We start from the raw sequence: 115,070 nt of genomic DNA on the forward strand, positions 1-115,070 counted from the left end.
AGTGCTTTCCAGGTTCCCGCTTCTTTCTCGCGGTTTCCTTTCCGGCGGTTCCGACTCTATCAGATCCTTTCGGCGTCTGACTCCCAGTCAGGGGGGTTTGTCTTCCCGGCCGTTGGGCCGTTCCGACGTCTCAAACCTTAGCGGATCCGCTCGGTGATTCCCAATCGGGCCACCGGGCTTCCATTCGAATTGAATTCGGGCATGCCGAAATCGACCCGTACGGGAGATCGTGCTGATGGTGTGAGAGGCTGCCGCTCGAAGCGGCTGAGGTGTTGCCGAAGAACCGTTACGGCCCCGTGGCAACTCGGAGAACTTTACGGAACGGGCAGGGGCGTGTCAACCCTCCCCTGTCAAGATCTTTTTGACGACCTCAGTCGAGGTCGCTGAGCCGGCCGCCGGCATCCGGCTGGGCGTGCTCGACCCTGCGCAGGAGCCTGGTCAGCACCTCGCCGAGCACCCCGCGCTCCGCCGGGGTCAGGTCCTGGAGCAGGTCCTCCTCGAAGACCGTCGCCAGGCGCATCGCCTCCAGCCACTTCTCGCGGCCCTCGGGGGTCAGCTCGACGATGACCCGGACGCGGTTGGACTCGTCGCGCTCCCGGGTGACGAGCCCCTCGGTGACCATGCGGTCGATCCGGTGCGTCATCGCGGCCGGCGTGAGGCCGAGGCGCTTGGCGAGGTCGCTGGGGCCCATGCGATACGGGGCGCCGGAGAGGACGAGGGCCTTGAGGACCTCCCACTCGGCGTTGCTGATGCCGAGAGCCGAGGTCTGGCGGCCGTAGGCGACGTTCATGCGGCGGTTGAGCCGGGACAGTGCCGAGACGATCTTCTCGACCTGGGGGTCCAGGTCCTGGAACTCGCGCTGGTAGGCGGCGATCTGCTCTTCGAGGGTCGGCTCTGTGACGTCGGGGGCGGTGTCGGCCATGGCCGCAGTATGGCACGCGGCTGCTTTGCCTTGAAGTCCTTCACTGTGTACTCTTTAGCTTCGAACTTTAGCTTCGAAGTCTTCAGGTCTAACTAGTGAGAGAGGTGAACGTGACCAGGGCGATGGGCGCAGCGATGCGCCGGATCCACGTGGGCAACGCACTCAGCGCGTTCGGGCTCGGCTTCACCGTCCCCTACCTGTACGTCTATGTGGCGCAGGTGCGGGGCCTGGGAGCCATGACGGCGGGACTCGTGCTCGCCGTCTTCGCCGTGGCCGCGCTGATCGTGCTGCCGTTCGCCGGCAGGGCGATCGTGCGGCGCGGCCCGCTGCCGGTCCTGCTCGCCGCCCTGGTCACGGCCGCGCTCGGCGCGCTGAGCCTCGGTCTCGCGAGCAATGCCGTCGCCGTACTGCTGTCGGCCTCGGCGCTCGGTGCCGGGCAGGCCGTGATGCAGCCGGCGCTGGCGACGATGATCGTGGACTGTTCGACGGCCGACACTCGGTCGCGGGCGTTCGCCATGCAGTTCTTCCTGCAGAACCTGGGCCTCGGTGTGGGTGGCCTCATCGGCGGTCACCTCGTCGACACCACGCACGTGTCGTCGTTCACGCTGCTGTTCGCGATCGAGGCGGCGATGTTCCTGCTGCTGGTCGTGGTGATGGCGACCGTGCGGATGCCGCGCGCGCCGCGGCTGGAGGAGGCTCCGGCGGGGTCGGCCAAGGGCGGCTGGAAGCAGCTGCTCGGGAACCGGGCAATGGTGCAGCTGTGTGTCCTCGGCTTCGTGCTGTTCTTCGCCTGCTACGGCCAGTTCGAGTCCGGGCTGAGCGCGTACGGTGTCGAGGCCGCCGGGATCTCCACCTCCGCGCTGGGGACGGCACTGGCCGCGAACACGCTGATGATCGTGGTGGCCCAGTTCGCCGTGCTGAGGTTCGTGGAGCGCCGTCGGCGGTCCCGGGTGATCGCCGGGGTCGGGCTGATCTGGGCCGTCGCCTGGCTGGCCGCGGGGTACGCGGGGCTGGGCCACGGCAGCCAGGAGATGGCGACCGCCGCGTTCGTGTCGACGTACGCGCTGTTCGGTCTGGGTGAGGCGATGCTGTCGCCGACGGTCGCTCCGCTGGTCGCCGATCTGGCGCCCGAGGGCATGGCCGGGCAGTACAACTCGGCGTTCGCGCTGGTCAAGCAGTTGGCGCTGGCCGTCGGGCCGGCGGTGGGCGGGCCGCTGGGCGCGTCACTGCACGCGCCGTACATCGTGACGTTCCTGCTGTTCTCACTGGGAATCACGGTGCTGGCGCTGCGCCTGGGGCGTCGCCTCACCTTTGCCCAGGACCACCCGTGGGCCGCCGCGAAGAGCAGCCGGGTGGTCGCCCGGAGCGAAGCGGCTGCGGAGTCCGTGACCGCGTAGCCGTACGGCACCGGTGGTGCTGCCGGGGCCACTAGGTCCTCGGCAGTACGAACTCGCACCACACCGCTTTCCCGCCGCCCGGGGTCCTTCTGGATCCCCAGCCGGAGGCGATCGTCGCCACGATGGCGATGCCGCGTCCCGACTCGTCGCCGGGCTCCGCGCGGCGGCGGCGCGGAAGGTGGTCGTCGCCGTCCGTGACCTCGATGATCAGGCGGCGGTCGGTGCGGCGGAGCCGGAGGCGCATGGGCGGCGTGCCGTGCTGCAGGGAGTTGGCGACCAGTTCGCTCGCGGCGAGGACGCCGAGATCGTGCAGCTCGACCGGGAAGCGCCAGCTGGTCAGGACGCCGGAGGCGAACGCACGGGCACGCGGGGCCGCCTCCACGCCGCCGAGGAGTTCCAGGGCCGCGTTGCGGAAGAGGTCGCCGTCGGGGCCCGTACGAGCCGGGTGCTGCAGGACGAGGACGGCCACGTCGTCGTCGTGGTCGGCGGTGACACCGGCCGAGCGGACCAGACGGTCGCAGACGACCTGGGGGGTGCCGGTCGCGCCGGCCAGGGCGCGCTCCAGGGAGGCGATTCCCTCGTCCAGGTCCTCGTCGCGGCGCTCGACCAGGCCGTCCGTGTAGAGGACCGCCGTGGAACCGGGGCCCAGCGCGATCGAGCCGGAGGCGTGGATCCAGCCGCCGGTGCCAAGGGGTGGGCCGGTGGGTTCGTCGGCGCGACAGACCGTACCGCTCTCGTCGCGGACCAGGATCGGGAGGTGGCCGGCGGAGGCGTACACCAGCCGGCCCTCGTTGGGGTCGTGGACGGCGTAGACGCAGGTGGCGATCTGGTTGGCGTCGATCTCGGTGGCGAGGCCGTCGAGGAGCTGGAGCACCTCGTGCGGGGGCAGGTCGAGGCGGGCGTAGGCGCGGACGGCCGTGCGGAGCTGGCCCATCACCGCGGCGGCCCGGACTCCTCTGCCCATCACGTCGCCGATCACCAGGGCCGTGCGGCCGCCGCCGAGGGTGATCACGTCGTACCAGTCGCCGCCGACCGCGGCCTCGGTGCCGCCGGGCTGGTAGGTGGCGGCGATGCGCAGGTCGTCGGGCTGCTCCAGTTCCTGGGGGAGCAGGGAGCGCTGGAGGGTCACCGCGGTCTCGCGCTGGCGGCGCTCGCTGGCGCGCAGCCGTTCGGCGGCCTCGGCGTGGTCGGTGACGTCGGTGGCGAAGACGAGTACACCGCCGTCGCGGTCGCCGTCCTCGGCGACCGGGGTGCAGGTGAAGGTGTAGGAGCGGCCGTCGACGGCCTTGCGGGACTTCAGGGTGCGGGGCTTGCCGCTGCGCAGCACCTGGTCGAGGAGCGGGAGCAGGCCCAGTTCGGAGAGTTCGGGCAGTGCCTCGCGGGCGGGGGCGCCGGTGGGGCGCTGCCCGAAGGCCGTCGTGTAGGCGTCGTTGACGTAGGCGATGCGGTGGTCCGGGCCGTGGACGAGCGCGACGAGGGCGGGGACGCGGTCGAGGACGTCGCGCGCGGGCAGTTCGTCGACGGCGGGCACCGGGGGTGTGCCGTCGGCCGACTGCTCGGCGCGGGCCGCGGGCACGGAGCCTTCCCCTCGCCGGTCCGGGGAGACCGGGGTCTCGGTCCGCGCGGCGGCGCGGCGGTGCGTTCCGGGGAGCCGGGCGCTCCAGCGCGTGAAGTTCACTTGGGAAGAAGCCTCGTGGGTGCTGAGGGCGGGTGGGTGGCCCGTCCGCGGACGTGGGGCAGTCTGGCAGGGAGCGCGCCGCGGCGACATCCGTCAGACGCCTGGGCGGGCCGGGGAGTTCCTGGGTCCGGTCAGGACGACCCCTTCGGGTCGTCCGAGGGGCTGTGAGGAGGCTTTCCACCGGCCGCGAGTTCGAACTCCGCTCGCGGATGTTCGAGTGAACCGAGCGAGACGATCTCCCTTTTGAAGAGCCCGGCGAGGGTCCATTCCGCCAGGACCCGGGCTTTGCGGTTGACGGTGGGCACCCTGCTGAGGTGGTAGACGCGGTGCATGAACCAGGCAGGGTAGCCCTTCAGCTTGCGCCCGTAGACCTGGGCGACGCCCTTGTGCAGGCCGAGGGAGGCGACCGAGCCGACGTACGTGTGGGCGTACGTCTGCAGGGGCTCGCCGCGCAGCGCGTGGACGATGTTGTCGCCGAGGGTGCGGGCCTGGCGGACGGCGTGCTGGGCGTTGGGCGCGGTCTCGGCGCCGGGTTCGGTGGCGGTGACGTCGGGTACGGCCGCCGCGTCTCCGGCTCCCCAGGCGTGTTCCGCGCCGTCGACGGTCAGCTGGGCGGTGCACTTGAGCCGGCCGCGTGCGGTGAGCGGCAGATCGGTGGCGGCGAGCAGCGGGGACGGTTTGACGCCGGCGGTCCACACGACCGTGCGGGTGGGGAAGCGCTGGCCGTCGCTCAGGACGGCGACGCGGCCGGCGCAGGAGTCCAGGCGGGTGCCGAGGAGGACCTGGATGTTGCGGCGGCGCAGCTGGGTGACGGTGTAGCGGCCCATGTCCTCGCCGACCTCGGGGAGGATGCGGTCGGAGGCCTCCACGAGGATCCACTTCATGTCCTCGGGGCGGACGTTGTGGTAGTAGCGCGCGGTGTAGCGGGCCATGTCCTCCAGTTCGGCGAGCGCCTCCACGCCCGCGTAGCCGCCGCCGACGAAGACGAAGGTGAGGGCGGCGTCGCGGATCGCCGGGTCGCGGGTGGAGGAGGCGATGTCCATCTGCTCGATGACGTGGTTGCGCAGTCCGATGGCCTCTTCGACGGTCTTGAAGCCGATGCCGTACTCGGCGAGGCCCGGGACGGGCAGCGTGCGGGAGATCGAGCCGGGGGCGAGCACCAGTTCGTCGTAGCCGAGGAGTTCGGCCGATCTGCCCTCCTCGGCGGTGGCGAGCGTGGAGATCGCGGCGGTGCGCACCTCGTGGTCGATGGAGGTGACCTCACCGATGACGACATGGCACCGGTCCAGGAGGCGACGCAGGGGTACGACGACATGACGAGGGGAAATCGAACCCGCGGCCGCTTCGGGAAGGAACGGCTGGTACGTCATATAGGGGTCGGGGGTGACGACCGTGATCTCGACCTCACCCCGCCTGAGCTCGCCCTTCAGCTTTCGCTGCAGACGCAGGGCCGTGTACATCCCGACGTAGCCGCCGCCGACAACCAGAATGCGCGCACGTTCCTTCACCATCCCATGACGCACCCGGCGCAGTTGTTTGTCCACAGCCCCGGCAATTTGTGTGACTGGCGGGCGGGTGTGCCCGGGGGCGGCGCGGGTATCGGGGCAGGACGAAAGGGGGCAGGTCAGTGGGGGCAGGCGATGGGGCGCGAAGGTGAGGAAACCGGACGTACGAGACCCGTACTCCGATCGGGGGGCGCACTGTGCGGAACCTGCCCCTTCTGAATTGACTTCCTCTCAACTATGTTCGTGTGTCGACGGGGTGTAGGGAATGTGGTCGAGCGGGTGCCGCGACGGGCGGACCCGGTCGAGACCGATGCCAGATCCACGCACTCCCGATTCAGTGGCGGGGAGTCTCCGGGGGGAGACGTCATTACCGGGGGAAACACATGCATGTTCAGGACGCACATTGGTCATCCGCAGCCGCCATCGCGCCCGGTGGCGGGTCGGTGAGCCCGGCGGTGGGCAACGCACGCGCGGACGCCGCGCGGACGACGCCGCTACGGGTGGACGCTCAGCGCAATCTGGAACACGTGCTGCGTGCGGCGCGTGAGGTATTCGGCGAGCTGGGGTACGGCGCGCCGATGGAGGACGTGGCGCGGCGCGCCAGGGTCGGGGTCGGCACGGTGTACCGGCGCTTTCCCAGCAAGGACGTGCTGGTCCGGCGGATAGCCGAGGAGGAGACGGCGCGGCTGACCGAGCAGGCGCGGACCGCGCTCGGCCAGGAGGACGAGCCCTGGTCGGCGCTGTCGCGGTTCCTGCGGACGTCCGTGGCGTCGGGGGCCGGGCGGTTGCTGCCGCCGCAGGTGCTCGCCGGCTCCGCGCGGGGTTCGGCCGGCTCGGCCGGGTCCGTCGACGAGGCCCGGGTGCCTCAGCAGCGGGTGCAGCCGGGGGCCGGTGAACTGCGGCTGGTGCCCGGAGACGCCTCCGGGGGCGCCGACGACAGCGGGGTCGGGGCATTGCTCGAGGTGGTCGGGCAGTTGGTCGAGCGGGCTCGGGCGGCCGGGGAGCTGCGGACGGACGTGTCCGTGGGGGATGTGCTGCTGGTGATCGCCACGGCGGCGCCGTCCCTGCCGGACGCGGCGCAGCAGGCGGCGGCGTCGGCGCGGTTGCTGGACATCCTGCTGGAGGGGCTGCGGTCCCGGCCGGTGTAGGAACCCGCCGGTCGGTTCGGGGTGAGCGGTCACCGATCGTCGGACCGCGGGAGTGTGGGGGGCTGTTCGCGCAGTTCCCCGCGCCCCCGGGGGACTGCCGTGCCGCCTGCCCCGTCGGTGCCCGTGGTCGAAGGCGACGCGATTCGCTCGTTCGGCTGGCGTTCGAAAGCCTGTGATGACAGAGGCCCTCGGATGAGTGGATGCCTTGGACGGGGGGCGTTGAACAAAAGACAATGTGGCACCCTGAGCCGGGTGACGGGTTGGGCTGGGCCGGCGTCGGGGGCATTCCGCGATGGGCGTTGACGGGTGGGACGAGTCACGCGGTGACGACGCGGACGCGGAGGCTTCCTCCGGGCCGAACCCGCCCCAGGTTCCGAAACAGGGCGGTCGTCCGGCTTCGTCCGGTGGGCGCAGCGACGGGAGCGTACCGGCCCAGCGCGAGGGCAGCGTGCTGCCGCCGCCCCGGGAGCGGCCGTCCGACGACGGCGCGCTGATCGAGCGGATGCGCGGCGGTGACGACTCCGCGTACGAGGAGCTGTACCGGCGGCATGCGGACGCCGTACGACGCTACGCCCGCACCTGCTGCCGGGACGGGCACACCGCCGACGACCTCACTGCCGAGGTCTTCGCCCGGATGCTGCAGGCGGTGCGCGGCGGATCCGGGCCCCAGCACGCCGTTCGCGCCTATCTGCTGACCTCCGTGCGGCGTGTCGCCGCGCACTGGACCAGGTCCGCCCGGCGTGAGCAGCTCGTCGACGACTTCGCGACCTTCGCCCAGCAGGCCGCCCGGGGCGCCGAGGTCTCCGACGACGACACCGTGGACCTCGGCGCCGATGTGCGCGCGCTGCACGAGGCCGAGCAGTCCATGGCCATGCGGGCCTTCCGGTCACTGCCCGAGCGCTGGCAGGCCGTGCTGTGGCACACCGAGGTGGAGGACGAGTCCCCGAGCGACGTGGCCGTGCTGTTCGGGCTGGACGCCAACGGCACCCGGGTCCTCGCCAGCCGTGCGCGCGAGGGCCTGAAGCAGGCCTATCTCCAGGCTCATGTCAGCGCCTCCCTCGTCGGGGACGAGGAGTGCGCCCGCTACGCCGACCAGCTCGGCACCTACGCCCGCCGAAAGCTGCGCATCCGCGCCGAGCGGGGTCTGCGCAAGCATCTGGAGGAATGCGCCAAGTGCCGGCTGGCGGCCGCGCAGATCGAAGAGGTCGCCGGTGGGATCCCCGGTGTCGTCCCGGTCGCGGTCATCGGCTGGTTCGGGGCCGCCGGGTACGCCAAGGCGCTCGGGATCGTCGCCGGCGGCGCCGGGGTCGGCGCGGCGGGTGCCGCCGCCGCGGCCACCGGCTCGTCCGGCGGGGCCGGTGGCGCGGGCGGGGCCGCGGCCTCGGAGGGGCTCGGGGCGCCGGTGAAGGCGGGGATCGCGGCCGGTGTGGTCGCGGTGGCCGCCGCCGCGGTGGCCCTGGCCCTGGTGAACGACAGCCGTCCGCCGGCGAAGGAGGTGGCGAGGCCGTCGCCGTCCGCGCCGGTCGTGCACTCCCCGGCACCGAAGCCGACCCCGTCGAAGAGGAAGCCATCGCCGAAGCCGGTGGTGCTCGCCCCTGAGCCGGCCCCCACTCCGACACCCACCCCGAGACCCACACCGAAGCCGACGCCCAAGCCCACGCCGACACCCAGGCCGACCCCGACGCCCACCCCGAAACCCACGCCCACGCCGACCCCGACGCCCACTCCGCCGCCGGCATCCACCGTCTACCAGGTGAGCGAGCTGAGCTACGACGTCGTCGGCGACGGCACCAAGCCCGAGATCCAGCTCGGCGAGAGCAGCTGGGTGTGGCAGCGCTACGGCATGTCGATCGACGGCGAGCAGTACGCGCGCGGGGTGACCGTGCACGGCGAGTCCTCGGTGACCATCGCCCTCAACCGGCAGTGCACCGCCTACGACGCTCTGGCCGGCGTGGACGACATGACGCTGGGTCTCGGCAAGGTGTCCTTCGCCGTCTACGCCGACGGGGTCTCGCTGTGGCAGTCCGGCACGGTCAAGGGAAACGATCATGCCGTGCCCGTCCATGTGGACCTGACCGGGCACAGGACCGTACGGCTCGTCGTGCGGCCGCACCGCGACGTCCTCGACCGGGCGGCGCTCGCGGACTGGGCGGAATCCCGGTTCACCTGCCGCTGAGCCGTCGCCCCCGGCGTCACTCGGCGGTCGTGGCCAGGGCGTCCAGTTCGTCGAGCACCTCGGCCACACCGAGGGACGCGCCCCGCGCCCGCTCGGCCGCGTAACGGCCGGACGGCAGTGCCGTACGGGCCTCGGCGTGCACCCGGGCGGCCTGGCCGTGCTCCGGCTCCGGGCGCCGATGGCCGTCGCGCCAGTGGTCCGCCGCGGCGAACAGCCGGATCGCGCCCGCCAGATCGCCGCGCCGGGCCAGCAGCACGGCCGCGGTGTCCACCAGCCCGGCCGTGATCGTCTCGGCGCACTGCTGCGCCGCCGCCTCGCGCAACGCCTCGGCGACGATCGGCAGTCCGTGCTCCGGGCCCGACTCGGCGGCGACGACGAGCGCCTCGACCATGCGCAGCCCCGCCCCGAACTGCGGTGGCGGGGTGCCCCCGCGCGCCGCCGCACGGGTCGCCTCGTACAGCTCGCGGGCGCGGCCGGTCTGCCCGTCCTGCACGGCGATGTGCGCGCGCATCAGCAACACGAAGGCGGCCGACTCCGGCACCGCGTACCTGTCGGCGGCCGCCCCCGCCTCGTCGAGGGCGGCCAGCGCGGTCTTCGGGTCGCCGGAGCGGTAGGCGATCTCGGCGAGCCGCGCCATCAGGAAGGGCGACTCGGCGTAGGCGCCCACCTCGTAGGCGAGGCGCAGCGCCTCCTCGTACTCACCGCGTGCCTCGTCGAACCGGCCGCGTGCCATGGCCGCCTCGCCGGCCGCGCTGCACACCTGGGCCCGCATCCAGCGGTCCCCGACGCGCCGGCTGAGCGTACGCAGCTCGGCCAGTTCCTCGTCCACGCCGCGCAGGTTGCCCGGGGAGTCGACGATCACATGGGCGCGGTACATCAGGGAGACGCCGGTCTCCCAGTCGCCGCCGTACCTGCGGCAGTTGGCGACGGCTGCGGCCATGTCCGGGCCGACCGATCCCGAGCCGCCCAGGTAGTAGGCGGTCAGCGGCCAGACGATGCCGGGGAGCCGGGCCGCCCGGGGGCCGCCGTGCTGGTAGGCGGCCCGTACGCGCGCGATGTACTGCGGGGCGCGCGAGTCGGTCGCGAGGTGCTCGGGGCTCGACTCCGAGGTCAGGAACAGGTCGAGCATCCGCAGGTCCATCCGCAGCTCCCCCAGCGGATGCCCGCGCTCCCCGTCGGGTTCGGCGAGCAGGGCCCCGACCGGGTCGGCCACCTCCACCAGCGCGGCCAGACCGCCTCCGGCGCGCAGCGCGTCCGGTGCGCCGGAGGCCGGCAGGGTGTCCAGGGCCACGCCGAGACGCAGGACCAGACGGACCCAGGCGACCGCCTCCTGGCGGTGGTTGCGCAGCCACCAGAACCAGCCCATGGCGAGGGCGATGGCGCCCGCCTCCGGCTCGTCCCCGGCGCGCACGGCGCGGTCCAGGGCCGCCCGGATGTTGTCCAGTTCGGTCTCCAGGCGGGAGATCCACGGCAGTTGGGCCGCCGAGCGCAGGCGCGGCTCGGCCTCCTCGACCAGCGCCCGCACCCACGCGCGATGCCGCTGCTCGGCCGCCGCGCGCACTCCGGGGACCTCGGCCCCGCGCTCGGTGGCGTACTCGTGGATGGTCTCCAGCATGCGGTAGCGCATGCCGGTACCGGGGGCGTCCGGCGCGGCGACGACGAGGGACTTGTCGACCAGGGCGCCGATCAGGTCGGCCGCCGGGCCGCTGCACACGGCCTCGGCCGCCGCGAGGTCCCAGCCGCCGGCGAACACCGACGCCTCGCGCAGCACCGTGCGCTCGCGCTCGTCCAGCAGGTCCCAGGACCAGTCGACGACGGCGCGCAGGGTCTGCTGGCGGGGCAGGACCGTGCGGCTTCCGGAGGTGAGCAGGCGGAACCGGTCGTCGAGCCGGTCGGCGATCTGGCGCGGGGTCAGCAGCCGGAGCCGGGCGGCGGCCAGCTCGATGGCCAGCGGCAGCCCGTCCAGCCTGCGGCAGATCTCCGCCACGGCCCCGGTGTCGGCGAGCACGGCTGCGGCGTCGGGGCGGACGCCCTTCGCGCGCTCGGCGAACAGACGGTGCGCCTGCTCCGGGACGAGGGGCTCGACCGGGCGCACCGACTCACCGGGTACGCCGAGGGGTTCGCGGCTGGTCGCGAGGATCGTGAGCCCCGGGCAGTGGGTGAGGAGGGTCTCGGCGAGGGCGGCGGCCGCGCCGATGACATGCTCGCAGTTGTCAAGGATCAGGAGTTGGCCGCGCGGGGCGCAGTACTCGATCAACAGGGCGACGGGGTCGGCCTGTTGGGGCGCCAGCTCGTTCGTCAGCAGCACGGTCTCGCGCAGACCGAGCGCGCTGACCACCGCGCCGGGCACCGCCTCCGGATGGTCGAGCGGGGCCAGCTCGACCAGCCATGCCTGGGGAAGCCCTGCGGCGGCCTCCTCGGCGAGGCGGGTCTTTCCGGAGCCGCCCGGTCCGGTGAGCGTGACCAGGCGGGCCCTGTGCACATCGGAACGAATGGCCTCCAGTTCGGGTTCCCGTCCGACGAACGACGTCAGTCGGGGGCGGAGGTTGCCGGTGCGCTCGGGGGGTCGAGCGGGGGCCGGGGACCGCCACGGCTGCGGCTGCGCTTCCGGCTGGGCGAGCAACGACGTGTGCAGGGCGGTGAGTTCCGGGCCCGGGTCGGTGCCGAGGGTGTCGGCGAGGGCGCGGCGGGCGGACTCGTACGCGCACAGGGCGTCGGCGAAGCGGCCGGTGTCGCGCAGGGCACGGATGAGCAGAGCGTGCAGGGGCTCGTCCAGCGGGTGGGCCGCCGTCAGCTCCTTCAGCTCCGGTACGACGTCCGGGGCGCGCCCGAGGTCGAGGGCGGCGGCGGCCCGGGCGCGGGTCGCCTCCAGTCGCAGGGCCTCCGGGCGGGTGGCGGCGGTGCGGTCGGGGAGGTCGGCGAGGGCGGGGCCGTGCCAGAGGGCGAGGGCCTCGGTGAGGGTGCGGTGGGCGACGGCCGCCTCGCCCGCGGTGAGGGCCTTGGTGCCGGAGTGGACGAGCCGCTCGAAGACGAACAGGTCCACGTCGTCCTCGGCCGCCTCCAGACGGTAGCCGCCGGGGGTGGAGGCGACGGTGTGGCGGCCGAGGGCGCGGCGGAGGCGGCCGACGAGGGCCTGGAGGGCGGCTGGGGCGTCATGGGGTGGGTCGTCCGCCCAGATCTCGTCGATCAGGGCTTCGGGGGTGGTGGTGCGGGAGGGGTGGAGGGCGAGCGCGGCCAGGAGCGTGCGCAGGCGGGGTCCGCCGATGGGTATGGGGGTGCCCTGGTCGTCCGCTGCCTGGGTCACGCCCAGGATTCTGTACCGCACCTCGTCATTGTCGCGGGGGCCCGGGATGGGGCGACGGGGTTTCGTCAGCGGTGCGGAGATCGGCGGGCTGTGCCGCGGCCGGGCGGGGATGGGGATCCACACCGCGCCGGCACTGCAGTTCCCCAGGGGCGCGGGGAACTGCGCGAGCCACCACGACGGACCCGCGGCCGGCTTGCCGGCGGAGCCACCACGGCGGGGGCCTGGGGGCGGCAGCCCCCAGAAGGGCAGGGGCAGCTCCCTCGGCCTTCACGCACCGGAGGCCAAAGCTCCCCTCCGCGGCTGAATGCCCGAGGGCACCGCGCGGGCGCGGGCCGGGGTTCCGGTCCAGCACGTGCCTCGGCGGGAGAGGAGGCGGTGCAGCCAGAGTTCGAGCGAGACGAGGTCGGCGAGGCCGTCCAGCGGGACGGGCTCGCCGGCGGCGGCCGCGCCCAGCGCCTCGCGGACGACACGGGCCTCGACCAGCCCGGCGTCGGCGAGGAGAGGGGTGGCGAAGAGGTCGAGCAGCGGGTCGGCCGCCACGCGCAGGCCCGCGCGCGCGGCGGCGGCCGACGACGCGTGGGAGGGGGCGCCCCAGCCGGGCGGAAGGTCGGTGACGCCGGCGCCCTCCAGGACCGTACGGAGGATGGCGGCGCGGGCGCCGGGCCGCACGCGCAGGGCTTCCGGGAGGGCGCGGCAGGCGCGGACGACCTGGTTGTCGAGGAACGGCGTGTGCAGGCGCTGGGAGCGGATCTCGGCGGCCTGCTCCAGGACGCGCAGATCGGCGGCGTACCGGGCGAGGGCGGCACGCGCGCGGTACTCGCCGGGACGCTGCCCGGCGCCCGCGGCGGAGCGGTCCGCCTCCGCCTGCAGCAGAACCGATACTTCGGCCAGGGCCTCCCCGGTCAGCCAACGGGCGGCGGGCCCGGGTCTGGCCCAGGTCAGTGCGGCGAGGGACGCGCCGACCGCTCCCTTGGGCTCGTCGAAGCGGCGCCGCATCAGCCGCTCGGCCAGCACCTCCAGACCGGCCCGGTAGGGCGTGCGGGCGAGCCGGCGGGCGGCGCCGTACACGCGCGCGGGGACCAGCACCGAGCCGTCGGCCTTGGCGAGCGCGGCGACCGGGCGGACCAGATGGCGCCGTCTGCGGTCCATGAGGAGGTCGGCGAGGCGGGCGGGGTGGGCGTCCAGGACCTGGCGGGCGCCGTGTCCGGTGAAGTGGTCGGCGCTGCCTGCGGCGAGCCGGGCGCGGTGCCGGGCGGCCGTGACCAGGGAGGGGCCGGGTTCGTCGGTGAGGGGGCCGTCGAGGTCGGCGTAGGGCAGGGTGTCCTCGGCGCCGGTGACGACCACGTGGTGCAGGCGCGGGCTCGCGGCCAGGGCTCCGGCGCGTTCGAGTTCGGCCTCGCGGCCGGCGACGGCCAGGTCGTTGAAGGTGACGGCGAGGAGCCGCTCGCCCGCGCCCGTGCCGTGGCCGAGGAGCGTGCCGGGTCTGCCGGGCAGCCCGGCGGCCAGCAGCGCGAGGGTGCCGGACGCGGGGCCGCCGGAGAGGTCGGCGCCGATGCCGGGCACGGGCATCCCGCGCCGGGCCCGCCGCTCGGCCGGGCCCATGCCGGGTACCGGGCCGGGGTCGAGGTCGGGCACATGGCGCGGCGCGGACAGCCGGGTGCGGACCGCCTCCACCAGGGCGTCGCGTACGGCGTCCACGGCCCGGTCGGGCTCGGTCGGGGCCGCGGCCACGGCCAGGGACGCGACCGGTTCGTACCCGGCGATCTCACGCGCCCCGGCGCGCAGCACAAGCGCGTGCCCCGGCGGAACGCGCCGCACGCCGTCGTACGGGGTGGTGTCGCGCAGCGCGGCCGGTACGTCCGGGGCGGCGAGCAGGGCGGCCAGGTGGCCGAAGTCGAGGTTGGCCTCGATGAGGTCGGCGAGGGGCAGCGCGGCGGTGGCGTAGGCCGTGCCGCCGGCCCAGGGGGTGTGGAACACCGGGCGGGCGCCCGCGAGATCGCCGCAGACGGTGATGCGGCGGCCGACCTGGACGACGGCGGTGTAACTGCCCGGCCACGTCGTCAGATGGCGCAGTGCGCCCCCGCGCGCGGTGAACAGGCCGCGCCGCAGCTCCTCGTCGGAGGCGCCGCAGATGCCGAGGACGGCGATGCGGTTGCCCGCGTCGGCCTGCACCACGCGCACCTCGTCCGGGCGCCAGTCGCCGACGGCCCACAGCGGATCCGGGTCGCCCCACAGGAGGTGGGAGCCCACCGGGTGCAGGGTCTCGCCGTCGTAACCGGTGGCGCCCGCGGAACCGGTCCCGGAGACGCCCGCGGCGGTGCTGCTCCACCCCACCAACCACCGCATCGACGCCTCCACAGGCTGTGGACAACAGTGCACCGTACGAACCGGATCCTCATGCTGCCATGAAAGGCGCGCCGTGGAGGGGTGGCGGCACCGGCTCGGAACGAGGGAAGCCCGCGGCGAACGCCGGGGCGGGACAAGGGGAGCCGTCGGGTGCGACGCATGCCGGCCGTCGGCCGTTCACGATGAGTACGACGCGAATGCGCCCCCTATGCGCTCCCCCAAACCGCCCTTCACGCCCTCAAGTTGCATGGTCGGAGCGGAATTTGACCTTGGCGCGCTGGGTCTATTTTCGGCCAAACATGCCGGGAGGCTCAGGATTTGAGCACGCTCCGTACAGGGCTGCACAGAGCGCGGCGACGCGAAAACGCGCACAGTCCGGGAGGCGGGCAGCGCCTCCCGGACCGGTCCGCCACCCGCGGGGATGAAGGTGGCGGTGTCCCCCAGCCCGCTGGATCCAGTACAGCGGGCCGACCCACGCAAGAGCCATGGAACCGCTCCCGCGATGGCCGGAGAAGAGCGCACGGACAGGCGCACGGCCACACATGCAGGGGCACGCGGCGACAGGCCGTGCACGGTGCGTACAGGACCGTACTTCCGTACGGACCACAATCCCGCCATCCGGAACAATGCCCCTTAACGCTTGGGATGCGGCGAACTACGCTGGGTTTACGAATGCCGCGTGGTTATGCCAGCGCGGCAGCCGTCTGTGTCGAGGGGTGGCGCATGTCCAGGGAGCAACGCGGGCCGAACGAAAAGCTCGGCGCCGTTCTCGCCCTCGCGGGAATCAGCAACGCAGGACTCGCACGACGCGTCAACGACCTTGGCGCGCAACGCGGGTTGACTCTTCGCTACGACAAGACCTCCGTGGCGCGCTGGGTGTCGAAGGGGATGGTGCCGCAGGGCGCGGCGCCGCACCTCATCGCAGCCGCCATCGGGCAGAAGCTCGGCCGCCCCGTGCCGCTCCACGAGATCGGCCTGGCGGACGCGGATCCCGCGCCCGAAGTGGGCCTCGCCTTCCCCAGAGACGTGGGGCAGGCCGTGAAGTCGGCCACGGAGCTGTACCGACTCGACCTCGCCGGACGCCGGGCCGGCTCCGGCGGCATCTGGCAGTCGCTCGCCGGATCGTTCGCAGTGAGCGCATACGCAACGCCTGCCTCACGGTGGCTGATAACCCCCGCCGACAGCTCGGTCGCACGGGAGGCGGGCTCCGTCGAGGGCTCCGGTGCACCGATCAAAGTCGGCCACAGCGATGTGCAGAAGCTGCGGGAGGCCGCCGAGGACGCCAGGCGGTGGGACTCCAAGTACGGGGGCGGGGACTGGCGTTCGTCGATGGTCCCGGAGTGCCTGCGGGTGGAGGCGGCGCCGCTGCTGCTCGGCTCCTACTCCGACGAGGTGGGCCGGGCGCTCTTCGGAGCCTCTGCCGAACTCACCCGGCTCGCCGGCTGGATGGCCTTCGACACCGGCCAGCAGGAGGCCGCGCAGCGGTACTACATCCAGGCGCTGCGGCTCGCGCGCGCGGCGGCGGACGTACCGCTCGGCGGCTATGTGCTCGCCTCCATGTCGCTGCAGGCGACGTATCGCGGCTTCGGCGACGAAGGGGTCGATCTGGCGCAGGCCGCGCTGGAGCGGAACCGGGGGCTGGCGACCGCCCGCACGATGAGCTTCTTCCGCCTGGTGGAAGCACGGGCACACGCGCGTGCGGGCGACGCGCAGGCGGCGGGTGCGGCGCTGAAGGCCGCCGAGGGATGGCTCGAACGGTCCCGGGAGGGCGACAACGATCCTTCTTGGCTTGGTTTTTATGGCTATGACCGGTTCGCCGCGGATGCGGCCGAGTGCTATCGGGATCTGAAGGCGCCCCGACAGGTGCGGCGGTTCACCGAGCAGGCGCTGTCGAAGCCCACGGAGGAGTTCGTGCGCTCGCACGGGCTGCGCCTGGTGGTGTCGGCGGTCGCCGAGCTGGAGTCCGGGAATCTGGACGCCGCGTGCGAGCAGGGGGTGCGCGCCGTCGAGGTGGCCGGACGGATCTCTTCGGCCCGGACCACCGAGTACGTGAAGGATCTGCTGCACCGGCTGGAGCCGTACGGGGACGAGCCGCGGGTGGTGGAGCTGCGGGAGCGGGCCCGGCCGCTGCTGATGACTCCGGCCTGAGAACCTCACCGCCTGCGTTTGAAGGCGTTGTCAGTGGCGCAGTGCACTATCGAGGTGGGAGGTGGTGCAGGTGCCGGTCGGGGCGTACGACTGTGACGTGCTCGTGGTCGGTGGGGGGATCGTCGGGCTGTCCACGGCGTATGCGATCACGCGCGCCGCGCCGGGCACGCGGGTCACCGTGCTGGAGAAGGAGCCGGGACCGGCCCGGCACCAGACGGGGCGCAACAGCGGGGTCGTCCACAGCGGGATCTACTACCGGCCGGGCTCGCTCAAGGCGCGGTACGCGGTGCGGGGCGCCGCCGAGATGGTGAAGTTCTGCGCCGAGTACGGCATCGCGCACGCCGTCACCGGCAAGCTGATCGTCGCCACGGAGCGGGAGGAGCTGCCGCGCCTGCACGCACTCGTGCAGCGAGGCCGGGAGAACGGCATTCCGGTGCGGGAGCTGGGCGCCGCACAGATCGGCGAGTACGAACCGGAGGTGCGAGGCCTCGCCGCGATACACGTCGGCACGACCGGGGTGTGCGACTTCACCGGGGTCGCCCGGACGCTCGCGCGGGCCTCGGGGGCCGAGATCCGCTACGGCGCCCGGGTCGTCCGGATCGACCGGCGGGCCGATCGCGGTGTGGCCGTACTGACCTCGGGCGGGGACGTGGTGCGCGGGCGGGTGCTGGTCAACTGCGCCGGGCTGTACTGCGACGAGGTGGCGCGGCTGACCGGGGACGAGCCCGAGGTGCGCATCGTGCCCTTCCGCGGCGAGTACTACGAACTGGCGCGGCCCGAGCTGGTGCGGGGGCTGGTCTATCCGGTGCCCGACCCGGCGTTCCCGTTCCTCGGGGTCCATCTGACCCGGGGCATCGACGGCGGCGTGCACATCGGGCCCAACGCGGTGCCGGCACTGGCCCGCGAGGGGTACGGCTGGGGGGTCGTACGCCCCCGGGAGCTGGCCGGGACCGTGGCATGGCCGGGGTCGTGGGCGATCGCCCGGCGGCACTGGAGGTACGGGGCGGGGGAGCTGCACCGCTCGCTGTCGAAGGGGGCCTTCCTCCAGGCCGTGCGGCGACTGCTGCCCGCGGTGGAGGAAGCGGATCTGGTGCGCGCCCCGGCCGGTGTGCGGGCCCAGGCGGTGTTGCGGGACGGCACGCTGGTGGACGACTTCCTCATCCGGGAGGGCAGCCGGGCGGTGCATGTGCTCAACGCACCGTCCCCCGCGGCCACCGCATCCTTGCTGATCGGGCGGGAGGTCGGGCGCCGGGCGCTGTCGATGCTCGGCTCGCTGGAGGTCCGCCGCCCGGGAAGCGGGACGTAAAATCGGTGTCACTGTGTCTGACTCCCTGAATCTCCCCGAAGCCCCCGCGCCGGCCCCCCACACCCCCGGCGTCTCCGTCCGGCACACCCGGGCCAAGGGAGAGCCGCGCTTTCCGGACGGCCCCCAGGCCGATCCCGCAGGATCGCACTTCGAGCGGCGAATCCGGAGCTTTCAGCCGCGGCGCAGCAGGGTGACCGCCGGGCAGGCGGACGCGCTGCAGCGGCTGTGGCCCACGTGGGGGCTCGACATCGACGGCCAGGAGAAGATCGACCTCGGGGAGCTGTTCGGCAACGACGGGCCCGTCGTGCTGGAGATCGGGTTCGGGATGGGCGAGGCCACCGCGCAGATGGCCGCCGCCGACCCCGACACCAACATCCTCGCCGTCGACGTGCACACCCCCGGGCAGGGCAATCTGCTCAGTCTCGCCGACCGGAACGCACTGGCCAACGTCCGGGTGGGCAACGGCGACGCGATCATCCTGCTCAGGGAGATGCTCACGCCCGACTCGCTCGACGGACTGCGCGTGTACTTCCCGGACCCCTGGCCCAAGAAGCGGCATCACAAGCGCCGGCTCATCCAGCCCGAGTTCCTCTCCCTCGCCGCGACCCGGCTCAGGCCCGGCGCGCTCGTGCACTGTGCGACCGACTGGGAGCCGTACGCCGAGCAGATGCTGGAGGTGCTCACCGCGCACCCCGACTTCGAGAACACGCAGGAAGACGGCGGTTTCGCGGCGCGCCCGGAGTTTCGGCCGCTGACCCGTTTCGAGGGTCAGGGACTGGACAAGGGACATGTGGTGAACGATCTGCTGTTCCGTCGCGTACCCCACCAGGAGCCTTCGCCCGAATCGCACCAGGGCCGATAAACCGCTCCAGCCCCTCGTCCCGTCACCGTTAGGGTCGATGCCGTGGCCACCAGTCCTCCGTTTCCGATGTCTCCCCCGGGCCCCGAAGGCCTTGTACCCCGCCATCCGCACTGGTGGCAGCGCAGGTGGGTGCGGTACGGGGCACTGATCACGCTGCTGGCGCTGTCCGGGCTGGTCATCCTCGCGCTGGTGCGCAGGCAGACCGGTACCGAGGGATTCCTCGTCGGGCTCGGGCTGGCCATGCTGCCCGTGCCCTGGCTCATAGCCGCGTTCCGGTGGCTGGACCGGGTGGAGCCGGGCCCCTGGCGGAACCTGGTCTTCGCCTTCGCCTGGGGTGCGTGCGCGGCGGCGCTGATAGCCATCGTCGCCAACAGCTTCGCGACCAAGTGGATAGCCACCGCCACCGCCGACCCGGCCAGTGCGAACACGCTCGGCGCCACCGTGATAGCGCCCATCGTGGAGGAATCCGCCAAGGCCGCCGCCGTACTGCTGGTCTTCCTCTTCCGCCGGCGCGACTTCACCGGGATCGTGGACGGGGTGGTGATAGCGGGGATCACCGCCACCGGGTTCGCGTTCACCGAGAACATCCTCTACCTGGGTACGGCCTTCGGGACCGACCAGCTGACCGGCGGCCGGGGCATCGCCTCCGTCACCGCCGCCACCTTCTTCGTGCGCATCGTGATGTCACCGTTCGCGCACCCCCTGTTCACCACCCTGACCGGCCTGGGCTTCGGCATCGCCGCGCTCTCGGCCGAGCGGCAGCGCGTGCGCCGGGTACTGCTGCCGATCTGCGGTCTGCTGCTCGCGATGAGCATGCACGCCTTCTGGAACGGCTCCTCCACCTTCGGCGAGTTCGGGTTCTTCGCCGTCTACGGCGGGTTCATGGTGCCCGTGTTCGGGCTGCTGACCTGGCTCGCGATCTGGACGCGGCAGCGGGAGCTGCGGACCGTGCGGGAGGAGCTGCCGGCGTATGTGCTGGCCGGGTGGCTGGGGCCGGCCGAACCCTTCGCGCTCGGCGCGATGGGGGCGCGGCGCACGGCCCGTGACTACGCCCGCCACCACCATGGCCGACAGGCGGCACGGGCGGTGGCGCAGTACGAGGCGTACGCCACCTCCCTCGCGTTTCTGCGGCACCGGGGGCGCCGGGGGAAGGCCGGGGCCGACTTCGTCGTACGGGAGCGGGAGCTGCTGGACGAGCTGTGGAAGCGGCGGGAAGTGGCCCGACCGGCGTTGGAGTACGCGGCCAGGGCATCGCTTCCGACCCCGGTGCACTGGGCGCCGCAGTTCGGTTTTCCGGCGGCGCAGACGCCCGCGGCGTCCGGGCCGATGTACGGGTATCCGGCGGCACCGTATGCCGGGTACAACCCGTACCGGTCCTAGGGGGTGTCGCAGGGTTCGGCACCGCCGGATCGCGCCGCGAACTAGGCCGAGGCCTCCGTCAGGGTCGTCAGTTCCTGCTCCGACAGCTTCAGGTCCGCCACCCCCAGCAGGGCCGGGAGCTGGTCCGTCGTGCGGGCCGAGGCGATCGGGGCGGTGATCGTCGGCTGGGCCGCGAGCCAGGCGAGGGCGACCGTGGCGAGGGGGGCGTCATGGGTCGCGGCGATCTCGTCCAGGACCTGGAGGACCTTCCGGCCGCGCTCGGAGTCCGCGTACTGCTGGGCCCGGCCCGCGCGGGCGCTGTCGACCGTGGTGCCGGGGCGGTACTTGCCGGTCAGGAAGCCCGCGGCGAGGGAGAAGTAGGGGACCGCGGACAGGCCCTCCTTGGCGGCCAGTTCCTGCAGCGGGCCCTCGTAGGTGTCGCGGGAGACGAGGTTGTAGTGCGGCTGGAGGGCGACGTAGCGGGCCAGGCCCTCGCGGTCGGAGAAGTCGAGGGAGGCCCGCAGGCGCTCGGGGCTGATGTTGGAGGCGGCGATGTGCCGGACCTTGCCCGCCTTCACCAGTTCGTCGAGGGCGCCGATGATCTCCTCGACCGGCACGTCGAGCTGGTCGAAGTGGGTGTAGTAGAGGTCGATGTGATCGGTGTCCAGGCGGCGCAGGGAGGCGTCGGCGGCGGCCTTGATGTTGGCGGCGGACAGGCCCGGGTAGTCGGGATGCTGGCTGACCTTGGTGGCGATGACGACGCTGTCGCGGTTGCCGCGGGCCTTGACCCACTTGCCGATGATCGTCTCGGACTCGCCGCCCTTGTTGCCCTCGATCCACGCCGTGTAGGAGTCGGCGGTGTCGAGGAAGTTGCCGCCGGCGGCCGCGTAGGCGTCCAGGACGGCGAAGGAGGTCTCCTCGTCGGCGGTCCAGCCGAAGACGTTGCCGCCCAGGCAGAGCGGGAAGACCTCGAGGTCGGACGTGCCGAGTGTGCGCAGGGAAGTCATGCCCTATGCCAACGCCGGCGGTGGATGATCTCATTCCGCCGCCGGCGCCTGGTTCACTCGAATGCCCTGGGTCAGGGGTTGAGGCCCTTGTCCCGCAGCCAGGGGGCCGGGTCGATGGCGGTGGCCTGGCCGTTCGGGTGGACCTCCAGGTGCAGGTGCGGGCCGGTGACGTTGCCGGTGGCGCCGACGCGCCCGATGACGTCGCCGGTGGAGACCTTCTGGCCGACCGAGACGTTGATCGAGGACTGGTGGCAGAACCACAGCTCGGTGCCGTCGTCCAGGGTCAGGACGGTGCGGTAGCCGTAGGCACCGGCCCAGCCGGCCTCGGTGACCGTGCCGCCGTGGACGGCCTTGATGAGGGTGCCGGTGGGGGCGGCGAAGTCGAGACCGGTGTGGTAGCCGGAGGACCACATCGCGCCGGGCTGACCGAAGGTGCCGGTGATCGTGTACGAGACGACGGGCAGGGTGTACTGCTTGGCCAGCTCGGCGAGCCGCTTGGCCTCGGCCGCCTTCTTGGCGTCGGCGTCCGCCTTCTGCTTGGCGGCGGCGGCCTTGGCGGCCGCGGCCTTCTCCGCCTTGGCGGCCGCGTCGGCGGTCTCCTTCTCGGAGGCGGCGAGCGCGGTGGCGGTGGCTTTGCTGTCGGCCTTGCTCTGCTGCTGCTCGGCCTGGGCCATGATCCGGTTGCGCAGGGTCTCACCGGCGTCGCCGCTGTCGCCGCGCTCGGCGGTCACGCCGACCTTGCTGAGCCCGGTGGTGGCGGCCTGCGGCTTGGGCGAGGAGTCCTCACCGAAGAGATGGCTGACGGAGTCCGGCAGGGATATGGAGACCGGCGGCTTGCCGGTGTTGGCGCTGGCCATGCCGCCCGCGCCGACCGCGGCCATCACGCCGACGCCGAGGACGGTGGAGCTGCGGGCGAATCCGTTGCGCTGTTTGGCGACGCGGTGTCGGCCGCGGACCGGGGGGAGGGAGTCCTCGGTGGGGTTCCACTCCTCCCAGGGGCCCTCCTCGGCGCGGAAGGCGCCGTAGCCGAAGGTCTCGGGCTCGGCACCCGCGGGTACGAACGGGGCTTCTGGGGCAGGCCGGTTGGACGCCACTAGGGCGTGCTCCTTTCCTTCCTCCGCCTACCGGGTTAGCTGACGGGTTCGGAGCAGGAAGGTCTCCTACACGCGTATACCGGGCGTGAACTGTGCGAGTTCACGACGGTATCCGCGCGATTCACCCCAAGGTGGTGGTTCCCCGGTTCCCTCGCGGGATTCGGCGCGTGCGCACGGAGCCGTCTCTTGTGACGGCTGGGACGACCGCGCTGCGTTATCGAACGTTAATAGACCTGCGAGTGAGTTTCCAAGCCGTTCAGCCTGATCATTAACGTTTTCCAGCCAGGACTTACCGGTCGGGAGTGCTCCAATTCGGGCGAGTCGACCGCGGTTCAGGAGTGTAGGAGTTTTTGATGGTGACTCAGATGTCATGCGGAGGGCGCTCGTCCGATTACTGTCGGTGAAGACGATCACGGTCGACCGCGAACGGTCACGGGCGTCGTACGGCGAGCAGGGCCATGTCGTCCGCCATTCCGCCGCCGGAGTGCTCGCGCACCTCGTCGGCGAGCCGGTCCAGCAGGGCGGCCGGATCGGGGAAGGTGCGCCCGGCGAGCCGCCGTTCGGGGTCGTAGAACCGGCCGTGCCGGTCGCGGGCCTCGGACAGGCCGTCGGTGTGCAGGAGCAGGGTGGCCCCGCTCGGGAACTCCTCCTCCTGCGCGCGGTCGGGCCACATCCCGAGGTCGCCCATGCCGAGCGGCAGCGCGGGCTCGGGTGCGGCGAGCGTGCGCAGGGTGCCGTCGGCGTACAGCAGCAGCGGCGGGGGGTGGCCGCGGTTGACGATCCGTACGACGCCGTCGCCGTGCGGGAGTTCGGCGAGGACCGCGGTGGTGAACCCCTCGAAGGCGTCGATGCCGTCCCGCCGGGTGCCCTCGCGGGCCAGCGCCCGCTCCAGCCGCTGCGCGACCGCCTCCAGCGTGGCCTCCTGCTCGGCCGCCTCCCGGAACGCGCCGATCACCACGGCGACGGCGGCGACCGCGCCCAGCCCCTTGCCGCGCACATCACCGACGACCAGCCGGACCCCGTGCGGGCTGTCCTGCACGGCGTACAGATCGCCGCCGATGAACGCGTCCTGCCGGGCCGCCTCGTAACGGGCGGCGATCTCGAAGCCGCCGATCCGCTCGGCGGGCTCGGGCAGCAGGGCGCGCTGGGCCGCCTCGGCGATCTCCCGGGCGGAGGCGAGCCGCCGGTCGCCGATGCGGACCACGCGGTTGATGGCGACGGCCAGCAGGGCGACCGTGGCCACGGTGACGACGTCCGTGACGACGCCCACCGCCGGATGCTCCCCGCCCCGGGCACGCACCGCGTACATCGCGGCGACGGCCGCGACGCCGGTCAGCGCGGTGGTGCGCAGCGAGGACAGGGGCGCGGCGATCAGCGGGGCGGCGGTGAAGAAGGGGACGGCCGTGAACTCTCTCGGGGTGAGCAGTCCGTACAGCACACCGCCGGCGATCAGCAGGGCCGGCAGGGCGCGGGCCAGGGAGCGGGGGGTGGGGCCGCGCGGGGGCGCGGGGGCGCTCTCGTCGCCGAGGCCCGGGTCGGGCACCGGGTCGCCCGGAAGCCGGTCGCCCACCCTGACGTACGGGCTCTCCTCCACCTCTCCAGGGCGCACCGCTTGTCTCCCACATGTCCGACGTAGGTACAGAGTGGCGGGACGGGACCCGCCGGGCGACCCGGTTGACCCGAGCGGATGACACCGGTCCACACCTCACGGTTAACCGATGTGCAAGCACTCCCGCGCATGGCGTACACTGGAGTCACAACGACGCGGGGTGGAGCAGCTCGGTAGCTCGCTGGGCTCATAACCCAGAGGTCGCAGGTTCAAATCCTGTCCCCGCTACTGAAGACTCAGGGCCCGGAAACCAATGGTTTCCGGGCCCTGAGTGTTTCCGGCCCCTGGGGCCTCACCCCACCAGATGCCTGTTCGGCGCCTTCGCCCGCTCCTCGTACTCCGGCAGTACGACGACCTCGGCCCCCCCGGCCACCAGCACCCCCGCACCGTCGGCCGAAGCCACGAACGTGTCCGGCTCCTGCCACGCCGTGACCACCCGTCGCACCCCCGCCCGCAGGATCAGCTCGGCACAGGGCGCGGGCCGGGAAGCGCGCCGGGCGCAGGGCTCCAGGCTGGAGTACACCGTGGCGGCGGCCAACCGCGGATCCGCCGGGTCGATCTTCGCGAGCGCCGCCTCCTCCGCGTGGACCACGGGGTCCTCCCCCTCCCGGGAGTGGCCGCGGGCCAGCTCGCCGCCGTCGGCGGCGACCACCACCGCGCCCACGCTGAACGCCGTGGGCGACGGCGGGCACAGCGCGGCCAGCTCGCAGGCGGTGCGCAGCCAGTGGCGGTCGGCGGCGGTGGGGACCGGGCCGGTGCCCGGGGCCGTGGGCTCGTAGCGCATGAGCACCACGTCCTCGATGCGGCGGGTCTCGGTCAGTCGCAGCCGGCCGCCCTGGTAGCCACCGGGGCCGAACAGGCGGGGGGCGGCCGGGTCGCCGACGAACAGCGGGGCGAGGACCAGCTGCAGCTCGTCGGCGAGGCCCTGCTGCAGCAGCTGGGTGTGGACCGTGCCGCCGCCCTCGACCATCAGCCGCCGCACGCCGCGCACGTCGTGCAGGTGGGACAGCAGAGCCCGCCAGTCGAGGCCGGGGCCGAGCGGGACGATGTCGGCGGCGCCGCCGAGGCGGCGGGCGGCCCGCTCGGCGCCCTGGTCGGTCGTGTAGACGAGCTTGTCGCCACCGGTGTGCCAGAAGTTGGCGCCGGGGTCGAGGTCGCCGGTGGCGGTGACGGTCACCTTCAGCGGGTACTCGGAGCTGCCCCGCCGGACCCGGGCCGCGCGGCGCTCGGCGGAGTTGACCAGCAGCCGCGGGTTGTCGGCGCGGATGGTGCCCGCACCGATCAGGATGGCGTCGACCGAGGCCCGCACGGCGTCGACCCGGTCGAAGTCGGCCGGGCCGGACAGCAGGAGCCGTTCGGGGCCCGTGTCGTCCAGGTAGCCGTCGAGGGAGACGGCGGCGGACAGCAGCACGTACGGGTACGGCATCGGCGGGGTCTCCCTGCGAAGTCGGTCTTGGTTCAAGTTTTAAACAAACCTACACTGGCAGCATGACGACCCGCTGGCTCACTCCCGAGGAGCAGCGCGCCTGGCGCGCGTATCTCGCCGCGACGCACCTCCTGGAGGACGCGATCGACCGACAGCTCCAGCAGGACGCCGGCATGCCGCACCTGTTCTACTCCGTGCTGGCCAACCTCTCCGACGCGCCCGAGCGGCGGCTGCGCATGACCGATCTCGCCGAGACACTGAAGATCACGCGCAGTCGGCTGACCTATGCGGTGACCCGCCTGGAGCGGGACGGGCTGGTGCGCCGGGAGGACTGCCGCTGGGACAAGCGCAGCAGTCTCGCCGTCCTGACGGACGAGGGGACGGCGGTGCTGGAGCGTACGGCGCCCGGACACGTCGAGACCGTGCGCGCCACCCTGTTCGACCGGCTCACGCCGGAGCAGGTGGGGCAGCTGGAGGAGATCTTCACGGGGGTCGTGCGCGGGCTGCAGGGCGACGCCACCGAGGCCGGGGACGACGTCCCCTGGCGCCGCCGGTCGTCCTGCGCGCCACCGCCACCCGCGGAGCCCTGAGCCATGGCCGTACCCATCACCCCCGCCACGCCCGCCGCGTCGCACCCGTCACACCCGTCACACCCGTCACACCCACCCCATCACACCCGCCGCATCCGACACCCGGAAAACAATTGCTTTAAGTTTGAAGCATGAGATAGGGTCCCCTCGTATACGCTGCTTCAAATCTGAAGCAGCTGCCTCCCGGAGGGACCCGCATGCCCGACACCCCCGCCGCCACGCCGCGCGCCCGCGTCCGGGTACCGCTGCGCTTCCACGACGGCTACAGCGTCGACGCCGAACTCGTCACCTTCCACGGCCTGACCGACGGGCAGGAGCACGTGGCCGTCGTGCTCGGCGAGCCCGGTCCCGTTCCGCTGGTGCGCCTGCACTCCGAGTGCCTGACCGGCGACGTCTTCGGCTCGGCCCGCTGCGACTGCGGTCCCCAACTGCGCGAGGCCGTCGAGCGGATCGCCGAGCGCGGCGGCGTCCTGCTCTACCTCCGCCAGGAGGGGCGCGGCATCGGCCTGTACAACAAGCTCGACGCCTACGCCCTCCAGGACCAGGGCCTCGACACCTACGAGGCGAACGCCGCGCTCGGCCTGCCGGAGGACGCCCGCGACTACACGGCAGCCGCGCAGATGCTCACCGCCCTCGGCATCGAGGAGCTGGACCTGCTCTCCAACAACCCGGACAAGGCGGAGCAGTTGCGCGGGCTGGGCGTCGTCGTACGGGACCGGGTGCCGACCGGTGTCTTCACCACGGCCCACAACGTCCGCTACCTGCGGGCGAAGGTCCTGCAGACCAGCCACACCCTGCCGCTGGCCGAACTGACGGAGCTGAACGCGGGCTGAGCCGTCCGCCCCCGCCGGGCGTCACACGCGCACGTCAGCGCCGGCCGCGCGGCAAAAGGCAGAGGGCCGGCAGCGCCGCCAGGGCCAGCAGGGCCGCCGCGACGGCGTACGCGGTACGGAAGCCGGTCGGGGCCATGCCCGCCCGGCCCAGCACCACCGACAGCACGGCCGTCCCGACGGACGCGCCCAGCTGCGAGTTGATGCTCAGCGCGGTGCTCGCCGCCGCCAGCCGCGGCGCGGGCAGCTCCCGGCTCGCGGTGGTCATCGCCGGCATCATCACCATCCCGGCCCCGGCGCCCATCACCATGGCCGACGCGACCATCCGCCAGGGCGCGACCCCGGGCACCCCGACCTGCCAGGCCAGCAGCGCCATCCCCAGGGCGGCCACCGCGATCCCGGCCGGAATCAGCCGGCGCGGCGCCACCGTGTCGATCCGCCGCGCCGCGATCTGCATCGTCGTACCGACGACCAGGCCCGCGGGCACGCCCAGCAGGCCGGCCGCCGTGGCGCTCAGCCCCCGCTCCTGCTGCCAGTACAGCGGGCCGAGCAGCATCGAGCCGAAGTAGCCGCAGGTGAACAGGGCGAGCGTGCCGACGCCGGCGGCGAAGGTGCGGTCGCGCAGCAGCCGCAGGTCCAGCAGCGGCGCCGACGCGGTGAGCGCCCGGCGCACGAAGCCCGCCGCGAGGGCCGCGCCGACGAGCACCGGCACGAGCGTGCCGGGCGCGGTGAAGTCACCGTGCTCACCGCCCCGGGCCAGGCCGTACAGGAGCAGGGCGAGACCGGGCGAGAGCATCAGCAGTCCGGGCAGGTCCAGCCGGACGGCGGCCCTCCCGGCCGACGGCGCGTCCGCCGGGAGCAGCCGTCGCCCGAGCACCAGGGCCAGGGCGCCGACGGGTACGTTGACCAGGAAGATCCAGTGCCAGGAGGCGGCGTCGACCAGCCAGCCGCCGAGCACCGGTCCGGCGATCGGGCCGACCAGGACGGGCAGCCCGCCCACGGCCATCGCGCGGCCGAGCCGGCTCCGGTCGGCGGCGCCCATCACCATCGTCATGCCGACCGGCTGCAGCAGTCCGCCGCCGAGCCCCTGCACCGCCCGGAAGGCGATGAGGCTGCCCGCGTCCCAGGCGCAGGCGGCGAGCAGCGAGCCGAGGGTGAAGAGGACGAGCGCGGTCAGATAGGTGCGCCTGGCGCCGAGCCGGGCCATGGCCCAGGCGGCGGTCGGGACGACGGCGGCCAGCGCGAGCGTGTACGCGGTGGCGGTCCACTGGATGGTCTCCAGCGAGGCGCCGAAGGACTGCGAGAGCCGGCGCATCGCGACATTGACGATCGTCATGTCGAGCACCGCCATCACCGAGCCGACGACCGTGACGGCCAGGGTGCGGCGCAGGGCCGCGTCCGGGCGCGGCCCCGGTGGGGCCGGTGCCACGGCGGGCGTGGCCGTACGCATCTCCCCCGCCCCCCTCAGGCCGCGTACGGGCGCTCGGCCCGCGCGGCCCGCAACGCCCGCCCCCACCAGGCGAGTTGACCGAGCATGCCCTTGACGGCACCGGCGCACACGGCCGCGTCCCGCGGGGTGCCGTCCTCGCCGAGGCCGGACCAGGGGCCGTGCAGGCTGACCGAGTCCCGCACGGTCATGGCGTGCAGTTCGGCGAAGACCAGCCGGAGCTGCTCGACCGCGCGCAGGCCGCCGCCGAGGCCGCCGTAGGAGACGAAGCCCACCGGTTTGGCCTGCCACTGGGCGTGGTGCCAGTCGATGAAGTTCTTCAGGGACGCCGGGAAGCTGTGGTTGTACTCGGGCGTGACGACGACGAACGCGTCGGCGGCGGCGAGCCGCGGCGAGACCTCGCGCAGCGCGGCGAGGGCGGCGGGGCCCGGCGTGCCGCCCCAGCCGGGCAGCACCAGCGGGAGGTCGACCTCGGCGAGGTCGATGACGTCGAGGTCGAGACCGGCGTCACCGGCGGCGCCGAGGAACCACTCGGTGACGGCCCGGCCCTGCCGGCCCTCCCGGACGCTGCCGACGAGGACGGCGACGCGCAGCGGCGCGTCGTCGCCCGGCGCGGCCTCGTCGTCGACGACAGACACGGCTTCCTTGCCGGTGACGGACATGGGTGTCCCCCTTCAGCTGGTGGGCCGGCCGCCCGGTGCGGCCTCCCGCACAGCAAAGTACAACGAGCGTTGTAGGAATTACAACGCCCGTTGTAAGTCAGGTAGGGTGGCCGACCATGAGGAGGCATCCGTGGGCGAAACGAACGAGTCCCGGCTGACGCGGGCGCGAGGCGAGGTCTCACCGCGCAGGCTGGAGAAGCAGATGGCGATCGCGAGCGCGTCCTGCACGCTCTTCGGCCGCGAGGGCTATGCGCGCGCCTCGGTCGACGCGCTGGCCGCCGAGGCCGGCGTCTCCACGCGCACGCTCTACAACCACTTCCCCGGCGGCAAGGCGCAGCTCTTCCAGACCGTGGTGACCTGGACGTCCAACGAGGTCCGTGACGCCCAACTGGCGCGTCTGCGCGCCGTGCTGGACCCCGAGCGACCACCGCGCGCGGAGGACCTGGAACGCGATCTGGTCGCCCTGGCCCGCGCGTTCGTCGGCCTCATGGCCGACTACCCGAACCACTTCGCCCTCGTCCGCCACATCCACGCCGAGGCCGACCATGTGCCGCCGGAGGTACTCAAGGCCTGGCACGAGGCCGGTCCGGGACCGGTCGGCCGAGCCGTCACCGAGGCGATGACACGCCTGGCCGACGACGGTCTGCTCGACCCGCACGGGGACGCGGCGATGACCGCCGCCCACTTCACGGCCCTGACCGCTCACACGATCGTGCAGGTCACCAACTACGGCGTCCACCCCCTCCCGGCACCCGAGACGGACCGCCTGGTCAGGGGCGGCGTGGCGGCATTCCTGCGGGCTTACGGACGCGAGGGCTCGGACTCCGCCGGCTGACCGTCGGCGGCGACCGCCGCCAACCCGGCGGGCGGTCGTGCGCGGGTCACCGCGCGTCCCGCAGGAACCCCTCCACCACGCGGCGCACCTTGCCGGCGGCGCCGTCGTCGCCGAGCCGCATGGCGATGTTGGCCGCGTTGCAGACGGCGTCCATCTGGAACGCGGCCAACTCCGCGTCCAGCGGAGCGGAATCACCGTCGCCGACGGCTCGCCGCAGCTGTTCGTCGATCAGTTTCAGCCATGCGTCGCGGTGGGCGAGCAGGGCGTCGCGGACCGCGCCGGGGCGGCTGTCGTAGGCGGGAAGGTTGGCGGACCAGAAGCAGCCGCCGGTGAACAGGGGCGCCTGCGCGTAGGCGATCCAGTGCTCGGTCAGCGCCCGCAGCCGGGCGGCACCCGCCGGGGCGGACCGCGCGGGCCGCACGACCGCCTGCTCGAACTCCCGGTGCGCGCTCTCGGCGGCGGCCAGCTGCAGGTTCTCCTTGGTGCCGAACAGCGTCTGGACACCGCTCTTGCTCAGCCCGAGGTCGGTGGCGAGCCGGCCGATGCTGAGCCCGTCGAGCCCGTCCAGCGAGGCGATGTCGACGGCGTGCCGGGCGACCCGCTGCCGGGCGCGCGCACCGCGCACCAGCCGCAGATCGGTCACCTCGGGCCCCTCCGCGCCCAGGACTCCCCGCCCCGTGTCGCGCTCCGGACCGTGTCGTTCGCTTTCCATTCGCGCCATCGTGCCACACGCCAAAAAAGAAATACGACCGATCGTACGTTTTAATTTGCGGGTCCCGTCGAGGCTGTTGACAACTTCACACGGAGTACTCTGACCGGAGTGGTTTTCGACGATGACCCACACACGGAGCCGGACATTCCATGGTGAGACGCAATGACCAGCGGCGGGCCGCGCTCGTCGACGCCGCGATCGAGGTGTTGGCGCGGGAGGGGGCGCGCGGGCTGACCTTCCGGGCGGTGGACGGGGCGGCCGCCGTACCCCCCGGCACGGCGTCCAACTACTTCTCCAGCCGCGACGATCTGCTCACCCAGGCCGGCGCCCGCGTCTACGAGCGGCTCCAGCCCGACGAGGCCACGATCGCCCGGCAGCGGACGGCCGGCCGCGACAGGGAGACGTACGCGGAGCTGATGCGTGAACTCGTCGGCCGTGTCTCCTCCTTCCGCACCGGCTATCTCGCGCTGCTGGAACTCCGCCTGGAGGCCACCCGCCGCCCGGAGCTGCGCACGGTGCTCACCGAGCGGGTCCGCGCCGACCTCGCCGCCAACGTCGCCTACCACGAGGCCTCCGGCCTGCCCGGCGACGCCACGGCCGTCAAACTGCTCCACCTCGCCCTGAACTGGCTGATCGTCGAACAGCTCACCCTGCCGGACGTGCTCTGCGAGGCGGAGCGGGACGCGCTGGTGACGGCGGCGGTCGAGCGGATCGTGGCTCAGGCCTGAGCCACCCCGGCGACACGGCGACACGGCGACACGGCGAACCGGATCAGACGGTGGCCCGGGGCTGTTCGGGGCGATGAGGGTGCCGGGGAAGGCGCCGGCGACGGCGGGCGCCGAGCCCTGTCATCCGATCATGACGGTCCAGCTGCCGCCCGGCCCGACGAGGGCCGGCTGACGGCGACCGGGGCGATATTCACGGAATGCAATTTCCAGCCTTTTCGCATTTTCGCCCATTACTGCCATCAGATACTTCTGACTGCTTTCGGGTCACGAAAACACCCGAATGTCCGACACCCCATCCCCCAGAGGGACTCGTTAGGCGGTCGTGACACGGACCGAGGGACTCGCTACCAGGAATCTTCGCTCGACGATCACATTTGACGTCGATCGTGACGAAGGCCAGGTGTTCATTGACGGATGTTCAGATCTTCTGGACGACTTCCTGAGAAGAATGACCCAGCTGGAGAGCGAGTACCTGCACGCGATGGTGGGGCTATAGGACTTACTCGATGGACAGGACGCACAACGAAGACATCTTCAGTGACACCGAGTTCAGCACGATCGAGATGCAGTGGGATCCGGTCGAGGAGCTGGCCCAGATGCTGTCCGCGGCATCCAGCGCGGAACCCGCACCGAGCCCGCCGCCAGAGCGGTCCAGTCACAGAAGAACCCGGCAGCGGCTCCGTGCGGAGTCCCGCTCGCAGGACAACAGCCGAGGCACACATGTCACCATCCTGATCGCGACCATCTCGGTGTGCGCCGTCTGCATGTTGGGCTGGTCATTCTCTTACTCCTACGCCCAGCTCCGCGCCACCGCGTCCTCCGTGCTGCCGGCGAAACTGGCCCAGTGGTGGCCGCTGACGGTGTACGGGCCGTGGCTTGTGGCGGCCCTGTCCATTCTGCGGGCCACGGTTCAGAATCGCAGTGCGCGAAGGTCCTGGGGTGTGGTGCTGGGCGCCTCCGCCATGGCGGTCGCCCTGTGCGTCAGCCACTCATCACATTCACCGCTCTCGCTGATCATCTTCGGAATTCCGCCGATCACCGCCCTGGTGTGTTTCTGGGAGATCGTCGGCCAGGTCTCGTCCAAGGTGGCCAAACCCCGCCACGCCGCGCAGAGTCGGCGGAACACCAAGTCGTAGGCCTGCCGTAGCCGGGTCGGGCGGACGCGCAGGAAAGTGCGCACCCTCACCGCCCGCCCGCGCTCCGCGGGGCGTCGGATGGACTAAGGGGAAAACACCCGGCGACCTGGGATGATCACCGACCGTGCACGTTCCGACATGCAGGCCGTGCGGGCCTGGGCAAGCCTGGGAGACATTCCCCCAAGACACATGTCTTGGGCCGGAGGACCCAGAAAGGACCGTTCGCCATGCGACGACACATCTCTGTTCTCTTCATCGCCGCGATCCTCACAGCTCTTGCGGCCCCGGCCGCATCGGCCGGCGAGGGCCCCAAGTACGTGTGCGATACCCACACGATTAGCTCGCTCTGCTGGTGACCTCATATTGAACGGGGGGCAGGCCGTCGGACATCAACACCCCGGCCTGCCCCATGACGCAGCACCCACAACGGACACGCCCCCAGCTCCCACTGCCCATGAGCCGGGGGCGTTCCCGTCCCGTCCGCCCGCGCATCGTTCACGCACACGGCCGAGGACGACGAAGCGCCCCGACCGGTCAGAGTTGGTCGGGGCGCTTCTCAGCAGGTCAACGGCCGTACCGGCGCCTGCGGAAGGGTAGGCCCTGTGGGACTCGAACCCACAACCAATGGATTAAAAGTCCACTGCTCTGCCAATTGAGCTAAGGGCCCAGGCGATGTTGTCTGTCCGAGCATAGCCGGACGAGGCCGTGTCTCCGATCGGGTATCGGCGACCCGGCCGCGTCGTGCGGAACCGGCAGGGGGAGGAGCGGGCGGGAATGGTCAGTTTTCGACCGGTTCGCGGGCCGGGGCCGGCTCCGTCTGGAGGAACCAGTGGCGGGCCGAGGCCAGCCACCAGGCCGCGGCGAAGCCGAGGACGACCAGAACGGCGACGGGGGCGTAGTTGAAGGTCTTCCAGGTGACCGGAGAGACCTGCGGGAGCATGAAGAGGACCGTGATCAACACGACCCAGATCACCGAGACGACCCCGATCGCCCCCGACCAGCGGCCCAGATGCCACGGCCCGCGTTCGAACGCGGCACCCCTGCGGACCCGCAGGAAGGTCGGGATGACGTACGCGATGTAGAGGCCGATGACCGCGATCGACGTCACCGCCGCGTACGCCGTCGAGTTGATCAGATACGGCAGCCCGAGGACGAGCGCGCCGAGCGCCGCCAGCCAGACCGCCGCCACGGGGGTGCGGGTGCGCGGGCTGACCGTGTGCCAGATGTGCGAGTACGGCAGCGCGCCGTCGCGTGAAAAGGCGTAGATCATACGGCTGTTGGCGGTGACGGACGCCATGCCGCAGAAGAGCTGGGCACCGATCACGACCAGGAGGAGGAGCTTGCCGCTCGTGGCGCCGAGGGCGTCCAGGAGGATCTGGGCCGGGGGCGCGCCCGTCGGTGACGCCAGCTCCTTGTCGTACGACTGGATGGCGAACGTGAAGCCCAGCAGGAGCACGAAGCCGGCGATCCAGGACGTCCAGATCGAGCGGACGATGCCCTTCGGGCCCGCCGTGGACGCGTCGTGGGTCTCCTCGGTCATGTGGGCGGAGGCGTCGTAGCCGGTGAAGGTGTACTGGGCCATCAGGAGCCCGAGGAGGACGACGTACGGGCCGCTGCCCCAGCCCGTCTCGTTCACGAACTTCGTGAAGACGAAGGACGCCGACTGGTGGTGGTCGGGGACGAAGGCGAGCGCGCCGACGATGACCGCCACGCCCAGGACGTGCCACCACACGCTCACGCCGTTCAGGAACGCGACGATGCGCACGCCGAAGGTGTTCAGCAGGCCGTGGAGCACCAGGATCGCCGCGAACAGCAGCACCGTGCGGCCCGGTGTCACCTCGAAGCCGAACTGGAGGTTCAGCCAGGCGCCGAGGAAGGAGGCCGCGCCGAAGTCGATGCCGGCGGTCACCGCGACCTGGCCCAGCACGTTGAACCAGCCGGTGAACCAGGCCCAGGCCGCCGCCGAGCGGGGTGGTGCGAGGCGGTGGGCCCAGAAGTACAGGCCGGCCGAGGTGGGATACGCCGAGCAGATCTCGGCCATCGACAGGCCGACGAACAGGGTCATCAGGCCCACCGCCACCCAGCCCCAGACGATCACCGCGGGACCGCCGGTGGTCATGCCGAAGAGGTACAGCGTGAGACAGCCGGACAGCACCGAGATGATCGTGAAGGAGACGGCGTAGTTCGAGAACGCCGACATCCGGCGGGCGAGGACCTGGGTGTAGCCGAGCTGGGCCAGCCGTTCCTCGTCCGACGGCGTGTGTGCCTCGCCCACTCTCGCATCATCTGTCATGCCCCCAGCAATTCCCTCCACGGGGGCGTGACATGCGTCACCCGCTGACCGAAAAGGGCCCGTACGACAGCGTCGTACGGGCCCTCTTCCTCAGATCACTCGGCGTCAGCCGTTGCGCTTCCAGCGCGGCTTGTCGTCACGGCGCCCGAAGGAGCCGTTGTTGCCACGGTGGTCGTCACGGCGGCCGTAGGGGCGCTCGTGGCCACCGGACCGGAAGCCCGGGCGGTCGTCACGGCGGTCGCGGTTGAACGGACGGTCGCTGCCGCGGTGCCCGCCGCGCTCGTCCCGGCGGAAGCCGCCGCGGTCGTCACGGCGCTCGAAGGAACGGCCACCGCGGTCGTTGCGGTCACGGTCGAACGGACGGCGGTCGTCACGACGCTCGAAACCACCGCGGTCGTCACGGCGCTCGAAGGAACGGCCACCGCGGTCGTTGCGGTCACGGTCGAACGGGCGACGGTCGTCACGACGCTCGAAACCACCGCGGTCGTCACGGCGCTCGAAGGAGCGGCCGCCACGGTCGTTGCGGTCACGGTCGAAGCCACCGCGCTCGCCCCGCTCGTCACGACGCTCGAAGCCCCGCTCGCCACGGTCACGGTCGAAGGAACGACGGTCGTCGCGGCGCTCGAAACCACGACCACCCCGGTCGCCACGGCCACCGCGGTCGCGGTCGAAGCCACCGCGCTCGCCGCGGTCACGGTCGAACGTGCGGCGCTCGCGGCGCTCGTACGGCGCCGAAGCCGCCGGACGCTCCTCGCGCTCGGTCTGCTGCTCGGTGACGGCCGCCTCGGCGACCGCCAGCTCCTCCGCGGCCGTCGCCTGGGCCTCGGCCACCGCGGTCTCCGGGTCCTCACCGCGCTCGCGGGCGACTCGGGCGACCAGCCGGTCGGCCTCCTCGCGCAGCTCGGTGGCGCGGCGCTGGGCGCGCTCCAGCTGCTTGGTGAGCTGGGAGACCTCGCGCTCGGCCTGCTGGGCGGCGTTGCCCGCGGACTCGGCCTGGACCTCGGTCATGGAGCGGGCGCCGGTGATCTCGGCGACCTCCGGGTCGAAGGCGCCGGCGCCCTGGATGATGTGGCGGGCGGCGTCGACGCCGGCGTCCTCCATGAGGCGGAAGATCTGGCGCCGCTGGTGCGGCAGGGAGAGGGAGACGACCGTACCGGTGCGGCCGGCACGGGCGGTGCGGCCGGCACGGTGCAGGTAGTCCTTGTGGTCGCCGGCCGGGTCCACGTTCAGGACCAGGTCGATGCCGTCGACGTGGATACCGCGGGCGGCGACGTCGGTGGCGACCAGAACGTTGACGTACCCGTCCTTGAAGTCGGCCAGGGTGCGGGTGCGGGCGCCCTGGGTCATGCCGCCGTGCAGCGCGTCGGCCTTCACGCCGGCCTCGCGCAGCTGCTCGGCGACGCGGTCGGCGCCCAGCTGGGTGCGGACGAAGATGATCGTGCGGCCCTTGCGGGAGGCGATCGCGGCGGTGACCGGCGCCTTGTCCTTGGGCTTCACGATGAGGATGTGGTGGGACATGGTCGTCACCGCGCCCTGGGCCGCGTCCACCTCGTGGGAGACGGGGTCCTTCAGGTAGCGGTCGACGAGGGTCTGGATCTCGTTCTCCATCGTGGCGGAGAAGAGCATGCGCTGGCCGCCGGCCGGGACCTGGTCGAGCAGCTCGGTGACCTCGGGCAGGAAGCCCAGGTCGGACATCTGGTCGGCCTCGTCCAGGACGGCGATCTGCACGTCCTCCAGGGAGCAGGCGCCGCGGTTGATGATGTCGCGCAGCCGGCCCGGGGTGGCGACGAGGATGTCGACGCCGCGCTCCAGGGCGTAGATCTGGTTGCCCATGGACGTGCCGCCGCAGACGACCTTCATCTTCAGGCCGACGACGTCGCCGTACGGCTGGAGGGCGTCGGCGACCTGCATGGCCAGCTCGCGGGTCGGGGTGAGGATGACGGCGCGCGGCCGCTTCTTCTCGGTGCGGCCGCCGGCCAGCTGGGCCAGGGTGGGCAGACCGAAGGAGAGGGTCTTGCCGGAGCCGGTGCGGCCACGGCCGAGGATGTCCTTGCCGACCAGGGCGTCCGGGATGGTCGCGGCCTGGATCGGGAAGGGGGTGGTGACGCCGTTCTGCGCGAGCTTGCGCACAACACCCTCGGGCAGGCCGAGGTCGGCGAAGGTGGTCTGGGGGGTGGTGTCAGCGGCCTCGGGGGCCTCGGTGACCTCGGCCGTCGCGTCGGAGAGTTCCTGGTCGAGCTCGTTGAACTCGTTCTCGGACACGACAAACTGGTCAGTACTGGACACGGACATGCGAATGCGAAACCTTCCGGAGTCTCTTCGGCACGCGCCCGTCAACTCCGTGATTCGCTCACGACCGCCTCAATGCGGTCCGCCACGGCAAAGGAGAGTACGCGCCACACGGCGCGCTCTGTGATGGCGCCGGGCAAATGGGATCAAACGATCTACCACCATACGCACCCACCCCCCCTGAAGGCAAACCGAGCCTCGTATCCGCAGGTCGAACGGCATAGCCGCCGGTCCACTCGAACCGTTTGACCACGGCTGCGCCCCGGCTCGACGGCTCAGGCCGGCACGCCCGCCGCCGGCGCCGGCTCGCGCTGGACGAGCTGCGGCCCCGTCTCCTCGTGCGCCGAGGAGGACGGCTCGGCCGTCGGGGGCTCGGAGGTCGCCGGAGGCGGCGTGGAGGGCGGGGGCTCGGGCGGGGCGGAGGTGACCGGTGGCGTCGGCGGGGCCTCGGTCGGGACCGGGTCCCCGGGCTTGACGGTCTTGCCCGGCCTGCCGGGCTGCGCCGGAGCCGCGGGCGCGCTGCCCTCGCCGCCGGACGGGCTGGCCGACGCGGAGGGCGACTTCCCCGGCTTCGCCTTGCCACCGTGCTCGCGCTTGCCGCCGCCCACCTTGTCGTCGTGCCCGCCGAACCCGCCGGCGCCGTCCACCGGGCCGCCGTCGGGCGCCTCCCCGCCGTGCTGCCCCGCCGAGTGCGAGGGCCGGGCCGGGCCCGCGTCGTCACCCACGTTCACACAACCGGCGGCAGCGGCGAGGGCCAGCACCGTGACGGTGAGCCGGACGGGTACGGGCAAGGGGCGCACGGCGGCCACCTCCGGAGGCAAGGAAAGGAGTCAACCTCCCCAACTCCCGCCGCCCACAAGAGGACACGCGCCCCGCGCGCATCACCACCCGGCCACCCGCACCGGCCCTCCCGGCCGCACGCCCACGCACCCCCGCCGCGGTGCACGCCCCGGCGCTCACCCGTAGCCGAGAGCGTGGAGACGGGCGTCGTCGATGCCGAAGTGGTGGGCGATCTCGTGCACCACGGTCACCTCGGTCTCCGCCACGACGTCCGCGCGGCTGTCGCACATCCTCAGCGTCGGTCCGCGGTAGACGGTGATCCGGTCGGGCAGCACGCCCGCGTACCACTCGCCGCGGTCGGTCAGCGGCGTGCCCTCGTACAGCCCGAGCAGCTCGGGGTCGTGGGCCGGGGGTTCGTCCTCCACGAACACCGCCACGTTGTCCATGAGCCGCGTCAGCTCCGGCGGGATCCGGTCGAGCGCCTCGGCGACCAGCTCCTCGAACTCCTCGCGCGTCATCTCCAGCACACGGTCATTGTCCGGTACGGGGCCCCGTACGAGAGCGGTGCGGCACCGCATATCCGGTCCCGGACTTGGGCATACGGCACCAATGGCCCGCGTTCCCGTCGCAGCCCTTCGCACGATGACGCGCCGCACGCGCCCCGCCCGCCGCGGCACCCGCCCCCTTCCCGCCCCGGAACTCGCGGCCCGCCCCCGCCCCTGGCTCCGCGCTCTCGGCCTCACCGCCGTCGTTCTCGTCGGCGCCTGGCTGGGCCTGCTGATCGTCGGGAGCGTACGGACCCCGGTCGGCCCCATGAACACGACCATGGCGCTGCGTCCGTCGCTCACCGGCGGCACGAAGATCAACATCTCGCCGCTGGGCGCGCTCACCCTGGACAGCCATGTGGCGCCCGTGCGCCTCGATGTGAACGTGGACCAGCTCGACCCGCTCCGCTCCCAGGACCTGGTCGACCACCCCGAGCGGATCTCGGGCCTCCAGGACGAGGTCGCCGCGGACGTCGAGCACGGCACGCTGGACCTGGCCGTGCGCTCCTGTGTCGCCGTGGTCGCCGGCGCCACCGCCCTCGGCCTCGCCGTCTACCGCAGCCCCCGCCGGGCCCTCGCCGCCGGCGGCCTCGCCCTGACCCTGCTGGCCGCGTCCGGGGCGAGCGCGTACGCCACGTGGAACCCGAAGTCGATACTGGAACCCAGGTTCTCCGGGCTGCTCAGCTCGGCACCCTCGGTGGTCGGCAACGCGCGCAGCATCGTCTCCGACTTCAACGTCTACCAGAGCGAACTGGCCCGCCTGGTGACGAACGTGACGAAGCTCTACGACGTCACCTCCACGCTCCCGGCCTACCAGCCGGACCCCTCCACGATCCGGGTCCTGCACGTGTCGGACATCCATCTCAACCCGGCGAGCTGGAAGATCGTCTCCTCGCTGGTGGAGCAGTACAAGGTGAACGTGATCGTCGACTCCGGCGACACGATGGACCACGGCACATCGGCGGAGAACGGCTTCCTGGACCCGATCCGGGACCTGGGGGTGCCGTACGTCTGGGTGCGGGGCAACCACGACTCGCGGACCACCCAGCGCTATCTGCGGCGCATGAAGAACGTGCACGTCCTGGACGACGGCCGGGCGCAGACGGTCGCGGGCCTGCGCTTCGCCGGGATCGGCGACCCGCAGTTCACCCCCGACCGCTCGGTGGTGCCCGGCGGCGACGCGGCGGAGCAGTTGGCCGGCGACCGGCTGGCCAGCGCCCTGCGCGACCAGCGGGCGGCCGGCACACCGGTCGACGTCGCGATCGCCCACGAGCCGGCCGCGGCCCGCGAGACGGACGGCGAGGTGCCGCTGGTGCTGTGCGGGCATCTGCACCACGAGGGCGACGAGATGCTGCCGTACGGCACGAGGCTGCGTATGGAGGGCTCCACGGGCGGCAGCGGTCTGCGTGCGGTGGAGCACACCTACCCGGCCCCCGTCGAGGCCTCGATCCTCTACTTCGACCGCGACAGCCGCCGGCTGCAGGCCTGGGACGCGATCAGGCTGGGCGGCCTGGGCGAGACGACCGCCGAGGTCAGCCGCCACCTGGCCGACGAGGCCGTCGGGCAGCGGGCCCACCGCAGGCACGCGGGCGCCACTCCCACCCCGACGGCCCCTTCCCCCGCCTCGCCCGCCCCTTCGCCGTAAACCGTTTTGGCGATCCTCCCCGCCATCCCATATGCTTCTCACGTCCCCGACGCGCTGAGAAGCGCCCAGGCGGGCCGATAGCCCTCATCGTCTAGCGGCCTAGGACGCCGCCCTTTCAAGGCGGTAGCACGGGTTCGAATCCCGTTGGGGGCACGCAAGATCGTGTGCGACACTGTTGCACACACGCTTGGTCCTGTGGAGCAGTTTGGAGTGCTCGCCACCCTGTCAAGGTGGAGGCCGCGGGTTCAAATCCCGTCAGGACCGCTGGTGTTTCACGTGAAACACCGTGGCTGGGTAGCTCAGTTGGTACGAGCGATCGCCTGAAAAGCGATAGGTCGCCGGTTCGACCCCGGCCCCAGCCACAACCACGAAGGCCCCGTTCGACGAACGGGGCCTTTGTCGTCGGGGGGCATGCATGGCTGTGGACTTCCAGGGTTTCGAGATCGCCCGGCGCGGCTACGACCGCGCCCAGGTGGACGCCTTTCTGGCCGGGCCGGCCGAAGGCACCTCGCCCGCGGCGCCGCCGGTTTTCGACATCGTCCGGCGCGGGTACGACCGAGCGCAGGTGGACGCACGAGTCGCACAACTGCTGAACGGGGAGACGCGGAGATGAGCCAGGAGCAGGTCGCCGCCGTGATGACGGAAACCCAGCTGGAGAAGGTACGGGCACGGTACGGACTGCTCGCGGTCGTCATCAGCAATGTCGCGATCGCCGCAGTCGCGATCGTCGGGGTGTGGCAGCTCGACGGCGACAAGTCCGTGATCGTCGGCATCCTGACCGCAGCCTTCACCGCCGTGAGCAGCATGACCACGGCCTACCTGGGCATCAAGGCCGTCTCCAACACGGCGAAGTCCATCGCGCTGGGGCAGCAGAGCGCCGCGCTGAACGCGGCACCTCCTGCCGCGGCCGCGCCGCCGGCCGCCGCGCCGCCGGCCCAGCGCACTTCCTGAGCCGACCCGCCGGTATCCCGCCGCGCGGTGCCCGTGCGCCCGGACGGAAGACGGCTGACGGCTCCCCGGGCAAATCATTCGCGTGATTTTCGGCGGGGGTGAGATCCTGGATCGCGTATGTCTACGCATCCCGCCCCCGCTCTCGGCGCCCTCGCCCCCCGTCTGACCGAGCTGTCGCTGCGCGACGCGCATCGGCTCGGCCGGCGGCTGGAGGGTGCGCGCAAGATCCGTAAGCCGGAGGCCCGCGCCGCCGTCCTCGCCGAGATCGAGGCGGAGGTCGGCAAGGCCGAGGCCCGGATCGGTGAACGGCGTGCCCGCGTGCCCGCCGTCACGTACCCCGAGCAGCTGCCGGTCAGCCAGAAGAAGGACGAGATCGCGGCGGCCATCCGCGATCACCAGGTCGTCATCGTGGCCGGTGAGACCGGGTCCGGCAAGACCACGCAGATCCCCAAGATCTGCATGGAGCTGGGCCGGGGCGTGCGCGGCATGATCGGGCACACCCAGCCCCGCCGTATCGCCGCGCGGACCGTCGCCGAGCGCGTGGCGGAGGAGCTGAAGACGCCCCTGGGCGAGGCCGTCGGCTGGAAGGTCCGCTTCACCGACCAGGTGAACCCGGACGCCACCTTCGTCAAGCTGATGACGGACGGCATCCTGCTCGCCGAGGTCCAGACCGACCGCGAGCTGCGCGGCTACGACACGATCATCATCGACGAGGCCCACGAGCGGTCCCTCAACATCGACTTCCTGCTCGGCTATCTGGCACAGCTGCTGCCCAGGCGCCCGGACCTCAAGGTCGTCATCACCTCGGCGACCATCGACCCCGACCGCTTCTCCCGGCACTTCGGCGACGCCCCGATCATCGAGGTCAGCGGCCGGACCTACCCGGTGGAGGTGCGCTACCGGCCGCTGCTGGAGGAGTACACCGAGGACGCTGCGGACGCCGACCGGGACCAGATCACCGCGATCACCGACGCCGTCGAGGAACTGATGGCGGAGGGGCAGGGCGACATCCTCGTGTTCCTCTCCGGTGAGCGGGAGATCCGGGACACGGCGGACGCGCTGGAGAAGAAGAAGTACAGGTTCACCGAGGTACTGCCGCTGTACGCCCGGCTGTCGCACGCCGAGCAGCACCGGGTCTTCCAGCCTCACACCGGGCGCAGGATCGTTCTGGCCACCAACGTCGCCGAGACGTCCCTCACCGTCCCCGGGATCAAGTACGTCATCGACCCCGGCTTCGCCCGGATCAGCCGCTACAGCCACCGCACCAAGGTCCAGCGGCTGCCCATCGAGCCGGTCTCCCAGGCCAGCGCCAACCAGCGCAAGGGCCGCTGCGGCCGGACGAGCGACGGTATCTGCATCCGGCTGTACTCCGAGGACGACTTCCTCGCCCGGCCGGAGTTCACGGACGCCGAGATCCTGCGCACGAACCTCGCCTCCGTGATCCTGCAGATGACCGCCGCCGGCCTCGGCGACATCGAGAAGTTCCCCTTCATCGACCCGCCGGACCACCGCAACATCCGTGACGGCGTGCAGCTGCTGCAGGAACTGGGCGCGCTGGACCCCACGCAGAAGGACGTCCGCAAGCGGCTCACCGACACCGGCCGCAAGCTGGCCCAGCTGCCCGTCGACCCGCGCCTGGCCCGGATGGTCCTGGAGGCCGACCGCAACGGCTGCGTCCGCGAGGTCATGGTCATCGCCGCCGCGCTGTCCATCCAGGACCCGCGCGAGCGGCCGGCCGACAAGCAGACCCAGGCCGACCAGCAGCACGCCCGCTTCAAGGACGAGTCCAGCGACTTCCTCGCCTATCTGAACCTGTGGCGGTACGTCCGTGAGCAGCAGAAGGAGCGGGGCTCCAGCTCCTTCCGACGGATGTGCAAGCAGGAGTACCTGAACTTCCTGCGCATCCGCGAGTGGCAGGACATCTACACCCAGCTGCGTACGGTCGCCAAGCAGATGGGCATCCACCTCGCCGAGGAGGACGCGCCCGGCGACCGCATCCACGTCTCGCTCCTCGCCGGCCTTCTCTCCCACATCGGGATGAAGGACGTACGGGACGGCAACAAGAACGAGTACCTGGGCGCCCGCAGCGCCAAGTTCGCGATCTTCCCGGGCTCCTCTCTGTTCAAGAAGCAGCCGAAGTTCGTGATGTCGGCCGAGCTGGTGGAGACGAGCCGGCTGTGGGCGCGGGTCAACGCCAAGATCGAGCCCGACTGGGTCGAACCGCTCGCCGAGCACCTGCTGAAGCGGACGTACAGCGAACCGCACTGGGAGAAGGACCAGGCGGCCGTGCTGGCGTACGAGAAGGTCACGCTGTACGGCGTCCCGATCGTCGCCCAGCGCAAGGTGAACTACGGCCGGATCGACCCCGAGGTCAGCCGCGAGCTGTTCATCCGCAACGCGCTGGTCGAGGGCGACTGGCGCACGCACCACAAGTTCTTCGCCGACAACCGCAGACTCCTCAGCGAGGTGGAGGAGCTGGAGCACCGGGCGCGGCGCCGGGACATCGTGGTCGACGACGAGACGCTCTTCGACTTCTACGACCAGCGGGTGCCCGAACACGTCGTCTCCGGAGCCCACTTCGACTCCTGGTGGAAGCGGAAGCGGACGGAGCAGCCGGACTTCCTGGACTTCGAGCGGGAGATGCTCATCCGGGAGTCGGCCGAGGCGGTGACCAAGGCCGACTATCCGGACTCCTGGCGGCAGGGGCAGCTCACGTTCCGGGTGACGTACCAGTTCGAGCCGGGCGCGGACGCGGACGGTGTGACGGTCCACGTCCCGCTCCAGGTCCTCAACCAGATCACGGACGAGGGCTTCGACTGGCAGATCCCGGGCCTGCGCGAGGAGGTGGTGACGGAACTGATCCGTACCCTGCCCAAGCCGATCCGCCGCAACTACGTGCCCGCGCCGAACTACGCGAGGGCCTTCCTGGAGAAGGCGGTGCCCCTGCAGGAGCCGCTGACCGTGACGATGGCCCGCGAGCTGAAGCGGATGGTCGGCGTGCCGTTCGAGGCGGAGGACTTCGACTGGTCCAAGGTCCCCGACCATCTCAAGATCACGTTCCGGATCGTCGACGAGCGGCGCCGCAACCTGGCCGAGGACAAGGACCTGGAGGCGCTGAAGCTCCAGCTGAAGCCGAAGGCGCGCAAGGCCCTCTCCCAGGCCGCCGCGGCGACGGCCTCCCGCGAGGGCGGCGAGTCCCTGGAACGCAAGGGCCTGACGGACTGGACGATCGGCACGCTCACCCGGGTCTTCGAGACCCGCCGCGCCGGCCAGCCGGTGAAGGCGTACCCGGCCCTGGTGGACGACGGCGACACGGTCTCGGTCCGGCTCTTCGACACGGAGGCCGAGCAGACCGAGGCGATGTGGAAGGGCACCCGGCGGCTCATCCTGCGCAACATCCCGGTGAACCCGGCGAAGTTCGCCTCCGAGAAGCTGACCAACGCCCAGAAGCTCGCCCTGTCGGCGAACCCGCACGGCTCCGTCCAGGCCCTCTTCGACGACTGCGCGACGGCCGCGGCGGACAAGCTGATCGCGGACTTCGGCGGCCCGGTGTGGGACGAGGAGTCGTATCGGAAGCTGTACGACAAGGTGCGCGCGGAGATCGTCGACACGACGGTCCGCACGGTCGCCCAGGTGCAGCAGGTCCTCGCGGCCTGGCAGGCCTGTGAGCGCCGTCTGAAGGCCGTGCGGAGCCCGGTGCTGCTCGCGAACCTGACGGACGTCCGGGGGCAGCTGGACGCCCTTGTGAAGCCCGGTTTCGTGACGTGGGCCGGCATACGCCGCCTGCCCGACCTGATGCGCTATCTGGTGGCCGCGGACCGGCGTCTGCAGCAGATGCCGACGAACGTCCAGCGGGACACCACGCGCATGGAGAAGGTCCACGAGATGCGGGACGAGTACGCCTGGCTCCTGGAGCAGCTCCCCAAGGGCCGCCCGGTGCCGCGGCAGGTCCTGGACATCCGCTGGATGATCGAGGAGCTTCGGGTCAGCTATTTCGCCCACGCGCTGGGCACGGCGTACCCCGTCTCCGACAAGCGGATCGTGAAGGCGATCGACGCGGCCGCACCGTAGCCGCCCGTGTACAGGGGGTGAGTTCGACCAGGCGACCCCACCTCCTGTACAGTCTCATCTCGCAGCGCAACGCACCGAGCCAAGCGCCGCGAAACCTGGTCCTGTGGAGCAGTTTGGAGTGCTCGCCACCCTGTCAAGGTGGAGGCCGCGGGTTCAAATCCCGTCAGGACCGCAAGAGAGAAGGGCCCCCTCGTGGGGCCCTTCTTCTGTTCCCCGCTTCGCGGCAGGCCGGCAGTGGGCGTCCGCGCCCTTGACGGCGTCACATTCCGTCGGTACCCAGAGACCAGGGCCCGTTCCCCTGTGCGGTCCGCGGAGGTGGCGTATGGCGGCATCGGCCAGGCACGAGACGCGGGCACTGCTCCGGGCCCATCTGTCGGCCGCCTCGGCCTACCGGCACCTCACCCGCCACTGCCCCATCTGCCATCACCTGCTGCGGCTGGCCATGGACACCACCCCGCGGATCCATGAGGCGAGCGACGAGGAGACGGAGGACGAAAGTCCTCGCACCGCGTGACCAAGGCCGGTCCCAACAGCCCCGTCGACGTGGGACGCTGGAACGGACCGCTCCTCTAGCGCACACACACCGTCGGCAACAACCGACGGGTCGTGTGACGGGAGTCACCGCATGAGTTTTTGAAAGGGCGGAACTTACCCCCGCCCTACAACTGGTCAATAGAATATGTGCAATTGCACCGCCCTCGGAGGCCGTGCGCAGCGGTTCCGACAGCCCTGCCCAGACTCCGACAAGGGCGCTCACGGAGCGCCGCCCCCGGCCCCGACCAGCACACAAAAAAGATCGCGCTGAACCCGGCGGGGTCCAGCGCGATCTACGACGCACCCTGTGTCGCTGCCTACAACGTTCTCTTCGGCCTGGGCGTGGGGCCTGTTGGGGCAGGTCCCGCGTCGCTTGGAGCTAGGGTTTCGGGCGCCTCGACAGGTTGGGGGACCTGCCGTTCTGCCCGGTTATGCGGTTGTTCAGGCCTCGCTGCGCTGCTGCGGGATGCCCGCGAGCAGAGCGCGGACCTCAGCCTCGCGATAGCGGCGATGGCCGCCGAGCGTACGGATGGACGTGAGCTTGCCGGCCTTCGCCCACCGCGTGACCGTCTTGGGGTCGACGCGGAACATGGTGGCGACCTCAGCCGGGGTCAGCAGCGGCTCGGCATCAGGGGTGCGAGCGGTCATGAGCGGCCTCCTCGGGAGAACCGAACCTTCTCGGTTCTTTCCTCTAAATTCTGCACCTTGACCCGCGTTGCCCGAAATGGCGGACGCGAGTCGAGTCGGTTATAGGACGAACGGCTTGTCCTCGGCACTACAACTACACCATCTGTCCAGCCGCGTCGGCCAAACCGATGGAATTGCCCTCCCAGGTGTTCATCAGCGACGGAAGCCGATGGACCATGCCATAGCGGACAGTCACGCCACTGTGACGATCAGTCACAGGGCGATCAGGAGTCACCAGACCCCCCAAAGCGTGCAATGCTGAGATTCCGCCCATGATGGAGCATAGTTGGACGGACGGAGCCCTCCCCGGACTCCTTGTCCTATTTTGGCATGAGGAGTGGCAAGAGGCGCAAGGGCCGGGTAAGTGCCGTCCATCACCCTTGAGGCAATAGTCCAGATCGGGACCAACGTCCCGTCACATGGTCAAGTGCCGTAGACCGTACGTCGTTCGACGCCGTTCGAGCCGTGATGTACATCACGCCCACATGTCACTCAATTCGCGGAACGCCGGTCCCGTACCGCCCGCCAGCGCTCGACGAGCCGCACGTACGCCTCGCCGGCCGCCGCCCCGTCGCCCCGACGCAGCGCCTCGATGCCGCCGGCCACGTCCGCCGCCGAGTGGTCGCCCTCCAACTCGGCGGCCGACAGCACATGCACCAGCCCGCCGTAGTCCAGCTCCACCAGCGAGCGCGGGTGGAACTCCTCCAGCCAGCGGCCGACGTCCATCAGGCCCTCGATCAGCGGGCTCTCCTCGACGGTGTCCTTCAGCGTGCGCAGCGCCCGCGCCACCCGCCGCCGGGCCTGCACCATGGGCGTGCGGTAGCGCAGCAGCGGCGGCACCTCGGCGGTGCCCTTCTCGTGGCGCCGCTCCTCGTCGGAGACCAGCACGAACCAGTTCAGCGGCACCTGCCAGGTCGCCGTGCGGATCCACGGGCGGGCGTCGGGGTTGCGCACGAGCCAGCGCTCGTAGTCCTGGGCGGCCTGGAGGCGCACGACCTGGGGCAGCGCCGCGTCGAGGACCGGCGCCGGCAGCTCGTCCACCAGCTCGCCGAGCGCCTGCCAGCCGCGCAGCCGGGTCCGCCAGGGGCACACGCAGACCACGCCGTCGACCTCCAGCACGAAGGCGTCGCTGCTCTCGTGCACCGGCACGACGACCGGCGGGGTGGGCAGCAAGTCGGCGAGGGAGCGGCGCAGTTCGTCCTGGTAGGAGGGGCGGTCGGGGCGGCGGGCGTAGCTCGCCCAGTGGCTGCGCTCCGGCTCCGGGAAGGCGACCAGCGGCTCGTACACGCGCAGGTACGCGGCATAAGGGACGACCACGGAGGACACCTTCGGCACGCCTGCTCCCTCCCCACCGGGCCCCGCCCGAAAACCGCTGCAAAACCACTGCAAATCGTGCCACGGACATGCGTGCACAAGCGGCTCTCGAGAGTGATCCTGAACACTGCACGGATGGTGGTCGAGTCGAGGCTCTACGCTCATGCCACGGCGCCCCGCCACCCGTACGGGGTGCCAGCCCCACTCGCCGCTAGTACACAGGAGTCACCACAGTGACCGACGTAACCGGCGCACCTGCTGATGTCCTGCACACCTTGTTCCACTCGGACCAGGGCGGCCATGAGCAGGTCGTGCTCTGCCAGGACCGCGCCAGCGGCCTCAAGGCCGTGATCGCCATCCACTCCACCGCCCTGGGCCCGGCCCTCGGCGGCACGCGCTTCTACCCGTACGCCACCGAGGCCGAGGCCGTCGCCGACGCCCTCAACCTCGCGCGCGGGATGTCGTACAAGAACGCCATGGCCGGTCTCGACCACGGCGGCGGCAAGGCCGTCATCATCGGCGACCCGGAACGCGACAAGTCCGAGGAACTGCTCCTCGCCTACGGCCGCATGGTCGCCTCGCTCGGCGGGCGCTACGTCACCGCCTGCGACGTCGGCACCTACGTCGCCGACATGGACGTCGTGGCCCGCGAGTGCCGCTGGACCACCGGCCGCTCCCCCGAGAACGGCGGCGCCGGCGACTCCTCCGTGCTCACCGCCTTCGGCGTCTACCAGGGCATGCGCGCCTCCGCCCAGCACCTGTGGGGCGACCCCTCGCTGCGCGGCCGCAAGGTCGGCGTCGCGGGCGTCGGCAAGGTCGGCCACCACCTGGTGAAGCACCTGCGCGAGGAGGGCGCCGAGGTCGTCGTCACGGACGTGCGCCCGGACGCCGTCCAGCGGATCCTCGAGCAGTACCCGGCGGGCGTGACGGCGGTCGTCGACACCGAGGCGCTGATCCGGACCGAGGGGCTCGACGTCTACGCCCCGTGCGCGCTCGGCGGCGCCCTGAACGACCACAGCGTGCCGGTCCTCACCGCCAAGGTGGTCTGCGGCGCGGCCAACAACCAGCTCGCGCACCCGGGCGTCGAGAAGGACCTCGCCGACCGCGGGATCCTCTACGCGCCGGACTACGTGGTGAACGCCGGCGGGGTCATCCAGGTCGCCGACGAGCTGCACGGGTTCGACTTCGACCGGTGCAAGGCGAAAGCGGCGAAGATCTTCGACACCACGCTGGCCATATTCGCACGTGCGAAGGAAGACGGGATTCCGCCGGCCGCCGCGGCCGACCGGATCGCCGAGCAGCGCATGGCCGAGGCACGCGCGGGACGTGTCGCACACTGACTCGGTCGCACACGTGAGCGGTACCCGTCGGCGGGAACTTAGAGAGAACTCTCACTTCCACCGGCGGGTCGTTCCCCGATAAGTGGTTAAAATCGCCACTGACCAGCGAGGACGGGGCGCCTCGCAGGTCTTGGGCACACGCGCGTGCTGCGGGCGACGTACCGTATGGGCGCGGGCTCAGGTACCGTGGAAGCCCTACGGACCGGCCTCTCTGCGGAGGGTCCGTTCCGGATCATGAACGCGTGTCAGACTCTGGGGCCGTTGAGCCCCTGTCACCGAGGGGGTCGAGCCATGGGGCGCGGCCGGGCCAAGGCCAAGCAGACAAAGGTCGCCCGCCAGCTGAAGTACAACAGCGGTGGGACTGACCTGTCACGTCTGGCCAGTGAACTGGGCGCATCGACTTCGAGCCAGCCGCCGAACGGCGAGCCGCTCGAGGACGATGAGAACGAAGACGACGAGCTCTATTCTCGTTACGCCGACCTCTATGAGGACGACGACGAGGACGAGGACCACAAGGATCCTCACCAACAGCACCGTCGCGGCGCTTGACCTTGCAGTGACCGGGCCGGTCGGTGGCAGAGCCACCGACCGGTTTCTGTGCTGTCCGTACGGTCAGACGGCGTAGTCCCCGACCAGCTCGGCACCCGTCGCCTTCTCGCCACGTTCCGTGATCTCGCCGGCCACCCATGCCTCGACACCACGGTCGGCCAGGGTCGCGAGGGCCACCTCGGTGGACTCCTCGGGGACGATCGCCATCATGCCGACGCCCATGTTGAGGGTCTTCTCCAGCTCCAGGCGCTCGACGTTCCCGGTCCTGCCGACCAGGTCGAAGATCGCGCCGGGGGCCCAGGTGGAGCGGTCGACCGTGGCGTGCAGCCCGTCCGGGATCACACGGGCCAGGTTGGCCGCGAGACCGCCGCCGGTGATGTGCGAGAACGCGTGCACCTCGGCGGTGCGGGTCAGCGCCAGGCAGTCCAGCGAGTAGATCTTCGTGGGCTCCAACAGCTCCTCGCCGAGGGTGCGACCGAGCTCGGCGACCTCTGCCTCCAGGGCGAGCCCGGCGCGGTCCAGCAGGACGTGGCGGACCAGGGAGTACCCGTTCGAGTGAAGCCCCGAGGACGCCATGGCGATCACCGTGTCGCCCGTACGGATGCGATCCGCACCGAGCAGCCGGTCGGCCTCCACGACGCCCGTACCGGCGCCGGCGACGTCGAAGTCGTCCGCGCCCAGCAGGCCCGGGTGCTCGGCCGTCTCGCCACCCACCAGCGCGCATCCGGCGAGCACACAGCCCTCCGCGATGCCCTTCACGATGGCCGCGACGCGCTCGGGGTGGACCTTCCCGACGCAGATGTAGTCCGTCATGAACAGCGGCTCGGCGCCGCACACGACGATGTCGTCCATGACCATGGCGACGAGGTCGTGGCCGATGGTGTCGTACACGCCCATACGGCGGGCGATGTCGACCTTCGTGCCGACGCCGTCCGTGGCGGAGGCGAGCAGCGGGCGCTCGTAGCGCTTGAGGGCGGAGGCGTCGAAGAGCCCGGCGAAACCGCCGAGGCCGCCGAGGACCTCGGGGCGCTGCGTCTTCTTCACCCACTCCTTCATGAGTTCTACGGCGCGGTCGCCCGCTTCGATGTCGACACCGGCAGCCGCGTAGGAAGCACCGGAACTGCCCGTCGACGGAGTCGACTGATCTGACACAGCAGACATTGCCTGGGATCTTTCGGGTTGATGACGGGGCTTACGGGCGGCGGATCGCGTCGGCGGCGGCCGTCGCGGCGGGCCCGGCGGCCAGCTCGGTCTCCAGCAGCTGCTTGCCGAGCAGCTCGGGATCCGGCAGCTCCATCGGGTACTCGCCGTCGAAGCAGGCGCGGCACAGGTTGGGCTTGGCGATGGTGGTCGCCTCGATCATGCCGTCGATGGAGATGTAGGCGAGCGAGTCGGCGCCGAGGCTGGTGCCGATCTCGTCGATGGTCATTCCGTTGGCGATCAGCTCCGCGCGCGTGGCGAAGTCGATACCGAAGAAACAGGGCCACTTCACGGGCGGCGAGGAGATCCGGATGTGCACCTCGGCCGCGCCGGCCTCGCGGAGCATGCGGACCAGGGCGCGCTGGGTGTTGCCGCGCACGATCGAGTCGTCGACGACGACCAGGCGCTTGCCCTTGATGACTTCCTTCAGCGGGTTCAGCTTCAGGCGGATGCCGATCTGGCGAATGGTCTGCGAAGGCTGGATGAAGGTCCGGCCGACGTAGGCGTTCTTCACGAGACCTGCGCCGAAGGGGATGCCGGAGGCCTCCGCGTAGCCGATGGCGGCAGGGGTGCCGGACTCCGGGGTGGCTATGACCAGATCGGCTTCGGCGGGGGCTTCCTTGGCGAGCCGGCGGCCCATCTCCACCCGGGAGAGGTACACGTTCCGGCCGGCGATGTCGGTGTCCGGGCGGGCCAGGTACACATACTCGAACACACAGCCCTTGGGCTTCGCTTCTGCGAATCGGGAGCTGCGCAGACCGTTCTCGTCGACGGCGACGAACTCGCCCGGCTCCAGCTCACGGACGAAGCTGGCGCCCACGATGTCCAGGGCGGCGGTCTCGGAGGCGACCACCCAGCCGCGCTCCAGGCGGCCGAGGACCAGCGGGCGGATGCCCTGCGGGTCACGGGCGGCGTAGAGGGTGTGCTCGTCCATGAAGACGAGGGAGAAGGCGCCCCGCACCTTGGGGAGGACCGTGTGGGCGGCCTCCTCGATGGTGAGCGGCTTGCCGTCCGCGTCGACCTGGGCGGCGAGCAGGGCCGTCAGCAGGTCGGTGTCGTTGGTCGCCGCGACCCGGGTGGAGCGGCTGTTGTTGTCGTTCGGCAGGTCGGCGACCATCTCGGCGAGCTGTGCCGTGTTGACCAGGTTGCCGTTGTGGCCGAGCGCGATCGAGCCGTGCGCGGTGGCACGGAACGTCGGCTGGGCGTTCTCCCACACGGAGGCGCCGGTGGTCGAGTAGCGGGCGTGTCCGACCGCGATATGACCCTGGAGCGAACCGAGCGAGGTCTCGTCGAAGACCTGGGAGACCAGGCCCATGTCCTTGAAGACGAGGATCTGGGAGCCGTTGCTGACCGCGATTCCCGCGGATTCCTGACCCCGGTGCTGGAGGGCGTAGAGCCCGAAGTACGTGAGCTTTGCGACCTCTTCACCCGGAGCCCAGACACCGAAGACGCCGCAAGCGTCCTGGGGGCCCTTCTCGCCGGGAAGCAGATCGTGATTGAGTCGACCGTCACCACGTGGCACGCCACCGAGTGTAGGCGAGGTCGACCACTGGTCCGAATTGGGGATACGCGCTTCTTACGGATCAGATCATGTGGATCACCTTGTCGGTTTCTTCGTTTATGCAGGTCAGCTAGGCGTGTTCGACTATCCGGTGGGCGCCTGCGGCCTGCCGCGCGACGCCCGCCGCCGGGTTCGCCGGGTCTGTGAGTGAGGTGTCGCACATCATTCGGGCGTACTGCGGGTGATCATCCGGACGTGCCGCGGCTGAGCTGGATGCGGTCGCCGTCGCCGTCGGTGAGGGTCAGCTTCCCGTCGCCGGCCTTGGCCACGAGCGTGCCGGTGGTCAGGGCGCGAGAGAGGGCGCGCTCGAAGTCCATCCGGTCGGGGGCGCAGGCCATCCTGGTCGTGCGCAGATCGCCGAAGGTGATGTGGTCGCCGTGGACCGTGGCCCGGGCGCTGAACTGGTTGCAGCCGAGGTTCCCGGCCGCCTTGCCGTCGGCGTCGATGCGGAGGCGGGCGGCAGCGGGCGCGTGCCGGGTGCTGCCACCGACGGTCAGGCTGTCGACCCGCCAGTCGACGCCGGTCACCGGCTGTTGGACGCTCACCGCACCACTGTCCGCCCTCCCGCTGCCGCATGCCACCGTGAGCACGGCGAGAGCGGCGGCCACCGTCGGGATCATGCGCTTCTTGTACCGATTCATGGCGATTCGACGCTCCGCCGGTCCAAGTGGTTCCGCTACGACATCAGCGGCAGCAGCCCCCCGAGGTCCGCCCGCTCCCCGCTGGCGCTCACCATGGCCTCCTCGACGGCCTCCGCCCAGCCCACCCGGCCGGTGGCGAGCCGGATCCAGGTCAGCGGATCGGTCTCGACGACGTTGGGCGGGGTGCCGCGGGTGTGCCGGGGCCCCTCGACGCACTGCACCACGGCGTACGGCGGCACACGCACCTCGGTGGAGCCGCCGGGCGCCTTCACGGCGAGGGCGTCGGCGAGCAGCCGGGTGGCGGCGGCCAGGGCCTGGCGGTCGTGGGGCACCTGGAGACCGGGCACCGCGGCGTTGAGGTCGTCGGTGTGGACGACGAGTTCGACGGTCCGGGTGACCAGGTAGTCGTCGAGGGGCAGCGCGCCCGCGTTGGTCTCCAGCAGCCGGCCGCCGAGGTGCCCGGCGAGAAGGGTGCGCAGGGAGGCCTCGACGTCGGCGAGAAAGGCGCCGACGTCGGGGTGGTCCGCGGCGAGACCGCGGGTGAACTCGTCGATGGCGGAGGCGCTCGCGGCGGTGGCGAAGGGCCACTCGGCGACCGTCACGTCCTGCTTGGGCGGGGCCGGCCGGTCCAGGGCGCGGTGGACGGCGGTGGCCGCCATACCGATGTGCGCGATCAGATCGCGTACGGTCCATGCGCCGAGCCGTGTGGGCAGGGCGAGTTGCTCGGGACCGAGGCCGCGGACGGCCTCCCGCACGTTGCCGAGCTGGGCGAGGACCGCGGCACGGGTCTTGGCGGGGTCGTAGGCGCGGGCACGCTTCTTGGCCGGAGGCATGGCGGTGAGCCTATGCCTTCGGAGCGCGGCCGTTCAGACTGTTTTCGACCGGCGCGAAGACACGGTGATCGTGCCCGTGCCGCCGGGGAAGGCCCCGCCCGCGGTCGCGGGCAGGGCCTTCGCAGCAGGCGGGTGGCGAGCTACGCCAGCAGCGCCGGAATGGTCTCCTCGTGCGCCGTGCGCAGCTCCTGGAGGGTGAGCGCGAACTCGCCCTGGATCTCGACCGCGTCACCGTCCACGACACCGATGCGGGTGGCCGGCAGGCCCCGCGCACCGCACATGTCGTTGAAGCGGACCTCCTCCGAGCGCGGCACGGCGACGATCGCACGGCCGGCCGACTCGGAGAACAGGAGGGTGAACGCGTCCAGCCCGTCCGGTACGACCAGCCGCGCGCCCTTGCCGCCGAGCAGCGCGGACTCCACGACCGCCTGGATCAGACCGCCGTCGGACAGGTCGTGCGCGGAGTCGATCATGCCGTCGCGGGAGGCGGAGATCAGGATCTCGGCCAGCAGCCGCTCCCGCTCCAGGTCGACCTGCGGGGGCAGACCGCCGAGGTGGTCGTGGACGACCTGGGACCAGGCCGAGCCGCCGAACTCCTCGCGGGTGTCGCCGAGGAGGTAGATCAGCTGGCCCTCCTCCTGGAAGGCGACCGGGGTGCGGCGTGCCACGTCGTCGATCACGCCGAGGACGGCGACCACCGGGGTCGGGTGGATGGCCACCTCGCCCGTCTGGTTGTAGAGCGAGACGTTGCCGCCGGTCACCGGGGTGCCGAGCTGCAGGCAGGCGTCCGCCAGACCGCGCACGGCCTCGGCGAACTGCCACATCACCGCCGGGTCCTCGGGCGAGCCGAAGTTCAGGCAGTCGGAGACCGCGAGCGGCTTGGCACCGGTCGTCGCCACGTTCCGGTAGGCCTCCGCCAGCGCCAGCTGCGCGCCCGCGTACGGGTCGAGCTTGGCGTAGCGGCCGTTGCCGTCCGTGGCGATCGCGACGCCGAGGCCGCTCTCCTCGTCGACGCGGATCATGCCGGAGTCCTCCGGCTGGGCGAGGACGGTGTTGCCCTGCACGAAGTGGTCGTACTGCTGGGTGATCCACTTCTTGGAGGCCTGGTTCGGGGAGCCGACCAGCTTGAGGACCTGGTCCTTCAGCTCCTCGGAGGTGGCGGGCCGCGGCAGCTTGTTCGCGTCGTCGGCCTGGAGGGTGTCCTGCCAGTCCGGGCGGGCGTAGGGACGCTCGTAGACCGGGCCGTCGTGGGCGACCGTGCGCGGGTCGACGTCCACGATCTTCTCGCCGTGCCAGAAGATCTCCAGCCGGTCGCCGTCGGTCACCTCACCGATGACGGTGGCGATGACGTCCCACTTCTCGCAGATCTCCAGGAAGCGGTCGACCTTCTCCGGCTCGACCACCGCGCACATGCGTTCCTGCGACTCGCTCATGAGGATCTCCTCGGGCGAGAGCGTCGAGTCGCGCAGCGGCACGTCGTCCAGGGTCACGAGCATGCCGCCGGAGCCGTTCGAGGCCAGCTCGGAGGTGGCGCAGGACAGGCCCGCCGCGCCGAGGTCCTGGATGCCGACGACCAGCTTCTCCCGGAAGGCCTCCAGGGTGCACTCGATGAGGAGCTTCTCCTGGAAGGGGTCGCCCACCTGGACGGCCGGGCGCTTGCTCGGCTTGGCGTCGTCGAAGGTCTCGGACGCGAGGATCGACGCGCCGCCGATGCCGTCGCCGCCGGTCCGGGCGCCGTAGAGGATGACCTTGTTGCCCGCGCCGGAGGCCTTGGCGAGGTGGATGTCCTCGTGCCGCATCACTCCGATGGCACCGGCGTTGACCAGCGGGTTGCCCTGGTAGCAGGAGTCGAAGACGACCTCGCCGCCGATGTTGGGCAGGCCCAGGCAGTTGCCGTAGCCGCCGATGCCCGCCACCACGCCCGGAAGGACGCGCTTGGTGTCCGGGTGGTCCGCGGCGCCGAAGCGCAGCGGGTCCACGACCGCGACCGGGCGGGCGCCCATCGCGATGATGTCGCGGACGATGCCGCCGACGCCGGTCGCGGCGCCCTGGTAGGGCTCCACGTACGACGGATGGTTGTGGGACTCGACCTTGAAGGTGACCGCGTAGCCCTGGCCGACGTCGACGACGCCCGCGTTCTCGCCGATGCCGACGAGCAGCGCGTCCGACTCGGGGGCCTTCTCGCCGAACTGGCGGAGGTGGACCTTGGAGGACTTGTACGAGCAGTGCTCGGACCACATGACCGAGTACATGGCGAGTTCGGCGCCGGTCGGGCGGCGGCCGAGGATCTCCACCACCCGCTCGTACTCGTCCTCCTTCAGGCCGAGTTCGGCCCAGGGCAGCTCGACGTCGGGGGTCGCGGTCGCGTGCTCGACCGTGTCCAGAGGCGTCCGGCTCATGCGCCCACCAGCTTCTTGAGGATCGAGGTGAAGAACGGGAGGCCGTCGGTGCGGCCCGTGCCGATGAGCGGCTCGACCGCGTGCTCGGGGTGCGGCATGAGGCCCACGACGTTGCCGGCCTCGTTGGTGATGCCGGCGATGTCGCGCAGGGAACCGTTGGGGTTGCCGTATCCATCAGCGGCTTCGCCGCGGACGAGGTACCGGAAGACGACCCGCCCCTCGGCCTCCAGCTCGTCGAGCGTGTACGCGTCGGCGACGTACCGGCCGTCCATGTTCTTCAGCGGGATGTGGATCTCCTGGCCCGCGCGGTAGTCGCCGGTCCAGGCCGTCTGCGCGTTCTCCACCCGCAGCTTCTGGTCGCGGCAGATGAAATGCAGGTGGTTGTTGCCGAGCATCGCGCCCGGGAGCAGATGCGCCTCGGTGAGGACCTGGAAGCCGTTGCAGATACCGAGGACCGGCAGACCGGCCCTCGCCTGCTCGATGACGGACTCCATCACCGGCGAGAACCGGGAGATGGCACCGGCACGCAGATAGTCGCCGTAGGAGAAACCGCCGGGGAGGACCACGGCGTCGACCTGCTTGAGGTCCTTGTCCTTGTGCCACAGGGCGACCGGCTCGGCGCCCGCGAGACGGATCGCACGCTGGGTGTCCCGGTCGTCGAGGCTCCCCGGGAAAGTGACGACGCCAATACGAGCGGTCACTTGGCCGCCTCCGCCACTTCTTCCACCTTGACGATGAAGTCCTCGATCACCGTGTTGGCGAGGAAGGATTCCGCAAGATCGTGGATGCGGGCGAGCACTGCCTCGTCGACGGGACCGTCAACTTCCAGTTCGAATCGCTTTCCCTGACGTACGTCCGAGATCCCCGCGAAACCCAGGCGCGGCAGCGCACGCTGGACCGCCTGGCCCTGGGGGTCGAGGATCTCCGGCTTGAGCATGACGTCGACTACGACGCGTGCCACTGGCACTCCCGATGTGTGGTGCTGAGCAGGTTCCTTCAGACTACCCGCACAAAATTTCTACGCGGGTAGAGTTGTAGGAAACTACGTGAGACGCATCACGATCCGGTGTCGAAGCCGTACTGCCACGAAAAGTTCTGGGAAAGTTCGACGGTTCGCCCGGTCCGCCTATTGTGTTCGGACACGCGGGCGGATTTAGTCGGGCTTCACTTTGCATTGCCGGGCACTGTACAAATGAATTGGCAATAGCCGATACTCGGCACGTCATCGCCGTTGAGCTGTATCGACGTGCCGCACGAAGGGACCGATATTCGTGGCGCAAAAGGTCGTGGTCACGCTCTCTGACGACATCGACGGCTCGGAAGCGGCGGAAACGATCGCCTTCGGACTCGACGGCAAGTCGTACGAGATCGACCTCAACGAAACCAACGCCAAGAAACTGCGCAAGGCGCTCGCGCCCTACGTCGAGGCCGGCCGCAAGCGGTCGCGGTCCGGCAGGGCGTACAAGCAGACGGAGGTCGCGCCCGACCCTGCGGCCGTCCGCGCCTGGGCCCAGGCCAACAAGATGGACGTGCCGGCCCGCGGACGCATCCCCAAGAAGGTCTACGAGGCCTTCAGCGCCGCCCAGTGAAGCCCGCGAAGGGGCAGCCCTCAGGGTCCGTCAGCGGACCCTGAGGGCTGTGCACTTGGCCGGCGGCGGTCGGCCTGCGCGGCCTCACGGGAGCCGACTTGCGCTACCCCCCTGCTGATCAGCTAATGTCTGGGACACGCCGAGGGGCGAGGCCGAAAGGACCGAACCCCGAGGAGCGTGCGGGTGTAGTTCAGTAGTAGAACATCCCCCTTCCAGGGGGAAGGCGCAGTGTGCGATTCCTGTCACCCGCTCCGGCATCGGCCGTCATGACCACTCCTGTGGATCAGGTAGGCTGGTGCTCGCACCGATCGGTGGGAGCCGATCGGGGGCAGTGCGGACGTAGCTCAGTTGGTAGAGCGCAACCTTGCCAAGGTTGAGGTCGCGAGTTCGAGCCTCGTCGTCCGCTCGGGAAAGAGACCCCGGTCCATCGGACCGGGGTCTCTTCGTATGCCCGTGATGCTCTGACATTTGTCATGCCGGGCGATGACATCGCGCACTGCCGAGTCGCTCCGGCCGCCGGGACGCTGGCTTCATGCACTACGACGAACACGAAGACGTGATTGAGGTCACCGATCTCAGGCGGGTCTACGGGGGCGGGTTCGAGGCCGTACGCGGAATCACCTTCTCCGTGGCCCGTGGGGAGATCTTCGCCCTGCTCGGCACGAACGGGGCCGGCAAGACATCGACCGTCGAACTCTTGGAAGGCCTCGCCGCACCCGCCGAGGGCCGGATCCGGGTACTCGGCCACGATCCCTACCGCGAGCGCGCCGCCGTACGGCCCCGCACCGGTGTGATGCTGCAGGAGGGCGGCTTCCCGGCGGAACTGACCGTCGCCGAGACCGCCCGGATGTGGGCCGGGTGCATGAGCCGGGCGCGGCCCGAGGCCGACGTGCTGGAGCTGGTCGGGCTCGCCGGCAAGCACGAGGTGCGCGTCAAGCAGCTGTCCGGCGGGGAGCGGCGCCGGCTCGACCTGGCGCTCGCCCTGCTCGGCGACCCCGAGGTGCTCTTCCTCGACGAGCCGACGACCGGGCTCGACGCGGAAGGCCGCCGGGACACCTGGGAGTTGGTGCGGGCCCTGCGTGACGCGGGCACGACCGTGCTGCTCACCACGCACTACCTGGAGGAGGCCGAGGGTCTCGCCGACCGGCTCGCCATCCTGCACGAGGGCCGTATCGCCGTCTCGGGGACCCCGGCCGAGGTCACCGCCGGCCGGCCCTCCCGGATGTCCTTCGAACTGCCCGACGGCTACTTCCTCGGCGACCTGCCGCCGCTGGCCGGCCTCGGCGTCTGCCACCACGAGAGCGCCGGCCGGGTCGTACGGCTGCGGACGACCCAGCTGCAGCGGACCGCAACCGCCGTACTGGCCTGGGCCGAACGGACCGGAGTCGAACTGCGCGGCCTGGAGGTGCGCTCCGCCTCGCTGGAGGAGGCGTTCCTGGGAATCGCACACGAAGAGGCACAGGGGGTGGCGGCATGAGTGAGGCCGGAGTGAAGGTCGAAAGCCGTGGGGTGAGTGGCGTGCGGGGGACCGAGCGCGGCGCGCGGAGCGGCGCGCCGAGCGGTGCGGGGACGTCGGCGAGCCGGCGGCTGTGGGCGCTGGGGCGGGCCGAACTCACCCTGCTCGGCCGCAACCGCGGGGTCGTCTTCACGGCGCTGGCCGTGCCGCTCATGCTGCCGTTCAGCATGCGGCCGGCCATCGACCAGCTGGATCTGAAGAAGCAGGGACTGACCCTCGGCACCACCCTGCTGACGGCCGCGATCGGCTTCTCCTTCCTCTTCGCCGTCTACAGCTCGCTGGTCAACGCCTACGTCGCCCGCCGCGAGGAACTCGTCCTCAAACGGCTGCGCACCGGTGAACTCTCCGACGCCGAGATCCTCGTCGGCACCGCGCTGCCCGCCGTCGGCATCGGACTCGCCCAGGCGCTGCTGCTGTGCGCCGGGTGCGCCGCGCTGCTGCACACCGGGGCCCCCAGGGCGCCGTACCTGCTCGTGCCGGGCCTGCTGGCCGGGCTCGTGGTCAGTGCCGCACTCGCCGCGCTCACCGCCTCCTTCACCCGGACCGTGGAGAGCAGTCAGGTGACCGCGCTGCCGCTGATGTTCCTGTCGCTGGTCGGATCCGGGATCACGATCCCGACCGAGGTCATGCCCGACACGCTCGCCTCCCTCTGCGAGCTGCTTCCGCTGTCCCCGGCGATCCGGCTCGTCCGCGCCGGCTGGAGCGGCCACATGAGCGGGTACGAGGCACTGGGCGCCCTCGCGACCGCGCTGGCCTGGACGATCCTGGCCGTGTTTGCTGTAGGACGGTGGTTCCGTTGGGAGCCGCGGCGATGAGGCACTGCGGGTGACAGGGGGGCACGGGGATGAGCGGGCCGCGCGCATGGTGGCGGAGCAAGAGCCGGCCGGAGCAGTTGGAGACGTACACGCGCTGGTCGTTCTACTTCCTCTCCGTCGCGGAACTCACCGGCGTCGGGCTGCCCGCGATCGGGCAAGTGCAACCCTGGCTCGTCGGCTGGCTGGTCGCCGCGGTCGTGGTGCACGCGGCGGTGATCGCGGTCACCACCTCCCTGGCCCTGGACTGGACGCGTGGCCGGCGCGCCCGGCCGGTGTGGGCCCTGTGGACGCTCGGCATCGTCACGTTCGCCCTGGCGGCGGCCACGCTCGCCGTGCACCAGTACGGCCCGGTCGGCCGGGGCACCGGCACCGCCATCGGCACGGTCTACGGCGGCCTGCTGTCCTGGGGCGGCGGCATACTGACGCTCGGCTTCCGGGGCCGACGGCCCATGCTCGCGCTCGTGTCCGGTTTCGCCTGCGGCTCGGCGGTGATCGCCCTCGCCCTGGGCGCACCCTGGCCCATCTCGCTGGTCACGGCGTTCCTGGTGTTCCTCTGCACCGGATTCCTCACCCTCACCTGCGCCTTCTCCGTGTGGCTGGTCGACTCCGTGTACGAGCTGGACGCGGCCCGCGAGGCCCGGGCCCGGCTCGCCGTCGCCGAGGAGCGGCTGCGGTTCGGGCGGGATCTGCACGACGTGATGGGGCGGAACCTGTCCGTGATCTCGCTCAAGAGCGAACTGGCGGTGCAACTGGCCCGGCGGGGGCGGCCGGAGGCGGTGGAGCAGATGATCGAGGTGCAGCGCATCGCGCAGGAGTCCCAGCGCGAGGTGCGGGCCGTCGTACGCGGTTACCGGGAAGCCGACCTCAAGGCCGAACTCTGGGGCGCGCAGGGTGTGTTGACGGCCGCCGGGATCGACTGCGAGGTCAGTGCCGAGATCGCGGGACTGCCCGCCGACGTGCAGTCGGCGCTCGGCTGGGTGGTGCGCGAGGCCACCACCAACGTGCTGCGGCACGGGGACGCAGGACGCTGCACGCTGTGCCTGCGGGTGCTCCAGGGGCGTGTGGTGCTGACGGTGGAGAACGACGGCGTGTCCGCGCCCCCCGACGGCGGTGGCGGTTCCGGACTCGCCGGGCTGCGGGAACGACTGGCCGTCGTGGCGGGGACGCTGGAGGCCGGGGCCGTCTCCGGGGAACGGTTCCGACTGGTGGCCGAGGTGCCCCTGGAGCAGGAAGTGAGTGAAGTCACATCATGAGCACTCCGGTACGGCTGTTGCTCGCCGACGACGAGCATCTGATCCGCGGCGCGCTGGCCGCGTTGCTCTCGCTGGAGGACGATCTCCTCGTCGTCGCGGAGGCGGCCGGCGGACCCGAGGCCCTGGCGATGGCGCGGGCACACGAACCCGACGTGGCCGTACTGGATCTCCAGATGCCGGGCGCCGACGGTGTGAAGGTCGCCACATCGCTGCGCGCCGAACTGCCCGGCTGCCAGGTGCTGATCGTCACCGGGCACGGGCGGCCCGGCCATCTCAAACGGGCCCTCGCGGCCGGTGTGCGCGGATTCGTCCCGAAGACGGTCAGCGCCCAGCGGCTCGCGGAGATCATCCGCACCGTGCACGCCGGAAACCGCTACGTCGACCCTGAGTTGGCCGCCGACGCGATCTCCGCCGGCGACTCCCCGCTGACCGCCCGGGAGGCCGAGGTGCTGGAGCTGGCGGCCGACGGGGCGCCCGTCACGGAGATCGCCGAGCGGGCCGCGCTGTCACCGGGGACCGTGCGGAACTACCTCTCCTCCGCCGTCACGAAGCTCGGTGCGGAGAACCGTCATGCGGCAGTGCGTCTCGCACGGGAGCGAGGTTGGGTATAGTTGCTCTCGCGCCACGGCGCAATGCGGACGTAGCTCAGTTGGTAGAGCGCAACCTTGCCAAGGTTGAGGTCGCGAGTTCGAGCCTCGTCGTCCGCTCCATGGAGAAGCCCCCGGTTCCGGCCGGGGGCTTCTCGCGTGTCCGGACCGGGTCAGATCCAGCCCAGGCCCGTCAGGCGCTCGTACGCCTCCACGTACTTCTGCCGGGTCGCCCGGACGACGTCCTCGGGCAGCGGCGGCGGGGGCTGCTCGCTCCTGCGGTCCCAGCCGGACTCGGCCGAGGTCAGCCAGTTGCGCACGAACTGCTTGTCGTACGACGGCTGCGTACGGCCCGGCTGCCACTCGTCGGCCGGCCAGAAGCGGGAGGAGTCCGGGGTGAGGACCTCGTCGGCGAGGACCAGCGTGTCCCCGTCGAAGCCGAACTCGAACTTGGTGTCCGCCAGGACGATCCCCCGGTCGCGGGCGATGTCCCGGGCGCGCGCGTACACGGCGAGGGTGGCCTGGCGCAGCTGGGCGGCGGTCTCGGCGCCGACCTGGCGGGCGACCTCCTCGTACGGGACGTTCTCGTCGTGCTCGCCGACCTCGGCCTTGGTGGCCGGGGTGAAGATCGGGGCGGGCAGCTCCGAGCCGTCGACGAGGCCTTCGGGCAGGGCGAGGCCGCAGACCGTACGCGACTCGTCGTACTCCAGCAGGCCCGAGCCGGTGAGGTAGCCGCGGGCCACGCACTCGACCGGGATCATCCTCAACTGCTTGCAGACCAGCGTGCGGCCCGCCCAGTCGGCGGGGGCGCCCTCGGGCACCTCGGTGCCGATGACGTGGTTCGGGATCAGATCGCGCAGCTGGTCGAACCACCACAGGGAGAGCTGGGTGAGGACACGGCCCTTGTCGGGGATCTCCGTGGGCAGCACCCAGTCGTAGGCGGACATGCGGTCGCTGGCGACCATCACGAGGTCGCCCGCCTCGTTCTGGTACAGCTCGCGCACCTTTCCGGTGTGCAGGTGCACCAGGCCCGGAACCTGGATCGGCTCAGGCTTTTCTACGAATCCGGACACGGTTCCTCCCCGTGGTTCTGTCCAAGTGCCCTCGATTCTCCCCTATCGGGCGGATCGGTTTCGGACAGGGGTCGCCGAGGGCTGGACCGGGGGGCGTTCGCGGTCAGTCGCGTTTGCAGATGCGGTCGAGCAGGTTCGCGGTGGCGCGCTGGATCCGGGGGTCCACATGGCCGGGGCGGTCCAGGGCGGGGGACCAGGCGAAGGTTCCGGCGGCGAAGACCCAGGCGCCGGAGGGGGCGCGGTAGAGGGAGGTCTCCTGGTGGCGCAGAGCGCCCTCGCTGTCGGTGTAGGGGGAGTGGGCGAGCAGGATGCGCTCCTCGTGCACGGGCAGCGCGGTGCGCGGGAAGTACCGGTCGGCCTCGCCGGCGACCAGGCCCTCGATCTCGTCGCCCTCGTGCGCGCCGGTCGCCTCCCACAGCCAGTGGCCCGCGTTGCGGACGACCAGCGGGTGCGGCTCGGGCACCCGGCCCGCGTACTGGATGCCGACGAGCTGCTGCTCGGGCCGGTCGATCTCGCGCCACAGCACCGGCTTCCCGGGACCCCTGCGCTTGCGGCAGGTGAGCAGCCGGTCCGGGGCACCGGACGGCGACGGGCCCAACTCCACCTGCCAGTACATGGTGTTGGCGGAGAGGAAGACCAGCGAGGTGCCGCGGTCACGGGCGTCCTCGACGGCCCGGCGCATCGACACCGACCAGTACTCGTCGTGGCCGGGGAAGACCAGGCCCCGGTAGCGGGTGGGATCGACACGGCCGGCGTGCAGATCGCGGGCGTCGGCGTAGGCGAGGTCGTAGCCGTAGCGCTCGGCCCAGCGGATGAAGTCGTAGGCGTGGCCGACGTGCAGGGGCAGGCCGGCGCCCGCGTAGGGGCGGTCGAAGCAGATCGTGGTCGCCGCGTCGGCCTCGCCGAGCAGCCGGCCCTTCTCGTCCCAGGCGTGGTAGAGGCTGGCGCCGGTACGGCCGTCCTCCGGATACAGGTTGTACGCCTGCCAGGTGATGTCCGGCAGCAGCAGGAGCAGGTCGGCGGGGTGGTCGTCGCGGACCGTGAACGGCACGTGGGAGCGGTAGCCGTCGGCGGTGGTGAGGACGGCCACATAGGCGCCGATGCGCCAGTGCGGGGGCACCTGCAGACGCCACGACAGCCACCAGTGGTGGCACGAGACGGTGCGGTCGGCGGCGAGCGGCCGGGGCTGGACGATGCCGGACAGACGCGGGCTGGTGGTGATCTTGGCGGCGCCGTCGCCGCTGTAGTGGCCGATCCGGTAGATGTCGACACTGAACTCCTGGGGCGGATCGACCGTGATGTGGAAGTCGATCGCCTCGCCGGGCGTGACGGCACCGGTGGAGGCGAAGCCCTTGATCTGGCAGTGCACGTCGTCGGCCGAGCGGGGGCCGGTGCCCGCCGAACGCTGCGCGGGCACCCGGCGCCTGCCGTCGGCGACCTGCTGCGGGCTCGGTTCGACGTACCAGGGCACGACATGGCCCGTGTCGTCGAAGTAGGTCTCGCTGCCGCGCAGCCAGGGCACCGGGCCCTGGCCGAAGGGGTCGGTGACGGCGTGCGCGAGCGCTCCTGATTCCCAGCGGCGAATGTGGTCCGAGGCCATGGTCGCTCCCCTCCCTCAGCCCCCGTGTCGTCCTGTCTCGGTGGTGCTCGCCGTGCTCGGTGGTGCTCGCGGTGCCCGGTGGTGCGCGCGGTGCCCGGTGGTGCGCACTGTGCTCGGTGATGTGCGCCGTGCTCGGCAGTGCTGTCGTATGTCGCACGCCTTTGCCACGTGCGTGGTCGCTCCCCAGCACATCACATAACGCACGGGCTCGGTCACTAGTCGTTGCGAATTGACCTGAAGTGGAAGACAGGACTCCCGTTAAACGAGCCGAACCGGCTTCTCGGGACGTATCCCGGATGCGGCCAGCCAGTCACGCAGCGGGCCCGGGTCTCCCTCCTCGATCAGGCTGAGCACCTTGGACGTGAGGTCGGCCGCACGCTCGCCGCCGAGCAGCAGGGAGGGGCCGTCCAGCCAGTCCAGGGCGGGCACCGCGCCGGCCGTGTCGACGGCCGCACAGCACACCATCGCCGTGACGTGCTCGGTGAGCAGCTCGCGGGCGGTGCGCGGAGGCTGCAGCGGGAAGAGCGGCAGTCCGCCGTCGTCCCACAGGGCGCTCTCGGGACTCTGGCCGGTGGCGGTCGCGCCGACCTTCGGCGCGCCGGCCTCCTCACGGGCCAGCTCGGCGCTCAGCCCGGCGGCCAGGGCCACACTGCGTTCCGTCCCGGGGTCGGTGTCCGCGTCTTCGTCCGCATCGTCACCCTCGTAGATCTCATCGATCTCGTGGATCTCATCGATCCCGTGGATCCCGACATCGGCTGCGGCGGCGTGGGCGCCTTGGCCGGAATGCGGTGCTGCGTCGAGGAGCCGGGCGGTGTCGGCCGTGGGGTCGCAGCCGTCCTGGTGGGCTCGGTCGGCGGGCTCGGTGAGGTGGTCCAGGACGCGCGCCAGGGTGGGGCCGCCCGGGTCGGGGGCTGCGGGGTCGAGGGAGGGGCGGACGCCCAGGGAGTCCAGGACGCGGTGCAGGCGGGCCGCGTCGGCGCGCCAGGTGCGGTCCACGACCTCCTCCGGATACGCCGGCCAGTCCACCGGCGCCCAGTCCGGACCGGACTCCGCCGGGCCGCCGTGGAAGAGGCGCGCGGCGAGCAGCGAGGCGGCCTCGTCCACCGCGCCGGGCTCCTCCAGCAGGTCACAGGCGGGGCGCTCGCCGAGCCGGGACGTGAAGCCCTCGGCCAGGCGGTCGCGCCGGGACAACTCGGTGAGCGCCGCCACCACGCCCGCGTCCAGCCGGGCCGGCCAGCGGCCCATGCGCCAGGCGGGCAGCGCCACCCTGGTCAGCAGCCGGTCCCAGCCGGCGTAGGCGAGGCCGACCTGCTCCTGGGCGACGATCCGCAGGCCGTAGTCCACCGCCTGGGCCCGCTCGGCCGCCGCGGCGGCGACCCCGCGCTCCATCTGCGTCGCGTGCTCCCGACAGCCGCGCAGCAGCGGCCGGACCACCCAGCCGAGTGCCGCGCACCCGGCGCGGGTCAGCGGACGGCGGCCCGGCGCCGCGGCGACCGCGACCGCCGCGTCCAGGCCGCGCACAAAGCGCCGGGCGGCGGCTATGTCCGGGTGCGCCGAAGGGCCTGTACCGGCGATGACCGGGGCGAGGACCGCGCGCAGTTCGCCGACGCGCATCCACCACAGGAACGGGGAGCCGATGACGAGCACCGGGGCGACGGGGACGCGGCGGCGGCCCGGACCCGCTATCTCGTCGGGCGCGGGCCGCGGGGGCGGGCCGTGGGCCGCGTGCGCGCGGTCCTCCAGCCAGCTGTCGCAGTCCGGGGTGAGCGCTATCGCCGAGGGCGCCGGCACGTCCAGCCGGTCGGCGAGGTCGCGCACCATGCGGTACAGATCCGGGGCGGACGCCTCGGCGATCGGCACCGTCGGGACGACGGCCGGGCGGGCCCGCGCCACGACGAGGGCGACACCGGCGGCGGCCAGCAGCACCAGCACGGCGAGCACGCCCACGGCCCAGCGGGCGGCGTCCCAGCCCCCGCCGACGAAATGGCCGGTGGAACCGCCGGTCAGCAGGATCACCGCGGCTGCAGCGGGCAGCAGGGCCACGGCCAGCGCCCGGCCCCTGACCCGCAGTACGGCAAGGGCCCGGGAGCGCGCGGCCTGCGCGCCCGCCTCCGCACCGATTCCGCTCACGTCCCGCCCTCACCCCCTCGCCGCCGAAGCCATGCTGTCCTGGTGGTGCTCACTCCCCCACTGTGGCACCCGCCACTGACATCGCAATGCCGGTGGGCCAAGTGCCGGAACGCTTGCGCGGCACCCTAGTTGGGGCCCCGGCCCTCGTCAGCCATATAGACGATTGCTCACTCGATGGAATGGCTTTGGTCAGAGGTGGGTGACAGACAGCAAAGATCAGGCCCCGGATCTGAGGTCCGGGGCCCGAAAGCCTTCCTGGCGACAGGAGAGCAGGTCAGAGGTCGATCAGCGGCGGAGCGGAGACAGGCCGGAGACAAGTCGGAGACAGGTCGAACGCAGGCCGGGCGCGCGGGAGGCGCACGTCAGACGCCGGCCTCCTGCGCCGCCTTCGCGGCGATGTCGGTGCGGTGCTGGGAGCCGTCCAGTCGGATCCGGCCCACCGCCCGGTACGCCCGCTCGCGAGCCTCGGTCAGGTCCTTGCCGGTGGCCGTGACGGACAGCACGCGCCCACCCGCGCTGACGACCGCGTCGCCGTCCCGCTTCGTCCCGGCGTGCAGGACGTAGGCGTGCGGGCCGTCCTGCGCGGCCACCTCGTCCAGACCGGTGATGGGGTCACCGGTGCGCGGGGTGCCGGGGTAGTTGTGCGAGGCGACGACGACGGTGACGGCCGCGTCCTCGCGCCAGCGCAGGGGCGGCAGATCGGCCAGGGTGCCGTTGGCGGCGGCGAGCAGGACACCGGCCAGCGGGGTCCGCAGCCGGGCCAGCACGACCTGCGTCTCCGGGTCGCCGAAGCGGGCGTTGAACTCGATCACCCGGACACCGCGGCTCGTGATCGCCAGACCGGCGTAGAGCAGACCGGAGAAGGGGGTGCCGCGGCGGCGCAGCTCGTCCACGGTCGGCCGCAGAACCTTCTCCAGCACCTCGTCGACGAGCTTCGGCTCGGCCCACGGCAGCGGCGAGTAGGCGCCCATGCCACCGGTGTTCGGGCCCTCGTCGCCGTCCAGGGCGCGCTTGAAGTCCTGGGCGGGCTGCAGCGGTACGACCGTCTCGCCGTCGGTGATCGCGAAGAGGGACACCTCGGGGCCGTCGAGGAACTCCTCGACGACCACCCGGTCGCAGCCGGCGGCATGCCGCTCGGCGGCGTCCAGGTCGGAGGTGACGACCACGCCCTTGCCCGCGGCGAGTCCGTCGTCCTTGACCACATAGGGGGCGCCGAAGGCGTCGAGGGCCTCGGCGGCCTCCTCGGCGGTCGTGCACACGTAGGAGCGGGCGGTCGGTACCCCGGCCGCCGCCATGACGTCCTTGGCGAAGGCCTTGGAGCCCTCCAGCTGCGCGGCCTCCCGCGACGGGCCGAACACCGGGATGCCCACCGCGCGGACGGCGTCGGCCACACCGGCGACCAGCGGGGCCTCCGGGCCGACGACGACCAGGTCGGCACGGAGACCGGTGGCCAGCTCGGCGACCGCGCGGCCGTCGAGCGCGTCGACCGCGTGCAGCTCGGCGACCTCGGCGATGCCTGCGTTGCCGGGGGCGCAGTGCAGCGCGGTGACGTCGGGGTCGAGGGACAGGGAGTGGCACAGGGCGTGTTCGCGGGCGCCGCTGCCGATGACGAGGACCTTCACGGGGGTCAGCCTAATGGCAAGGTCACCGAAAGCCGGGGGCCGGGTTTCTCGGACTTTCCTCCAAAGCCCGGTCAGCCCCTTCAGCTCCTCGGTTCTCCAGCTCCGCGGCCCTTCATCGCTCCTCGCCGTCACTCGTCACTCGTCACTCGTCACTCGTTGGAGAACTCCTCCACCACCGTCGCTCCCAGCTCCCGCACGATCAGTTCGTGGCCGGACAGGGCCGACTCGTCCAGATCGGGGTCGTCGTCCTCCGGGATGTCGTCCTCGGGGGCGACGGGGGGCGGCTCCGGGGCCGCCGCGGGCCGGGGAGCCGCAGGTGCGGGTGCGGAGGCAGCGGGGCCGGGCTGCGGGGACGCGGGAGGTTGCGGGGCGGCCGGCTGGGGAGCCGTGGGCCGGGGGGCCGCAGGGGCGCCGCCGTAACCGCCTCCCCCTCCGCCGCCGAAGCCCGAGCCTGCGGCGGGCGGGGGCGCGGAGCCACCGCCGGACGGGTCGATGACCGCCTCGATCTTCCACTGCACGTTGAACTGCTCGGCGAGCGCCGCCCGCAGCACGTCCTCACTGCCGCTGCCGGAGAAGTTGTCGCGGGCACCGGCGTTGACGAAGCCGAGCTGGAGGGTCGTGCCGTCGAAGCCCGCCACCTGGGCGTTCTGGCTGAGCAGGATCCAGGTGAAGCGGCGGCGGTTCTTGACCGCCTCCAGGATGTTCGGCCAGAGCATGCGGGGGTCGAGGCCGCCCGCCGGAGCGGCCGCGGGCGGCGCGGCGGCGACAGGGGGCGCGGAGGGCGCGGGAGCCACCGGGTCGGGGCTCGCCTGGTGCTGCGGCTGGGCGGGAGCCTGGCTCTGCTGAGCACCGGCCGGAGCGGCAGCCGTGGGCCAGCCGCCGGGACGCCGGCCGCTACCGGCGGCAACGGCGGTCGGCCACGCACCGGGAGCGGCAGCAGCGGCGGGGGCGGCGGCCGAAGGACCGGCCGGGGCCGGAGCCTGGGCGGCGGGGGCCGCCGGAGCGGCCGCTGCCGGGGCCTGCGCGGGTGCGGGTGCGGGTGCGGGGGCGGGTGCCTGCGGAGCCGACGGGGCCGAGGGAACCGTGGGAGCGGGACCGGCCGGAGCCTGACCGCCGACACCACCGGGACCACCGACGCCCCCGTCCCCGCCGGCCGCCGGGCCGCTGGGGGCGCGAACGGCCGCGCGGGCCGCGGCCGGGCCGCCGCCCTGCGGTACGGGGGGCTGGGGGGCAGCACCGCCGTGGGCCTCGGGCCCGGGGACGTACCCCATGGCCGGGGCACCGCCGCCGCCCGAGAAGTTGACGCCGCGCTCCAGGCGGTCCAGACGGGCCATCACCGACCGCTCGTCTCCGTAGGCGGCGGGGAGCAGCACGCGCGCGCAGATCAGCTCCAGCTGGAGGCGGGGCGAGGTGGCGCCGCGCATCTCCGTCAGGCCTGCGTTGACGAGGTCGGCGGCGCGGCTCAGCTCGGCGGCGCCGAAGGTGGAGGCCTGGGCCTGCATGCGCTCCAGGACGTCGGCCGGGGCGTCGAAGAGCCCCTTCTCCACGGCGTCCGGAACGGCGGCGAGGATCACCAGGTCGCGCAGCCGCTCCAGCAGGTCGGCGACGAAGCGGCGCGGGTCGTTGCCGCCCTCGATGATGCGGTCGACGACCTCGAAGGCGGCGGCCCCGTCACCGGTGGCGAAGGACTCGACGACGGAGTCGAGAAGCGAGCCGTCGGTGTAGCCGAGGAGGGAGGTGGCCATGACGTATGTCACACCGTCCGCACCGGCGCCGGCGAGGAGCTGGTCCATGACGGACATGGAGTCACGCACGGAGCCGGCTCCGGCGCGCACGACGAGCGGGAGCACACCGTCCTCGACCGGGATGTCCTCCTTCTGGCACACCTCGCCGAGGTACTCCCGCAGGGTGCCGGGCGGGACCAGCCGGAAGGGGTAGTGATGGGTCCGGGACCGGATGGTGCCGATGACCTTCTCGGGCTCGGTCGTGGCGAAGATGAACTTCAGATGCTCCGGCGGCTCCTCGACGACCTTCAGCAGCGCGTTGAAGCCGGCCGACGTGACCATGTGGGCCTCGTCGATGATGTAGATCTTGTAGCGGCTGCTCGCGGGGCCGAAGAAGGCCTTCTCGCGCAGCTCACGGGCGTCGTCCACGCCTCCGTGGGAGGCCGCGTCGATCTCGATGACGTCGATCGAACCCGGCCCGTTGCGAGCGAGGTCCTGGCAGGACTGGCACTCGCCGCAGGGGGTCGGGGTGGGACCCTGCTCACAGTTGAGACAGCGGGCGAGGATGCGCGCGCTGGTCGTCTTGCCACAGCCGCGCGGACCGCTGAACAGGTACGCGTGATTGACCCGGTTGTTCCGCAGCGCCTGCTGCAGCGGGTCGGTGACATGCTCCTGCCCGATGACCTCGGCAAAGGTCTCCGGGCGATAGCGGCGGTACAGCGCGAGAGACGACACGCATACGAGGTTATAGGCGCCCACTGACAACCCGGGAAAACAAGGGCCCCCCACGCACCCGCCAGAGCCGACCTACCCTTGCTGCCTTCCGGCCCTGGGGGAGTTCAGTCAGATAGCGCCACGTGAGGGGCTGCGGCCCACAGTACCCGATCGCGGCCCGCATTCAGTACCCGATCACTCGCCGCGGCCACACCCGATCCGGGCCTGCGGGAACGGGTTCGCGAGCACTCCCCTCGGTCATGTAATGTTTCCGGCGGAGGATTCGCCTAGAGGCCTAGGGCGCACGCTTGGAAAGCGTGTTGGGGGCAACCCCTCACGAGTTCGAATCTCGTATCCTCCGCCTCAGCCCAACAGGGCAGTGGAAGGCCCCGACCGGTTCGCCGGTCGGGGCCTTCGACGTATCCGGGCGCGCCGGATTTCCTCACCGGGTGAGGTCTACCGCGCCACCCGCACCGGTGCCGACACCGTCACCTGGTCCAGTTCCGACACCCGTACCGTCGCCTTCATCGTCCAGGTTCCCGGGAGGGGGAGGTCGAAGGAGTCGGTGGCCCAGTAGCCGCCGCGGTCGGTGACCTTGGTGTCGAGGGGGCCGATCCGCTGGGCGCGGAGGGTGAGGGTGATCCGGAGTTCGGGGACCGTGGACAGGCCGCCGTCGGGGCCGTAGACGACCGCCTGGACGGAGGTCCGGCCCACGCGGCCCGGGTCCAGGGTGATCTGGACCTTGCCGTGGCCGCCGGGGGTGCCGAGGGCGAAGGGGATCGTGGTGACGGAGGCGGTCGGGACGCTGGCCGTCGGGGCCTCGGTGCGGGTCGCCTCGGTGGCCGCGCGGCCGGGCACCGTGCTGGTCAGCAGGGTCGTCAGGGCGAGGACCACCACGCCGACGGCCGCCTCCGCCAGCACCGAACGGCGCAGGGTCTCGAAGGGCGGGTGCGGGAGCGCGGGCGGGGGGAGCGGTTCCGGCGGGAGCGGGGGGCCGGTCGCCGGTTCGGGGACGCGGGCGGGGGGAGCCGAGGCCGTCGCCCGGGTCTTCGCGGCGCGGGTCGTCCACGCGCGGGAGCAGGCCGCCGCCAGCAGGAGCGCGGTGACCGCCGCCAGCTTGGCCAGCAGGGTGCGGCCGTACGTCGTGTCCGTGAGCGCCTGCCAGGAGCCGAGGCCCCGCCAGGACTGGTAGACACCGGTCACGACGAGGACCGTCACCGAGGCGAGGGCGAGGCGGGAGAAGCGGGCCACCGTCGCGAGGGAGGTGCGCCGGAGCGTGCGCAGCAGGGCCGCCAGGCCGCCGAGCCAGGCCGCCATGGCGAGCAGGTGGAGGGTGGCGGAGGCGATCGCCAGTGGGACCTGGATGCCCGCCGAGGCGTGTTCGGCGGCCGTCCAGGTCAGGGCCAGGGGGAGGGCGAGGGCCGCTGCCACGGCCAGCGTGATGCGGCGCGGGAGCCTTCTGCGGCGGGCCCGCAGCAGGGCCGCGCCGGCGCCGGCCAGGAGGAGCAGCGCCAGCCGGGCGAGCAGGAGCGCGCCGGGGCGGGTCGTCGCCGTACGGGCGAGGGAGCCGGGGGAGAGGAACCGCAGCGGTGACGTGCCCTCCTCGTACGGCGCGCGCAACACGAACAGGACCGCCGTCGAGGCCACCAGGGCCCAGGCGGCGGACAGGACGGGAGTGCGCAGGGGAGCCGTCTTGGGCGGGCGGCAGTACGCGACGAACGCGGCGGTGCCGAGGAGCAGGGCCACGGCGAGGTAGGCGAGCCAGCGGGCGATGTTGTACAGGGCCGCGGTTGCCGGGTTCTCGGTGTCCTCGGGGGCCGGGGCCGCCGTCGTCGCGGTGCGATGGCCGACCGAGAAGGTCAGCGCGCCGGACACCGGGTGGCTGTCGGCCGACACCACCCGCCAGGCGACCGTGTAGGTGCCGGTGGCGAGTTCGGCGGGCAGGGTGACGCGGGCGGTGGCCGGACCGCCGGGGGCGTGCTCGGCGGGGCCCGTGCGCAGGCGGCGGTTGCGGGGGTCGTAGACGCGGAAGGAGTCGGTGAGCAGGCCGACCGACTCGGTGAACGTCAGGGTCACCTGCCGCGGCGCGGACCTGAGGACGGTTCCGTCGCCGGGGTCGGTGGCGCGCAGGGCCGCGTGGGCCGACGCGGGGGCCGCCGTGCCGAGCAGGAGGAGGAGCAGGCCCGCGCAGACCAGGATCGGCCGCCATGGCCGCCGGAGCGGGGGCAGGCGGCGCAGGGGCAGCCGCCGTGGCCGTCCGGGCCGCCGTCGCGGGTGTCGGTGTCGGTCGCGCAGCAGCACCTCGTCCCCTCTCCCCGCCCCGTGCCTTCCTCCGGCCTCCGTATACGTACGCAGAGATCGGCCGTGTTGCTCACCAGGTGGGGCGGGCCGAGATGCCGCCGTCCACGGTCAGGTCGTGGCCGGTGATCCAGCTCGCGAGGGGCGAGGCGAGGAAGACGCAGGCGTCGGCCACGTCCTCGGGGCGGCCCAGGCGGCCGGTCGGGGCGGCGGCCAGCCAGCGGCGTACGCCGTCCGGCCAGGCCTGCGCGAGGCCCTCCCGGTCGATCAGGCCGGGCGAGACGGTGTTGACGCGGATGCCGTCGGGCCCGTACTCCAGCGCGGCCGCGCGGGCGTGCATGACCACCGCCGCCTTGGCCGCGCTGTAGTGGGCGTGGCCGGGTGCGGGGTGGGCGGCCTCGATGGAGGCGATGTGGGTGACGGTGCCGCCGCCGGGCGCCCGCATGGCGGCGACGGCGGCCTGGGTGCAGGCGAAGACGCTGGTGAGGTCGGTGTCGACGACCGTCCGCCACTCGTCCGCCGTCATCGCGGGCAGGGGCTGCACGGGCTGGACGGCCGCGTTGTTGACGAGGGCGGTGAGCCGGCCGCCGGACCAGTCCGTCACCTCCCGGACCAGGCGGTGGTAGGCGGCCTCGTCCGTGAGGTCCGCCTGGAGCACGACGGCCTCGCCGCCCGACTCCCGGATGCGGTCCGCCGCGTCCTCGGCCGCCCGCACCGCCGTACGGCAGTGCAGGGCGACCGCCGCGCCCTGTTCGGCGAAGCGCAGCGCGATGGCGCGGCCGATGCCGCCGCCGGCGCCGGTCACCAGGGCGGTCTGTCTGTCGAGAAGGTTCATGGGCGGCACAGTTCCGTGATGCGGGCGGCCTCGCGGGGGTAGCGCGCCGTCAGTTCGCGTGCGTCGCCGTGTTCGTAGTCCGCGTCGGTGAATCCGGGGGCCATCGTGGTGCCGAAGAGCGTCCAGGCACCGCCCGGGGCGGTCCGCGCGCCCATCCAGGTGCCGGCCGGCACGGTCAGCTGCACGTGCTGGCCGCAGAGCGGGGCCGGGCCGAGGACGGCGGTGCGGGTGGTGCCGTCGGGATCGAGCAGCAGGAGGTGGAGCGGGTCGCCGAGGTAGAAGTGCCAGATCTCGTCGGTGGGCAGGCGGTGCAGGGCGGAGTAGTCGTCGGCGGTGAGCAGGACGACGATGGCGGAGCCCGCGGGGCGGCCGTCCGGGCGCGCGGGCCCCACCCAGGTGCGCCGGTACAGGCCGCCTTCGCGGGGCAGGGGTTCGAGTCCGTAATGGGCGATCAGCTCTTCGGGCGTCGTCGTCACCCGGGAAAGGCTAGGGCCTCGGCGGCGCCACCGTCCGCTCCAGGAAGGCGAGTTGGGCGTGCTTCTTCGGCAGATGGACGTCCGGCAGGTCCACCTCGGGCAGGACGACCGCCGGGCCGCGGACGAAGCCCTCGCGCGCGAAGCGGGCGATCGCCCTGGTGTTGCGGACGTCGGGGTCGACCACGAGCCGGCGCCGGTCCGGGGTGCGCAGCGCGTATGTCGTCATCGCGGCCAGCAGCGCGGACGTCCAGCCGGGGCGCGGGCCGTCGGGGCCGGCGGGGGCGAGCAGGACGTGGACGCCGAGGTCGCCGGGGAGTACGTCGTAGCACTCGCCGACCCGGTCCGCGGCCGGCTCGTACGTCTGCAGCAGGGCGGCCGGGGCCCCGTCCCGGGTGACGAGGAAGGCGTGGTGGGTGTCGAGGCCGGCCATGTGGGTGTAGATCTCGGCGACCTCGTCCCGGGTGAGGCCGGTCATGCCCCAGAAGACGGCGCGTTCCTCGCTCACCCAGCGGTGGAGGACGTCCGCGTCGGCCGCCGGGTCGAGGGGGCGGATACGGACGGTGCCGAGCCCCGGGGCGTGCTGTTCGAAGAGGGGGGTGCGGGGGTCGGTCATCGGGTCTCCTCGGTGCGTTCCAGCAGGGTCAGCAGGGTCCAGTCGGTGATGACGGGGGCCAGTTCCCCCTTGCGCCACAAGGCGAGTTGGTCGCGGTGGTGGGGCGAGCCCGGGACGCCGTCGGCGCCGAAGGGCACGACCCAGCGGCTGTTGTCGCGGTCGGCGAGGTCCCAGACGTAGCGGGCGGCCGGGCCGCGCGGTGCGCGGTCGGTGACGCCGGGGACGGCGGAGGTGCACAGCACGCAGTCGTGGTCTCCGGCGAGTCCGGGCTCGTCGTACGGCTCCCCGGGCACCGCGCGCCAGGGGGCGAGGCGATGGGTGTCGGACCAGGTGCCGGACGGGGGTGCGGCGGCCACCTCCTCCAGCGCCGCACGTACGGCGGCCGGGCGGTCGATGCCGTACAACTCCTCGGCGCGCAGCAGGTGTTCGAGGGCGTAGCCGATGCGCGGGACGAGGGCCAGCCAGGGCAGCAGGACCTCCGGGTAGGCCGGGGGCTCGGTGAGCGGGGCGAACACCGGGTGCGCGGCGAGCCGGCGCACGACCGCGCCGCGCACCGCCGCGTAGAGGGCGGCGTCGGTGCTGTCGGCGTCCATGCGGCGGTTCCAGGCGAGCAGGCGCTCGCGCAGGCGGTCCGCCTCGGGGGTGAGGCGGTCGAGGGCGGCGAGGTGGTCGAGCAGGGGCGCGGCGGAGGCGAGGTGGGTGTCGGTGTGGATCGCCGGCATGGCGTCGGCGGTCCAGGTGCGGCGCGCGTCGAGGAGGTCACGGATGCGGTCGGCGCGGTGCGGCGGGGCGAACTCGACGCCGAGGGGGGCGGCGAGACCGCGCTGGTTGGCCATCACCGCGATGCCGTCGGCGGGTTCGGGGTCGGCGTACGGCGTCTCGTGCGTGCCCTGCCATGCGTGGCCGGGGAGCCAGGCGGGGACGGGGTGCAGACGGTTGGCCCGGGAGCGGACGGGGACGCGGCCGGCGACGCGGTGCAGGGTGCCTCCGGCGGTGTCGGCCGCCTGGACCACGTTGACGGGCTCGGCCCACAGGTGCAGGGCCTGGTCGAGGTCGGCGACGGTGCGGGCGCGGAGGAGGGGGAGCAGGGCGCTGAAGCCGAGGTCTTCCGTGACGCGGGGCGGGTAGCGCAGGGCCAGTGCCTCGGCCTCGGCCGGGACTCCGCCCCCGCCCGGACCGCTCGTGCGGCTCTCGTCGCCGGGGACGTGCGGGTCGTACGACGGCTTCGGGGACGGCATCGGGGACGGCTCCGGGGAGAGTCCCGCCTCCAGGCCTTCCGGGCCGCCCGCGATCACCGGGCCCCGTGGGGTTTCGATCAACTCGATCTCGATCGGGGGTTCTCCCGCGATCTCCACCTTCTCCGTGTGCCGCTCGACCCGGTGCCAGCGGCCGTCCGGGCCGAGCGCCTGGATCCCCGCGCCGGTGCGCCGCAGGCGTTCGCGGTACAGGTCCTGGTAGTCGGCCATGGCATGGGTGATGGCCCAGGCGACGGTGCCGGTGTGGCCGAAGTGGGCGATGCCGGGGACGCCGGGCACGGCGAGGCCGACGACGTCGAACTCGGGGCAGGAGAGGCGGATCTGCTGGTAGACGCCGGGATCCTCGATGAAGCGGTGCGGGTCGCCGGCGATCAGGGCGTGTCCGGTGGCGGTGCGGGAGCCGGAGACGAGCCAGCCGTTGCTGCCGGCGGTGCCGGGGCCGTCGGTGGCGAACAGGCCGACCGCGTCCGGGCCGAGGTGCCGTGTCGCCTGCTCGCGCCAGAGCTTGGCGGGGAAGCCGGCGAACAGGATGTGGGTGGCGAGCCAGACGCCGAGCGGGGTCCAGGGCTCCCAGCGGCCGGGGACGAGGCCGGTGCGGGAGAACTCCGGGGCGCGGCGGGCGCCTCGGGGCAGGCCCTCGTCGACACCGGCGGCGTAGGCGCGGACCCATTCGGCCGTCGCGGGGTCCCGGCGTTCCAGCGCGGCGAAACAGCGGCGGGCGGTGTCCTCGATGCGGGCCCGGCGGGCGAGGACGTCCCAGGACAGGGCGTCGGCGCCGAGGAACGAGGCCGAGGTGCCCTGGGCGCGGTGGCGCTCGACCTCCAGTTGCCAGGCACGGTCCAGGGCGGTCACCCGGCCCTGGGCGCGGGCCAGGTCGAGGACGCTGGAGGCGCGCAGATGGGGGATGCCCCAGGCGTCGCGGTATGTCTCGGTGCTCACCCGGAAGCCCCACTTTACTTTAGGTTAGCCTTGCCTAAGTTCTTGGTGGGGAATCGTACGCCACGCCGTCGGCCCCCGGCTGCGCGGTACGGGAGGCCGGGCGATCATCGACGCATGGACGTCACCCTGCACCTCGCCCAGGACCCCGAGGCCGACGCGCTGCTCGGACGCTCGCCGCTCGCCGCGCTGGTGGGCATGCTGCTCGACCAGCAGGTCCCGATGGAGTGGGCGTTCAAGGGCCCCCGGACCATCGCCGACCGGCTCGGCGCCGGAGCCACCGGGGATCTCGACGCGCACGACATCGCGGCGGCGGACCCGGAGGCCTTCGCCGGGCTGCTCTCCGAGAAGCCGGCCGTGCACCGCTACCCGGGCTCGATGGCCAAGCGCATCCAGCAGCTGTGCCAGTACCTCGTCGAGCACTACGACGGGGACGCGGAAGGGGTCTGGCGGGGCGTCGGCAGCGGCGCCGAGCTGCGAAAGCGCCTGGAGGAGCTGCCCGGGTTCGGCAAGCAGAAGGCACAGATCTTCCTCGCCCTGCTCGGCAAGCAGCTCGGGGTCACGCCCACGGGCTGGCGGGAGGCGGCGGGCGCGTACGGCGAGCCGGAGTCCTTCCGGTCCGTCGCCGACATCACCGGTCCCGAGTCACTGGCCAAGGTGCGCGCGCACAAGCAGGAGATGAAGGCGGCGGCGAAGGCGAAGTCCTCCGCCAGATAGTGCCGCTCCCCCGCTCCGCCGGCCTCACCCGGACAGCCCTCTCCGATGGCACGGCCACCCCCGCCGCTCACAGCATGGACCATGACCGAGGCACCGAACGGCGGCTCGAACCAGGGCCGTGAGCACGACGACCGGAACGTCCGCACGAGTGTGCCGCCGGGCGGCCGGAACGAGCCCGAGCCGCCCTTCGAGGGCCCTCTGCACGCTCTGTCCAAAGCCGCCTGGCAGGTGGTCCTGGCCACCGGGATCGCCTCGCTGATCCTCGGCGTCCTGGTGCTCGTCTGGCCCGGCGCCTCGCTGCTCGCCGCCGGCGTCCTCTTCGGCGTCTACCTCGTCATCAGCGGCATCTTCCAGCTGGCCTCCGCCTTCGGCACGCACATGAGGACCTCGCTGCGCGTGCTGGCCTTCATCAGCGGCGCCGTCTCGATCCTGCTCGGCCTGTTCTGCTTCCGCGGCCCCATGCAGTCGATCCTGCTGCTCGCCCTGTGGATCGGCATCGGCTGGCTGATCCGCGGGATCACCCAGACCCTGGCCGCCCTCCAGGACTCCCGGATGCCCGGCCGGGGTTGGCAGATCTTCCTCGGGGTCCTCACCTTCATCGCCGGCATCGTGCTCATCGACTCGCCGTTCCGGTCGGTCGGCGTGCTGACCCTCGTCGCCGGCATCTGGCTGGTCGTCGTGGGCATCACCGAGATCGTCACCGCGTTCAGCATCCGCAGCCGGGCCAAGCAGGTCCCGCAGTCGCTGTGAACACCGCCGTCAACCCAGCGCCCCGCACGTACGCCGCGCGGGCGGTTCTCGGGCCCGATGTGCTGCACCGGCCTCCCGTGCGGGGGAGACACCTGCCGTGAGCAGGAACGCGGGCCTCCCCCGCAGCCGCACCTGGCTGCGGGTGTTCGTGCTGCTCCTCGCCCTGTGGGTGCCCTGCGTCCACGCGCAGGCCCAGGCGGCCCCCGCACTGGGCCTGTCGGCCGAGGCCTTCGAGCACGACGCCCTCGACACGCTCGTACGGCCGCCCGCCCACACCGTCCACCAGGCCGACGCGCCCGTGCGCCCCTCGCCCCTGCCCGACCCGGAGCCCGCCCGGCAGCCGTCCGCCCACGCCTGCCCCGGCACGCCGCGCGTGCCGTACACCGCGCATCTGCTGCGCACGGTGGTCCTGCGCTGCTGACCGACCCGCGTCCCCCCGCACCAGGTCAGTCAGACGCAAGGAGCACAGCCATGCCCGTCGATCCCTACGCCGTCCTGCGCGCCCTGCTGCGCGCGGAGGCCAGGCGTGCCTCCGCACCCCGGCCGGAGCAGAAGGAAGAACCGCAGCGGACGCCCGAGGAGCGCGACCGCTGACCGCGGCACCGGCGGGGACGGGCTACCGTCTCCGCCGGGCCGTGCCGAACAGGGAGCGGGTGATCTCGCGGCCGAGCTGGGTGCCGACCGAACGGGCCAGGGACCGGAACATCCCGCTGCCCACGACCTGTTCGACCAGTGACGGCTCCGCCTTGGGCGGCCTCGCCACCGGGGCGGACTCCGGCTCCGGCCGGGCGCTCAGCCTCTCGTACGCCGACTCGCGGTCCACAGCCTGTGCATAACGGTCGTGGAGCGCGGACGCGCGCACCGCCCCGTCCAGTTCGGCCCCGTCCACCGGGCCCATCAGGGACTCCGGCGCCCGCAGCCGGACGGCGGCGACCGGGGTCGGGGCGCCGCTCTCGCCGAGCACGGTCACCACGGCCTCACCGGTGCCGAGGACGGTGAGCAGTTCCTCCAGGTCGTACGCCGACCTGGGGAAGGTCTGCACGGTCGCCTTCAGCGCCTTCTGGTCCTCGGGGGTGAAGGCGCGCAGGGCGTGCTGGACGCGGTTGCCGAGCTGGGCGAGGACGTCACCGGGCACGTCCTTCGGGGTCTGGGTGACGAAGAAGACGCCGACGCCCTTGGAGCGGATCAGCCGGACCGTCTGCGTGATGGAGTCCAGGAACGCCTTGGAGGCGTCGTCGAACAGCAGATGGGCCTCGTCGAAGAAGAACACCAGCTTCGGCCTGTCGGCGTCGCCGATCTCGGGCAGGTCGTGGAAGAGATCCGCCAGCAGCCACATCAGGAAGGTGGAGAACAGCTGCGGCCTGTCCTGCACCGCCGGGAGTTCGAGGACCGAGACGATCCCGCGCCCGCCCTCGGCCGTACGGAGGAAATCCGCCGTGTCGAACTCCGGCTCCCCGAAGAAGTCCGCCATGCCCTGCGCCTCGAAGGCCGTCAGGGAGCGCAGGATCACCCCGGCCGTCGCGGTGGACAGCCCGCCGACGTTCTTCAGCTCGGCCTTGCCCTCGTCGGAGGTGAGGAACGCGACGACCGCGCGCAGGTCCTTGAGGTCGATCAGTTCCAGGCCCTTGGTGTCGGCGTAGTGGAAGATCAGCCCGAGGGACTGCTCCTGGGTCCGGTTCAGCCCGAGCACCTTGGACAGCAGCACCGGGCCGAAGCTGGTGACCGTGGCCCGCACCGGGATGCCGTGACCCTGGCCGCCGAGCGCGAAGAACTCCGCCGGGAAGCCGGCCGGGGTCCACTCCTGGCCCACGTCGGCGGCCCGGGCGCCCACCCGGTCGCTCGCCTGCCCCGGACGGGCGATCCCGGACAGGTCGCCCTTGATGTCCGCGAGGAACACCGGCACGCCCTGCGCCGAGAGCTGCTCGGCGATCAGCTGCAGGGTCTTGGTCTTGCCGGTGCCGGTGGCGCCCGCGACCAGACCGTGCCGGTTGAGCACGGGGAGCGGGATGCGCACCGGGGCGTCCGGGTGGCAGACGCCGTCCCAGAGCAGGGCGCCCAGGTCCAGGGCGGGGCCCGCGAAGGCGTACCCGGAGGCGATCCTCCGTGCCTCGGCGGGGAGCGCGGCGGCGCTCTCGGGAGCGGCGGGCGGCCCGGTCTCGCTGTCACTCATCTCGGCCCCCTGCTCCCGGTAGCAGCACGTATGACCCTTTTGCGGCATCTTTTCAAGCGTTGCACTCCGCCGCCATGGCTGCGCCCGGAACGTCTTGACCGGTAGGCTTTCCGTGTGATCTTCAAGCGCATCGGAAACGGCCGGCCGTACCCCGACCACGGCCGGGAAAGCACCCGGCAGTGGGCGGACGTCGCGCCGCGCCCGGTCCGCCTCGATCAGCTCGTGACCACCAAACAGCAGCTCGACCTGGAGACCCTGCTGGCGGAGGACTCGACGTTCTACGGCGACCTCTTCGCACATGTCGTGAAGTGGCAGGGCGACCTCTATCTGGAGGACGGGCTGCACCGCGCGGTCCGCGCCGCCCTCCAGCAGCGCCAGGTGCTGCACGCCCGCGTGCTCGAACTCGACTGACCCGGCGCGACGCGGCTGTCAGCCTTGACCCTTTCGGGTTCGCTGAGCGGCATCGACTGATCATCTAATAGGCATCGTCGCTCGGGCGCACTACGCTGCGCCCATGAGCATGCTGACTCCCCCCGGCATGGGCGGCCAGTACCGGATCACGGGGGACAAATACCCTCGGATGCGTCCGCCGCGCCGACGCGGCAGGCTCGCAGCCGCCGTGGTGGCGTCCGTCGCCGTGCTCGGCCTGGTCGGCTGGGGCACCCTGCAGCTCATCGACGTCTTCACCGGCGACACCAGCACGACGGCGGCGGCCTCCGGCACCAAGGAGGACTGCCGGACCAAGGCGCAGGCGGTCGCCCGGGGCACGGCCCTGCCCAAGCCCGGCGACATCACCGTGAACGTCTACAACGCCACCGCCCGCACCGGGCTCGCCAAGGACACCGCGGACGAGCTGAGGAAACGCGGCTTCAAGATCGGCAACGTGGGCAACGCGAGCAAAGAGTTCGACAAGAAGGTGAAGAGCACCGGGGTGCTCCTCGGCCCGGCCGCCGCGCAGCGCACCTCACTGGCGGTCCTCGGCACCGAGCTGGCCGGTGCCGAGCAGCGCACCGACCCCCGCAAGGGCACCGACCTCGACCTCGTCATCGGCGACGGCTACAAGGGCCTGGCCCGGCCGGCGGCGGCGCAGCAGGCACTGACGGCCCTGACCGCGCCGGCGCCGGCGCCGTCCACGAAGAAGAGCTGCTGACGAGCGGGGGCGGGCCCGGCGGGCCCCGCAGGCGCGGAGAACTACTCGGCGGCCCCGTAGAGCCGGTCCCCCGCGTCCCCCAGCCCCGGGATGATGTACCCGTGCTCGTTGAGGTGGTCGTCCACCGCCGCCGTCACGACGGTCACCGGCGTCCCCGCCAGCTCCCGCTCCATCAGCTCGACGCCCTCGGGAGCGGCCAGCAGCACCACGGCGGTCACATCGTCCGCGCCGCGCTTGATCAGCTCCTGGATCGCCGCGACCAGCGTGCCGCCGGTGGCCAGCATCGGGTCCAGGACGTACACCTGGCGGCCCGAGAGGTCCTCCGGCATGCGCGAGGCGTACGTGGAGGCCTGCAGCGTCTCCTCGTTGCGGATCATGCCCAGGAAGCCGACCTCGGCGGTCGGCAGCAGCCGGACCATGCCGTCCAGCATGCCGAGACCGGCGCGCAGGATCGGCACGACCAGCGGGCGCGGGCGGGCCAGCTTGACGCCGGTCGTCCGCGCGACCGGGGTCTGGATGTCGACGGCCTCGGTGCGCACGTCCCGCGTGGCCTCGTAGGCGAGCAGGGTGACCAGTTCGTCGGCGAGCCGGCGGAAGGTCGCGGAGTCGGTGCGCTGGTCGCGCAGCGTGGAGAGCTTGTGGGCGACCAGGGGGTGGTCGACGACGTGGAGACGCATGCCCATAACGGTACCTGCGCCGCGCACCCCCTGGTGCTGGCGTCAAACCGCCCGAACGAGGGAAAGTGGGAGGGACGGACTGGGGTGGTGAGACGTGCCCGACCTGCCTGACAACGCGCCCGGGAACGCCGAAGGCTGCGCAGACACCGGCGAGCCCGCGCAGAGCGGCGGCGACATCCCCGAGACGGACGCCGAGCGGCGCCGCCGCCGCGCCCAATTCCTGCGGGACCTCGCCGAGGCCCGTGCGTTGCGCGCCCGGGTCCAGCCGCGACGCGCCAAGGCCGCCCGGCTGCGCCACGCGATGCGCATGCGGACGTTCCGCTGGTAGGCCGCCTGAAGGGGGAAGTTCTTGGGCAAGTCCCGGTAAGAAAGTTAACGGTGAGGAAGATCCACGCCTACGGCGGAGTTTGCGTGGTGGGCGTGCGTGAGTGCTGGGAAAAGCCGGTTACGATCCGCAGGTGGCGGTAACGAGCGGTCGGTTGCGTCGATGACGGATCCACGATCGAAACAGCAGACACAGGGAGCCGAAGACGTCCCCTGAAAGCCTTGTTTCTGCCACGATTCCGAGTGGGTGGGGCTCGGAGCCCTGGTTCTCTCCGCCCATGTACCTCCGCCGGGGGGACCCCCAACCGGCACGCCTATGACCAGTGGGAGAGTCACGGTGTACTTCGCCGCACTGCTCGCGCGCACCGAAGACGGGTGGGAAGCGAGCGACACAGAGCTCGACGATGTGGAGACCCTGTCGGATCTGGCCGACCTGGCCCGGGAAGCCTCTCCCGACGACGACACGGTGCTCGTCCTGATCGAGCAGGAGGAGGCCTGGTTCGGTGTCGTGCGCGTGGACGGCGAGGACGACCCTCGCATCTACGTCTCGGACGCGGCCGCCGCCCAGCGCAGCGCCTACGGCGAGCTGCTGCTCACCGACGAGTTGCTCGGCCGGGATCCGGGCGCCGACGACGTCGACGACCTGGACTCCCTGGACCTCGACGGCACGGAGGACGGTGAGCCCGAGGCCGAGGAGGACGACGACGGGGACGAGGGTGCCGCCGCCGACGCGGTCGCACACGGCCCGGTGGGCGACAGCGAGATCCTCACCGACCTGGGCATCAGCGGCAAGGAGCTGCGCGCCCTGGAGAGCGGGGACGCGCTGAGCGAGATCGCCGACATCCTGGGCGCCGCGGAGGTCCTGGAGGGCGTCCGCTGACCACACCACGGGCCCCACTGGGCGCACCCGACCCGGTGGACCCGGTACGCGACCGCTGGCGGGCCGCCATGCGGCTCGCCCTGGACGAGGCCGAACAGGCGGTCCGGGGCGGGGACGTACCCGTCGGCGCCGTCGTGCTGTCCCCGGACGGTACGACGGTGCTCGCCACCGGGCACAACGAGCGCGAGGCCACCGGTGACCCCACGGCTCACGCCGAGATCCTCGCGATCCGGCGGGCCGCGGCCCGGCTCGGGGAGTGGCGGCTGACCGGCTGCACGCTCGTCGTCACCCTGGAGCCGTGCACGATGTGCGCGGGTGCGATCGTCCAGTCCCGAGTCGACCGGGTCGTCTACGGTGCCCGGGACGAGAAGGCGGGCGCCGCGGGCTCGCTGTGGGACGTGATCCGCGACCGGCGCCTCAATCACCGTCCTGAGGTCGTCGAGGGCGTGTCGGCGGCGGAGTGCGCCCGGCTTCTCACGGAGTTCTTCCGGGACCGCTGACAGGGCCCCCGACGGGGCCGCCGAATTCCGATTTCAAACCATGCCCCACCGTGCTGTAAGGTCTCCCTCGGTAGCGTGTCCGAGCGGCCGAAGGAGCTCGCCTCGAAAGCGAGTGTGGCGCAAGTCACCGAGGGTTCAAATCCCTCCGCTACCGCTTGAAGAAGGGCCCCGTCGAAAGACGGGGCCCTTCGTACGTCCTGAGGAAGGGACGCAGGGGACCGGACCCCCAAGTGCGCGCCGCTTCCGGGGGGATGTCGCGGCCCGCACCCCGCAGTGGGGGTCCTGTCCCCGCCCCGCGGATTCCTGCCAGACCCACCGGGCTCCTCCATCCTGCGCCGCGCGGCGCCGGTGCGGGCCCGGCAAAAGACCTAGGACGGCGGGCCGTTGGTCCTTAAAAGAGGGGTGAAGGTTACACTCGCCGCCGGCAGCAGGGCGCTCGCAGGGCAGAAAGCACAGGGGAGGCCGCGATGACGGTGAACGCCAAGAAGATCGCCGTGTACGTGCTCGTGGTCTTCTGTCTCTACGTGATCATCACGGACCCGGCCAAGGCGGCCGACTACGTCCAGATAGGCTTCGAGGGCATATCGGACGCGGCCAAGGCCATAGGCGACTTCATGACCTGGGTCGCCCACGGAGGAAAGAGCTGAGGTACATCCCATGATCCGCCATCTGGTCCTCTTCAAGCTCAACGAAGGCGTCGAGCGCGACGATCCGCGGGTCGTGGCCGGCGTGGAGGCCTTCAACGCCCTCGGCGGCCAGATCGAGGAGCTGCGCTTCTGGGAGTGCGCGTGGAACATCAGCGACCGCCCGATCGCCTACGACTTCGCGATCAACTCGGCGGTCGAGGACACCGACGCCCTCAAGCGCTATCTGGAGCATCCGGCTCATCAGGCGGGTGTCGCCCTGTGGCGCGAGTTCGCCACGTGGGTGATCGCCGACTACGCTTTCTGATCCCCTCGGGACTCCCGCGCTCGACACAGCCCTCCGCCGGATCGGCGGGGGGCTTTCGTGCGTCCTGCGCCCCAACTTGTCAAAATTGGACAACAACACGGCGTTATGCGGTGCTTGCACACAGTGCACACTCTTGTGATGCTATGACCACTTTTGACGGATGATTGACCGATGAAGAGGTGGCGTTGACCGTGTCGGCCAGTACTGCGCCGCCCCAGGAGGAGGCGACCACCCCTGCCCCCGCGCCCGCTCCCGCGGCCCCCGAGAAGCGGCGTGGCGCCGACACCCGAGCCCTCACCCAGGTGCTCTTCGCCGAGCTGAAGGAGCTGACACCGGGCACGCCGGAGCACAACCGGGTACGGGGGGCGCTGATCGAGGCGAACCTCCCGCTCGTGCGCTACGCCGCCGCGCGCTTCCGTTCCCGCAACGAGCCGATGGAGGACGTGGTCCAGGTCGGCACCATCGGCCTGATCAACGCCATCGACCGGTTCGACCCGGACCGGGGGGTGCAGTTCCCGACCTTCGCGATGCCGACCGTGGTCGGCGAGATCAAACGGTACTTCCGGGACAACGTCCGCACGGTCCACGTACCGCGCCGGCTGCACGAGCTGTGGGTGCAGGTCAACAGCGCCACCGAGGACCTGACCACGCTCTACGGCCGCTCCCCGTCCACCGCCGAGATCGCCGAGCGCCTGCGCATCAGCGAGGAGGAGGTGCTGAGCTGCATCGAGGCGGGACGGTCGTACCACGCCACCTCGCTGGAGGCCGCCCAGGAGGGCGACGGGCTGCCCGGCCTGCTGGACCGCATCGGCTACGAGGACCCGGCCCTGGACGGCGTGGAGCACCGGGACCTCATCCGGCATCTGCTCGTCCAACTCCCCGAGCGCGAACAGAGAATCCTTCTTCTGCGCTACTACAGCAATCTGACCCAGTCACAGATCAGCGCGGAACTCGGCGTCTCCCAGATGCATGTCTCCCGGCTCCTCGCCCGTAGCTTCCAGCGGCTGCGTTCGGCAAATCGAATCGACGCATAGAGCCGGTCGAGACGGAGCACAGCGGGTGTCCACCCGATGCATGACAGGCGCACGGAAGCACAGGCAGGAACGCACCCTGCATCGCAAGCCTGATCGATGCATCATCATCGCGAGCGAATCGCTCACCAGCGCCGATGCCGACAGCAGCGCCCCGAACAGGCGCCAGACCCCGTCTTTCCAGGGCTGATTCGCCTCTTGCATGTCGACATGTCACTACAGCGCGTTGCCGACATGTGACATTCTGCGGGAGACGCGTTTGCCGGACCCTCTGATCCGGTATTCAGGTGAAGGCTGCGTTGACCGAAAGGCGCCGCCGCCACGACCGTCCCGCGACCCAAAGGGGGTGGCATGTCCGCAGACCAGGGCAGCTCGAAGGTGCTGACGCCCGCGATGAGCGAGGCAGCGCCCAAGGAGCTCGACGCGCTCGACGTCCTCGACGGCATCGAGGGCGTCACGGCCCTCGACGCCGTGCCGGCCCCGCCCGCCCAGGCGGCCGCCGACATCCCGGCCCCGCCGGCCTCGGGAGACATCGACACCCGCACGCTGTCCCGCTCCCTGTTCCTGCGGCTGGCCGCCCTCGGCGAGAACAGCCCGGAGCGGGCGTACGTGCGGGACACCCTGATCGAGCTGAATCTGCCGCTGGTCCGCTACGCGGCCGCGCGCTTCCGCTCCCGCAACGAACCGATGGAGGACATCGTCCAGGTCGGCACCATCGGCCTGATCAAGGCGATCGACCGGTTCGACTGCGAACGGGGCGTGGAGTTCCCGACGTTCGCGATGCCGACGGTCGTCGGAGAGATCAAGCGCTTCTTCCGCGACACCTCGTGGTCGGTGCGCGTCCCGCGCCGTCTGCAGGAGCTGCGCCTGGCCCTGACCAAGGCCAGCGACGAGCTGTCCCAGAAGCTGGACCGCTCTCCCACGGTGACGGAGCTGGCCGCGGTGCTCGGCGTCTCCGAGGAGGACGTGGTCGACGGCCTCGCGGTGGGCAACGCCTACACCGCCTCCTCGCTGGACTCCCCGGCCCCCGAGGACGACGGCGGCGAGGGCTCCCTGGCCGACCGGCTCGGCTACGAGGACACGGCCCTGGAGGGCGTCGAGTACCGCGAGTCCCTGAAGCCCCTGCTGGCCAAACTCCCGCCCCGCGAACGCCGGATCATCATGCTCCGCTTCTTCGCGAACATGACCCAGTCGCAGATCGGCGAAGAGGTCGGCATCTCCCAGATGCACGTCTCCCGCCTCCTCACCCGCACCCTGGCCCAGCTGCGTGAAGGCCTGATCTCGGACTGAGGGTTCAATTCTGACGGTTCGTCAGTGACACTGGCTCGATGCTGCGAGCGACAGGGCCGGACGACACCGCACGAACGACACGTGCGACACGTGCGACATGGACGCATGGCCGCCGAGGCGCCGTTACGGCAGCGTCGGCGGCCGTCGTCGTTCTGGGCGGGGTACTGGCCGCCTGTGCGGGCCACGGCCCCGGCGGCGGCTATGTCGCGATCGGCGCGGCGGGCGGCCCGGAGCGAGGGAGCACGACAAGGGCGGCACCGACCGGCTCGGTCTCGCTGGTGCCGCTGGACAGCGGGAAGAACGGCGCGAAGGACGGCGGGAAGGCCCGCGGGACCAACGGCAGAGACACGCCGAGCGGCAGCCGGGGGCCGAGCAACTCCCCGGTGGACGCGCCCGGTTCAGGGCAGCCGAGCGGATCGCCCGGGGACACCGGCAGCGCGCAGCAGGTCACGCCGTCGGCGGACCCGCCCGGCACGTCCGCCGGCACGCCCGGACCTGCGGCACCCACGCCGCCCACACCCGGCTCGCCCACCCCGACTACCGGCCCCGGCAGGACCGCGACGCCCGCCGCCCTCTCCTGGGGCAAGCCGACGACGAAGGCCGTGGATCAGCGCTGGTGCCAGAAGGTGACCGTCGGCTTCCACAATTCCGGGGGTACGGCGGTGCGTTCGGGATCGGTGACGTTCGGCACGCACATCATCGGCGCGCTCGGCATCGACTGGGGGACGGTCGACTCCGCCGCCGACCTCCCGGTGCCGATCGCGCCGGGCGCGCACAAGAGCCCCACCTGGACGGTGTGCGTCGACGCCTGGCGCGTGCCGCTCGGCATGCACATCGAGACGCGGGACGTGTCCGTCCAGTGGAAGTAGGGGCGGACGGCGCCGAGAGCGCCGTACGCCTCAGCCGAGCGCCAGCCAGGCGACGCCCGCCACCACGACGAGGGCGACGATGACACCGATGATCACGCCGATGCGGGGGCCGGAGGAGGCGGCCGCCTGCTGCTGCCGACCCCCCTGGGGAGCCTCGTCGACGAACGCGCGGAACATCTGGGTGCTGCCGGCGGGGTCGTAATTGCCCTGGGGGCCCTGGGTGTTAGCCATGGCCCGAGACCTTAGCGAAGACGGGCCGGGCCGCCCAAGTGGGGGGCCACCGGGACAGAGGGGGGCACCTCACCCGCACCGGCCTGCAAGTTTACGTTCGCAATACTTGCCTTTGCCAACTTTTTGCGCCGAGGTGCGCCGATTTGTTTGCCTGCAGCAACCAAACACCCCTATGGTTGCCCCAAGCAACGAATACGGGAGGTGTGATGGCCGAGCAGGCGCAATTCGAAGAGCTGGCGCGCCAGCTCAGTGCCGTCGGAGCCGTGAAACGGGACATGGGGCGGATCCTGCCGCCCGACTGCCCGGCCGGTTCGGCCGCCGTGCTGACACTGCTCGGCCGCCACGGAGACATGCGCATGAGCAAGCTCGCCGAGCTGCTCGCCGTGGACATGTCGGTCACCAGCCGGCATGTCGCACACGTCGCCGCGCGCGGCTGGATCGAACGGCACCCGGACCCGGCGGACAAGCGCTCGCGCATCCTGCGCCTGACGCCCGTCGGCCTGGCACAGCTGGACGAGCTGTCCCGGCGCACCACGCATCTGCTCACCGAGCGGCTCGCCGACTGGAGCGACGACGACGTGAACCAGCTGATCCGGCTGATGACCCGGCTGCGCGCGTCCTTCGGCGACTGCCGGTCCGCCCCGCTCCGGCTCTCCGATCCCGTACTCGAAGAGACCACCCGTACACCCGCAAGCACGTAAGAAAAGGACGCCCATGGCAACGACCACACCAGCCGGTGTGCGGGCTCATGCCAAGCACGGGGGAGGCTCCCCGGCGGAGCACGCCCCCATGACGCACCGGCAGATCATGGAGGCGCTGTCCGGCCTGCTCCTGGGCCTGTTCGCCGCCATCCTCTCCTCCACGATCGTCACCAACGCACTGCCGACGATCATCAAGAGCATCGGCGGCGGCCAGTCCGCCTACACCTGGGTCGTCACGGCGGCGCTGCTCGCCATGACCGCCTCCGTGCCGCTGTGGGGCAAGCTCGCCGACCTGGTCAGCAAGAAGGCGCTCGTCCAGATATCCCTGGTCATCTACGTCATAGGCTCGGTCGTCGCCGGTCTCGCGCAGAACCCGGCGATGCTGATCAGCGCGCGTGTCATCCAGGGCCTCGGCGCCGGCGGTCTGTCCGCCCTGGTGCAGGTCATCATGGCCGCGATGATCTCCCCGCGCGAGCGCGGCCGGTACTCCGGCTACACCGGCGCCACCTTCGCCCTCGCCACCGTCGGCGGCCCGCTGCTCGGCGGTGTCATCACCGACACCTCCTGGCTCGGCTGGCGCTACTGCCTCTTCGTCGGTATCCCCTTCGCGCTGATCGCGCTCGTCGTGCTGCAGAAGACGCTGCACCTGCCGGTCGCCAAGCGGAAGGTCAAGGTCGACTGGACCGGCGCCTTCTTCATCACCGCCGCCGCCTCGCTGCTGCTGGTCTGGGTCACCTTCGCCAACGACAAGTACGACTGGCTGTCCTGGCAGACGTACACGATGGTGGGCGGCACGATCGTGCTCGCGCTGCTGTTCGTGTTCACCGAGACCAAGGCCGCCGAGCCGATCATCCCGCTGCGCTTCTTCCGCAACCGCACGATCACGCTGGCCTCGCTGGCCTCGCTGTTCGTCGGTGTCGGCATGTACTCGGGCACCGTGTTCTTCTCGCAGTACTTCCAGCTGGCCCGCGACAAGTCGCCGACGATGTCCGGCGTCATGACCATCCCGATGATCGGCGGCCTGTTCGTCGCGTCCATGGTCTCCGGCCGCTTCATCACCAGCACAGGACGCTGGAAGGGCTGGCTGGTCGGCGGCGGTGTCGCCCTCACGGCGGGCCTCGCCCTGCTCGGCCTGATGCGCTACGACACGCCGTACTGGGAGCTGTCGATCTACATGGCGCTGCTCGGCATCGGCGTCGGAACGATGATGCAGAACCTGGTGCTGTCCACGCAGAACCAGGTCCAGCCGAAGGACCTGGGCGCCGCCTCCTCCGTGGTGAGCTTCTTCCGCTCCCTCGGCGGTGCGGTCGGCGTCGGCGTGCTCGGCTCGGTCATGTCGGAGCGGATCACCCACCACGCCAAGGACACCATCACCGAGCTGAGCCCGAAGGCGCAGCAGGCCGCGGCCAAGGCCGTCGGCAGCAGCAACCTTCCCGACATGAACGCGCTGCCGGCCCCGGTGCGCAACTGGCTGGAGGGCGCCTACGGCCACGGCATCGCGGACGTCTTCCTGTACGCGGCCCCGTGCGCGCTGATCGCGTTCATCACGGTGCTGTTCATCAAGGAGGTCCCGCTGCGGACGTCCGGTGCGCTGGCCCAGGCCGCGCAGGAGAAGGCCGGGGCGGTCGCGGAAGCCGCCGCCCCCGTGGAGATGACTGTGGAGAACATCGTGCAGGAGCCCGCGCAGCAGAAGGTGCCCGGCTGGGCCACGCCCGTCGTGTCGGACACGTCCACCGCGGCACAGGCCGGCGCCGCGGCGCCGGTGGCCACCGCCGTCGCGACGATCGCCGAGCCCGCCCCGGGCGGCGGCACCCCGGTGCACGGCTTCGTCCGCGGCGCCGAGAGCGCCCCGGTCCCGCAGGCCGCGGTCACCCTGATCTCGCTGGCCGGCCGCCAGCTGGGTCGCGCGGTCGCCCAGCCCGACGGCGCCTACTTCCTCGACGCCCCCGGCACGGGCTCGTACGTCCTGATCGCCTCCGCCGACGGCTACCAGCCGCAGGCCTCCACCGTCGTGGTGGGCGAGGAGCCGCTGGCGTACGACATCCTGCTCAGCGGCACCAGCGGGCTGACCGGTGTGGTCCGGGCCGCCGGGAGCGTGCTGCCGGTCAAGGACGCGATGGTGATCGTCACCGACGTACGCGGTGATCTGCTGGCCACCGCCGCCACCGGCGAGCAGGGCGAGTTCGCCTTCACCGACCTGGTGCCCGGCACGGTCACCATGGCCGTCAACGCGAACGGGTTCCGGCCGCGTGCGCTGCCGGTCGAGATCGGCGGCGCCGGGGTCACCCGGATCGAGATCGACCTGGACGCCGGCGCCCACCTCCAGGGTGTCGTCAAGGCCCCGCACGGACCGCTGGCCGACGCCCGCGTGACGCTCGTCGACCAGGCGGGCAACGTGGTCGGCACGGCCACCACCGGCGCGGACGGCGCCTACGCCTTCACCGACCTGAACAGCGGCGAGTACACCGTCATCGCGACGGGCTACCCGCCGATGGCGACGGCCCTGACCGTGGCCGGCACGGGAGTCGACGGCCACGACATCCGGCTCGCCCACCCCGACGAGTAGTTCCGCCCGGCCCGCGGCGGGGCACGCTCCGACCGGAGACGCCCCGCCACGGGCCGGTTCTTCATACGACCAGTTTGTAAGGCTTTGCAGGGAGAAAACGGGATGGGACTGACCGCGAAGATCCGCACGCGGGACGGGTGGGCCGTGTCGCACGCGGTCGTCACGGTGACCGACATGACCGGTACGCAGGTGCTGCGCGCCGAGGCGGACGCCGAGGGGGCCGTACGGGACACCACCGAGCTGGCGCCGGGGGCGTACACCGTGATCGTGACGGCCGTCGGATACGCGCCCGCCGCGTCCAGCGCGATCGTCACCGCGAGCGGACGGGCCGAGGTCGGCACGGTCACGCTGGCCCGGCAGGGCGGCACCGAGCTGCCGCCACCCGGGCCCTGGACCATCGACCCCGTGCACTCCTCCGTCGCCGCGGTCGCCCAGCACCTGGGGATCTCCAGCGTGCACGGCCGGTTCACGGAGTTCGGCGGCACGATCGAGATCGCGCCGGACGACGTCACCAAGTCCCGTGTGGAGGCGGTGATCAAGGCCGCGTCCGTCGACACGGACAACGGCATGCGCGACACCCACCTGAAGTCCGGGGACTTCCTGGACGTGGAGAACCACCCGGAGATCACCTACCGCTCCACGGGTGTGACGACGGCCGGCTCGGACCGCTGGACCGTGCACGGTGAGCTGTCCATGCACGGCGTCGTACGACCGGTGGACCTGGACCTCGCCTACCTCGGCACCGGCGCGGACCCCTGGGGCGGCACGCGCGCCGCGTTCCGCGCGACCGCCGAACTGCACCGCGAGGACTTCGCGATGAACTACAACCAGGTCCTGCAGGCCGGCATCGCCGCGATCGGCACGACGCTGAGGGTGGAGCTGAACATCCAGGCGGTCCAGGGCGACTCGCTCCCCCAGGCGTAGGCACGACAGGGTCAGCCACGGGGCGCATGTTGCCCCTAGGCTGCCCCCATGGCACCGAACATCGCTACCAACACCCGTGTATCGCTGGACGAGCTGCTGGACTTCGTACGGCCCCGGCACCGGGCCCTGCTCATCACCCGGCGGGCCGGCGGCGGGCCGCAGGCCTCCCCGCTGACCTGCGGGGTCGACGACTCGGGACGGATCGTCGTCTCGACCTACCCCGAACGTGCCAAGACCCGCAACGCCAAACGCGACTCCCGGGTCAGCCTGCTCGTGCTGAGCGACGAGTGGAACGGGCCCTGGGTCCAGATCGACGGCTCGGCCGAGGTCATCGACCCGCCGGACTCGGTGGAGCCGCTGGTCGAGTACTACCGCAACATCGCCGGTGAACACCCCGACTGGGACGAATACCGCGCGGCGATGGTCAAGCAGGGCAAGTCGATCATCCGCGTGACACCGGAGCACTGGGGACCGGTCGCCACCGGCGGGTTCCCGGCGAGACTGGCCACCGACCGATGAACACCGCCCACCCCCACCCGACGGACGGAGTCCGGCGCAGCGCCTCGAAGCCTGCGAAGCAGCGCGAGAGACGCAGACAGAAGACGCCCGCGCGGCGATGGTCAAGCAGGGCAAGTCGATCATCCGCGTGACACCGGAGCACTGGGGACCGGTCGCCACCGGCGGGTTCCCGGCGCGGCTGGTGTCGGGCGAGGAGTAGTCAGCCGCGTGCCACCATCGCCTCGATGCCGGCGACCAGCAGGTCCAGGGCGAAGGTGAAGTCGCGGTCCAGCATCTCGGCCACCGTGTCCCCGCCGCGGGCCGCCAGGAGGTCCTTGGACTCCTCGACGGCCTCGGCGGTCTCCGGCGACTCGGCCACGACGGCCATGGCCTGCTGGTGGTACTCGTCGGCGCTCAGCCCGGTGTCCGAGATCCGGGCGGAGAAGTGGCCCTCGACCGTGCCGTAGCCGTACACGAACTGGAAGACGGCCGAGATCGCCCCCATCACCCCGTGCGGGGGCAGCCCCGTGCGGCGGACCACCCGCTGGACCACGCGGGAGAAGTCCAGCGAGTTCGGGCCGATGTTGAGGTAGCGCCCCGCCAGCGGCGACAGCCAGGGGTGACGCACCAGCAGCGCCCGGTACTCGGTGGCCAGCGCCCGCAGTTGCTCGCGCCAGTCCTCGTCCTCGGCGTCCGGATCGGGCAGCCGCAGCTCGCCGAAGGCGGCGTCCAGGGCGAGTTCGAGCAGGTCGTCCTTGGTGTCGACGTACCAGTACACGGACATCGCGGTGACGTTCAGCTCGGCGGCCAGCCGCCGCATGGAGAACTTCTCCAACCCCTCGGCATCGAGCAGCCGCACGGACACCGAGGTGATCCGCTCCCGGTCGAGCCCTGAGGGCTGGCCGCCACCGCGCCCACCCCGCCGGGTCTTCGCCCCCAGCCACACACTGGCTCGGGCCGACCGCTCTGCTTCCTTCACCACAGCCGCACCTTCCTCGATTCCGGCCACTGGTCCAACCTAGAGGGCGCGGGGCCGCCCCGAGCGCTCAGACGCTCACCCGCTCCGCCCGCCGCAACAGCCCCGCTGCCACGAACGCCCCGGCCAGCACGGCGACGGCACCGACCAGCTGGCCGGTGCCCAGCCCGGCGGACAGGGACTCCCCGGACGCCACGGAAGAGCTGAGCACGGCGCCCAGGACGGCGACACCGAGACCGTTCCCGAACTCGGCGAGGGTGCCGTTGATCCCGGCCCCGATCCCCGCCTTCTCCGCGGGAATCGCGCTCATGATGGCGTGGGCCATCGCCGGGTTGGCGACCGCGGCCCCCGCGCCGATCAGCACCAGCCCCAGCAGGGTTCCGGCGTACCCCCCGGAGTCCACCTCGGCTATGGCGACCAGTCCCCCCGCCATCAGCACCATCCCGAGCGCGACCGACACCGGCGTGCCCAGCCTGGCGTACCACTTCGCCGACAGCCCCGTGAAGTTGAGCAGCACCACGGTCAGCGCCAGCGGAGCGGTCCGCAGCCCCGCCTCCAACGGCCCGTACCCGAGCACGAACTGCAGGTGCTGGGTGAGCAGGAACATCGCTCCGCCCATCCCGAACATGAGGAGCACCGCCCCGGCGACCGCGCCTGTGAACCGCCGGTCCCGGAAGAAGTGCAGATCGAGCATCGGCTCGGCGATCCGGCTCTCCCACCAGGCGAAGGCGCCGAGCACGAGCACCGCTGCGGCAGCCATGGCGAGCACGCGCAAAGAGGTCCAGCCGTGGCTCGGTCCGGAGATGATCGCGAAGACCAGCGAGGCCATGCCGATGGTCGACAGCACTGCGCCGAGCAGGTCGGGACGGTCGCCGCCGGGGCTCTTCGACTCCGGTACGAGGGCCACCACGGCGATCAGACCCAGCGCCGCGACCGGGATGTTGATCAGGAAGATCGCACCCCACCAGAAGTGGTTCAGCACGAAGCCGCCGATGAGCGGACCGCCCGCGAAGCCGAGCGCGTTGACCGCGCTCCAGATCCCGATCGCCTTCGGCTGCTCCTCGGGCGTGAAGATCTGCATGGCCACGGCGAGTGTGGTGGTGAGCAGCAGCGCTCCACCGACGCCCATACCGGCCCGCGCGGCGATCAACTGGCCGGTGGATCCGGCGAGTCCGGCCACCAGCGAGCCGATCCCGAACAGGGCGAGCCCCGCGACGAGCATCTTCTTGCGGCCGTAGCGGTCGGCGGCGCTGCCCGCGGTGAGCAGCAGGCCGGACTGCACCAGTGAGTAGGCGTTGATCATCCACTGGATGTCGGAGGTGGCCGCGTGCAGCTCGTGGGTGAGCGAGGGGATGGCCACGTTCAGGACGGTGTTGTCGAGCAGCACGGTGAGCTGGGCCAGGCAGATGACGCCGAGGATCAGCCAGCGCTGGGGGTGGCCTTGGGAGGTGGACATGCTGTACACCGTATAGCCGTCGCTATACGGTGTACAGCAGATTTTCTGCCAGCCGGTTCCGTCAGCCGCTCGTCCTCCGCGTGAGGTCGTAGAAGGTGGCCGAGCCGACCGTCACCTTCTTGAAGTTCTTCTCGATCCACGAGCTGATCTGCGAGGCCGTACCACTGGTGCCGCCGCCACCGCCTCCGAAGCCGCCGCCCGCGATGAAGTAGTGGATCCTTCCGTCCGCCACGTACTTCTTGAACTGCGTCAACGTCGGGGACGGGTCGGTGCCGTTGAAGCCGCCGACGGCCATCACCGGGTCGCCGGTGGCGAGCTGGTAGCTGGCCGCGTTCTGGGAGCCGGTGGACGCGGCGACCCAGGTGTACCGGGACGCGTCCTTCTCCAGCAGCTTCTTGGCGGCGGAGGAGACGTTCGCGCCGTTCAGCAGGCCGCCCGCGCCCATGCCGCCGCCCATGCCGCCTTCGCCCGTCCGGCCGGCGCCGGGGAAGCCGTTGCCGTTCTGCCCCTGGCCCATCCGCCCCTGGCCCTGGCCCTGGCCCTGGCCCTGGCCCTGGCCCTGAGTGTTCCCGTTGCCGTTCTGGCCCGGCATGCCGCCGCCGAAGCCACCGCCGCCCGGGAAACCGTTGCCGTTCTGCGGGCTCTGACCGTTCTGGCCCTGTCGGCCGGGCATCCCGCCGCCGAAGCCGCCCTTGCCACCGCCCGCCCGGCCGCCGCCGAAGCCCATCATGCTCGCACCCGCGGGACCGGCCGTCGGGATGGAGCCGGTGTGCGGGGAGTTCACCGTGCTCAGGGTGTACGCCGTCGGACCGGCGAGCGCGGCCGCCAGGCCCAGCGCCGCCGCCCCGAGGGCCAGCTGCCGGGAGATCCGGCCGGCGAAGACCAGGCCCAGCGCCGCCACCAGACCGCCGATCAGAACCAGCCACTTCAGCCAGGGGAGGTAGCCGGAGGTGCGGTTGAGCAGGACGTAGCCCCAGGCCGCGGCCGCGACCACGGAGGCGGCGAGGGTGATCGACGCCCAGGTCTCCTTGCGCTTCTCCCACAGCAGCCCGGCGCCCATGCCGGTCACGGCCGCCACGTAGGGGGCGAGCGCCACGGTGTAGTACTGGTGGAAGATGCCCGCCATGTAGCTGAAGACCACCAGGGTGATCAGCAGCGAGCCGCCCCAGGCCAGGAACGAGGCCCGGGTGGCCGATGTCCGCTTCAGCTTCCTGGTGGCCACGAGGCCCGCGACCAGCAGGATCAGCGCGGCCGGGAGCAGCCAGGAGATCTGGCTGCCGATCTCGGAGTTGAACATCCGGTCCCAGCCGGTCGCGCCCCAGCGGCCGGTCCCGCCCGCGCCGCCACCGCCGCCGACACTGCCGGTCTCGTCGCCGTTGATCCGGCCGAGGCCGTTGTACCCGAAGGTCAGCTCCAGGAAGCTGTTGTTCTGCGAGCCTCCGATGTAGGGGCGCGAGGAGGCCGGCCACAGCTCCACGATCGCGACCCACCAACCGCCGGCGACGACCAGCGCGACGGTGGCGAGGGCCAGTTGACCGAGCCGCTTCCGCAGCGCCACCGGGGCGCAGACGGCGTACACGATCGCCAGCGGCGGCAGGATCAGGAACGCCTGGAGGGTCTTGGCGAGGAAGGCGAAACCGATCGCGGCCCCCGCCCACACCAGCCACCTCGTCCGGCCGTCCTCCACCGCCCGTACGACGAAGTAGCAGGCCAGCGCCATCAGCAGGGCCAGCATCGCGTCCGGGTTGTTGAACCGGAACATCAGCGCGGCGACGGGGGTGAGGGCGAGCACCGCGCCCGCGACCAGTCCGGCCACCGGGCTGAACCGGCGCCGTACACCCGCGTACACGACGGCCACCGCGCCCACGCCCATCAGCACCTCGGGCGTGAGGATCGCCCACGAGTTCAGGCCGAAGATCCGTACCGACAGCTCCATCGGCCACAGGAAGGCCGACGGCTTGTCGACGGTGATCGCGTTGCCCGCGTCCAGCGAACCGAAGAAGAAGGCCTTCCAGGACTTGCTGCCCGCCTGCACGGCCGCCGAGTAGAAGGAGTTGGAGTAGCCGGAGGCACTGAGGTCGTACAGGTAGAGCAGGAGGGTGGCGGTCAGCAGGCCGAGGAAGGCCGGGCGTGCCCAGCGCGGGTCCTCGGGACGGCCGCGCCACAGTCTGCGCGGGATCGGCGGCCTGGGCTCACCGGTCCGGTGCGGATGCGGCGCAGCGGCCGGCGGCGGCTTCCAGGCCGCCGTGTCGCTCGTCTGTGTGGTCGACGCGTCGTAGTGGGTGGTCATCGGGGATCCCCCGGATCGGTGTCGTGAGGGCGCACCGGCTGCAGTCGCACGGTGGCGTCCCTCCAGTTGCCGTCCGCGGCTTCACCGGCGCGGACCTGGGTGCTCCGGTGCGGCCGCGCGTACGGCTGCTGGTGCGGCATCGGCCGCTGGGGCAGCGGTGCGTACGGCGCGGCCGTGCCGTACGGCGGGGTGGTGGGAGTGCCGTAGGCCGGTGCGGACGGGGTGTGGGCGGCGGCCACGGCCCCGCCGGTGCCGGAGCCGGAGTCGTCGCGGTCAGGGAAGACCCAGGCGCGGAAGAGCAGGAAGCGCAGCACGGTCGCGGCGAGGTTGGCGGCGATGAGCACCGCCAGTTCGGTGGAGTGCGCCGGGTTGTCACTGGCCGCGTTCAGGGCGGCCAGGGAGCCACTGGTCAGGGCGAGACCGATGCCGAAGACGACCAGGCCCTGCGCCTGGTGCCGTACGGCGCCGCCCCGGCCGCGTACCCCGAAGGTGAGCCGGCGGTTGGCGGCCGTGTTGGCGACCGCCGAGACCAGCAGCGCGAGCGCGTTGGCGACCTGGGAGCCGGAGAACTGCCGGAAGAGGCTGTAGAGCACCAGGTAGAAGAGGGTGGACAGGCCGCCGACCACGCAGAAGCCGACGAGCTGGCGGGCCAGTCCCTTGGGCACATTGGCCAGATCGCGGTCGCGCGGGTCGTCGCCGAACGGCCGGGCGAGCCGGTCCAGCGCCAGCGAACCGGTGGCCAGCGCCTTGCCGATCCGCCACACACCCTTGAGGTCGTCCGTCGCCGTCTTCACGATGTGCACGGTGGAGTTCGGGTCGTCGACCCAGTCGACCGGCACCTCGTGGATCCGCAGCCCCGCCCGCTCGGCGAGCACCAGCATCTCGGTGTCGAAGAACCAGCCGGTGTCCTCGACCAGCGGCAGCAGCACCTGGGCCACATCCCGCCGGATCGCCTTGAAACCGCACTGCGCGTCGGAGAAGCGGGCCTGGAGCGAACCCCGCAGGATCAGGTTGTAGGCCCGGCTGATGAACTCCCGCTTCGGGCCGCGCACGACCCGGGAGGAACGGGCCAGCCGGGAGCCGATCGCGAGGTCCGAGTGGCCCGAGATCAGCGGCGCCACCAGCGGCAGCAGGGCGTTGAGGTCGGTGGACAGGTCGACGTCCATGTAGGCGAGGATCGGCGCGTTCGACGCCGACCACACGGTCCTGAGGGCCCGTCCTCGGCCCTTCTGCTCCAGGCGGAAGTTGGTGACCTCCGGGATCTCCGCGTCCAGCCGCGCAGCCACCAGCGCGGTGGTGTCCGTGGACGCGTTGTCGGCGATCGTGATGCGGAACGCGTACGGGAAGGTGCGCTTGAGGTGCTCGTGCAGTCTGAGCACGCACGGCTGGAGGTCCTTCTCCTCGTTGTAGACGGGGATCACTACGTCCAGGACAGGCGTACCGGCGTCTGCGGCCGGGAGGTGCTCCCGCGCCGGCAGAGTGCCGGGAGAAGAGTCGGTTCGCATGGGACCGACTGTCGTCAGGCGCCCTGTTGCACCGATGTGGTGGCACTGTGCTGTGCCTGTGAGTGCGATTGCCAGTCCGTTTCGGGCGCGGGCCGGGCGACGGCGGGGGCGAGCGCGGGCAGATGCACGGTGAACACCGTCCGCCCCGGAACGCTGTCCACGGTGACGGCACCCCCGTGCGCGGCGGCGACCGCCTGCACGATGGCGAGCCCGAGCCCGGTCGACCCGGTGGACCGGGAACGCGCGGAGTCCCCGCGCGCGAACCGCTCGAAGACATGCGGCAGCAGATCCGGTGGAATGCCCTGCCCGTTGTCCTCGACGTCGACACACATCCACGGCCCGCGCCGCTGCACGCGCGCCGTGACCGTCGTACCGGGCGGGGTGTGCTTGCGGGCGTTGCCGAGCAGATTGACGAGCACCTGCTGGACCCGGGCCGCGTCGGCGGACACCGGGGCGGGCTCGTCGGGCAGGTCGAGGCGCCAGTTGTGGTCCATGCCGGCCGCGCGGGAGTCGCTCACCGTGTCCACGACGAGCGGGATGAGATCGGTCTGCTCGAACTGCAGCGGCCGGCCCGCGTCGAGGCGGGCGAGGAGGAGGAGGTCCTCGACGAGGAGGGTCATCCGGCCCGCCTCGGACTCGATCCGCCCGAGCGCGTGCCGGGTGTCGGGCCCGACCTGCTCCCGCCCGCGCCGGGTCAGCTCCGCGTACCCGCGGATCGATGCGAGGGGCGTTCGCAGCTCATGACTGGCATCGGCGACGAACTGCCGTACCCGCGTCTCGCTCTGCTGCCGGGCGTGCAGGGCGCCGTGCACATGGTCGAGCATCCGGTTGAGCGCGGCGCCGACCTGGCCGACCTCGGTGTGCGGAACGCACTCGGACTCCGGGACCCGCTCGCTGAGCTTCACCTCGCCGGTGTGCAGGGGGAGTTCGGAGACCCGGGTGGCGGTGGCGGCGACCCTGCGCAGGGGGCGGGTGGCGACGCCGACGATGATGGTCCCGGCGAGGGAGGCGGCGATGAGGCCGGCCGCGGTGACGCTGACCTCGGCGAGGATCAGGGCGTTGATGGTGCCGTCGACGTCCGCTGTGGGCAGGGCGACGTAGTAGGCGCCGTTGTTGCCGTGGACGTAGCGCACCTGGTAGTCGCCGAGGCCGGGGATCTCGACGCCGTGGATCTCCTTGTCCTTGGCGACGGAGCCGAGCGCCCTGGTCTGGGACGCCGACAGCCGCCTGGCGTTCATCTGCGTGACGTCGTTGTCGTCCTTGGCCTTGTGGCCGACCTCGGCGTCGGTGATGACGCCGTTCTCGACCTTCGCCGCGATGGTGCCGCCGGGCTGCGGGCCCCGGGTGACGAACTGGGAGACGTTCGTCTCCTTGGCGGGAAGGTCCCGGTCGCTCTGCCGGGCCGGCGGGACGCCGCCGTCCTTCAACCCGCCGGGCCCCGGTCCGAAACCGCCGGCCGCACGCGCCGAGGCCTCGCCGAGCTGCCCGTTCAGCTGGTCGTACAGATGCGAGCGCAGCGCCACCGTGGTCACCGTGCCGATCACCGCGCACACCACGGCGATCAGCACGACCGACGCGACGACGAGCCGGGTCCGCAGGGTGCGCGGTGCTCGTCGCTTCTGCCGCGCTTGCGGACCCGGCCGCCGTCGCCGGCTCATGACGCGGCAGGCTTGATCAGATATCCGGCCCCACGCCGGGTGTGGATCATGGGCTCACGACCCGCGTCGATCTTCCGCCGCAGATACGAGATGTACAGCTCCACGACGTTGGCCTGCCCGCCGAAGTCGTACGACCACACGCGGTCCAGGATCTGCGCCTTGCTGAGCACCCGCCGGGGGTTGCGCATGAGGAAGCGCAGCAACTCGAACTCGGTGGCGGTCAGGTGGATGGACACCCCGGCCCGCGACACCTCGTGGCTGTCCTCGTCGAGGGTCAGGTCCCCGACGACGAGCACGGAGTCCGACCGCCGGTCGGCCGCCCCGGACCGCCGGATGAGCCCGCGCAGCCGCGCCACGACCTCCTCCAGGCTGAACGGCTTGGTGACATAGTCGTCGCCGCCGGCGGTGAGCCCGGCGATACGGTCCTCGACGGCGTCCTTGGCGGTCAGGAACAGCACGGGCACGTCGGGCAGTTCACGCCGCAATCGCCCGAGGACGGTCAGTCCGTCCATGTCCGGCAGCATCATGTCGAGCACGACGGCGTCGGGCCGGAACTCACGGGCGCTCTGGACGGCTCCCTGCCCGTCTCCCGCACTCCTGATCTGCCAGCCCTCGTAGCGCAGGGCCATGCTCAGCAGTTCGGTGATCGACAGCTCGTCGTCCACCACAAGCACTCGAACGGGGCTCCCGTCCGGCCTCAGCAGTTCGGTGCGCCCCTGGGGCGAGGTCGTGGTCATGGTGGACACCCTGTCGCCGCCCTCTGAGAGGAGGCTTTCCACCGTCTGTGATTTCCCTGAGAAACACACAGGTGACTCTCAGGCAGCTCCTGGGAGGAACTCCCTTCGCGCTCCCGGGCCTCGGGAGTCTCAGAACAGGCCCTCGGGCCTCTGTGCGAACTCCCGCAGCGCAAACGTGAGTCCATCGCTCGCCGAGGCGGGCGGGACCAGTTCCCAACCGGTCATCAGCCGCGTGTCGAGCACGACGACCCCGCGCCCGGCGACCGCCAGATGAAGATCGGGTCCGGCGGCCGAGACCAACTCCCCGCCGAGGCCACCGCCCGGAACCAGCTCCACGACCTCACCGAGCGCGGCCGGTGCCCCGGCGAGCCCGAAAACCCCCATGTGGTCGGTCACTTCACAGGGCTCAGGGCGCAGCGACTCCGGCCAACCGGCGAGCGCGACGGCCCGCGCGTGCAGCTCCCGCACCTCGGCCGCCCGCTCCGCCCCGCTCCCCGGCAGCGCCGACCGCACCGCCCGCTTCTCGGCGTACGGGATCCGGTCCGGCACCCGCAGCGCGGCCCGCAGCAGCTCCTCGGTGCGCCGGGCGGCCATCAGCGGACCGGTGCCGAGCGGGCTGAAACAGACGGCGCCCTGCTCCAGCAGCCGGGCATCGCCCCGCTCGAGAGCGGTGATGCCGACCTTGACCATGCCGGGCCCGAACCACGCCAGATACACCCGGTACGGCCGCGGGTCGTCGGCGATCGTGTCGGCGGCCACCGAGTGCGCCCGGTCCAGCCGCGCGCACTCCTCGCACCGGGCCCCCGTGCTCCGCCCCGGTACGGCGACACGGGTGGGGCAGGCGTACCCGCGCGCCCCCACACACGTCCGCACACCCCCCTCCGGCACCGCGAAGCCGACCCGCTTCCCCCAGGGCAGCGCACTGCGCCGCCCGCCGTCCCACACCAGCGCGGGCCCGTCGGACGACCAGCGCAGTCCCGAACACTTCCATCCACGTGCCATCACTGGTCAGAGTAGAAGGCGGGTCCGACAACGGGTACCGGACGACGAGGCGGCACAGGGCCGACGAGAGCGGTACACCGGCACCCTCCGCCACCGCGGGCTCCCGCCCACCGCACTGCTCGGCCCGCCGGCCCGCTCGTGCGATCGCCAACTGCCCTGCGGCGACAGCGCCTTCAGTCGACGGTCGACAGAGGCACCGGCCCCTCGGCTCCCGCCACCACCACGGCGGCCGGGCGCCCCCGCCCCGCCAGCCGGCAGCTCACGCACTTGGCATGCCCCTCGCGCGCCCGCGCGTCCCGGACCCGCATGCCCCACTGGTCGTGCGGCCGCACACCCGGCGGCTTGCCCCAGCCGGCCAGATGCAGCACCCAGGTCACCAGGACGCTCACGGCCACGACGGCCAGCCCGCCGACGGCCACCCGAAGCGAGGCCTCGCACACCCCCAGCCCCACCACGGCGCCTCCCGCCGTCGCGATGCCGAAGCCGGTCCAGCCGGCGATCGTGTGACCCTCGTCGTACAGACTCATACAGCCACCTCCGAGGTCGAGATTCCCTCACGAACTAAGAAGTTAACGCCTCGAATATCTCACGACCTAAGGGATTCCGAAAGATGCACGGCACGCCGCGACCGCCCGCCGCCACCCCGGCCCAGGCGCTGTCGGCGATGGATCACCTCATCGCCGCCCATGTGATCGGACAGCAGGAGCTGGCCCGGCGGCTGGGCCTGAACGTCACCGACCTGACCTGCTTCGGCTTCGTCCTGGAGGCCGGCGAGGACCTGTTGACCGCCGGCGACCTCGCCGCCCGCGCCCACGTCACCACCGGCGCGGTGACCGGCATCCTCAACCGCCTCGAACGCGCCGGCTACGTCAGCCGCCGCCCCGACCCGACGGACCGCCGCCGGGTCCGCGTGGCCGCCGTACCGTCCGCGGTCACCCGCGTCGAGGCGGTGTACGTGGGCCACTACAAACGCCTGACGGCCCTGTTCTCGGACTACTCCCCCGAGGAACTGGCGATCATCACGGACTGGTTCACCCGGGCCACGGACCTGGCCCACGAGTACCTGGAGAAACTGAACCGGAACGACCCGGACGAGGAGTGCTGAGGAGTACCGCCCTCATCGTCCGGCCCGCTGCCGTGACGGCGTAAGAAGCCTGGCCGAGGTTGGCACAGGTCACTGGACACACACATGACGGGTGCCCAGTCGACGCACCCGCAATGGAAACGCGCCGAGCGTGCACCCCGGAGCGACCCTGCACCGTGCTTCCCATACGCTCCAGCGGGTGTCTTTCGCGGCGGCCTGGACCTCCACAACAGCCGCGCCCGATGGTTTCAGTGCGGCGTTCGTCGAGGTCACGGAGCCGGCACGCCCTTCCGGCGTCGACAAGGGCACGTCCTCGGCCGCGCCAGCTACTTCTCGTCACCGATCAGGCACTCTGTGTCAAAGGAACAGGTGAGGGGGAGGACGCTCGCGACTGCGGGGACGAAGCCGCCGCCCCGCTCAACAAGCGAAAGGACACTCGTGAGCCACTTCTCGCGCACCGCCAGGCGGGCCATGGCCCTTGCGAGCGCCGCTCTTCTGTCCGGGGGGCTTGCCACGACGTCAGCCACTGAAGCGCACGCCGCCGCGGCGTCGGAGATCATCATCATCGACGGCTACACCCAGACGGTGAAGGAATCCTCGGGAACCCCCGTCGCCTGCCCGACCAACCAGGTCCTGCTCGGCCGGTCGCACTACGGCGATGAGAACGGAAACACCACGTACTACTGCGGCCTCATCCTCATCGACGGACAACAGGTCAAGGTGAGCGCGCCGAACTGGAGCGCTCCCCAGAGGGAGAGCAACTCCTTCTTCGCGGCCCCGCCCAACGAGGTCCTGGTCGGCCGACAGCACTCCGGCGACGAGAACGGCCAGACGAGGTACGCGACCGCCTCACTGAGCGCATGGGGGCGGACGGTCGAACTGAGCGCGTACCGCTGGAGCCCGGAGCAGAGGGAAAGCAACAGCTACTCCAAGGCGGGCGACTACGAGGTCATGGTCGGCCGGCAGCACTCCGGCGACGAGAACGGTCCGACCCGCTACCAGTACGCCCGCATCTCCGACTGACGGACCAGCCGTCAAGGCAAAAGCCAGAGGCCCTGTGGATCACTCCACAGGGCCTCTGAACTCTTGTGCACTCGGCAGGATTCGAACCTGCAACCTTCTGATCCGTAGTCAGATGCTCTATCCGTTAAGCTACGAGTGCTTGTTCTTTTGTTCTTGTCTTCCGTTTCGGCCCTTTCGGCCCGTCCCGGCGACAGGAAGAACATTACATGACTGCCGCCGACATGTGAAATCCGATTGGCGCACCCCTTGTGACCTGCGGAAACACCTCTGGAGGGGTGAGTGGGCAGCGAGGGGTCGGGAACGCCGAAGCCCCGGTCCTGAGGACCGGGGCTTCGGGATCTGTGCGGAGGCGGAGGGATTTGAACCCTCGATGGGATTTGCGTCCCAAACCGCATTAGCAGTGCGGCGCCATAGACCGGACTAGGCGACGCCTCCACCACAACCACTCACGCGAGCGCGCGAACGGTGCGTGCAGATGATGACACAGCCGAGCGGCCCGTCACCAATCGACCCCCACGGTACTAGGCACCCGGGTCACAGGGCAAAGGGCTTCCGTCCGGCGAGGCGCGGACGCAACGTCCGGCGGCCGGGGGCGTTGGGAAGGCATGGTCTTCCGTCTTCAGCAGGGCCGGACTCCGCGGGGTCCGGCACGAGCCGGTCGCGTGCCGGTTCTCGCCGTCTTCTCGGGTCTTCTCGCCCTCTCCGCCGCACCGGCCGCCCTCTTCGCCGTACCGGCCGTCGCCGCGCCCGTCGTACCGCCGCCCGTGCGGCCCGAGGACCGGGCCGGTGATCACCTCACCGTGGTCGTCCGGCACGCCGGGGCCGAGCGGGACGGGGCGTACCAGCTGTTCTGCCATCCGGCTTCCGGGAATCACCCGGACGCGGCGGAGGCCTGCCGGGTGCTGGACGAAGACACCCGGTGGGGGCGGGACCTGTTCGCGCCGGTGGCGCCCGGCGCCGACTGCACCATGCTCTACGGCGGACCGGCCACCGCCCATGTGACCGGCACCTGGGCCGGGCGCCCGGTCGACGCCGGCTACGACCGCAGCAACGGATGCGAGATCGGGCGGTGGGACCGGATGGTGCCGCTGCTGCCGAAGCTGAGCGTGGCGACGTAGGGATCGCAGAGCCTCCCCCGGGCCGGCCCACAGGGGGCGCCGGGGGAGATCACCGGTCCCGTAAAGGTCCCGCGAAGGTCTCGCGGAGCCGAGAGGGAGCCCAAGGGGAGCCAAAGGGGAGCCCAGGGAGAGCCGAGGGGAGCCGGGAGCGGAGGTGGGGGCAGTGGTGGAGGCAGTGATGGGAGTGGTGGTGGGGGCGAGGGTGGCGGGGAAGTGGGGGGCGTCGTCGGCGTGCGGTCACGGGTTCGGTGTCACTTCGTCGTGGGACCTCCCTCTCATCCGGCGTCGCGAGCGCAACCCGTGCGCTTAGACTCCCTCGCGTGACACGTCGCGGGCCGGTTGGCAAGATGGCCCGAGCGGTCGGCAAGGTGCGGTAACAGGGAGGAAGGCGTCTCGTGAGCAGCAGGCCATCCCGAGGCGCTGCTCGCCTCGCAGCCATACTCGACGCTCTACCGGACGCGTTGGTCCTGGTCAACGCCAACGGAACCGTCGTCAACGCGAACACCATCGCGCTGGAGGCCTTCGAGGCGCCGGGCACGGCGCTCGTCGGGCGCGGGCTGCTCGATCTGCTGCCCGAGTTCGACTCGCGGCTCATCCCCGGGTCGATGCGCCGGCCCGATCACATGGATCCGCACGGGCGGACCAAGCCGACGCGGATGATCGCCCGGCGCACCGACGGGAGCGAGTTCCCGGTCGAGGTCACGAGCGCGAATCTCGAGAACGGTCAGCAGGCGTACGACGGTTACGGCTACACCGGCGACGAGCTACTGATGATCGTCGTACGGGACCTGTCCGGGACCGTCGACACCGAGGCGGAGCTGGCGCGCTCGCAGCGGCAGACCGAGATGATCCTGCGGGCCGCGGCCGAAGGTGTCGTCGGCACCGACACCGACGGGCGGATCGTGCTGGTCAACCCGGCCGCCGCGCAGATACTGGGCTACCGGGCCGGCGAGCTGGGCGGCAAGGAGCTGCACGCCCTCGTGCTGCACTCACGTGTCGACGGCACCCCCTTCCCGTACGAGGAGTCACCGCTGGCCGACACCCTGCGCTCCGGGCGCAAGCACCGGGTGCGCGGGCAGGTGCTGTGGTCCAAGGGCGACGCGAAGGTCTCCGTCGACCTCACCACCGCGCCGGTGCGCGACGGGGAACAGCTCGTCGGTGCCGTGATGACCTTCACCGACCGCAGGCCCTACGAGGCTCTGGCCGAGGAGAAGGCCGAGCAGGAGAAGACGCACACGGAGGAGGTCGAGCGGCTCTCCGAGGAGCACGCCTCCGACCTGACCGCGCTGCGCCAGCGGCACGTCGCCGAGCTGGCGGAGCTGCGCGACACGCACACGGAGCAGCTGGCGGCCGGCGAGGAGCGGTACGCCGCGCTCGCCGAGCGGGAGAAGGACCGGTACGAGGCGCTGGCGGGTCGGCACGAGCAGTTGCTGACCCTGCTCGGGACGTCGCTGCGCGGGCCCCTCGACGAGCTGCGGCGCGAGCTGGCCGCCCTGGCCGCCGACGACGCCGGGCAGCTGTGGCCCGAGGCCAACCAGGTGCTCCATCACCTGTCGGCCGGGTACTCGCGCATCACCACCCTCGTCGACAACGTCCTCGGGTACCAGCGGCTGGACGCGGGTGTCGAGGACATCGCGCGTACGAAGGTGATGCTGGACGCGGTCGTCGCGGCCGGTGTGGAGGGCGCGGTGGAGCTGATCGGCCCCGGCCGTGTGCAGTTCGCGGTGCACGCCCCGCCCATCGAGGCAGAGGTCGACCCGCAGCGGCTCGCCACCGCGCTCGCGCACCTGGTGGCGGACGTGGCCGGTGTCGACGCGACCGGCAACTCGCCCGTCTCCGCGGGCGGTTACCTGGACAACACCGTCGTGGTCGCGGCCGCGCAGCGCGGTGAGGTCGCGCGGATCGAGGTGCGCGGGCCGTACGCCGGGGGAGACGCGGTGCACGAGCCCATCGTGCGCGGGATCGTGCGGGCCCACGGCGGAGTGCTGCAGACGCACGAGGTGCCGGGCATGAGCGGCAGCGCGTATGTGCTGGAAGTGCCGCTCGGCGGTGGCGCCGGGACGGTCGGCGCGGCGGTCGGCGGGCAGGCGCCCGCGGCGCTCCCCCCGGCGCGGGAAGCGACTGGGCAGGTCTCCCCTGCCGGTGAGGGCCCCGCGGACGAGGCCGGAGCCGCCGAGCAGGCCGCCGGTGGCGGACGGCGGCGGGCCCGGCGGGCCTCCACGGACGCCTTCCTGGAGAGCGAGGCGCCGGAGGCGGGCCAGGCCGGTGAGACGGAGGCGCCCGTACCGACCGGACGGCGGCGCAGGCGCGCGGGCGCGCCCACCGAGGAGGCCGCCCCGGTCCCGGTCGAGAGCACGGAGGCCGCGTCCGGCGGTACGGGGCGACGCCGTGGCCGGTCCGCCGAGGGCAACGCCGGTGACGGCGACGGAGTGAGCGAGGGCGCCGTGGTGACCGCGGCCGAGCATGCCGCGGGCGCCGCCGCCTCCGGTACGGGACTCGGTTCCGCCGTACCGCCGCGGGGCGTGCCCGTGCCCGCGGACCGGGGTGCCCGGCCCGATTCCGGCGCGCCGCAGGCCGCCCTGCCGCCGGCTCTGCCCGCGGCGGGCGGTGATCCGGGTGGGCCGGCCGCTTCGGGTGCCGAGGTCGTTCCGGCCGAGGGCGGACAGCCGACCGGGCGGCGCCGGCGTGCGCTGGCCGCGGCGGCGGAGCGCGCCGCGGCCCAGGAGGCGGGCGGCGGGCGTACGGTCTTCGCCCTCCCGCCGGCCGAGGCCGACCGCTCACCGCGGTCCGCGGACTCGGCGACGGGCGTCGGAGGCGTCGGGGTTCCGGGGGCCGGTGGGGTCCTGCCGGGAGCCGGTGGGGCGGCGGGGGCCGCCATCGAGGGGCAGCCGCGGATTTCGGGGCCGGACGCCGGACCGGTGCCGGTGCCGGTGCCCGCTCAACTGCCGGTGCCCGCTCAGCTGCCGGTGTCCGTCGAGGCGGCACCGGGGGATGACGGGCGGCACGACGCCGTACCGCTCGACCAGAGCGCCGACCACACCCCGCCGCAGCCGCATCCGACCAGCGCGCCGACCGGCCGGCGCCGCAGGGCCGTGGCCCAGCCGGCCCCGACGCCTCCGGCGCAGGCCGCGGGCGGACAACTCACTCCCGCACAGCCCGCGCCCGCACAGCCCGCTCCGGCGCAGGGCGCGCAGGGCGCTCCCTCTCCGGCGCTTCCGGTCGCTCCCGGGCAGGCCGGGCCGCACCCGGCGGGGACGCCGACTCCCGGTCGGGGCACGCCGGTTCACGGCGTTCCGGCGCAGGGTACGGCCGGGCAGGGCATCCCCGTCCAGGCCCCTCCGGCGCCGACCGCGGGGCAGCCCGCCGCCCCGGTCCAGGCCCCGGTGGCCGCGCAGCCGGCGCCCGGCATCCGGCCCGGTGCCCCCGCGCCCGGTGCCCCCGCGCCCGGTGAGCAGTCGGCCGCGGCGCACCCCGCCGTGCCCGCGCAGGGCACCCCCGGCCACGCCGTGCCGGTGGCTCCCGGACAGGCGGTCGCGGCCCAGCAGCCCGCCGCCGCGCAGGCCGCGACCCCGCCCGGCGGGACCCCGAACACCCAGCCGCTGCCCGCTGAGGCGGGCGCCGCACCGGTGTCCGCGCCCGGCGTGCCGCAGCAGTGGCCCGGCGCCGACGACACGTCCGGCGCGGGCACCCCCGTACCCGTACCGCCGCAGGCCGGGACACCCGCCTCCGGCACGCCGCTGCCCGCGGAGCGCGCCGGTCTCCAACCGCCGCGGGCCGCGCAGCCGCTGCCCTCCGAGGGGGCCGCGGTCGACCCGAACTCGACGCAGGGGCGGGCGATCAGCGTCCGCACGCTCGGGCAGGGTGTGCCGTTCTCGCGGCAGGCCGCACAGGTGCAGCAGCCGACGGCGACCCCGCCGCCGCACGCGCCGGGCGGTTCCGGCCGACGGCGCAAGCTCGGTACGCCTCCGGACCCGGCCAAGCGTCAGGAGTCGCTGCCCGAGCAGGCGGGTCGGCCGCATCCGCCGGCCGAAGGCGCGGTTCCCGCACAGCCGGGCCCGGCACAGCCGGCTCCCGCACCCGCGCAGCCGTCGCTCGCCGGGCAGTCCCGGCTCGCCCCGGGCACCGAGGGCGCCGGACGGTCGTACGCCATAGGCGCTCCGGACGCCGACGCCGCCGAGGGGCCGGAGCCGCTGGACGGTCCCGGCGGGGCCGTGGAGGTCGCGGACGCGCCGCTGCCGCAGCCGCTCGACGACGAGCTGCCCCCGGAGCCGCTCGACAACCCGCGCCGGCTGCTGGTGTGGCCCGCGCCGGACGCGACGACCCAGCAGGCGCTGAGCGACCGCGGCTACCGGCCGGTGATCGTGCACTCCCGTGAGGAGGTCGACGCGCAGATCGCGGCGTTCCCGGCCGCGCTGTTCGTGGATCCGCTGACCGGGCCCATCACGCGTACGGCCCTGCAGTCGCTGCGCCAGGCCGCCGTCGCCGCCGAGGTGCCGGTGCTGGTCACGGCCGGGCTCGGGCAGGCGACGCGCGAGGCGGCGTACGGCGCCGATCCCGCCGTTCTGCTGAAGGCGCTGGCGCCGCGCGACAGTGAGCAGCATCCGCCGCGGGTGCTGCTCATCGAGGAGCACGCGGAGATCGCGCTGGCGCTGACCTCGACGCTGGAGCGGCGCGGGATGCAGGTGGCACGGGCCGCGAGCGACAACGACGCGGTGACGCTGGCGGGTCAGTTCCGGCCGAACCTCGTGGTGATGGACCTGATGCAGGTGCAGCGGCGGCAGGCCGGCTACACCGGGATCATCGACTGGCTGCGCGCGAACGGGCAGCTCAACCGCACCCCGCTCGTCGTCTACACCGCCGCCGTCGACCAGGCCGACCTGCCCCGGCTGGCCTCGGGCGAGACGGTTCTCTTCCTCGCGGAGCGCTCCACGAGCACCGAGGTGCAGAGCCGGATCGTGGACCTGCTGGCCGGGATCGGCACGAACTGAGGGGCGCCGGCTTCCGAAGGGGAGTGCGGGTTCGGGGGCTTTGCGCGCGGTGAAGCCGCGCGGCAGGCGGGAATTTGACGACAGGCCCTAGCGGGCCACCAGTCTGCGGGCCGCTTCCTTGATGGAGGCCCGCAGGCGGTCGCGGTCGGTGTCCTGCGGTCCGGTGACGATGCGCCGCATCTGCGGGACCGCGGCCATCCAGTTGGTCAGGGCGGCGAGCAGGAGCAGCAGGTCGCCGGGCGGCATCGCGTCGGTGATCACGCCCCGGGCCTGGCCGTCGGCGAGCGCGGCCACCTTCCGGGCGTAGTCCTCCTGGCGGGTCGGCTCGTCGGGCAGCTCGGCGCTGCCGTACTCGATGCCCTCCCAGACCAGCAGGCGGAGGAACTCGGGGTGGGTGGCGTGGTAGTCGAGCAGCCGGTCGACGTAGCCGTCGATGTCGTCGGGGTCGACGGGGACGGCGGCGGCCAGGTCGACCATGCACCTGCCGAGGACCTGGGCGAACAGTTCCGCCTTGTTGCCGAAGTAGGCGTAGATCAGCTGCTTGTTGGCCTTGGCCTCGGTGGCGATGCGGTCGATGCGGGCGCCCGCTATCCCGTGCCGGGCGAACTCGGCGACCGCCGCGTCGAAGATACGGGCCTTGGTGGCCTCGGGGTCCCTCACTCCTGCCATGGGGACAGGGTAGGGGCGTGCCGCACAAGTAACCAACTATTTGGTTGACGGATTTCGCGGGCATGGTGCAGTCTGTCGACAGTTACCAACCAACCAGTTAGTTGTAACAGTCGGCTCCAAGGAGTAGATCCGCTCATGCCGTCAGCCACCTCGGTCTCGTCAGCCGCCGGCACCCGCCCGGCCCATCGGCTCCGAGCCCCCGACCGCGCGCCGGCCACCTCGTCCGGCGGGCCGTTCCTGCTGCTCATCGCCGTCTGCGCCGGCGTCACCGCCGCCAACGTCTACCTCGCGGCCGCGCTGCTCCCCCTGATCGCCCACGACTTCGGCACGACCGCCTCGGCCGTGACCTGGATCGCCTCGACCGCCCAGTTCGGCTACGCGGCCGGCCTGCTCTTCTTCGCCCCGCTCGGTGACCGCGTCAACCGGCGCCCACTCGTCGCCGGACTGTCCGTCGCCACCGCGGCGGCGCTGGTCGGCGCGGCCCTGGCCCCGGGCACCGCCGCACTCGCCGCCGCCGTGTTCACCGCCGCCGCCGCGACCGTCATACCGCAGCTGCTGGTTCCGCTGGTCGCCGAGCGGGCCCCGGCCGACCGGCGCGCCCGGCACGTCGCGGCCGTCGTCGCCGGGCTGTTCACCGGCATCGTGGCCGCCCGAGTCGTGGGCGGCCTGGCCGGACAGGCCTTCGGCTGGCGCTGGGTGTACGCCGGATCCGCCGTACTGACCCTCGCCCTGGGCCTGGCCACCGCCCTGGCCCTGCCCGCGGAGCGGCGGACACGGCAGGGCGGGCTGTTCTCCGGCGTCGCCGAGCTGCCGGGGCTGCTGCGCCGCTCGCCCGCACTGTGGCGGGCATGCCTCAGGCAGGCGGGCATGTTCGGTGCCTGGAGCGCGCTGTGGACGTCCCTTGCGCTGCTGCTCACCGGTCCTTCCTACGGTCTGTCGACCGCGACCGCCGGGCTCTTCGGCCTCTTCGGGCTGACCTCCAGCGCGGTGGCACCGCCGGCCGGCGGCCTGGTGGACCGTTTCGGTGCCGCGCGGGTCGTGGGCGCGGCCTATCTGCTGACAGCCGTGGCCGTGCCGCTGTTCTGGCTCGGCGGACACGTCCTCGTGGCGCTGTTCGCCGCCTCGATCGCCCTCCACGCCGCGTTGGTCGCCTCGCAGGTCGCCAACCAGACCCTGGCCCTGACCACGACCTCCACCCCGGCCACCGCCAACACCGCCTACGTCGTCTCCGGCTTCGCCGGCGGCGCCCTCGCCTCGGCCGCCGCGGGCCCCGCCTTCGGCCACTGGGGCTGGACCGGGGTGTGCGCGGTCGCGGGAGCGTGGCTGGTGGTGGGCTGGGCGGCCACGGCGGGCCGGGCCGAGCGGCGGTGAGCGGGCCCACGGCCCCTCGGCGGGGGGAGCCGGCGGTGACCGGACCCCGCCGGGAAGCCGGGGCGGGGACCGGCCGGCGGTCACAGACGGGTGACGTCCAACTGCCCGTCCGCGTACTGCCGACGCAGCACCTTCTCCAAGAACCTTCATTTTCCACCTCAGTTGTGCGGTAGCCTCCTGCTCTGCGATCAGTGCAGGTCAGGCTGCGTAGCCTGCCCGCATGTACAACGCCCGGCAGGGTGGGGAGGGGCACGGTGGTTGTGCGGCTCGGGGGGTACGCCCGGATCAGTCTCGACAAGGATGGCGAAGAACTGGGCGTGGAGCGCCAGCGTCGCGACTACCGACAGGTTGCCGGGGTGCGGCCCGGCTGGGAGGTAGCACGCGACTACATCGACAACGACGTAAGTGCCTTCAAGCGCAACGTAGTTCGCCCCGAGTTTGAGCGACTTCTGACAGACCTCCAGTCGGGAGTCATGGACGGCGTGATCGCTTACGACCTTGACCGGCTGGCTCGACAGCCGCGCGACCTTGAACGGCTCATCGACGTTTTCGAGGATCGGCCGGAGCTGGTCTTCTGCACGGTCACGAACGACATTGACCTGTCGACGTCGGACGGCCGGACGATGGCGCGGGTAATGGTGGCGTTCGCCAACAAGGCCAGCGCCGACACGGGTAGGCGCGTGGCTCGCAAGCATCGTGAGCTTGCGGACGCTGGAAAGAACGGCGGTGGCTTCCCGCCGTTCGGCTGGAAGGCTGACCGGGTGACTGTTGATCCGGAACAGGCCGAGCTGATTACGAAGGCGCATGACGCACTGTTGGCCGGCACTCGGCTCTCAACGATCACTGCCGAGTGGCAGGAGAAGGGGATTCGCACTTCGCGGAACACTGGCAAGCCGATCACGCGTGTTGCCCTGAAGGGCATTCTCACGAATCCGCGCTTGGCTGGCTTCCGGGCCGTGAAGGGTCAGAAGCATATCGGCCTGGACGGTAAGCCGGTATTGGGGGTATGGGAACCGATCTGCACCCCCGAGACGCTTGACGCCGTTGTGGCGGTTCTCGAGGGCGTCAAGTCGCAGTACAAAGCGAACAACCTGAGCAACAACCATAAGTATCTGCTCAGCGGAATCCTCCGTTGCGCCGAGTGCGGTACGCGCATGATTGCGAACATGCGCTCTTCCTGGAAGGAAGGCAGCAAGGGAAGCCGTTTCATGTATCGCTGCCCGGCCACGAAAGACGGTGGTTGCGGAAAGGTGTCTCGCGCCGGTGAACCGCTAGACCAGCACATTGTGAATCTGATCCATGAGGCTGAAGCCAGGCTGAAGGCGCCTGCTTCCGAGCCTGCCGAATGGCCGGGGGCGGCCCGTTTGGCTGATGTTGAACAGGAGATCAGCGAACTGATTTCCGCGATGAACGGGAAGAGGATTTCCGCTGCCACGGCTATTGCGATGCTGGAACCACTGGAGCAGGAACGAGATGAACTCGGATACGAGCGGAACCGCCACACGGTTGAGCAAATGAAAACTACGGCTGCTACGGTCGACCTGCCCGAGGAATTCGAGCGACTGCCCATCGAGCGTCAGCGCGCTGTCGTCATGAAGCATATAAAGGCCATTGTCGTGCACCCTGCGGGCCGAGGCGCGCGCAAGTTCAATCCAGATTTGCTGGACGTCGTTTGGGCGGCCTGAGAACCTTAGGTGCGGTACAGCACAGCGGGCTTTCGACGGAGACACTTTGCATCCCGACCTCCTGGCGAAGTCAAAGGTGCCGTTGAAAACGAGCGCCATCGGGAGGGCCGCGAAAGGCGACGGCGAGGGAAGCACCGACCTGCTGTTGTTCCTGCACGCGATCTCCCGCGCGGGTACGTTCGGGCATGCAGAGTTCGAGTCGGGAGACAGAACATACTCCCTCTCGGCTTGTCAGCCTTCGGGAGTCTTATAGCCAAGGCAGAAGCACCGGGCTTCCCCGGTACGGTTCAAGAAGACCTATACCACTACCCCGACCAGTGACCCGTGCAGGGAGTACGCACCTACGGCGCAGTTTTGGGACGGCGGTACCGAGGTGACCATGA

Annotated in this window: 95 protein-coding genes, 13 tRNA genes, 1 other RNA gene, 1 pseudogene and 1 riboswitch; of the genes and pseudogenes, 59 read left to right on the plus strand and 51 right to left on the minus strand. The window is 71.8% G+C overall.

The window, feature by feature from the left end:
• Positions 1-370: 370 nt before the first annotated feature.
• Positions 371-922 carry a MarR family winged helix-turn-helix transcriptional regulator gene (locus AQI95_RS00005; RefSeq protein ID WP_067115199.1) on the minus strand — a complete coding sequence of 184 codons (552 nt, stop codon included), beginning with the start codon at positions 920-922 and terminating at the stop codon, positions 371-373.
• Positions 923-1,056: 134 nt separating this feature from the next.
• Here AQI95_RS00005 and AQI95_RS00010 point away from each other — a divergent pair, with 134 nt between their 5' ends.
• A complete protein-coding gene (locus tag AQI95_RS00010) occupies positions 1,057-2,319 on the plus strand; it encodes an MFS transporter (protein ID WP_208614059.1) in 1,263 nt (420 codons plus the stop codon).
• A 31-nt stretch (positions 2,320-2,350) separates the two neighbouring features.
• Here AQI95_RS00010 and AQI95_RS00015 read toward each other — a convergent pair whose 3' ends face one another.
• Positions 2,351-3,997, minus strand: a complete 1,647-nt coding sequence (locus AQI95_RS00015; RefSeq protein WP_067115207.1) for an ATP-binding SpoIIE family protein phosphatase — start codon at positions 3,995-3,997, stop codon at positions 2,351-2,353.
• 131 nt (positions 3,998-4,128) lie between these two features.
• Positions 4,129-5,508 (minus strand): NAD(P)/FAD-dependent oxidoreductase, encoded by a 1,380-nt coding sequence (locus tag AQI95_RS00020; RefSeq protein WP_067115213.1) that lies wholly within the window; start codon positions 5,506-5,508, stop codon positions 4,129-4,131.
• A 377-nt stretch (positions 5,509-5,885) separates the two neighbouring features.
• Here AQI95_RS00020 and AQI95_RS00025 point away from each other — a divergent pair, with 377 nt between their 5' ends.
• Positions 5,886-6,650, plus strand: coding sequence for a TetR/AcrR family transcriptional regulator (locus AQI95_RS00025; RefSeq protein ID WP_067115220.1), 765 nt, complete (start codon positions 5,886-5,888; stop codon positions 6,648-6,650).
• 292 nt (positions 6,651-6,942) lie between these two features.
• Positions 6,943-8,826, plus strand: a complete 1,884-nt coding sequence (locus tag AQI95_RS00030) for a sigma-70 family RNA polymerase sigma factor (RefSeq protein WP_079070956.1) — start codon at positions 6,943-6,945, stop codon at positions 8,824-8,826.
• 16 nt (positions 8,827-8,842) lie between these two features.
• On the opposite strand, the gene AQI95_RS00035 is transcribed toward AQI95_RS00030, so the two are convergent.
• Both AQI95_RS00035 and AQI95_RS00040 read right to left on the minus strand, forming a co-directional pair.
• Positions 8,843-12,151, minus strand: coding sequence for an AfsR/SARP family transcriptional regulator (locus AQI95_RS00035; RefSeq protein WP_208614027.1), 3,309 nt, complete (start codon positions 12,149-12,151; stop codon positions 8,843-8,845).
• 246 nt (positions 12,152-12,397) lie between these two features.
• The gene (locus AQI95_RS00040) at positions 12,398-14,476 is read right to left on the minus strand and encodes an asparagine synthase-related protein (protein ID WP_067115229.1); all 2,079 of its coding nucleotides are present in this window, start codon (positions 14,474-14,476) and stop codon (positions 12,398-12,400) included.
• A gap of 723 nt (positions 14,477-15,199) precedes the next feature.
• On the opposite strand from AQI95_RS00040, the gene AQI95_RS00045 reads away from it, so the two are divergent.
• From AQI95_RS00045 to AQI95_RS00060, 4 genes are all read left to right on the plus strand, one after another.
• Entirely contained in the window at positions 15,200-16,624 is a 1,425-nt protein-coding gene (locus tag AQI95_RS00045; protein WP_067115232.1) for an NsdA family TPR-like regulatory protein, read from the plus strand.
• A gap of 61 nt (positions 16,625-16,685) precedes the next feature.
• Positions 16,686-17,930: an L-2-hydroxyglutarate oxidase gene (gene lhgO, locus AQI95_RS00050; RefSeq protein WP_067115235.1), complete on the plus strand. Its 1,245-nt coding sequence runs from the start codon at positions 16,686-16,688 to the stop codon at positions 17,928-17,930.
• A 13-nt stretch (positions 17,931-17,943) separates the two neighbouring features.
• Positions 17,944-18,792: a tRNA (guanosine(46)-N7)-methyltransferase TrmB gene (trmB, locus tag AQI95_RS00055; RefSeq protein WP_208614028.1), complete on the plus strand. Its 849-nt coding sequence runs from the start codon at positions 17,944-17,946 to the stop codon at positions 18,790-18,792.
• A 42-nt stretch (positions 18,793-18,834) separates the two neighbouring features.
• Positions 18,835-20,172: a PrsW family intramembrane metalloprotease gene (locus tag AQI95_RS00060; protein WP_208614029.1), complete on the plus strand. Its 1,338-nt coding sequence runs from the start codon at positions 18,835-18,837 to the stop codon at positions 20,170-20,172.
• Between the two features lie 41 nt (positions 20,173-20,213).
• Here the strand turns inward: AQI95_RS00060 and AQI95_RS00065 are convergent, their stop codons facing one another.
• The 3 genes from AQI95_RS00065 to AQI95_RS00075 all read right to left on the minus strand — a co-directional run bounded on the left by AQI95_RS00065 (position 20,214) and on the right by AQI95_RS00075 (position 23,861).
• Complete coding sequence (locus AQI95_RS00065) at positions 20,214-21,158, minus strand: aldo/keto reductase (RefSeq protein WP_067115244.1); 945 nt, start codon at positions 21,156-21,158, stop codon at positions 20,214-20,216.
• 71 nt (positions 21,159-21,229) lie between these two features.
• Positions 21,230-22,252, minus strand: a complete 1,023-nt coding sequence (locus AQI95_RS00070) for a M23 family metallopeptidase (protein WP_067115247.1) — start codon at positions 22,250-22,252, stop codon at positions 21,230-21,232.
• A 9-nt stretch (positions 22,253-22,261) separates the two neighbouring features.
• Positions 22,262-22,428: riboswitch (cyclic di-AMP (ydaO/yuaA leader) on the minus strand.
• A gap of 254 nt (positions 22,429-22,682) precedes the next feature.
• On the minus strand, positions 22,683-23,861 hold the full coding sequence (locus tag AQI95_RS00075) for a PP2C family protein-serine/threonine phosphatase (RefSeq protein WP_067115252.1): 1,179 nt from the start codon (positions 23,859-23,861) through the stop codon (positions 22,683-22,685).
• Positions 23,862-24,015: 154 nt separating this feature from the next.
• On the opposite strand from AQI95_RS00075, the gene AQI95_RS00080 reads away from it, so the two are divergent.
• A tRNA-Met gene (locus AQI95_RS00080) sits at positions 24,016-24,089 on the plus strand.
• 64 nt (positions 24,090-24,153) lie between these two features.
• On the opposite strand, the gene AQI95_RS00085 is transcribed toward AQI95_RS00080, so the two are convergent.
• Complete coding sequence (locus AQI95_RS00085) at positions 24,154-25,287, minus strand: dihydrofolate reductase family protein (RefSeq protein ID WP_067115254.1); 1,134 nt, start codon at positions 25,285-25,287, stop codon at positions 24,154-24,156.
• A gap of 62 nt (positions 25,288-25,349) precedes the next feature.
• Here AQI95_RS00085 and AQI95_RS00090 point away from each other — a divergent pair, with 62 nt between their 5' ends.
• Both AQI95_RS00090 and AQI95_RS00095 read left to right on the plus strand, forming a co-directional pair.
• Positions 25,350-25,877 (plus strand): MarR family winged helix-turn-helix transcriptional regulator, encoded by a 528-nt coding sequence (locus AQI95_RS00090; RefSeq protein WP_067115255.1) that lies wholly within the window; start codon positions 25,350-25,352, stop codon positions 25,875-25,877.
• Positions 25,878-26,074: 197 nt separating this feature from the next.
• Positions 26,075-26,710, plus strand: coding sequence for a GTP cyclohydrolase II (locus tag AQI95_RS00095; RefSeq protein WP_067115257.1), 636 nt, complete (start codon positions 26,075-26,077; stop codon positions 26,708-26,710).
• 34 nt (positions 26,711-26,744) lie between these two features.
• Here the strand turns inward: AQI95_RS00095 and AQI95_RS00100 are convergent, their stop codons facing one another.
• On the minus strand, positions 26,745-28,157 hold the full coding sequence (locus AQI95_RS00100; RefSeq protein WP_067115259.1) for a DHA2 family efflux MFS transporter permease subunit: 1,413 nt from the start codon (positions 28,155-28,157) through the stop codon (positions 26,745-26,747).
• Positions 28,158-28,171: 14 nt separating this feature from the next.
• Positions 28,172-28,816 carry an NADPH-dependent FMN reductase gene (locus tag AQI95_RS00105; protein ID WP_067115261.1) on the minus strand — a complete coding sequence of 215 codons (645 nt, stop codon included), beginning with the start codon at positions 28,814-28,816 and terminating at the stop codon, positions 28,172-28,174.
• 130 nt (positions 28,817-28,946) lie between these two features.
• Between AQI95_RS00105 and AQI95_RS00110 the strand changes: the two genes are divergently transcribed.
• A complete protein-coding gene (locus tag AQI95_RS00110; protein WP_067115265.1) occupies positions 28,947-29,651 on the plus strand; it encodes a TetR/AcrR family transcriptional regulator in 705 nt (234 codons plus the stop codon).
• A gap of 46 nt (positions 29,652-29,697) precedes the next feature.
• Here the strand turns inward: AQI95_RS00110 and AQI95_RS00115 are convergent, their stop codons facing one another.
• Positions 29,698-30,363, minus strand: a complete 666-nt coding sequence (locus AQI95_RS00115) for a TetR/AcrR family transcriptional regulator (protein WP_067115267.1) — start codon at positions 30,361-30,363, stop codon at positions 29,698-29,700.
• A 149-nt stretch (positions 30,364-30,512) separates the two neighbouring features.
• Between AQI95_RS00115 and AQI95_RS00120 the strand changes: the two genes are divergently transcribed.
• Both AQI95_RS00120 and AQI95_RS00125 read left to right on the plus strand, forming a co-directional pair.
• Positions 30,513-31,091, plus strand: a complete 579-nt coding sequence (locus AQI95_RS00120) for a TetR/AcrR family transcriptional regulator (RefSeq protein ID WP_067115272.1) — start codon at positions 30,513-30,515, stop codon at positions 31,089-31,091.
• A 506-nt stretch (positions 31,092-31,597) separates the two neighbouring features.
• Positions 31,598-32,227, plus strand: a complete 630-nt coding sequence (locus AQI95_RS00125; RefSeq protein ID WP_079070958.1) for a DUF2637 domain-containing protein — start codon at positions 31,598-31,600, stop codon at positions 32,225-32,227.
• A 594-nt stretch (positions 32,228-32,821) separates the two neighbouring features.
• Here the strand turns inward: AQI95_RS00125 and AQI95_RS00130 are convergent.
• The 5 genes from AQI95_RS00130 to AQI95_RS00150 form a co-directional block, all read right to left on the minus strand.
• Positions 32,822-32,894, minus strand: a tRNA-Lys gene (locus tag AQI95_RS00130).
• 111 nt (positions 32,895-33,005) lie between these two features.
• Entirely contained in the window at positions 33,006-34,520 is a 1,515-nt protein-coding gene (locus tag AQI95_RS00135) for an amino acid permease (protein ID WP_067115274.1), read from the minus strand.
• 105 nt (positions 34,521-34,625) lie between these two features.
• Positions 34,626-36,812 (minus strand): DEAD/DEAH box helicase, encoded by a 2,187-nt coding sequence (locus AQI95_RS00140; protein WP_067115276.1) that lies wholly within the window; start codon positions 36,810-36,812, stop codon positions 34,626-34,628.
• Positions 36,813-37,084: 272 nt separating this feature from the next.
• A complete protein-coding gene (locus AQI95_RS00145) occupies positions 37,085-37,609 on the minus strand; it encodes a hypothetical protein (RefSeq protein ID WP_067116876.1) in 525 nt (174 codons plus the stop codon).
• A gap of 156 nt (positions 37,610-37,765) precedes the next feature.
• Positions 37,766-38,116: a metallopeptidase family protein gene (locus AQI95_RS00150; RefSeq protein ID WP_067115278.1), complete on the minus strand. Its 351-nt coding sequence runs from the start codon at positions 38,114-38,116 to the stop codon at positions 37,766-37,768.
• A gap of 82 nt (positions 38,117-38,198) precedes the next feature.
• Between AQI95_RS00150 and AQI95_RS00155 the strand changes: the two genes are divergently transcribed.
• From AQI95_RS00155 to AQI95_RS00195, 9 genes are all read left to right on the plus strand, one after another.
• The gene (locus tag AQI95_RS00155; protein WP_107121511.1) at positions 38,199-39,779 is read left to right on the plus strand and encodes a metallophosphoesterase family protein; all 1,581 of its coding nucleotides are present in this window, start codon (positions 38,199-38,201) and stop codon (positions 39,777-39,779) included.
• A gap of 80 nt (positions 39,780-39,859) precedes the next feature.
• Positions 39,860-39,932, plus strand: a tRNA-Glu gene (locus tag AQI95_RS00160).
• Positions 39,933-39,968: 36 nt separating this feature from the next.
• Positions 39,969-40,043 (plus strand) — tRNA-Asp (locus AQI95_RS00165).
• Between the two features lie 24 nt (positions 40,044-40,067).
• Positions 40,068-40,141: transfer RNA gene (locus AQI95_RS00170), tRNA-Phe, on the plus strand.
• 53 nt (positions 40,142-40,194) lie between these two features.
• The gene (locus AQI95_RS00175; RefSeq protein WP_107121512.1) at positions 40,195-40,392 is read left to right on the plus strand and encodes a DivIVA domain-containing protein; all 198 of its coding nucleotides are present in this window, start codon (positions 40,195-40,197) and stop codon (positions 40,390-40,392) included.
• Positions 40,389-40,730: a hypothetical protein gene (locus AQI95_RS00180; RefSeq protein WP_425264845.1), complete on the plus strand. Its 342-nt coding sequence runs from the start codon at positions 40,389-40,391 to the stop codon at positions 40,728-40,730. Before AQI95_RS00175 ends, AQI95_RS00180 begins: the two co-directional genes overlap by 4 nt.
• A gap of 117 nt (positions 40,731-40,847) precedes the next feature.
• Positions 40,848-44,801: an ATP-dependent RNA helicase HrpA gene (gene hrpA / locus AQI95_RS00185; RefSeq protein ID WP_067115283.1), complete on the plus strand. Its 3,954-nt coding sequence runs from the start codon at positions 40,848-40,850 to the stop codon at positions 44,799-44,801.
• Positions 44,802-44,898: 97 nt separating this feature from the next.
• Positions 44,899-44,973 (plus strand) — tRNA-Asp (locus AQI95_RS00190).
• Between the two features lie 150 nt (positions 44,974-45,123).
• The gene (locus AQI95_RS00195; RefSeq protein ID WP_067115286.1) at positions 45,124-45,315 is read left to right on the plus strand and encodes a DUF6274 family protein; all 192 of its coding nucleotides are present in this window, start codon (positions 45,124-45,126) and stop codon (positions 45,313-45,315) included.
• 461 nt (positions 45,316-45,776) lie between these two features.
• Here AQI95_RS00195 and bldC read toward each other — a convergent pair whose 3' ends face one another.
• Both bldC and AQI95_RS00205 read right to left on the minus strand, forming a co-directional pair.
• Positions 45,777-45,983, minus strand: a complete 207-nt coding sequence (gene bldC / locus AQI95_RS00200) for a developmental transcriptional regulator BldC (RefSeq protein WP_003949541.1) — start codon at positions 45,981-45,983, stop codon at positions 45,777-45,779.
• Positions 45,984-46,514: 531 nt separating this feature from the next.
• Positions 46,515-47,357, minus strand: a complete 843-nt coding sequence (locus AQI95_RS00205) for a DUF8083 family protein (RefSeq protein WP_067115289.1) — start codon at positions 47,355-47,357, stop codon at positions 46,515-46,517.
• 212 nt (positions 47,358-47,569) lie between these two features.
• Here AQI95_RS00205 and AQI95_RS00210 point away from each other — a divergent pair, with 212 nt between their 5' ends.
• Together AQI95_RS00210 and AQI95_RS44305 are read left to right on the plus strand one after the other, a co-directional pair.
• Entirely contained in the window at positions 47,570-48,676 is a 1,107-nt protein-coding gene (locus AQI95_RS00210; RefSeq protein WP_067115291.1) for a Leu/Phe/Val dehydrogenase, read from the plus strand.
• Positions 48,677-48,967: 291 nt separating this feature from the next.
• Positions 48,968-49,225 (plus strand): DUF3073 domain-containing protein, encoded by a 258-nt coding sequence (locus AQI95_RS44305; RefSeq protein WP_079070959.1) that lies wholly within the window; start codon positions 48,968-48,970, stop codon positions 49,223-49,225.
• A gap of 63 nt (positions 49,226-49,288) precedes the next feature.
• Here the strand turns inward: AQI95_RS44305 and purM are convergent, their stop codons facing one another.
• The 7 genes from purM to purS all read right to left on the minus strand — a co-directional run bounded on the left by purM (position 49,289) and on the right by purS (position 56,820).
• On the minus strand, positions 49,289-50,386 hold the full coding sequence (gene purM / locus AQI95_RS00215) for a phosphoribosylformylglycinamidine cyclo-ligase (protein WP_067115294.1): 1,098 nt from the start codon (positions 50,384-50,386) through the stop codon (positions 49,289-49,291).
• Positions 50,387-50,417: 31 nt separating this feature from the next.
• The gene (gene purF, locus AQI95_RS00220) at positions 50,418-51,947 is read right to left on the minus strand and encodes an amidophosphoribosyltransferase (RefSeq protein ID WP_067115297.1); all 1,530 of its coding nucleotides are present in this window, start codon (positions 51,945-51,947) and stop codon (positions 50,418-50,420) included.
• A gap of 224 nt (positions 51,948-52,171) precedes the next feature.
• Complete coding sequence (locus AQI95_RS00225; RefSeq protein WP_067115305.1) at positions 52,172-52,627, minus strand: META domain-containing protein; 456 nt, start codon at positions 52,625-52,627, stop codon at positions 52,172-52,174.
• Between the two features lie 35 nt (positions 52,628-52,662).
• A complete protein-coding gene (locus AQI95_RS00230) occupies positions 52,663-53,460 on the minus strand; it encodes a maleylpyruvate isomerase family mycothiol-dependent enzyme (RefSeq protein ID WP_067115307.1) in 798 nt (265 codons plus the stop codon).
• Positions 53,461-53,600: 140 nt separating this feature from the next.
• Positions 53,601-55,859: a phosphoribosylformylglycinamidine synthase subunit PurL gene (gene purL, locus AQI95_RS00235; protein ID WP_067115309.1), complete on the minus strand. Its 2,259-nt coding sequence runs from the start codon at positions 55,857-55,859 to the stop codon at positions 53,601-53,603.
• Positions 55,856-56,560 (minus strand): phosphoribosylformylglycinamidine synthase subunit PurQ, encoded by a 705-nt coding sequence (purQ, locus tag AQI95_RS00240; RefSeq protein ID WP_067115312.1) that lies wholly within the window; start codon positions 56,558-56,560, stop codon positions 55,856-55,858. Before purQ ends, purL begins: the two co-directional genes overlap by 4 nt.
• Positions 56,557-56,820 carry a phosphoribosylformylglycinamidine synthase subunit PurS gene (gene purS, locus AQI95_RS00245; RefSeq protein WP_067115315.1) on the minus strand — a complete coding sequence of 88 codons (264 nt, stop codon included), beginning with the start codon at positions 56,818-56,820 and terminating at the stop codon, positions 56,557-56,559. Before purS ends, purQ begins: the two co-directional genes overlap by 4 nt.
• A gap of 310 nt (positions 56,821-57,130) precedes the next feature.
• On the opposite strand from purS, the gene AQI95_RS00250 reads away from it, so the two are divergent.
• The 8 genes from AQI95_RS00250 to AQI95_RS00285 all read left to right on the plus strand — a co-directional run bounded on the left by AQI95_RS00250 (position 57,131) and on the right by AQI95_RS00285 (position 61,742).
• The gene (locus AQI95_RS00250) at positions 57,131-57,448 is read left to right on the plus strand and encodes a histone-like nucleoid-structuring protein Lsr2 (protein ID WP_067115318.1); all 318 of its coding nucleotides are present in this window, start codon (positions 57,131-57,133) and stop codon (positions 57,446-57,448) included.
• Between the two features lie 179 nt (positions 57,449-57,627).
• Positions 57,628-57,699: transfer RNA gene (locus tag AQI95_RS00255), tRNA-Gly, on the plus strand.
• Positions 57,700-57,781: 82 nt separating this feature from the next.
• Positions 57,782-57,854, plus strand: a tRNA-Gly gene (locus AQI95_RS00260).
• Between the two features lie 126 nt (positions 57,855-57,980).
• Complete coding sequence (locus tag AQI95_RS00265; protein WP_067115321.1) at positions 57,981-58,925, plus strand: ABC transporter ATP-binding protein; 945 nt, start codon at positions 57,981-57,983, stop codon at positions 58,923-58,925.
• On the plus strand, positions 58,922-59,779 hold the full coding sequence (locus AQI95_RS00270) for an ABC transporter permease (protein WP_079070960.1): 858 nt from the start codon (positions 58,922-58,924) through the stop codon (positions 59,777-59,779). The genes AQI95_RS00265 and AQI95_RS00270 overlap by 4 nt, the downstream gene beginning before the upstream one ends.
• Positions 59,780-59,808: 29 nt before the next feature.
• Positions 59,809-61,032 (plus strand): sensor histidine kinase, encoded by a 1,224-nt coding sequence (locus AQI95_RS00275; protein ID WP_067115324.1) that lies wholly within the window; start codon positions 59,809-59,811, stop codon positions 61,030-61,032.
• Positions 61,029-61,643, plus strand: a complete 615-nt coding sequence (locus AQI95_RS00280; protein ID WP_067115327.1) for a response regulator transcription factor — start codon at positions 61,029-61,031, stop codon at positions 61,641-61,643. Before AQI95_RS00275 ends, AQI95_RS00280 begins: the two co-directional genes overlap by 4 nt.
• 23 nt (positions 61,644-61,666) lie before the next feature.
• Positions 61,667-61,742, plus strand: a tRNA-Gly gene (locus tag AQI95_RS00285).
• A gap of 50 nt (positions 61,743-61,792) precedes the next feature.
• Here AQI95_RS00285 and AQI95_RS00290 read toward each other — a convergent pair.
• The 6 genes from AQI95_RS00290 to ffs form a co-directional block, all read right to left on the minus strand.
• Positions 61,793-62,692 (minus strand): phosphoribosylaminoimidazolesuccinocarboxamide synthase, encoded by a 900-nt coding sequence (locus AQI95_RS00290; RefSeq protein WP_067115330.1) that lies wholly within the window; start codon positions 62,690-62,692, stop codon positions 61,793-61,795.
• A 103-nt stretch (positions 62,693-62,795) separates the two neighbouring features.
• On the minus strand, positions 62,796-64,292 hold the full coding sequence (locus AQI95_RS00295; RefSeq protein ID WP_067115333.1) for a N,N-dimethylformamidase beta subunit family domain-containing protein: 1,497 nt from the start codon (positions 64,290-64,292) through the stop codon (positions 62,796-62,798).
• Between the two features lie 258 nt (positions 64,293-64,550).
• The gene (locus tag AQI95_RS00300) at positions 64,551-66,422 is read right to left on the minus strand and encodes a M48 family metalloprotease (RefSeq protein WP_067115336.1); all 1,872 of its coding nucleotides are present in this window, start codon (positions 66,420-66,422) and stop codon (positions 64,551-64,553) included.
• A gap of 362 nt (positions 66,423-66,784) precedes the next feature.
• A complete protein-coding gene (gene purD, locus AQI95_RS00305; protein ID WP_067115339.1) occupies positions 66,785-68,044 on the minus strand; it encodes a phosphoribosylamine--glycine ligase in 1,260 nt (419 codons plus the stop codon).
• 149 nt (positions 68,045-68,193) lie between these two features.
• Entirely contained in the window at positions 68,194-70,503 is a 2,310-nt protein-coding gene (locus AQI95_RS00310; RefSeq protein WP_067115342.1) for a DNA polymerase III subunit gamma and tau, read from the minus strand.
• A gap of 38 nt (positions 70,504-70,541) precedes the next feature.
• Positions 70,542-70,638: signal recognition particle sRNA small type (gene ffs, locus AQI95_RS00315), an RNA gene on the minus strand.
• A 120-nt stretch (positions 70,639-70,758) separates the two neighbouring features.
• Between ffs and AQI95_RS00320 the strand changes: the two genes are divergently transcribed.
• A tRNA-Ser gene (locus AQI95_RS00320) sits at positions 70,759-70,843 on the plus strand.
• Between the two features lie 95 nt (positions 70,844-70,938).
• Here AQI95_RS00320 and AQI95_RS00325 read toward each other — a convergent pair.
• The 5 genes from AQI95_RS00325 to AQI95_RS00345 all read right to left on the minus strand — a co-directional run bounded on the left by AQI95_RS00325 (position 70,939) and on the right by AQI95_RS00345 (position 76,899).
• A complete protein-coding gene (locus AQI95_RS00325) occupies positions 70,939-72,681 on the minus strand; it encodes a copper resistance CopC/CopD family protein (protein ID WP_067116890.1) in 1,743 nt (580 codons plus the stop codon).
• Positions 72,682-72,853: 172 nt separating this feature from the next.
• Entirely contained in the window at positions 72,854-73,615 is a 762-nt protein-coding gene (locus tag AQI95_RS00330; protein WP_067115344.1) for an SDR family NAD(P)-dependent oxidoreductase, read from the minus strand.
• A complete protein-coding gene (locus AQI95_RS00335) occupies positions 73,612-74,091 on the minus strand; it encodes a cupin domain-containing protein (protein WP_067115346.1) in 480 nt (159 codons plus the stop codon). Before AQI95_RS00335 ends, AQI95_RS00330 begins: the two co-directional genes overlap by 4 nt.
• Before the next feature lie 10 nt (positions 74,092-74,101).
• On the minus strand, positions 74,102-74,704 hold the full coding sequence (locus tag AQI95_RS00340) for a GNAT family N-acetyltransferase (protein ID WP_067115348.1): 603 nt from the start codon (positions 74,702-74,704) through the stop codon (positions 74,102-74,104).
• Complete coding sequence (locus AQI95_RS00345) at positions 74,701-76,899, minus strand: penicillin acylase family protein (protein WP_067115350.1); 2,199 nt, start codon at positions 76,897-76,899, stop codon at positions 74,701-74,703. Before AQI95_RS00345 ends, AQI95_RS00340 begins: the two co-directional genes overlap by 4 nt.
• Positions 76,900-77,013: 114 nt before the next feature.
• On the opposite strand from AQI95_RS00345, the gene AQI95_RS00350 reads away from it, so the two are divergent.
• From AQI95_RS00350 to AQI95_RS49770, 4 genes are all read left to right on the plus strand, one after another.
• Complete coding sequence (locus AQI95_RS00350; RefSeq protein ID WP_067115353.1) at positions 77,014-77,613, plus strand: HhH-GPD-type base excision DNA repair protein; 600 nt, start codon at positions 77,014-77,016, stop codon at positions 77,611-77,613.
• An 81-nt stretch (positions 77,614-77,694) separates the two neighbouring features.
• Complete coding sequence (locus AQI95_RS00355) at positions 77,695-78,363, plus strand: HdeD family acid-resistance protein (RefSeq protein WP_067115357.1); 669 nt, start codon at positions 77,695-77,697, stop codon at positions 78,361-78,363.
• 97 nt (positions 78,364-78,460) lie between these two features.
• Positions 78,461-78,784, plus strand: coding sequence for a hypothetical protein (locus AQI95_RS48250; RefSeq protein WP_067115358.1), 324 nt, complete (start codon positions 78,461-78,463; stop codon positions 78,782-78,784).
• Positions 78,785-78,834: 50 nt separating this feature from the next.
• Complete coding sequence (locus AQI95_RS49770; RefSeq protein ID WP_279616989.1) at positions 78,835-78,957, plus strand: hypothetical protein; 123 nt, start codon at positions 78,835-78,837, stop codon at positions 78,955-78,957.
• Positions 78,958-78,979: 22 nt separating this feature from the next.
• Here the strand turns inward: AQI95_RS49770 and AQI95_RS00365 are convergent, their stop codons facing one another.
• Positions 78,980-80,533, minus strand: coding sequence for a helicase HerA-like domain-containing protein (locus tag AQI95_RS00365; RefSeq protein ID WP_067115361.1), 1,554 nt, complete (start codon positions 80,531-80,533; stop codon positions 78,980-78,982).
• 114 nt (positions 80,534-80,647) lie between these two features.
• Here AQI95_RS00365 and AQI95_RS00370 point away from each other — a divergent pair, with 114 nt between their 5' ends.
• Together AQI95_RS00370 and AQI95_RS00375 are read left to right on the plus strand one after the other, a co-directional pair.
• Positions 80,648-80,944, plus strand: a complete 297-nt coding sequence (locus AQI95_RS00370; protein ID WP_004943146.1) for a type II toxin-antitoxin system VapB family antitoxin — start codon at positions 80,648-80,650, stop codon at positions 80,942-80,944.
• Positions 80,945-81,047: 103 nt separating this feature from the next.
• Positions 81,048-81,683, plus strand: a complete 636-nt coding sequence (locus AQI95_RS00375) for a LytR C-terminal domain-containing protein (protein ID WP_079070962.1) — start codon at positions 81,048-81,050, stop codon at positions 81,681-81,683.
• Between the two features lie 41 nt (positions 81,684-81,724).
• On the opposite strand, the gene upp is transcribed toward AQI95_RS00375, so the two are convergent.
• Positions 81,725-82,360: a uracil phosphoribosyltransferase gene (gene upp, locus AQI95_RS00380; protein ID WP_067116894.1), complete on the minus strand. Its 636-nt coding sequence runs from the start codon at positions 82,358-82,360 to the stop codon at positions 81,725-81,727.
• A 94-nt stretch (positions 82,361-82,454) separates the two neighbouring features.
• On the opposite strand from upp, the gene AQI95_RS00385 reads away from it, so the two are divergent.
• From AQI95_RS00385 to AQI95_RS44310, 9 genes are all read left to right on the plus strand, one after another.
• Positions 82,455-82,688 carry a hypothetical protein gene (locus AQI95_RS00385; protein ID WP_067115366.1) on the plus strand — a complete coding sequence of 78 codons (234 nt, stop codon included), beginning with the start codon at positions 82,455-82,457 and terminating at the stop codon, positions 82,686-82,688.
• Positions 82,689-83,021: 333 nt separating this feature from the next.
• On the plus strand, positions 83,022-83,564 hold the full coding sequence (locus tag AQI95_RS00390; RefSeq protein ID WP_067115368.1) for a tRNA adenosine deaminase-associated protein: 543 nt from the start codon (positions 83,022-83,024) through the stop codon (positions 83,562-83,564).
• A 68-nt stretch (positions 83,565-83,632) separates the two neighbouring features.
• Positions 83,633-84,064, plus strand: a complete 432-nt coding sequence (gene tadA / locus AQI95_RS00395) for a tRNA adenosine(34) deaminase TadA (RefSeq protein WP_067116897.1) — start codon at positions 83,633-83,635, stop codon at positions 84,062-84,064.
• A gap of 69 nt (positions 84,065-84,133) precedes the next feature.
• Positions 84,134-84,218, plus strand: a tRNA-Ser gene (locus tag AQI95_RS00400).
• Positions 84,219-84,531: 313 nt separating this feature from the next.
• Positions 84,532-84,711, plus strand: a complete 180-nt coding sequence (locus tag AQI95_RS00405) for a hypothetical protein (RefSeq protein WP_067115370.1) — start codon at positions 84,532-84,534, stop codon at positions 84,709-84,711.
• Between the two features lie 10 nt (positions 84,712-84,721).
• Positions 84,722-85,015 (plus strand): Dabb family protein, encoded by a 294-nt coding sequence (locus AQI95_RS00410; protein WP_067115372.1) that lies wholly within the window; start codon positions 84,722-84,724, stop codon positions 85,013-85,015.
• 185 nt (positions 85,016-85,200) lie between these two features.
• Positions 85,201-86,049 carry an RNA polymerase sigma factor SigF gene (locus AQI95_RS00415; RefSeq protein ID WP_067115374.1) on the plus strand — a complete coding sequence of 283 codons (849 nt, stop codon included), beginning with the start codon at positions 85,201-85,203 and terminating at the stop codon, positions 86,047-86,049.
• 348 nt (positions 86,050-86,397) lie between these two features.
• Entirely contained in the window at positions 86,398-87,336 is a 939-nt protein-coding gene (locus AQI95_RS00420; protein ID WP_067115377.1) for an RNA polymerase sigma factor SigF, read from the plus strand.
• Positions 87,337-87,374: 38 nt separating this feature from the next.
• Complete coding sequence (locus AQI95_RS44310) at positions 87,375-88,205, plus strand: hypothetical protein (RefSeq protein WP_079070964.1); 831 nt, start codon at positions 87,375-87,377, stop codon at positions 88,203-88,205.
• A 30-nt stretch (positions 88,206-88,235) separates the two neighbouring features.
• On the opposite strand, the gene AQI95_RS00435 is transcribed toward AQI95_RS44310, so the two are convergent.
• Positions 88,236-88,436, minus strand: coding sequence for a hypothetical protein (locus AQI95_RS00435; protein WP_067115383.1), 201 nt, complete (start codon positions 88,434-88,436; stop codon positions 88,236-88,238).
• Between the two features lie 206 nt (positions 88,437-88,642).
• On the opposite strand from AQI95_RS00435, the gene AQI95_RS00440 reads away from it, so the two are divergent.
• The 5 genes and pseudogenes from AQI95_RS00440 to AQI95_RS44315 all read left to right on the plus strand — a co-directional run.
• Entirely contained in the window at positions 88,643-89,137 is a 495-nt protein-coding gene (locus AQI95_RS00440; RefSeq protein ID WP_067115386.1) for a MarR family winged helix-turn-helix transcriptional regulator, read from the plus strand.
• A gap of 88 nt (positions 89,138-89,225) precedes the next feature.
• On the plus strand, positions 89,226-91,703 hold the full coding sequence (locus AQI95_RS00445; protein ID WP_067115389.1) for an MFS transporter: 2,478 nt from the start codon (positions 89,226-89,228) through the stop codon (positions 91,701-91,703).
• A gap of 102 nt (positions 91,704-91,805) precedes the next feature.
• A complete protein-coding gene (locus AQI95_RS00450) occupies positions 91,806-92,627 on the plus strand; it encodes a YceI family protein (RefSeq protein ID WP_067115391.1) in 822 nt (273 codons plus the stop codon).
• A gap of 48 nt (positions 92,628-92,675) precedes the next feature.
• Positions 92,676-93,146: a PPOX class F420-dependent oxidoreductase gene (locus AQI95_RS00455; protein ID WP_067115395.1), complete on the plus strand. Its 471-nt coding sequence runs from the start codon at positions 92,676-92,678 to the stop codon at positions 93,144-93,146.
• 85 nt (positions 93,147-93,231) lie between these two features.
• A pseudogene (locus tag AQI95_RS44315) lies at positions 93,232-93,345 on the plus strand (PPOX class F420-dependent oxidoreductase); the annotation flags it as partial.
• Here AQI95_RS44315 and AQI95_RS00460 read toward each other — a convergent pair.
• From AQI95_RS00460 to AQI95_RS00495, 8 genes are all read right to left on the minus strand, one after another.
• Positions 93,346-94,107 carry a TetR/AcrR family transcriptional regulator gene (locus AQI95_RS00460; protein WP_208614030.1) on the minus strand — a complete coding sequence of 254 codons (762 nt, stop codon included), beginning with the start codon at positions 94,105-94,107 and terminating at the stop codon, positions 93,346-93,348.
• A 64-nt stretch (positions 94,108-94,171) separates the two neighbouring features.
• Complete coding sequence (locus tag AQI95_RS00465; RefSeq protein WP_208614031.1) at positions 94,172-95,557, minus strand: MFS transporter; 1,386 nt, start codon at positions 95,555-95,557, stop codon at positions 94,172-94,174.
• 61 nt (positions 95,558-95,618) lie between these two features.
• Complete coding sequence (locus AQI95_RS00470; protein WP_067115404.1) at positions 95,619-97,847, minus strand: mannosyltransferase YkcB-related protein; 2,229 nt, start codon at positions 97,845-97,847, stop codon at positions 95,619-95,621.
• On the minus strand, positions 97,844-99,352 hold the full coding sequence (locus AQI95_RS00475; protein ID WP_067115407.1) for a bifunctional glycosyltransferase family 2/GtrA family protein: 1,509 nt from the start codon (positions 99,350-99,352) through the stop codon (positions 97,844-97,846). The genes AQI95_RS00470 and AQI95_RS00475 overlap by 4 nt, the downstream gene beginning before the upstream one ends.
• A gap of 14 nt (positions 99,353-99,366) precedes the next feature.
• Entirely contained in the window at positions 99,367-101,010 is a 1,644-nt protein-coding gene (locus tag AQI95_RS00480) for a sensor histidine kinase (protein WP_067115410.1), read from the minus strand.
• Entirely contained in the window at positions 101,007-101,747 is a 741-nt protein-coding gene (locus tag AQI95_RS00485; protein WP_067116904.1) for a response regulator transcription factor, read from the minus strand. The genes AQI95_RS00480 and AQI95_RS00485 overlap by 4 nt, the downstream gene beginning before the upstream one ends.
• 129 nt (positions 101,748-101,876) lie before the next feature.
• The gene (locus AQI95_RS00490) at positions 101,877-102,749 is read right to left on the minus strand and encodes a DUF2797 domain-containing protein (protein ID WP_079070965.1); all 873 of its coding nucleotides are present in this window, start codon (positions 102,747-102,749) and stop codon (positions 101,877-101,879) included.
• A 173-nt stretch (positions 102,750-102,922) separates the two neighbouring features.
• A complete protein-coding gene (locus tag AQI95_RS00495) occupies positions 102,923-103,276 on the minus strand; it encodes an HGxxPAAW family protein (RefSeq protein WP_067115413.1) in 354 nt (117 codons plus the stop codon).
• Between the two features lie 83 nt (positions 103,277-103,359).
• Between AQI95_RS00495 and AQI95_RS00500 the strand changes: the two genes are divergently transcribed.
• Positions 103,360-103,854, plus strand: coding sequence for a MarR family winged helix-turn-helix transcriptional regulator (locus tag AQI95_RS00500; protein ID WP_067115416.1), 495 nt, complete (start codon positions 103,360-103,362; stop codon positions 103,852-103,854).
• A 417-nt stretch (positions 103,855-104,271) separates the two neighbouring features.
• Positions 104,272-104,856, plus strand: coding sequence for a hypothetical protein (locus tag AQI95_RS00505; RefSeq protein ID WP_244188581.1), 585 nt, complete (start codon positions 104,272-104,274; stop codon positions 104,854-104,856).
• Between the two features lie 66 nt (positions 104,857-104,922).
• Here AQI95_RS00505 and AQI95_RS00510 read toward each other — a convergent pair.
• Positions 104,923-104,995, minus strand: a tRNA-Arg gene (locus AQI95_RS00510).
• Between the two features lie 205 nt (positions 104,996-105,200).
• Positions 105,201-105,291: transfer RNA gene (locus AQI95_RS00515), tRNA-Ser, on the minus strand.
• A 227-nt stretch (positions 105,292-105,518) separates the two neighbouring features.
• On the opposite strand from AQI95_RS00515, the gene AQI95_RS00520 reads away from it, so the two are divergent.
• Together AQI95_RS00520 and AQI95_RS00525 are read left to right on the plus strand one after the other, a co-directional pair.
• On the plus strand, positions 105,519-105,974 hold the full coding sequence (locus tag AQI95_RS00520) for an SSI family serine proteinase inhibitor (RefSeq protein ID WP_244188582.1): 456 nt from the start codon (positions 105,519-105,521) through the stop codon (positions 105,972-105,974).
• Positions 105,975-106,369: 395 nt separating this feature from the next.
• Positions 106,370-110,962: a hybrid sensor histidine kinase/response regulator gene (locus AQI95_RS00525; protein WP_079070966.1), complete on the plus strand. Its 4,593-nt coding sequence runs from the start codon at positions 106,370-106,372 to the stop codon at positions 110,960-110,962.
• 87 nt (positions 110,963-111,049) lie between these two features.
• Here the strand turns inward: AQI95_RS00525 and AQI95_RS00530 are convergent, their stop codons facing one another.
• Positions 111,050-111,631, minus strand: coding sequence for a TetR/AcrR family transcriptional regulator (locus AQI95_RS00530; RefSeq protein WP_167361916.1), 582 nt, complete (start codon positions 111,629-111,631; stop codon positions 111,050-111,052).
• A gap of 135 nt (positions 111,632-111,766) precedes the next feature.
• Between AQI95_RS00530 and AQI95_RS00535 the strand changes: the two genes are divergently transcribed.
• Together AQI95_RS00535 and AQI95_RS00540 are read left to right on the plus strand one after the other, a co-directional pair.
• Positions 111,767-113,002, plus strand: a complete 1,236-nt coding sequence (locus tag AQI95_RS00535; protein ID WP_067115434.1) for an MFS transporter — start codon at positions 111,767-111,769, stop codon at positions 113,000-113,002.
• 254 nt (positions 113,003-113,256) lie between these two features.
• Positions 113,257-114,687 carry a recombinase family protein gene (locus tag AQI95_RS00540; RefSeq protein ID WP_067115437.1) on the plus strand — a complete coding sequence of 477 codons (1,431 nt, stop codon included), beginning with the start codon at positions 113,257-113,259 and terminating at the stop codon, positions 114,685-114,687.
• Positions 114,688-115,070 lie beyond the last annotated feature (383 nt).

The sequence above is a fragment of the Streptomyces yokosukanensis genome (assembly GCF_001514035.1).
GTDB classification, from domain to species: Bacteria; Actinomycetota; Actinomycetes; order Streptomycetales; family Streptomycetaceae; genus Streptomyces; species Streptomyces yokosukanensis.

Bases quoted from the DNA above. Each gene is read 5' to 3' on its own strand.
- AQI95_RS00005 (WP_067115199.1), bottom strand. From the start codon at position 922: ATGGCCGACACCGCCCCCGACGTCACAGAGCCGACCCTCGAAGAGCAG.
- AQI95_RS00010 (WP_208614059.1), top strand. From the start codon at position 1,057: ATGCGCCGGATCCACGTGGGCAACGCACTCAGCGCGTTCGGGCTCGGC.
- AQI95_RS00020 (WP_067115213.1), bottom strand. From the start codon at position 5,508: ATGGTGAAGGAACGTGCGCGCATTCTGGTTGTCGGCGGCGGCTACGTC.
- AQI95_RS00025 (WP_067115220.1), top strand. From the start codon at position 5,886: ATGCATGTTCAGGACGCACATTGGTCATCCGCAGCCGCCATCGCGCCC.
- AQI95_RS00030 (WP_079070956.1), top strand. From the start codon at position 6,943: ATGGGCGTTGACGGGTGGGACGAGTCACGCGGTGACGACGCGGACGCG.
- AQI95_RS00040 (WP_067115229.1), bottom strand. From the start codon at position 14,476: ATGCGGTGGTTGGTGGGGTGGAGCAGCACCGCCGCGGGCGTCTCCGGG.
- AQI95_RS00045 (WP_067115232.1), top strand. From the start codon at position 15,200: ATGTCCAGGGAGCAACGCGGGCCGAACGAAAAGCTCGGCGCCGTTCTC.
- AQI95_RS00065 (WP_067115244.1), bottom strand. From the start codon at position 21,158: ATGACTTCCCTGCGCACACTCGGCACGTCCGACCTCGAGGTCTTCCCG.
- AQI95_RS00085 (WP_067115254.1), bottom strand. From the start codon at position 25,287: ATGCCGTACCCGTACGTGCTGCTGTCCGCCGCCGTCTCCCTCGACGGC.
- AQI95_RS00090 (WP_067115255.1), top strand. From the start codon at position 25,350: ATGACGACCCGCTGGCTCACTCCCGAGGAGCAGCGCGCCTGGCGCGCG.
- AQI95_RS00095 (WP_067115257.1), top strand. From the start codon at position 26,075: ATGCCCGACACCCCCGCCGCCACGCCGCGCGCCCGCGTCCGGGTACCG.
- AQI95_RS00100 (WP_067115259.1), bottom strand. From the start codon at position 28,157: ATGCGTACGGCCACGCCCGCCGTGGCACCGGCCCCACCGGGGCCGCGC.
- AQI95_RS00105 (WP_067115261.1), bottom strand. From the start codon at position 28,816: ATGTCCGTCACCGGCAAGGAAGCCGTGTCTGTCGTCGACGACGAGGCC.
- AQI95_RS00115 (WP_067115267.1), bottom strand. From the start codon at position 30,363: ATGGAAAGCGAACGACACGGTCCGGAGCGCGACACGGGGCGGGGAGTC.
- AQI95_RS00120 (WP_067115272.1), top strand. From the start codon at position 30,513: ATGGTGAGACGCAATGACCAGCGGCGGGCCGCGCTCGTCGACGCCGCG.
- AQI95_RS00125 (WP_079070958.1), top strand. From the start codon at position 31,598: ATGGACAGGACGCACAACGAAGACATCTTCAGTGACACCGAGTTCAGC.
- AQI95_RS00135 (WP_067115274.1), bottom strand. From the start codon at position 34,520: ATGACAGATGATGCGAGAGTGGGCGAGGCACACACGCCGTCGGACGAG.
- AQI95_RS00140 (WP_067115276.1), bottom strand. From the start codon at position 36,812: ATGTCCGTGTCCAGTACTGACCAGTTTGTCGTGTCCGAGAACGAGTTC.
- AQI95_RS00155 (WP_107121511.1), top strand. From the start codon at position 38,199: ATGGCCCGCGTTCCCGTCGCAGCCCTTCGCACGATGACGCGCCGCACG.
- AQI95_RS00175 (WP_107121512.1), top strand. From the start codon at position 40,195: ATGGCTGTGGACTTCCAGGGTTTCGAGATCGCCCGGCGCGGCTACGAC.
- AQI95_RS00180 (WP_425264845.1), top strand. From the start codon at position 40,389: ATGAGCCAGGAGCAGGTCGCCGCCGTGATGACGGAAACCCAGCTGGAG.
- hrpA (WP_067115283.1), top strand. From the start codon at position 40,848: ATGTCTACGCATCCCGCCCCCGCTCTCGGCGCCCTCGCCCCCCGTCTG.
- AQI95_RS00195 (WP_067115286.1), top strand. From the start codon at position 45,124: ATGGCGGCATCGGCCAGGCACGAGACGCGGGCACTGCTCCGGGCCCAT.
- bldC (WP_003949541.1), bottom strand. From the start codon at position 45,983: ATGACCGCTCGCACCCCTGATGCCGAGCCGCTGCTGACCCCGGCTGAG.
- AQI95_RS44305 (WP_079070959.1), top strand. From the start codon at position 48,968: ATGGGGCGCGGCCGGGCCAAGGCCAAGCAGACAAAGGTCGCCCGCCAG.
- purM (WP_067115294.1), bottom strand. From the start codon at position 50,386: ATGTCTGCTGTGTCAGATCAGTCGACTCCGTCGACGGGCAGTTCCGGT.
- AQI95_RS00225 (WP_067115305.1), bottom strand. From the start codon at position 52,627: ATGAATCGGTACAAGAAGCGCATGATCCCGACGGTGGCCGCCGCTCTC.
- AQI95_RS00230 (WP_067115307.1), bottom strand. From the start codon at position 53,460: ATGCCTCCGGCCAAGAAGCGTGCCCGCGCCTACGACCCCGCCAAGACC.
- purL (WP_067115309.1), bottom strand. From the start codon at position 55,859: ATGAGCCGGACGCCTCTGGACACGGTCGAGCACGCGACCGCGACCCCC.
- AQI95_RS00265 (WP_067115321.1), top strand. From the start codon at position 57,981: ATGCACTACGACGAACACGAAGACGTGATTGAGGTCACCGATCTCAGG.
- AQI95_RS00270 (WP_079070960.1), top strand. From the start codon at position 58,922: ATGAGTGAGGCCGGAGTGAAGGTCGAAAGCCGTGGGGTGAGTGGCGTG.
- AQI95_RS00275 (WP_067115324.1), top strand. From the start codon at position 59,809: ATGAGCGGGCCGCGCGCATGGTGGCGGAGCAAGAGCCGGCCGGAGCAG.
- AQI95_RS00280 (WP_067115327.1), top strand. From the start codon at position 61,029: ATGAGCACTCCGGTACGGCTGTTGCTCGCCGACGACGAGCATCTGATC.
- AQI95_RS00295 (WP_067115333.1), bottom strand. From the start codon at position 64,292: ATGGCCTCGGACCACATTCGCCGCTGGGAATCAGGAGCGCTCGCGCAC.
- AQI95_RS00330 (WP_067115344.1), bottom strand. From the start codon at position 73,615: ATGAACCTTCTCGACAGACAGACCGCCCTGGTGACCGGCGCCGGCGGC.
- AQI95_RS00340 (WP_067115348.1), bottom strand. From the start codon at position 74,704: ATGACCGACCCCCGCACCCCCCTCTTCGAACAGCACGCCCCGGGGCTC.
- AQI95_RS00350 (WP_067115353.1), top strand. From the start codon at position 77,014: ATGGACGTCACCCTGCACCTCGCCCAGGACCCCGAGGCCGACGCGCTG.
- AQI95_RS00355 (WP_067115357.1), top strand. From the start codon at position 77,695: ATGACCGAGGCACCGAACGGCGGCTCGAACCAGGGCCGTGAGCACGAC.
- AQI95_RS49770 (WP_279616989.1), top strand. From the start codon at position 78,835: ATGCCCGTCGATCCCTACGCCGTCCTGCGCGCCCTGCTGCGCGCGGAG.
- AQI95_RS00365 (WP_067115361.1), bottom strand. From the start codon at position 80,533: ATGAGTGACAGCGAGACCGGGCCGCCCGCCGCTCCCGAGAGCGCCGCC.
- AQI95_RS00375 (WP_079070962.1), top strand. From the start codon at position 81,048: ATGAGCATGCTGACTCCCCCCGGCATGGGCGGCCAGTACCGGATCACG.
- upp (WP_067116894.1), bottom strand. From the start codon at position 82,360: ATGCGTCTCCACGTCGTCGACCACCCCCTGGTCGCCCACAAGCTCTCC.
- tadA (WP_067116897.1), top strand. From the start codon at position 83,633: ATGCGGCTCGCCCTGGACGAGGCCGAACAGGCGGTCCGGGGCGGGGAC.
- AQI95_RS00405 (WP_067115370.1), top strand. From the start codon at position 84,532: ATGACGGTGAACGCCAAGAAGATCGCCGTGTACGTGCTCGTGGTCTTC.
- AQI95_RS00410 (WP_067115372.1), top strand. From the start codon at position 84,722: ATGATCCGCCATCTGGTCCTCTTCAAGCTCAACGAAGGCGTCGAGCGC.
- AQI95_RS00420 (WP_067115377.1), top strand. From the start codon at position 86,398: ATGTCCGCAGACCAGGGCAGCTCGAAGGTGCTGACGCCCGCGATGAGC.
- AQI95_RS44310 (WP_079070964.1), top strand. From the start codon at position 87,375: ATGCTGCGAGCGACAGGGCCGGACGACACCGCACGAACGACACGTGCG.
- AQI95_RS00435 (WP_067115383.1), bottom strand. From the start codon at position 88,436: ATGGCTAACACCCAGGGCCCCCAGGGCAATTACGACCCCGCCGGCAGC.
- AQI95_RS00440 (WP_067115386.1), top strand. From the start codon at position 88,643: ATGGCCGAGCAGGCGCAATTCGAAGAGCTGGCGCGCCAGCTCAGTGCC.
- AQI95_RS00445 (WP_067115389.1), top strand. From the start codon at position 89,226: ATGACGCACCGGCAGATCATGGAGGCGCTGTCCGGCCTGCTCCTGGGC.
- AQI95_RS00450 (WP_067115391.1), top strand. From the start codon at position 91,806: ATGGGACTGACCGCGAAGATCCGCACGCGGGACGGGTGGGCCGTGTCG.
- AQI95_RS00455 (WP_067115395.1), top strand. From the start codon at position 92,676: ATGGCACCGAACATCGCTACCAACACCCGTGTATCGCTGGACGAGCTG.
- AQI95_RS00465 (WP_208614031.1), bottom strand. From the start codon at position 95,557: ATGTCCACCTCCCAAGGCCACCCCCAGCGCTGGCTGATCCTCGGCGTC.
- AQI95_RS00470 (WP_067115404.1), bottom strand. From the start codon at position 97,847: ATGACCACCCACTACGACGCGTCGACCACACAGACGAGCGACACGGCG.
- AQI95_RS00475 (WP_067115407.1), bottom strand. From the start codon at position 99,352: ATGCGAACCGACTCTTCTCCCGGCACTCTGCCGGCGCGGGAGCACCTC.
- AQI95_RS00480 (WP_067115410.1), bottom strand. From the start codon at position 101,010: ATGAGCCGGCGACGGCGGCCGGGTCCGCAAGCGCGGCAGAAGCGACGA.
- AQI95_RS00485 (WP_067116904.1), bottom strand. From the start codon at position 101,747: ATGACCACGACCTCGCCCCAGGGGCGCACCGAACTGCTGAGGCCGGAC.
- AQI95_RS00490 (WP_079070965.1), bottom strand. From the start codon at position 102,749: ATGGCACGTGGATGGAAGTGTTCGGGACTGCGCTGGTCGTCCGACGGG.
- AQI95_RS00495 (WP_067115413.1), bottom strand. From the start codon at position 103,276: ATGAGTCTGTACGACGAGGGTCACACGATCGCCGGCTGGACCGGCTTC.
- AQI95_RS00500 (WP_067115416.1), top strand. From the start codon at position 103,360: ATGCACGGCACGCCGCGACCGCCCGCCGCCACCCCGGCCCAGGCGCTG.
- AQI95_RS00530 (WP_167361916.1), bottom strand. From the start codon at position 111,631: ATGGCAGGAGTGAGGGACCCCGAGGCCACCAAGGCCCGTATCTTCGAC.
- AQI95_RS00535 (WP_067115434.1), top strand. From the start codon at position 111,767: ATGCCGTCAGCCACCTCGGTCTCGTCAGCCGCCGGCACCCGCCCGGCC.